At 46.5% G+C, this 115343-nt stretch carries 92 protein-coding genes, 2 tRNA genes, 1 pseudogene and 2 other annotated features (2 of these 97 running past the window's edge); of the genes and pseudogenes, 86 read left to right on the top strand and 9 right to left on the bottom strand.

Translation table 11 applies throughout. The features are described 5' to 3' along the window. From uvrA to ACAW68_09135, 9 genes and pseudogenes are all read left to right on the top strand, one after another. Nucleotides 1-2485, top strand: the 3' portion of a protein-coding gene (uvrA, locus tag ACAW68_09175; GenBank protein XGA15625.1) for an excinuclease ABC subunit UvrA. It extends 365 nt beyond the left edge of the window; only the last 2485 of its 2850 coding nucleotides appear in the window; the start codon falls outside the window, past its left edge; the stop codon is at nucleotides 2483-2485. Nucleotides 2486-2586: 101 nt separating this feature from the next. After that, nucleotides 2587-2709 carry a putative metal homeostasis protein gene (locus tag ACAW68_09170; GenBank protein XGA15624.1) on the top strand — a complete coding sequence of 41 codons (123 nt, stop codon included), beginning with the start codon at nucleotides 2587-2589 and terminating at the stop codon, nucleotides 2707-2709. Nucleotides 2710-2838: 129 nt separating this feature from the next. Further along, nucleotides 2839-3732 (top strand): RNase adapter RapZ, encoded by an 894-nt coding sequence (gene rapZ, locus ACAW68_09165; GenBank protein ID XGA15623.1) that lies wholly within the window; start codon nucleotides 2839-2841, stop codon nucleotides 3730-3732. Beyond that, a complete protein-coding gene (gene yvcK, locus ACAW68_09160; GenBank protein ID XGA15622.1) occupies nucleotides 3729-4733 on the top strand; it encodes a uridine diphosphate-N-acetylglucosamine-binding protein YvcK in 1005 nt (334 codons plus the stop codon). Before rapZ ends, yvcK begins: the two co-directional genes overlap by 4 nt. Before the next feature lie 14 nt (nucleotides 4734-4747). Then, nucleotides 4748-5704, top strand: a complete 957-nt coding sequence (gene whiA, locus ACAW68_09155) for a DNA-binding protein WhiA (GenBank protein ID XGA15621.1) — start codon at nucleotides 4748-4750, stop codon at nucleotides 5702-5704. A gap of 86 nt (nucleotides 5705-5790) precedes the next feature. After that, the gene (locus ACAW68_09150) at nucleotides 5791-6384 is read left to right on the top strand and encodes an ATP-dependent Clp protease proteolytic subunit (GenBank protein ID XGA15620.1); all 594 of its coding nucleotides are present in this window, start codon (nucleotides 5791-5793) and stop codon (nucleotides 6382-6384) included. 279 nt (nucleotides 6385-6663) lie between these two features. Further along, nucleotides 6664-7659: a D-2-hydroxyacid dehydrogenase gene (locus tag ACAW68_09145; protein XGA15619.1), complete on the top strand. Its 996-nt coding sequence runs from the start codon at nucleotides 6664-6666 to the stop codon at nucleotides 7657-7659. A 138-nt stretch (nucleotides 7660-7797) separates the two neighbouring features. Further along, entirely contained in the window at nucleotides 7798-8937 is a 1140-nt protein-coding gene (locus ACAW68_09140) for a PTS sugar transporter subunit IIC (GenBank protein ID XGA15618.1), read from the top strand. A gap of 148 nt (nucleotides 8938-9085) precedes the next feature. Next, nucleotides 9086-9373, top strand: a pseudogene (locus ACAW68_09135) (PTS glucose/sucrose transporter subunit IIB). Nucleotides 9374-9488: 115 nt separating this feature from the next. Here the strand turns inward: ACAW68_09135 and rpmF are convergent. Further along, complete coding sequence (gene rpmF / locus ACAW68_09130; GenBank protein XGA15617.1) at nucleotides 9489-9662, bottom strand: 50S ribosomal protein L32; 174 nt, start codon at nucleotides 9660-9662, stop codon at nucleotides 9489-9491. A gap of 236 nt (nucleotides 9663-9898) precedes the next feature. Here rpmF and ACAW68_09125 point away from each other — a divergent pair, with 236 nt between their 5' ends. The 4 genes from ACAW68_09125 to ACAW68_09110 all read left to right on the top strand — a co-directional run bounded on the left by ACAW68_09125 (nucleotide 9899) and on the right by ACAW68_09110 (nucleotide 12500). Continuing rightward, nucleotides 9899-11269 carry an Nramp family divalent metal transporter gene (locus ACAW68_09125; GenBank protein XGA15616.1) on the top strand — a complete coding sequence of 457 codons (1371 nt, stop codon included), beginning with the start codon at nucleotides 9899-9901 and terminating at the stop codon, nucleotides 11267-11269. A 15-nt stretch (nucleotides 11270-11284) separates the two neighbouring features. Next, entirely contained in the window at nucleotides 11285-11722 is a 438-nt protein-coding gene (locus tag ACAW68_09120; GenBank protein ID XGA15615.1) for a universal stress protein, read from the top strand. A 149-nt stretch (nucleotides 11723-11871) separates the two neighbouring features. After that, complete coding sequence (locus ACAW68_09115) at nucleotides 11872-12336, top strand: MarR family winged helix-turn-helix transcriptional regulator (protein ID XGA15614.1); 465 nt, start codon at nucleotides 11872-11874, stop codon at nucleotides 12334-12336. Between the two features lie 92 nt (nucleotides 12337-12428). After that, a tRNA-Gln gene (locus tag ACAW68_09110) sits at nucleotides 12429-12500 on the top strand. 66 nt (nucleotides 12501-12566) lie between these two features. Here the strand turns inward: ACAW68_09110 and ACAW68_09105 are convergent. Next, nucleotides 12567-13052 (bottom strand): VIT1/CCC1 transporter family protein, encoded by a 486-nt coding sequence (locus ACAW68_09105; protein XGA15613.1) that lies wholly within the window; start codon nucleotides 13050-13052, stop codon nucleotides 12567-12569. A 192-nt stretch (nucleotides 13053-13244) separates the two neighbouring features. Here ACAW68_09105 and ACAW68_09100 point away from each other — a divergent pair, with 192 nt between their 5' ends. The 20 genes from ACAW68_09100 to ACAW68_09005 all read left to right on the top strand — a co-directional run bounded on the left by ACAW68_09100 (nucleotide 13245) and on the right by ACAW68_09005 (nucleotide 35938). Then, the gene (locus ACAW68_09100) at nucleotides 13245-14561 is read left to right on the top strand and encodes a glycosyltransferase (protein ID XGA15612.1); all 1317 of its coding nucleotides are present in this window, start codon (nucleotides 13245-13247) and stop codon (nucleotides 14559-14561) included. Continuing rightward, nucleotides 14561-15226, top strand: coding sequence for a hypothetical protein (locus ACAW68_09095; protein XGA15611.1), 666 nt, complete (start codon nucleotides 14561-14563; stop codon nucleotides 15224-15226). The genes ACAW68_09100 and ACAW68_09095 overlap by 1 nt, the downstream gene beginning before the upstream one ends. Next, nucleotides 15220-15771 carry a hypothetical protein gene (locus tag ACAW68_09090; GenBank protein ID XGA15610.1) on the top strand — a complete coding sequence of 184 codons (552 nt, stop codon included), beginning with the start codon at nucleotides 15220-15222 and terminating at the stop codon, nucleotides 15769-15771. The genes ACAW68_09095 and ACAW68_09090 overlap by 7 nt, the downstream gene beginning before the upstream one ends. 169 nt (nucleotides 15772-15940) lie before the next feature. Beyond that, nucleotides 15941-16894, top strand: a complete 954-nt coding sequence (locus tag ACAW68_09085) for an L-lactate dehydrogenase (protein ID XGA15609.1) — start codon at nucleotides 15941-15943, stop codon at nucleotides 16892-16894. A gap of 229 nt (nucleotides 16895-17123) precedes the next feature. Further along, nucleotides 17124-18812, top strand: a complete 1689-nt coding sequence (gene alsS, locus ACAW68_09080) for an acetolactate synthase AlsS (protein XGA15608.1) — start codon at nucleotides 17124-17126, stop codon at nucleotides 18810-18812. Between the two features lie 53 nt (nucleotides 18813-18865). Beyond that, nucleotides 18866-19582, top strand: a complete 717-nt coding sequence (gene budA / locus ACAW68_09075; GenBank protein ID XGA15607.1) for an acetolactate decarboxylase — start codon at nucleotides 18866-18868, stop codon at nucleotides 19580-19582. A gap of 99 nt (nucleotides 19583-19681) precedes the next feature. Beyond that, nucleotides 19682-20689 carry a zinc-binding alcohol dehydrogenase family protein gene (locus ACAW68_09070; protein ID XGA15606.1) on the top strand — a complete coding sequence of 336 codons (1008 nt, stop codon included), beginning with the start codon at nucleotides 19682-19684 and terminating at the stop codon, nucleotides 20687-20689. Nucleotides 20690-21065: 376 nt separating this feature from the next. Beyond that, a complete protein-coding gene (locus ACAW68_09065; protein ID XGA15605.1) occupies nucleotides 21066-22142 on the top strand; it encodes a LysM peptidoglycan-binding domain-containing protein in 1077 nt (358 codons plus the stop codon). Between the two features lie 54 nt (nucleotides 22143-22196). After that, complete coding sequence (locus tag ACAW68_09060) at nucleotides 22197-22739, top strand: NlpC/P60 family protein (GenBank protein XGA15604.1); 543 nt, start codon at nucleotides 22197-22199, stop codon at nucleotides 22737-22739. A gap of 13 nt (nucleotides 22740-22752) precedes the next feature. Continuing rightward, nucleotides 22753-23031 carry a GNAT family N-acetyltransferase gene (locus tag ACAW68_09055; GenBank protein ID XGA15603.1) on the top strand — a complete coding sequence of 93 codons (279 nt, stop codon included), beginning with the start codon at nucleotides 22753-22755 and terminating at the stop codon, nucleotides 23029-23031. 100 nt (nucleotides 23032-23131) lie between these two features. Further along, nucleotides 23132-23674, top strand: coding sequence for a dUTP diphosphatase (locus ACAW68_09050; GenBank protein XGA15602.1), 543 nt, complete (start codon nucleotides 23132-23134; stop codon nucleotides 23672-23674). A gap of 13 nt (nucleotides 23675-23687) precedes the next feature. Next, complete coding sequence (radA, locus tag ACAW68_09045) at nucleotides 23688-25061, top strand: DNA repair protein RadA (GenBank protein ID XGA15601.1); 1374 nt, start codon at nucleotides 23688-23690, stop codon at nucleotides 25059-25061. A gap of 11 nt (nucleotides 25062-25072) precedes the next feature. Beyond that, nucleotides 25073-26176 (top strand): PIN/TRAM domain-containing protein, encoded by a 1104-nt coding sequence (locus ACAW68_09040; GenBank protein ID XGA15600.1) that lies wholly within the window; start codon nucleotides 25073-25075, stop codon nucleotides 26174-26176. A 79-nt stretch (nucleotides 26177-26255) separates the two neighbouring features. Next, nucleotides 26256-27752: a glutamate--tRNA ligase gene (gltX, locus tag ACAW68_09035; protein XGA15599.1), complete on the top strand. Its 1497-nt coding sequence runs from the start codon at nucleotides 26256-26258 to the stop codon at nucleotides 27750-27752. Between the two features lie 190 nt (nucleotides 27753-27942). Then, nucleotides 27943-30309 carry a preprotein translocase subunit SecA gene (gene secA / locus ACAW68_09030; protein XGA15598.1) on the top strand — a complete coding sequence of 789 codons (2367 nt, stop codon included), beginning with the start codon at nucleotides 27943-27945 and terminating at the stop codon, nucleotides 30307-30309. A 75-nt stretch (nucleotides 30310-30384) separates the two neighbouring features. Then, complete coding sequence (prfB, locus tag ACAW68_09025; protein ID XGA15597.1) at nucleotides 30385-31500, top strand: peptide chain release factor 2; 1116 nt, start codon at nucleotides 30385-30387, stop codon at nucleotides 31498-31500. Nucleotides 31501-31751: 251 nt separating this feature from the next. Further along, on the top strand, nucleotides 31752-32642 hold the full coding sequence (gene fba, locus ACAW68_09020) for a class II fructose-1,6-bisphosphate aldolase (GenBank protein XGA15596.1): 891 nt from the start codon (nucleotides 31752-31754) through the stop codon (nucleotides 32640-32642). Nucleotides 32643-32665: 23 nt separating this feature from the next. Then, on the top strand, nucleotides 32666-33259 hold the full coding sequence (locus ACAW68_09015) for a hypothetical protein (GenBank protein XGA15595.1): 594 nt from the start codon (nucleotides 32666-32668) through the stop codon (nucleotides 33257-33259). Between the two features lie 263 nt (nucleotides 33260-33522). Next, nucleotides 33523-34038 (top strand): Crp/Fnr family transcriptional regulator, encoded by a 516-nt coding sequence (locus ACAW68_09010; protein XGA15594.1) that lies wholly within the window; start codon nucleotides 33523-33525, stop codon nucleotides 34036-34038. A 178-nt stretch (nucleotides 34039-34216) separates the two neighbouring features. Continuing rightward, complete coding sequence (locus ACAW68_09005) at nucleotides 34217-35938, top strand: hypothetical protein (GenBank protein XGA15593.1); 1722 nt, start codon at nucleotides 34217-34219, stop codon at nucleotides 35936-35938. Nucleotides 35939-35981: 43 nt separating this feature from the next. Here ACAW68_09005 and ACAW68_09000 read toward each other — a convergent pair whose 3' ends face one another. After that, the gene (locus ACAW68_09000; protein ID XGA15592.1) at nucleotides 35982-36998 is read right to left on the bottom strand and encodes a lipid II:glycine glycyltransferase FemX; all 1017 of its coding nucleotides are present in this window, start codon (nucleotides 36996-36998) and stop codon (nucleotides 35982-35984) included. A 96-nt stretch (nucleotides 36999-37094) separates the two neighbouring features. Between ACAW68_09000 and ACAW68_08995 the strand changes: the two genes are divergently transcribed. Both ACAW68_08995 and ACAW68_08990 read left to right on the top strand, forming a co-directional pair. After that, nucleotides 37095-37865 carry a TrmH family RNA methyltransferase gene (locus tag ACAW68_08995; GenBank protein XGA15591.1) on the top strand — a complete coding sequence of 257 codons (771 nt, stop codon included), beginning with the start codon at nucleotides 37095-37097 and terminating at the stop codon, nucleotides 37863-37865. Between the two features lie 55 nt (nucleotides 37866-37920). Further along, complete coding sequence (locus tag ACAW68_08990) at nucleotides 37921-38400, top strand: HD domain-containing protein (protein XGA15590.1); 480 nt, start codon at nucleotides 37921-37923, stop codon at nucleotides 38398-38400. A 39-nt stretch (nucleotides 38401-38439) separates the two neighbouring features. Here ACAW68_08990 and ACAW68_08985 read toward each other — a convergent pair whose 3' ends face one another. Then, nucleotides 38440-39555, bottom strand: a complete 1116-nt coding sequence (locus ACAW68_08985) for an MFS transporter (GenBank protein ID XGA15589.1) — start codon at nucleotides 39553-39555, stop codon at nucleotides 38440-38442. A 577-nt stretch (nucleotides 39556-40132) separates the two neighbouring features. On the opposite strand from ACAW68_08985, the gene ACAW68_08980 reads away from it, so the two are divergent. The 7 genes from ACAW68_08980 to recQ all read left to right on the top strand — a co-directional run bounded on the left by ACAW68_08980 (nucleotide 40133) and on the right by recQ (nucleotide 56321). Then, the gene (locus ACAW68_08980) at nucleotides 40133-40465 is read left to right on the top strand and encodes a winged helix-turn-helix transcriptional regulator (protein ID XGA15588.1); all 333 of its coding nucleotides are present in this window, start codon (nucleotides 40133-40135) and stop codon (nucleotides 40463-40465) included. Between the two features lie 95 nt (nucleotides 40466-40560). Then, nucleotides 40561-40766 (top strand) — a binding site (T-box leader). A 58-nt stretch (nucleotides 40767-40824) separates the two neighbouring features. Continuing rightward, nucleotides 40825-41865: a phenylalanine--tRNA ligase subunit alpha gene (gene pheS / locus ACAW68_08975; protein XGA15587.1), complete on the top strand. Its 1041-nt coding sequence runs from the start codon at nucleotides 40825-40827 to the stop codon at nucleotides 41863-41865. 9 nt (nucleotides 41866-41874) lie between these two features. Continuing rightward, nucleotides 41875-44298, top strand: coding sequence for a phenylalanine--tRNA ligase subunit beta (gene pheT, locus ACAW68_08970; GenBank protein ID XGA15586.1), 2424 nt, complete (start codon nucleotides 41875-41877; stop codon nucleotides 44296-44298). Between the two features lie 99 nt (nucleotides 44299-44397). After that, a complete protein-coding gene (mltG, locus tag ACAW68_08965) occupies nucleotides 44398-45588 on the top strand; it encodes an endolytic transglycosylase MltG (GenBank protein ID XGA15585.1) in 1191 nt (396 codons plus the stop codon). Between the two features lie 238 nt (nucleotides 45589-45826). Continuing rightward, a complete protein-coding gene (locus ACAW68_08960) occupies nucleotides 45827-45895 on the top strand; it encodes a KxYKxGKxW signal peptide domain-containing protein (protein ID XGA17022.1) in 69 nt (22 codons plus the stop codon). 18 nt (nucleotides 45896-45913) lie between these two features. Beyond that, nucleotides 45914-54355, top strand: a complete 8442-nt coding sequence (locus ACAW68_08955) for a hypothetical protein (GenBank protein ID XGA15584.1) — start codon at nucleotides 45914-45916, stop codon at nucleotides 54353-54355. 145 nt (nucleotides 54356-54500) lie between these two features. Continuing rightward, on the top strand, nucleotides 54501-56321 hold the full coding sequence (gene recQ, locus ACAW68_08950) for a DNA helicase RecQ (GenBank protein ID XGA15583.1): 1821 nt from the start codon (nucleotides 54501-54503) through the stop codon (nucleotides 56319-56321). 65 nt (nucleotides 56322-56386) lie between these two features. On the opposite strand, the gene greA is transcribed toward recQ, so the two are convergent. Both greA and ACAW68_08940 read right to left on the bottom strand, forming a co-directional pair. Continuing rightward, nucleotides 56387-56872: a transcription elongation factor GreA gene (greA, locus tag ACAW68_08945; protein XGA15582.1), complete on the bottom strand. Its 486-nt coding sequence runs from the start codon at nucleotides 56870-56872 to the stop codon at nucleotides 56387-56389. Nucleotides 56873-56989: 117 nt separating this feature from the next. Beyond that, on the bottom strand, nucleotides 56990-59635 hold the full coding sequence (locus ACAW68_08940; GenBank protein ID XGA15581.1) for a YfhO family protein: 2646 nt from the start codon (nucleotides 59633-59635) through the stop codon (nucleotides 56990-56992). A gap of 158 nt (nucleotides 59636-59793) precedes the next feature. Between ACAW68_08940 and ACAW68_08935 the strand changes: the two genes are divergently transcribed. The 8 genes from ACAW68_08935 (at nucleotide 59794) to ACAW68_08900 (ending at nucleotide 67748) form a co-directional block, all read left to right on the top strand. Beyond that, a complete protein-coding gene (locus ACAW68_08935) occupies nucleotides 59794-61842 on the top strand; it encodes a peptidoglycan D,D-transpeptidase FtsI family protein (GenBank protein XGA15580.1) in 2049 nt (682 codons plus the stop codon). A 61-nt stretch (nucleotides 61843-61903) separates the two neighbouring features. Beyond that, nucleotides 61904-62455, top strand: coding sequence for a 5-formyltetrahydrofolate cyclo-ligase (locus ACAW68_08930; GenBank protein XGA15579.1), 552 nt, complete (start codon nucleotides 61904-61906; stop codon nucleotides 62453-62455). A gap of 11 nt (nucleotides 62456-62466) precedes the next feature. After that, nucleotides 62467-63168 (top strand): rhomboid family intramembrane serine protease, encoded by a 702-nt coding sequence (locus ACAW68_08925; GenBank protein ID XGA15578.1) that lies wholly within the window; start codon nucleotides 62467-62469, stop codon nucleotides 63166-63168. A 9-nt stretch (nucleotides 63169-63177) separates the two neighbouring features. Continuing rightward, nucleotides 63178-63387, top strand: a complete 210-nt coding sequence (locus tag ACAW68_08920; protein XGA15577.1) for a YqgQ family protein — start codon at nucleotides 63178-63180, stop codon at nucleotides 63385-63387. 121 nt (nucleotides 63388-63508) lie between these two features. Then, a complete protein-coding gene (locus ACAW68_08915; protein XGA15576.1) occupies nucleotides 63509-64486 on the top strand; it encodes an ROK family glucokinase in 978 nt (325 codons plus the stop codon). A gap of 970 nt (nucleotides 64487-65456) precedes the next feature. Beyond that, nucleotides 65457-66299, top strand: a complete 843-nt coding sequence (locus ACAW68_08910) for a CHAP domain-containing protein (protein XGA15575.1) — start codon at nucleotides 65457-65459, stop codon at nucleotides 66297-66299. A gap of 156 nt (nucleotides 66300-66455) precedes the next feature. Continuing rightward, nucleotides 66456-67262 carry a CAP domain-containing protein gene (locus tag ACAW68_08905; protein XGA15574.1) on the top strand — a complete coding sequence of 269 codons (807 nt, stop codon included), beginning with the start codon at nucleotides 66456-66458 and terminating at the stop codon, nucleotides 67260-67262. Between the two features lie 99 nt (nucleotides 67263-67361). Continuing rightward, nucleotides 67362-67748 carry a rhodanese-like domain-containing protein gene (locus tag ACAW68_08900; protein ID XGA15573.1) on the top strand — a complete coding sequence of 129 codons (387 nt, stop codon included), beginning with the start codon at nucleotides 67362-67364 and terminating at the stop codon, nucleotides 67746-67748. A gap of 73 nt (nucleotides 67749-67821) precedes the next feature. On the opposite strand, the gene ACAW68_08895 is transcribed toward ACAW68_08900, so the two are convergent. Then, nucleotides 67822-68004, bottom strand: a complete 183-nt coding sequence (locus tag ACAW68_08895; protein ID XGA15572.1) for a DUF3042 family protein — start codon at nucleotides 68002-68004, stop codon at nucleotides 67822-67824. Nucleotides 68005-68080: 76 nt separating this feature from the next. On the opposite strand from ACAW68_08895, the gene ACAW68_08890 reads away from it, so the two are divergent. The 35 genes from ACAW68_08890 to phoU all read left to right on the top strand — a co-directional run bounded on the left by ACAW68_08890 (nucleotide 68081) and on the right by phoU (nucleotide 102773). Then, a complete protein-coding gene (locus tag ACAW68_08890; GenBank protein ID XGA15571.1) occupies nucleotides 68081-68716 on the top strand; it encodes a glycerophosphodiester phosphodiesterase in 636 nt (211 codons plus the stop codon). 1 nt (nucleotide 68717) lies between these two features. After that, on the top strand, nucleotides 68718-69641 hold the full coding sequence (gene miaA / locus ACAW68_08885) for a tRNA (adenosine(37)-N6)-dimethylallyltransferase MiaA (GenBank protein XGA17021.1): 924 nt from the start codon (nucleotides 68718-68720) through the stop codon (nucleotides 69639-69641). Between the two features lie 64 nt (nucleotides 69642-69705). Further along, nucleotides 69706-70059, top strand: coding sequence for a MerR family transcriptional regulator (locus ACAW68_08880; protein ID XGA15570.1), 354 nt, complete (start codon nucleotides 69706-69708; stop codon nucleotides 70057-70059). Nucleotides 70060-70095: 36 nt separating this feature from the next. Then, nucleotides 70096-71442: a type I glutamate--ammonia ligase gene (gene glnA, locus ACAW68_08875; protein XGA15569.1), complete on the top strand. Its 1347-nt coding sequence runs from the start codon at nucleotides 70096-70098 to the stop codon at nucleotides 71440-71442. 142 nt (nucleotides 71443-71584) lie between these two features. Beyond that, on the top strand, nucleotides 71585-72457 hold the full coding sequence (locus ACAW68_08870) for a hypothetical protein (protein XGA15568.1): 873 nt from the start codon (nucleotides 71585-71587) through the stop codon (nucleotides 72455-72457). Between the two features lie 2 nt (nucleotides 72458-72459). Further along, nucleotides 72460-73497, top strand: a complete 1038-nt coding sequence (locus ACAW68_08865; GenBank protein XGA15567.1) for a hypothetical protein — start codon at nucleotides 72460-72462, stop codon at nucleotides 73495-73497. Next, nucleotides 73497-74024 carry a dUTPase gene (locus ACAW68_08860; GenBank protein XGA15566.1) on the top strand — a complete coding sequence of 176 codons (528 nt, stop codon included), beginning with the start codon at nucleotides 73497-73499 and terminating at the stop codon, nucleotides 74022-74024. Before ACAW68_08865 ends, ACAW68_08860 begins: the two co-directional genes overlap by 1 nt. A 46-nt stretch (nucleotides 74025-74070) precedes the next feature. After that, nucleotides 74071-74144 (top strand) — tRNA-Arg (locus ACAW68_08855). A gap of 95 nt (nucleotides 74145-74239) precedes the next feature. Continuing rightward, nucleotides 74240-74315, top strand: a sequence feature (ribosomal protein L21 leader region). A gap of 32 nt (nucleotides 74316-74347) precedes the next feature. Next, entirely contained in the window at nucleotides 74348-74650 is a 303-nt protein-coding gene (gene rplU / locus ACAW68_08850) for a 50S ribosomal protein L21 (protein XGA15565.1), read from the top strand. Between the two features lie 27 nt (nucleotides 74651-74677). Further along, nucleotides 74678-74989, top strand: coding sequence for a 50S ribosomal protein L27 (rpmA, locus tag ACAW68_08845; protein ID XGA15564.1), 312 nt, complete (start codon nucleotides 74678-74680; stop codon nucleotides 74987-74989). Nucleotides 74990-75339: 350 nt separating this feature from the next. Further along, nucleotides 75340-77481 (top strand): glycoside hydrolase family 3 C-terminal domain-containing protein, encoded by a 2142-nt coding sequence (locus ACAW68_08840; GenBank protein XGA15563.1) that lies wholly within the window; start codon nucleotides 75340-75342, stop codon nucleotides 77479-77481. A 146-nt stretch (nucleotides 77482-77627) separates the two neighbouring features. Continuing rightward, the gene (locus ACAW68_08835; protein XGA15562.1) at nucleotides 77628-78524 is read left to right on the top strand and encodes a hypothetical protein; all 897 of its coding nucleotides are present in this window, start codon (nucleotides 77628-77630) and stop codon (nucleotides 78522-78524) included. A gap of 6 nt (nucleotides 78525-78530) precedes the next feature. Continuing rightward, entirely contained in the window at nucleotides 78531-79499 is a 969-nt protein-coding gene (locus ACAW68_08830) for a hypothetical protein (protein ID XGA15561.1), read from the top strand. Nucleotides 79500-79620: 121 nt separating this feature from the next. Beyond that, nucleotides 79621-81414: an ABC transporter ATP-binding protein gene (locus ACAW68_08825; protein XGA15560.1), complete on the top strand. Its 1794-nt coding sequence runs from the start codon at nucleotides 79621-79623 to the stop codon at nucleotides 81412-81414. 295 nt (nucleotides 81415-81709) lie between these two features. Further along, the gene (locus ACAW68_08820; protein XGA15559.1) at nucleotides 81710-82867 is read left to right on the top strand and encodes an isochorismate synthase MenF; all 1158 of its coding nucleotides are present in this window, start codon (nucleotides 81710-81712) and stop codon (nucleotides 82865-82867) included. After that, nucleotides 82864-84540 (top strand): 2-succinyl-5-enolpyruvyl-6-hydroxy-3-cyclohexene-1-carboxylic-acid synthase, encoded by a 1677-nt coding sequence (gene menD, locus ACAW68_08815; GenBank protein XGA15558.1) that lies wholly within the window; start codon nucleotides 82864-82866, stop codon nucleotides 84538-84540. The genes ACAW68_08820 and menD overlap by 4 nt, the downstream gene beginning before the upstream one ends. Then, nucleotides 84533-85342, top strand: a complete 810-nt coding sequence (gene menH, locus ACAW68_08810; GenBank protein ID XGA15557.1) for a 2-succinyl-6-hydroxy-2,4-cyclohexadiene-1-carboxylate synthase — start codon at nucleotides 84533-84535, stop codon at nucleotides 85340-85342. The genes menD and menH overlap by 8 nt, the downstream gene beginning before the upstream one ends. Further along, complete coding sequence (gene menC, locus ACAW68_08805) at nucleotides 85332-86441, top strand: o-succinylbenzoate synthase (GenBank protein XGA15556.1); 1110 nt, start codon at nucleotides 85332-85334, stop codon at nucleotides 86439-86441. The genes menH and menC overlap by 11 nt, the downstream gene beginning before the upstream one ends. Nucleotides 86442-86561: 120 nt before the next feature. Further along, on the top strand, nucleotides 86562-87647 hold the full coding sequence (locus ACAW68_08800; GenBank protein XGA15555.1) for a M24 family metallopeptidase: 1086 nt from the start codon (nucleotides 86562-86564) through the stop codon (nucleotides 87645-87647). A 1-nt stretch (nucleotide 87648) separates the two neighbouring features. Continuing rightward, a complete protein-coding gene (locus ACAW68_08795) occupies nucleotides 87649-88098 on the top strand; it encodes a phosphoesterase (protein XGA15554.1) in 450 nt (149 codons plus the stop codon). A gap of 16 nt (nucleotides 88099-88114) precedes the next feature. Next, nucleotides 88115-88735, top strand: coding sequence for a metallophosphoesterase family protein (locus ACAW68_08790; GenBank protein XGA15553.1), 621 nt, complete (start codon nucleotides 88115-88117; stop codon nucleotides 88733-88735). Nucleotides 88736-88740: 5 nt separating this feature from the next. Beyond that, entirely contained in the window at nucleotides 88741-90132 is a 1392-nt protein-coding gene (locus tag ACAW68_08785; protein ID XGA15552.1) for a bifunctional UDP-sugar hydrolase/5'-nucleotidase, read from the top strand. 18 nt (nucleotides 90133-90150) lie between these two features. Next, on the top strand, nucleotides 90151-90786 hold the full coding sequence (locus ACAW68_08780) for a YutD family protein (GenBank protein ID XGA15551.1): 636 nt from the start codon (nucleotides 90151-90153) through the stop codon (nucleotides 90784-90786). Nucleotides 90787-90798: 12 nt separating this feature from the next. Continuing rightward, nucleotides 90799-91566, top strand: coding sequence for a TIGR01457 family HAD-type hydrolase (locus tag ACAW68_08775; GenBank protein XGA15550.1), 768 nt, complete (start codon nucleotides 90799-90801; stop codon nucleotides 91564-91566). A gap of 225 nt (nucleotides 91567-91791) precedes the next feature. Further along, complete coding sequence (locus tag ACAW68_08770) at nucleotides 91792-93417, top strand: peptide ABC transporter substrate-binding protein (protein XGA15549.1); 1626 nt, start codon at nucleotides 91792-91794, stop codon at nucleotides 93415-93417. 190 nt (nucleotides 93418-93607) lie between these two features. Continuing rightward, nucleotides 93608-94660 carry an oxidoreductase gene (locus tag ACAW68_08765; GenBank protein ID XGA15548.1) on the top strand — a complete coding sequence of 351 codons (1053 nt, stop codon included), beginning with the start codon at nucleotides 93608-93610 and terminating at the stop codon, nucleotides 94658-94660. Between the two features lie 15 nt (nucleotides 94661-94675). Next, on the top strand, nucleotides 94676-95596 hold the full coding sequence (locus ACAW68_08760) for a nucleoside hydrolase (protein ID XGA15547.1): 921 nt from the start codon (nucleotides 94676-94678) through the stop codon (nucleotides 95594-95596). A gap of 91 nt (nucleotides 95597-95687) precedes the next feature. Then, on the top strand, nucleotides 95688-96398 hold the full coding sequence (locus tag ACAW68_08755) for a GntR family transcriptional regulator (GenBank protein ID XGA15546.1): 711 nt from the start codon (nucleotides 95688-95690) through the stop codon (nucleotides 96396-96398). Further along, nucleotides 96395-97597 (top strand): hypothetical protein, encoded by a 1203-nt coding sequence (locus tag ACAW68_08750; protein XGA15545.1) that lies wholly within the window; start codon nucleotides 96395-96397, stop codon nucleotides 97595-97597. Before ACAW68_08755 ends, ACAW68_08750 begins: the two co-directional genes overlap by 4 nt. A gap of 138 nt (nucleotides 97598-97735) precedes the next feature. Beyond that, the gene (locus tag ACAW68_08745) at nucleotides 97736-98608 is read left to right on the top strand and encodes a phosphate ABC transporter substrate-binding protein PstS family protein (protein XGA15544.1); all 873 of its coding nucleotides are present in this window, start codon (nucleotides 97736-97738) and stop codon (nucleotides 98606-98608) included. A gap of 13 nt (nucleotides 98609-98621) precedes the next feature. Next, nucleotides 98622-99539 carry a phosphate ABC transporter permease subunit PstC gene (gene pstC / locus ACAW68_08740; GenBank protein ID XGA15543.1) on the top strand — a complete coding sequence of 306 codons (918 nt, stop codon included), beginning with the start codon at nucleotides 98622-98624 and terminating at the stop codon, nucleotides 99537-99539. Nucleotide 99540: 1 nt separating this feature from the next. After that, a complete protein-coding gene (gene pstA / locus ACAW68_08735; protein ID XGA15542.1) occupies nucleotides 99541-100431 on the top strand; it encodes a phosphate ABC transporter permease PstA in 891 nt (296 codons plus the stop codon). Between the two features lie 16 nt (nucleotides 100432-100447). Then, on the top strand, nucleotides 100448-101272 hold the full coding sequence (gene pstB, locus ACAW68_08730; protein ID XGA15541.1) for a phosphate ABC transporter ATP-binding protein PstB: 825 nt from the start codon (nucleotides 100448-100450) through the stop codon (nucleotides 101270-101272). A gap of 16 nt (nucleotides 101273-101288) precedes the next feature. After that, complete coding sequence (gene pstB / locus ACAW68_08725; GenBank protein XGA15540.1) at nucleotides 101289-102047, top strand: phosphate ABC transporter ATP-binding protein PstB; 759 nt, start codon at nucleotides 101289-101291, stop codon at nucleotides 102045-102047. A 51-nt stretch (nucleotides 102048-102098) separates the two neighbouring features. Next, nucleotides 102099-102773: a phosphate signaling complex protein PhoU gene (gene phoU / locus ACAW68_08720; GenBank protein ID XGA15539.1), complete on the top strand. Its 675-nt coding sequence runs from the start codon at nucleotides 102099-102101 to the stop codon at nucleotides 102771-102773. 64 nt (nucleotides 102774-102837) lie between these two features. On the opposite strand, the gene ACAW68_08715 is transcribed toward phoU, so the two are convergent. Together ACAW68_08715 and ACAW68_08710 are read right to left on the bottom strand one after the other, a co-directional pair. After that, on the bottom strand, nucleotides 102838-103212 hold the full coding sequence (locus ACAW68_08715; protein ID XGA15538.1) for an LPXTG cell wall anchor domain-containing protein: 375 nt from the start codon (nucleotides 103210-103212) through the stop codon (nucleotides 102838-102840). 2 nt (nucleotides 103213-103214) lie between these two features. Then, on the bottom strand, nucleotides 103215-105623 hold the full coding sequence (locus ACAW68_08710) for a MucBP domain-containing protein (protein ID XGA15537.1): 2409 nt from the start codon (nucleotides 105621-105623) through the stop codon (nucleotides 103215-103217). Between the two features lie 295 nt (nucleotides 105624-105918). Between ACAW68_08710 and ACAW68_08705 the strand changes: the two genes are divergently transcribed. Beyond that, a protein-coding gene (locus ACAW68_08705) for a KxYKxGKxW signal peptide domain-containing protein (protein ID XGA15536.1) crosses the window boundary here: on the top strand, nucleotides 105919-115343 show its 5' portion. 2194 nt of this gene lie beyond the right edge of the window; only the first 9425 of its 11619 coding nucleotides appear in the window; it begins with the start codon at nucleotides 105919-105921; its stop codon lies off the right edge, out of view.

Raw genomic sequence — 115343 nt, 5'->3', positions numbered from 1 at the left:
CGCTGAAGACGGCACGATTGTTAAGACGTCAATTGATCAAATGTTGAACTATTTGACGGATACTCTCGATGAAGGCACGCGTATGCAAGTCTTGTCACCAATTGTGCGTCACAAGCGCGGTTCACACGCGTCAGCTTTTGAGCGTATTCAAAAAGAAGGTTTCGTGCGTGTTGTCGTCGATGGTGACATGCATGAAGTGACTGATGAATTCGAATTGGATAAGAACAAGTATCACGATATCTCAATTGTGGTAGATCGTATTATTTTGCGTGACGGTTCACGTGCCCGTTTGTTCGAATCATTTGAATCAGCAATGCGCATGGCTGATGGCGTGGTGACGGTGGATGTCATTGGCGGTGAGCCAATCACATTTTCTGATCACTACACGGGTGCCCTTAAGGACTTCGCCGTTGGTAAGTTGGAGCCACAACTTTTCTCATTCAACGCACCAATGGGAGCGTGTGAAATTTGTGGTGGATTGGGGATGACGCTTGAGGTCGACGTTGACCGTGTTATCCCGGATAAGTCAAAGACATTGGCCGATGGTGCGATTGTTGCCTGGAACCCAATTTCTTCTTCATACTACCCAGAGATGTTGCGTCAATTTGCTGAGCAATTTGGTATTCCAATGGATGTGCCATTTGAAGAATTGACGGCTGATCAACAAGATATGGTGTTGTACGGTTCACGTTTGAAGCCATTCCACTTCCACTACGAAAATGATTTTGGTGGTGTGCGTGATGTTGATTTGCCATTCGAAGGTGTCATGAACAACATTGACCGCCGTTACCGTGAGTCAAACTCTGACTTTACGCGTGAGCAAATGCGCGGTTATATGGACGAATTGACTTGCTCTGCTTGTGGCGGTTACCGTTTGAACCCAGCTGCTTTGTCAGTTAAGGTTGGCAACAAGCACATCGGTCAAATTTCAGAAATGCCTGTTGACCAAGAATTGGATTTCTTTAAGGACGTTAAGTTTGGTGAGCAAGATTCACAAATTGCTGAGCCAATCGTTAAGGAAATTACGGACCGTTTGAGCTTCTTGAAGAATGTTGGGTTGGATTACCTAACGTTGTCTCGTTCTGCCCGTACGCTTTCTGGTGGTGAGGCCCAACGTATTCGTTTGGCCACACAAATCGGTTCAAACCTGTCAGGCGTGATGTACGTCTTGGACGAGCCATCAATTGGGTTGCACCAACGTGATAATGATCGTTTGATTAACTCATTGAAGCAAATGCGTGATTTGGGTAATACGTTGATTGTTGTTGAACACGACGAAGATACCATGAAGGCAGCCGACTATATCATCGACGTTGGTCCCGGCGCTGGTGATCACGGTGGTGAGATTATGGCCACTGGAACGCCTGAAGAAATCGAAGCCAATGAGAATTCATTGACGGGACAATACCTATCAGGAAAGAAGTTTATTCCAGTTCCCGAAACACGCCGTGAAGGTAATGGTCAAAAGATTACCATCACTGGCGCAGCTGAAAACAACTTGAAGAACGTCAAGGTCGACTTCCCATTGGGTAAGTTTGTGGCCGTGACGGGTGTGTCTGGATCAGGAAAGTCAACGCTGGTTAATTCAATTTTGAAGCGTGCGTTGAAGATGGAATTGAACAACAATTCTGAAAAGCCTGGTAAGTACAAGAAGATGACTGGCTTTGAGAACGTCGACAAGATTGTCGATATCGACCAAAGCCCAATCGGACGTACGCCACGTTCTAACCCGGCAACATACACGGGTGTCTTCGACGACATTCGCACATTGTTCGCACAAACGAATGAAGCAAAGTTGCGTGGTTACAACAAAGGACGTTTCTCATTCAACACCAAGGGTGGGCGTTGTGAGGCATGTAAGGGTGACGGTGTCATCAAGATTGAAATGAACTTCTTGCCTGACGTTTACGTGACGTGTGAAGTTTGTGGCGGAACGCGTTACAACTCAGAAACATTGGAAGTTACTTACCGCGGTTTGACGATTGCGGATGTCTTGAACTTGACGGCTGAGCAAGCGGTTGAATTCTTTGCGCCAATCCCAAAGATTCGTCGCAAGTTGCAAACGATTGTTGATGTTGGCCTTGGTTATGTAACGCTTGGACAATCAGCAACGACTTTGTCTGGTGGTGAAGCGCAACGTATGAAGTTGGCCTCAGAATTGCAACGTAAGTCAACTGGTAAGACATTCTACATCTTGGACGAGCCAACGACTGGTTTGCACGTGGATGACATTTCACGTTTGCTAGAAGTGTTACAACGACTTGTTGATGGTGGTAACACGGTCTTGGTTATCGAACACAATTTGGATGTTATCAAGACAGCCGACTGGTTGATCGACATGGGGCCAGAAGGTGGCGAAGGCGGTGGAACAGTGCTTGCGACTGGTACACCAGAAGACATCGCAGCAGTACCAGAGTCATACACAGGTCAATATCTTGGTCCAATTATGGACCGTGATCGTGCCCGTGCAGCAGCGGTACAATAAAACTGCCCTTTTTGGTTGCCGATATGTGGGGAACCGTGTATACTTTCTTTTTGTAAGTTCTATTTATTCGAATATATAAAACAAAAAGTGAGGTAAACATCATGGCTGAAAAGTTGGATGTGGCATCAGCTCGTCGTAAGATGAAGAGCCCAAACATTAAGACTCGCAAGCGCGCTTTGAAGGCATTGCACGATGCACGCAAGGCAGCAAGCAACAAGAAGTAATCAAAAAAACCAGTTCACCACGGTGGACTGGTTTTTTTGTGCCGTTGTTTGCGAAATGATTAACCACATAGCCGGGCGTGTCCAATAAATGGTATAATGTTAGCACGATAAAAACGGAGGACGGAAACCATGGCTAAGAAAGAATTGGTTATTGTCACAGGAATGAGTGGTTCAGGTAAAACTGTTGCGATTCAAGCCTTTGAAGACTTGGGCTACTTTACTGTGCAAAACCTACCACCTGCAATGTTGCCAAAGTTCTGGCAGATGATTTCTGATGAAGATAACATCCAACGTGCAGCAGTGATGATTGACTTGCGATCACAAAGTTTCTTTGATGATTTGGATGACGAAATTAAGAAGATGGCAGCCGACAACAACGATTACTACGACTTGAAAATCGTCTACATTGATGCGACTGATGATGAGCTAGTGGCTCGTTATAAAGAAACGCGTCGTTCACACCCATTGTCAGGTGACAAGGGAACGTTGTACGGTATTCAAACTGAACGCCACCGCTTGACTGAAATTCATGACATGGCGAGTGAAGTGATTCATACGGATGACTTTGCGCCACGTCAATTGCGTAACTACATCTTGGAGCACTTTGGCTCAGATGAAGACCGCGAAGGAACGTTTGCGGTGCAAGTGATGAGCTTTGGTTTTAAGTATGGTATTCCGGTTGATGCGGATTTGCTAATTGACGTGCGCTTTTTGAAGAATCCTTACTATATTACGTCGTTACGTGAGAAGACTGGCTTGGACAAAGAAGTCTGGGATTACGTTTGGGCAAGTGAGGATGCGGAAGAATTCTACCAACGCGAGAGTAGCTTGATTAAGTGGTTGCTCCCTAAGTACAAGGCAGAAGGTAAGAGCACGCTGACGATTGCGTTTGGTTGCACGGGTGGTCAACACCGCTCAGTTGCCTTTGCACACCGTCTGAGCCAAGACTTGGCCGATGACTGGAAGGTTAACGAATATCACCGTGATATCAACCGTCGCAAGGAAAGTAGTAATCGCTCATGACAGAAGAATTTACGGTTAAGACAACACCGAAGATTGTTGTTATCGGTGGCGGATCAGGTCAACCTGTTATTTTACGTGGGTTGAAGAAGTTCGATGCCGATTTGACAGCAGTTATTACGGTGGCCGATGACGGTGGTTCATCTGGTACACTACGCGATTATTTGAACATCGTACCACCTGGAGATATTCGTAATGTCATGGCAACGCTATCAACTTTGCCACAAGATATTATTGATATTTTCCAATATCGTTTCCACGAAAATGATGAAATGCTAGCCAACCATGCGCTAGGTAATTTGGTTATCGCTGCCATGGCTGAGAAGGAACATGATATCTTTGCGGGTGTACAGATGTTGGCCAAATTCATGGGAATCCAAGGACATGTGTATCCGGTGGCGAATGAACCATTGATTTTGCACGCCAAGTTTAAAGACGGCACGGAACTATCAGGTGAAGCAGAAATTACGGCTGCGCATAAGCAAATTGACCATATTTGGGTAACGCCACAAGCCGACTCTGTGAATGAGGTTGCGCAAGCACCAAGTGAGGTCATTAACGCTATTTTGAATGCCGACGTGATTGTGCTTGGTCCAGGAAGCTTGTTTACAAGTATCCTGCCTAACTTGGTCGTGCCAAATGTCGCTGAAGCGTTGAAGGCAACGCGTGCCAAAGTGGTTTACATTGCCAACATTATGACGCAAAAAGGTGAGACTGATGATTTCTCAGACGCTGACCATTTGCGTGCTTTGAATAAGCATGTTGGCGATAACGTGGTTGATGCCGTCATTATGAATACTGGTGTTGTGCCAGATGACTATATTGATTGGAAAAAGTGGAATGAGGTGTCGCATCAAGTGGCCTTTGATCCAGAAGAAGTGCGTCGTGAAGGTGCAATCCCTGTTTTGGGTGACTTACTTGAATTGCGTGACGATGGTGCCTTTCACGATGGTGACATTGTCGCCCAATTGATTATGCAAATTGCTGACGCGAAGGAATTGTAGAAAGGAGGAGGCTTATGTCATTTGCGAGTGATGTCAAAAAAGAATTGACGATGCTGGAGATTAATAATCCGGACAATGCAAAGGCAGAGTTGTCCGCCTTGTTGCGCATGAATGGATCGTTGGGTCTATCAAACATGCGATTTACGTTGAATGTGCAAACCGAAAATGCGGCGACTGCTCGTCGTATTTTGGGGTTGTTGCAACAATTTTATCAATTGCCATCTGAAATTTCGGTGCGTCGTCAAATGAAATTGAAGAAGAATAATTTGTACGTCGTACGAATTGTGCAAGGTGTGAATGAGTTGCTCGATGATTTGCATATCTTTGAAGATTTCGAATTATTGCCAACGGTGCCTGATGAATGGTTGGCTGATGAAGGTAAGGCACGTTCTTATTTGCGTGGTGCCTTCTTGGCAGCTGGTTCTGTTAACAATCCAGAGACGAGTCGTTACCATTTGGAGATTTACTCTCTATATGAAGAACAAGCTCATCAATTGGAAGAGTTGATGAACCGTTTCGATTTGAATGCCAAGGTGGTTGAACGTCGATCAGGGTATATTGTTTATCTGAAGGAAGCCGAAAAAATCGGTGACATGCTGATGGTCATTGGGGCAACGAATGCCATGCTTAAGATGGAAGATGTACGAATTATCCGTGATATGCGTAATTCAGTTAACCGTTTGGTGAATGCTGAAAACGCAAACTTGGATAAGACGGTCAATGCGAGCCAAAAGCAAATCGACGATATCGAATTCTTGGATAACGAAATTGGGTTGGCACGTTTGCCTGAAAAGCTACGTGAGATTGCGGAAGTGCGTTTGGCACACCGCGAGGAACCCTTGTCAGAGCTTGGTAAGTATGTGCCATCGGGTGAAATCTCAAAGTCTGGGGTTAATCACCGTTTGCGTAAGCTGACGAAAATGGCTGATGATTTGCGAACGACAGGTGCGCTTCCTAAAGGAATTTCATAGGATGGCTCATATCGTTTGACCATGTTTGACGAACTGTCTACAATAGGGGTATGTTCTGATTCTGAACATCAGGAGGAAAATAAATAATGTTACCAATTCCATACGTTATCGAACAATCATCACGCGGGGAGCGTTCATACGACATCTTCTCACGTTTGTTGATTGATCGTATTATCATGGTCAGTGGACCAATTGAATCACAAATGGCAACGGCAATTATTGCCCAATTGCTATTCTTGGATGCGCAAGATCCAGATAAGGATATTTACATGTACATTAACTCTCCTGGTGGAGAAGTTAACGCCGGTATGGCCATCTATGACACAATGAACTTTATCAAGGCTGATGTTCAAACGATTGTTATTGGTTTGGCAGCATCAATGGCGTCTGTTTTGGCATCTTCAGGTGCTAAGGGCAAGCGTTTCATGTTGCCTAACTCACAATTCATGATTCACCAACCATCAGGTGGTGCACAAGGACAACAAACTGAAATTGCTATCGCAGCAGAAGAGATTTTGAAGACTCGTAAGAAGTTGAACGAAATTTTGGCAAGCAATACAGGAAAGCCTTACGAGCAATTGGAGCGTGATACGGAACGTGATCACTGGCTAGATGCTGATGAGTCACTTGAGTACGGCTTGGTCGATAAGATCATGACGAGCGCCAACGAGCAAAAGTAATACCAAGTCTTTTAGAGAAAGGCGTCTCCCGTTTTGCGAAGACGCCTTTTTTGCTTTTCTGCAAAATATTTGCGCCTTTGTGAATAAAAGTTCATAGGTTTTTGGGAAAAGTTTGTGAGTCAATTTTCTTAATAAAGAGTAGTGGTATACCGGTACACAAAAAGTATGGAGTACCGAATGCGGGATAATCGTTTTGCCTTAGTCCACAAAACATGTTGACTTCTTCACAAGTTACCTTATAATGAATAAGTGTTAAGAAACGCTTTGGAGGAAAAAAGCATGAAGATTTTTGCTTACGGTATTCGCGAAGACGAAAAGCCATCATTGAACGAGTGGATTGCAGCTCACCCAGAAGTTGAAGTGGGCTACACTGATAAGTTGTTGGACCCTGAGACAGCAAAGTTGGCAGAGGGAGCCGACGCTGTTAACGTTTACCAACAATTGGATTACACACGCGAGACTTTGACTGCCTTGCACGAGTTGGGCATCAACAAGATGTCATTGCGTAACGTTGGAACTGACAACATCGATTTCGATGCTGCACGCGAGTTTGACTTCTCAATCTCAAACGTGCCAGTTTACTCACCAAACGCTATTGCTGAGCACTCAATGATTCAAATGTCACGTTTGTTGCGTCGCGCAAAGGCTTTGGATGCAAAGATTGCTAAGCACGATTTGCGTTGGGCACCAACAATCGGACGTGAAGTTCGTATGCAAACGGTTGGTGTTATCGGAACTGGTCACATCGGACGTGTTGCTATCAACATCTTGAAGGGCTTCGGTGCAAAGGTTATTGCTTACGATCTATACCGTAACGCAGAATTGGAAGCAGAAGGCATCTACGTTGATACTTTGGACGAGTTGTACGCACAAGCAGACGTTATCTCATTGTACGTGCCAGGTGTTCCTGCTAACCACCACATGATCAACGCTGATTCAATCGCAAAGATGAAGGACGGAGTTGTCTTGGTTAACGTTTCACGCGGTAACTTGATGGACATCGACGCTGTTATCGATGGTTTGAACTCAGGTAAGATTTCAGACTTCGCAATGGACGTTTACGAAGAAGAAGTTGGTTTGTTCAACGTTGACTGGTCAGACAAGGAATTCCCTGACGCAAAGATTGCAGATTTGATTGCTCGTGAGAACGTATTGGTTACACCACACACGGCATTCTACACGACTAAGGCTGTTCTAGAGATGGTTCACCAATCAATGGACGCTTCATTGGCATTCATTAACGGTGAGACACCTGCTATTGCAGTTGAATACTAATCGTGATAACTTACTTTAAGTAAGAAATTATTTTATTGTTTATCCTCCTTCAAATAACTAATTTGACGTTGTGAGATTCGTCAATTGGGAACTATTTGGTGCGAGAGACGTTTGGTTTGAAAGGTATAATTTAATATTATGACGAGCGAATTTTTTGACGGCTCATACGAGCTAAAGTTAAAGGATTTCTTCTTCAAGGTACTTTCTGGTTCAGCCCAAGGTATCTTGATTGGTGTTTTGCCATCAGCCGTTATGAAGTACATCTTGAAGATGTTCGGAACGGCACAATGGGCGCTTGATTTGTCAGCTATTTTGACGCTGTTCTCATCATTCATTCCATTGTTGATTGGTGTTGCGATTGCTATGCAATTCCGCATGAAGGCGCTTGATGTTGGTGTTATGGCCATCGCGGTTGGTGCTGCTTCAGGATCAATTAAGTGGGCCGTTGCACCAAAGGGCTTCGTTAACCCAATTACGGGTGCCCCACAAGTTGGTAATGTCTACATTGCCGCTGGTGCCGGTGACGTTATCAACGCCATTATCGTTGCTGCGGTTGCAGTATTGGTAATCTGGTTGGTATCACGTTACCTAGCCGGATTTGGTTCAGTTGCTATCATCTTGAGCCCAATCGTAATCGGTGGTGGTGTTGCTTTGTTCGGTCGCGCTATCGCACCTTACGTTGCTTACATCACGACTTGGGTTGGTGACGGTGTTCGTTTGGCTACTGACTTGCAACCATTGCCAATGTCAATTGCCATCGCTATGGCCTTCTCATTCATCATCATCACGCCAATCTCAACGGTTGGTATTGCCTTGGCAATTACGTTGTCAGGTTTGGGTGCTGGTGCTGCCGGAGCCGGTGTTGTTGCAACGACTGTTATCTTGTTGATCAACTCATGGAAGGTTAACAAGAAGGGAACGACGGTTGCTATCTTCTTGGGTGCTATGAAGGGTATGATGCCTTCAGTATTTAAGAAGCCAGTTATGATTTTGGCCTTCTTGGTTGCCGCAGCAATTACGGCTATCCCAGTTGCTTTGTTCAACGTTCAAGGAACGCCAACTTCAGCCGGATTCGGTTGGATCGGAATGGTTTCACCATTGCAATCAATGTTTACGTTTGATGCTGCTGAAGCTGAAATCGTTAAGCACACGATCAACTTTGTTCAATTCTTGATTGTTTGGTTCATCGTGCCAGCAGTTGCTGGTTTCGTAGTCGACTTCTTGTTTACTAAGATCTTGAAGTTGTACTCACCATCAGACTTTGAGCAAGAAATGTAATTAAAACAATTAATGTCACGCATCTCGATTTGAGATGCGTGGCATTTTTTTGCATATTTCACCCACATTCTGATAATGCTTCTGGCGTGAGTTCATCAAATGATGAGACTAAAATGGAAGTAGATAATTGGAAGGGGTGATAGGTGACATGGAGAAGTATGATTCATTAGCGACAGCGATTATTCGCAATGTAGGTGGTGCAGGAAACGTCGATAAGGTGATTCACTGTGTCACGCGCCTACGCTTCTATTTAAAGGACCCTAGTTTGGCGAATACGGGCGCTTTGATGAAACTCGATAAAGTGGCGGGAGCTGTCTATAACGAGCCACTACGGCAATATCAGGTTGTTATAGGGCCACGAGTGGCTGATGTGTATGATGTGGTGGTTGATCAGCTTGGCAATGGGGTGACAGACCCAGAAGAAACCCATGAGGCAACGATGCTCGGTGTAGAGCCAGAGGAGCCACATCGATCGCTATTGCAACGATTACTGGGAAAATGAAACAAAAAAAGACCTCTAGGACGAATCCTAGAGGTCTTTTTGTCGCTAATTACTTAGGTGAAACAACTTGCTTACCCTTGTATGAACCATCAGCGGCCACGTGGTGGTTACGTACGTAAACACCGTTTTCGTTCATGTGGATAGCAGGCGTCTTAAGTCCGCCTTGACCACCGCGACGTGAGCGCTTTGCGTTCTTTGAAGTCTTACGTGCAGGAACTGCCATAGATATATCCTCCCTTACACCGCCGTGTAGAAAGTAGGCAGTGTTTATTAATAATCGATTATTTTTTCAACTGTTCTAAATTACATTATTTTTTGGAAGTTGTCAAGGGGTCATACCCGAAACACGGAAAGTTCACGTTTTGTTCAAACCGCGTCATTTCAGGCTTTGGCGGTTTACAAAAGATACTTTTAGTAAGATAATGAGTCGTACCAAAAAACAAGGAGGCATATTTACTGATGAGCGAAAATTCAGTAAAGGATCCGGCAGACGTAAACGCACAAGCGTCTGGTGGTCCAAGTTTGGCGGAAATCAACAGCACAGTGGAAGTTCCACAAGGCGGCGGATTTTTGCGTAAGTTGATGGCCTGGAGTGGGCCGGGAGCGTTGGTTGCTGTGGGTTACATGGACCCAGGTAATTGGATTACATCAATCGTTGGTGGTGCGCAATACCACTATCTATTGATGTCTGTGATCTTAGTGTCTAGTTTAATTGCGATGTTGTTGCAGTATATGGCGGCTAAACTAGGAATTGTGGCTCAGAAAGACCTGGCCCAAATGACACGTGACTCTACTAATCAGTTCGTTGGATATATTCTATGGATTATGACTGAGCTAGCAATCATGGCAACTGAAATGGCCGAAGTTATCGGTGCAGCGATTGCCATCCACTTGCTATTCGGTTTGCCATTGCTATGGGGTGTGATTATTACTGCCCTAGACGTTTTGCTATTATTGCTATTGATGAAGTTAGGGTTCCGTAAGATTGAAGCAATCGTTGTTACGCTGATTGCGGTTATCTTGCTTGTCTTCCTATACATGGCAGTCTTGGCTAAGCCTGACATGGGTGAAGTTGCCGTGAACTTGGTGCCACACAGTGACATCTTGAAGCACGGACAGTTGATGTTGGCCCTTGGTATCGTTGGTGCCACGGTTATGCCACACAACTTGTACTTGCACTCATCAATCTCACAAACGCGTAAGATTGATCGTTCATCTAACAGCAGCATTAAGGAAGCGATTCGCTTTACGACCTGGGATTCAAACATCCAATTGACGGGAGCGTTCGTGGTTAACTCATTGCTATTGATCGTCGGAGCTGCATTGTTCTTCGGTCACGGATCAGATTTGGAAGCGTTTGGTGATTTGTTCAATGCCTTGAACAACAAGGAAATTGTTGGTGCCATTGCGAGTCCGGTCTTGAGTATGTTGTTCGCAGTTGCCTTGTTGGCATCAGGACAAAACTCAACGATTACTGGAACGTTGACTGGTCAAATCATCATGGAAGGTTACACGCACTGGCACTTGCCAATGTGGTTGCAACGTTTGCTAACGCGTGGAATTGCTTTGATTCCGATTATCATTTTCGCGATTGTCTTCGGGGCGACAGAAGGTGCGTTGGATAAGCTGTTGGTTTACTCACAAGTCTTCTTGTCAGTGGCCTTGCCATTCTCAATGTTCCCATTGATTTACTTTACGTCATCTAAGAAGTACATGGGTGAGTTTGTAAATCCTAAGTGGGCAACTTGGTTGGGATATGCAATTTCGATTATCTTGACGGGATTGAATATCCAATTGATTTTCAACACACTAGCACCGCTATTTAAGTAATAGGAGACGAAACTTATGGTAGAAGCAAAGCATTTCAAGCACGTATTAGCAGCTGTTGACGATTCAGAACTTGGTCAATTGGCCTTGGTGAACGCAATTCACCAAGCGCAAGAAGATGGTTCTAAGCTCACGATTTTGTCAGTGTTTGAAGCTGATCAAATGAATGTGTTCGATTACTTTTCAAAGGAAAAGAACGCAGCAGCTCGTGAAGATGTTGAACAGGCATTGGAGCGTTACCGCCAAGTGGCAGTTGACGCCGGTGTTCCAAACATTGAGACGCTTTTGTCTGAAGGTGAGCCGGGTGAGGTTATCGTGAAGGATGTGATTCCTTCAATTAACCCCGACATGGTTGTGATTGGATCACACTCACAAAAGGGTGCTGAGAAGTACTTCGGTTCTCAATCAAGCTATGTGGCAAATAACGCCCCAATTACAGTGATGATTGTTCGATAAATAATGATTCAGAAGAGAATTGCTAGTCATAGCAGTTCTCTTTTTTCATACGGCGAGTGACTATCCTCTTTTTCGGCTGACAATGCATGTGCTTTACTGTACAATAGTTAGCGTTATAAAAATCTTTGGGATATTTTTGGGAGGCAGTAATGGAGCTTTTAAGCGAGTATATCGACGCGTATTTGTCGACTCTGAAATACTTGGATGAAGTTGTGTCTGAGCCGGCAGCGGATTACGGACTATCATTCGAGCAGTATTTGATTATGCATAGCATTGCGCAACAGGACGGGTTGACGTTGACGGATGTCGTTGAACGACGCCATGTGACCCGTGCAGCGGTGTCACGACAAATTAAGATGTTGCTTAAGAAGGAATTCATCTATCAAGAACCGGATACGGCTGATCGTCGTCGTATGTTGTTACATCTAACAGTGCGCGGTCGAGAGGTTGAAGCCATTGTAACGAAGCGAGTTGAGAATCGCTTTGATGGTTGGGTACAAGCTTTTGGGGAAGAGCAAGCCCACAAGGTATTGGCGTTCATCCGCCAGTTCGATGATAAGGTCGTATCAAAGACCAAGGCTAAAATTAAGGCGCGCAATTTAGAAGAGCGTTAAGACAGAAACGACCAGGTTTGAGGGGACCTGGTCGTTTTCTTTTCGGACTTGAAATCGATATAGTGTGTGTTGTATGATATAGAAGTTGATTTTGGGCATTAGCCAAGCGGTAAGGCAACGGTTTCTGGTACCGTCATGCACTGGTTCGAATCCAGTATGCCCAGTTAAATACACATTAAAAACGCTACTATGCGAGGGATTTCACCTTGCATAGTAGCGTTTTTCTTTGTTTACAAATAATAATTCAACAAGCTACCAACACCGTAAGCCACGATAGCTGCGACGTAACCGACAGAAAGCGTCCGTAGAATTTCTGTTCGGACTTTCTGCTCTGATAGATTAGCCTTAACCCAGCCTAGCAGCGCCAAGGATACACCGACGATGACGAAGGCAATCGGAAAGGCGATCGCTTTATCGTGAATGAGCGCGTTCGTAATGAGGTAAGCGCCCAATGGGATTAAGCCGAATACGTTAAACGAAATGAATGTCGCAATACCGTCCGTCAAAGCTTCTCGTTTGGACTGATTATTATCGGAGGTGGCCGACAGGTAGGCACCAGCCCCCATTGAAAAACCGTCAGCTAACAGGTTGGAAAAACCTAAGATGATGATGACAATATTTGAAACGCTACCGCCGACAGATCCAGCGACAACTGCAAAAGTGGTAATGATGCCGTCTAACCCACCATAAACGATTGCTGAAACATACTTTTTCATACCAGTTCTCCGAATCTAGTTACGAGTTGTAATAATAGTGTACAAGGCAAAAGTGATTATTTAGCACACATTTTACGTATTGTTGAATTTATTTTTTAAAAAATAAAAAAATATGCACGACTATTAGAGCTTTACGAACAAAAAATGAGTAAAATGTTGTATACTCTTAAAAACGGGACAAAGAGAGAGTCTATGTTTATACAAAATACATTTAGTGATAGCTCGCTGACTGTTTTGTTGGTTTCGCTACTTGTTTTCTACCCGATTTTCGGAAGTATTGTTTGGATTGTGGGCGCGATTAAATATCGTAGCATGATTAAAACCAATACGCCGGTCATTCCAGAAGGGATGGTTTTGCCAAAGGTTTCGATTTTGGTTGCGGCACACAACGAAGAACTACAAATTGATAATACAATCCGTCGTATGCTTTACGACTTGAACTATCCAAATTATGACTTAATCATTGCGTCGGACGGGTCGACTGACCGAACGAATGAAATTGTGTTGGAATGGACAGAAAAAGATCCACGTGTGCGCCTGGTTGAAATTCAAGAAAACATGGGTAAGGCGCACGCGATTACACAAGCAGCGTTTTATAGCGATGCTGAATTTTTCTTGGGAATTGATGCTGACAGTTTCATCATTGGGGATGGCCTCAAAGATATGATGGCTTACATGTTGATGGATACAGACTTTTCACCAGCTAACCGTGTTGGCGCCGTTACTGGTGCGCCAACGCCGATGAATCGTTCATCAATGTTGGCGAAGTTGCAATTAGTTGAATATAACTCAATCATCGGGCTTATCAAGCGTGCGCAATCAACGATTGGTCGTTTGTTTACAGTTTCTGGTGTGGCGGCTTTGTACCGTCGTGACGCGGTTGTTGATGCCGGTTATTGGGACACAATCATGGCCGCTGAAGATATCGCCATGTCATGGGACATCCAATCACGCGGTTGGCGTATCGCTTATAGTCCAAGCACGTTCTCATATATGGATGTGCCAACGACGGTTAAGCAATTGGTTAATCAACGTATCCGTTGGGCCATTGGTTCGATGGACGTTGTGACGGCTTACTGGTTGAAGATTTTGACGCACCCACGCAAGACGTTCCCAATGATTTTCTTGTTGTTGGATAACATCATTTCAACCATCTGGTCACTATTCTGGGTGGCCTCGATGATCATCACATTCTTCTATATTTTCGTAGATTTCTCGTGGGAGAAGTTATACGTCTTCACGACGGTGGCTTCAGCTTTGGTTATTTTCCAATTTATCTTTGGAATGTTGCAATTGAGGTGGTCGCTTAACTATGGGTCGGAACTTGGGGATGATACCAATAAGTACTTCAGATTTGCTGGTTGGTACGTCTGGGCCTATTGGATTTTGTCACCAGTTACGACAGTACTGGCCATTCCACGTTTCATCAATCGTTTGATTGTTGGACGTAGTGGTACTTGGACATCACCTGAAAGAACGAACCTTGACGGGACGGAGGATGACAAGTGATGGATCAGTGGATTGAAAAATTTAATCAGATTTTGACGATGAATAAGACCATCAACCAAACGACGCAAGAAATGCGTGATGTGTTGGACGGTCGCGTTCATCGCATTAGCCAAGTCGCTAATCGATTGGCTGATAGCTTGGCGCTGGTGATTGCCATTGTCGCAATGTACTTGTATTGGGGGACTACTCTGATGCATGCTTTGCTTGGTAAACAAGATAACATGGTCATCATGCTAGCTATTGGTGTCATGGGATTCGGGTTGGGCCTTTATCTGATTGGTCGCCCAATTGCCCGAATTTACTCGGGGCATGCTCTTGCGAAGCATGCCAATGAATTGAATGCGTTGATCGATGATATTAAGTTGTCTAACGATTACATCATGGAAATTCAAGCGATATACGCAAGTGAAGGATTGCCAATGCGTGCAATTACTTCTGAAAAAATTATTTATGCAGTATTGATGAACGTTCGTGTTGGGGCATTTAAGACAACGCAAGATATCGTAGATTTCATGCAGTCAGTTGATGATCGCGAAGATTTAATTATCGATACACCGGTTTTCCAATTTTATAAGATTGTGAACCGCTATCGATTTAAGCCGAATGAGACGGTTGATGTTATCCGTGATGACATCAGCCGCACGGCGAGGGGGAGAATATGGTAGAGAAGAACAGCTTTGATAAGACGTTGGTTTACGACACTTACCTAGATAAAGATACAAAAGAGACTGGTTTGGAAAAGAAACGCCGCACATGGTTGCGTGTGCGCCAAACATTGATGATGATTCTAGCTTGGACGATTACGGCAGTGCCATTTTTGATTTTGCTGTTCCAAGTTTACTTGGCATTAACGCCAAATTCTAAGTATCACTTCTTGGCAGTGAGTGGCTACTGGCCAGTGTTGATCGCTAATTTAGCAACGGTCATTTTGTCGATGCTTGCGTTGACAATTGGTGTTAGCTTCATTGTTCGCAATCAAATTAATGCCAACATGTTTACTTATGATAACGAAGAGCAAGAGTGCGTGGCACACTTGCACGACGTTTACGAGAAGCGTCTCTTTGTAGAAGAAACTTTCCAAGTGAATGGTGATACCAAGGCACAACACATTGTGGTTAAGCCAACGGATAATCTCTACTACGATGAAATCGACAAGGTTTGGGCATCTGAGGATAATCAAGCCAAGGAATACAGTCCAAATACAATTTAATGCTTGAAAGCGCTTGTGAATAATTGTTTCACAAGCGCTTTTTTATCACGATTTTGGACCGCACCATTTACGGGACACCTAGTTTTCACAAAACATTCACAACCTTTGTTGTTTGTGATAAACTTAATAAGAATTAAAACTTATATCAGGTACGTGGAGGAATATAATCATGGCACAACACCACCAAAAGGTTGTTCTTGTCGGAGACGGTGCGGTTGGATCATCATACGCATTTGCTTTGATGCAACAAGGTATCGCCGAGGAATTGGTTATCGTTGACATTATGAAGGAGCGCACTGAAGGTGACGCATTGGACTTGGAGGACGCTGCTCCTTGGACGTTCAACAAGAACGTTTACTCAGGTTCATACGACGATGCTAAGGACGCCGATTTGGTTGTTATTACGGCCGGTGCCCCACAAAAGCCAGGTGAGACGCGTTTGGACTTGGTTGACAAGAACTTGAAGATCATCAAGTCAATCGTGTCACCAATCGTTGAATCAGGATTTAACGGTATCTTCTTGGTTGCTGCTAACCCAGTTGACATCTTGACGATGGCCGTACAAAAGTTCTCTGGTTTCCCAAAGAACCGTGTATTCGGATCAGGTACGTCATTGGACACTGCACGTTTGCGTATGGCATTGGCTAAGAAGTTCAACGTTTCTCCAGAAGCCGTTGATGCTTACATCTTGGGTGAGCACGGTGACTCAGAGTTCGCTAACTTTGACGAAGCGCAAATCGGTGGACGTCCTTTGAAGGTTTGGGCTGCAGAAGCAGGTATCTCAGACGAAGATTTGGACCAAATCTTGTACGAGACTGCCCACAAGGCATACGAAATCATCAACCGTAAGGGCGCAACGTTCTACGGAATCGGAACGTCATTGGCTCGCATCACGCGTGCTATCTTCCGTGATGAGAAGATGGTATTGCCTGTTGGTGCTTGGATGGACGGTCAATACGGTTTGAACGACATCTACATCGGAACGCCAGCCGTTATCGGTGCAAACGGTGTTGAAGCTGTTGTTGAAGCAACGTTGTCAGAAGAAGAAGCTGCTAAGATGGCTGCTTCAGCTAAGACGTTGAAGGAAGTCGCTGAAGGTGGCTTCGCACGTTTGGAAGCTTAATTATCAAACATTAGAAATGGTGAATCCGCTTGGGTTCACCATTTTTTTGTACTGCTTGCCGAAATTTCACAAACTCAAAAACTTTAAAATGCTTATTGTTATTAAACTGGGGCTAGTTTCTTATGCTTAATTTCACAAGAAGGTTTATGACTACTCATTTCCAAAAAGAAAGCGTACAATACAAATTATTAAGTATGTAAAGCAATTATTTGAAGAGGTACAAAAACGCATGTCTGAGATTAAGAAGTACGGTGCCGACTTAGTTGTCGACAGTTTGAACAACCACGGCGTTGATTTGGTATTTGGTATTCCAGGTGCCAAGATTGACCGTTTGTTTGAAACTTTGGAGCACCCAGCTGAAGGCGCAGTTTCACCAAAGTTGGTTGTTACGCGTCACGAACAAAACGCTGCCTTTATGGCTCAAGGTTTTGCCCGTATTACTGGTAAGACTGGTGTTGTTATCGCAACGTCAGGTCCTGGAGTTGGAAACTTGGCATCAGGTTTGATGACGGCTAGCGCTGAAAACGATCCCGTTTTGGCCATTGGTGGTCAAGTGCCACGTAAGGATTTGTACCGTTTGACGCACCAAAGCACGCCAGCAGCTGCTTTGTTTGAGCCAATTACGAATTACTCTGTTGAAATTCAAGACCCAAACAACATTTCAGAAATCTTGTCTAATGCGATTGCACAAGCTAATGGTCCAAAGCCAGGAGCAGCTTTCGTTTCATTGCCACAAGACGTTGATGATGCGGTTGTTGACGCCAAGGCATTGCCACAAGTAGCTCCTGCCCGTATGGGTTCAGCTGCGATTGATGACATTGCTTGGTTGGCTGAACAAATCAAGCAAGCAGAAATGCCTGTTTTGTTGGTCGGTGCCCGTGGTTCTGACGATGCAACGACGGATGCTTTGCACGAATTGTTGACGCAAACGACTTTGCCGGTTGTTGAGACGTACCAAGGTGCTGGTGTTATCTCACGTGATTTGGAAGAGAAGACGTTCTTTGGACGTATCGGATTCTTCCGTAACCAAGTGGGTGACCAATTGTTGGCGCAATCAGACTTGGTTGTGACGGTTGGTTATGATGCCATTGAATACGAGCCACGTAACTGGAACAAGGATGCTAACTTGCGCATCGTTGCTTTGGATACGGCAGCTGTTCAAATTGATAATAACTTCACGCCAGAGCGTCAATTGGTTGGTGCCTTGGCTGATACGTTGTCAGTTTTGAAGGATAAGGTTGCTGGTTACGAGTTGCCAGTTGCCTCACAAAACAAGTTGGCTGAGTTGAAGGCTGCTTTGCGCGCCGCAGACGAGCCAAAGTACACGCCAGCTGATGCCGGTTTGAACCACCCATTGAACGTTATCAAGTCATTGCAAAACCACATGACGGATGAGATGACGTTGACGTCAGATATTGGATCACACTACTTGTGGTTGGGACGTCACTTTAAGTCATACGTGCCACGTCACTTCTTGATCTCAAACGGTATGCAAACGCTTGGTGTTGGATTGCCATGGGCCATGGTTGCCGCAATGGTTCGTCCTAACGCTAAGGCTGTGTCTGTTTCAGGAGACGGTGGATTCTTCTTCTCTGGTGTTGAGTTGGCTACGGCCGTACAAATGAACTTGAACACGGTTCACATTGTTTGGCAAGATAACCACCACTATGACATGGTTAAGTTCCAAGAAGAAATGAAGTACGACGGTAAGTCAGCTGGTGTTAAGATTGCGGATATCGACATCGTGAAGTTTGCTGAAGCAGCTGGTGCCAAGGGATTGCGTGTTGACACGCCTGACCAATTGGATGCTGTTTTGGATGAAGCATTTGCGACTGAAGGACCAGTTGTTGTGGAAGTTCCTGTTGATTACTCACACAACTACGAATTGATGTCACAATTGATTGAATCAGAAATTTAATCGTCGAAAAGGTGTCCGCTTGGGCACCTTTTTTGCAAAATAAGGAGGATACAATGGCAGTCGTTTTTCAACACAGTACATTAGCAGCACTTATGGCCGGTCTTTTGGGCGGTACGATGCGTGCTGGGGATTTGCTTGAGCATGGTGACACGGGAATTGGTACGTTGCACGGTGTCGATGGTGAAGTCATCATCCTCGATGGTGAAGTTTATCAAGCTGACCAAACGGGAAAGGTTAATCACATCACAGATATGGATGCGATGATTCCATTTGCAACGGTGCACAACAATAACGATGCAACTGAAACCGTGACGTTGCAAAACGTTGATATGGATCACATTAACGTGATTGATGAGCGTAAATTGGCCAACAACTTTTCAGCCATTGTCTTGCGTGGTGATTTTGAACACGTGAAGGTTCGTGTGGCACCAAAGGCATCTGAGCCGTTTCCGTCATTGCTTGAGCTATCAGAAAATCAACCGGTGTTTGACCGTGACAATGTGTCTGGTACGCTTGTCGGCTACTACTCACCAGAGTTGTATCATGGTGTGGTTGCCGCTGGATGGCACGTGCACTTCCTAAGTGATGATCGCGAGTTTGGTGGCCACGTCTTGGAATTTAACGCCAAGGAATTGTCAGGTGAGCTCACAATCTTCGCTGATTACGAATTGCATTTGCCAATTGAAAACAAAGCCTTTCGTGAACACAGCCTTGATATGAATGGCCTAGATGATGCGATTCACGCAGCTGAAGGTAGCAAGAAGGATTAGTTGAATGTTAGACAGATGCGACTAGCATCTGTCTTTTTCTGTGTTGTAGCGTAAAATAGACGGTGAGTGAATTTTATATTGGGAGCAAAGAGAGAAATCATGACTGAATTTATGGATGCTGTCGTTACGACGGCTAATGAAAACGCACCGTTGGCTGTAATGAATATTCCAGTGCCAGAATTGGCCGAGAAGGATGTACTGGTCAAGGTGGCTGCGGTTGCGGTTAACCCAGTTGACGCCAAGCAACGTGATGCTGCCGTTACAAGCAATGCAACACGCGTACTTGGTTTCGATGCAGTTGGTGAAGTGGTTGCTGTGGGTGAAAAGGCAACGAAGTTTAAGGTGGGTGACCGCATTTTCTATGCCGGACAATTGGGTCGTGTTGGGTCTAATGCGACGTTCCAAGCGGTTAATGAGGATTTGGCGGCATTGGCACCTGAAAAGATGTCTGATGCAGAAGCCGCTGCATTGCCTTTGACTTTCCTAACAGCATACGAGCTACTTGCAGATAAGTTTGGCCTTGAGGTGGCTGAGAACGCTGCCTCAGGTAAGGCGTTGCTTGTGATTAACGGTGCTGGTGGTGTTGGATCAATCATGATTCAATTGGCCAAGTGGATGGGCATGACCGTGATTGCCTCAGCGTCACGCGAAGAAACGGTGACATGGGTAAAGTCCCTTGGTGCAGATTATGTGGTTAACCACCGCGATGATTATGTTGCTGAGATGCACATGTTGGGCTTTGATACAGTGCCTTACATTGCCATTTTGCACGCACCAGAGCCACACTTTGAACAAGCAGCTGAGCTTATCGGGGCATTTGGACACATCGGGGCGATTGTTGAGTCAGTTGACCCAATGCCAGTTGGGTTGATTAAGAATAAAGCAGCTTCATTGGACTGGGAGTTCATGTTCGCAAAGGCTAGCTACAATGTTGATATGGCGTCACAAGGTGATGCGTTGGCACTAGCTGCGCAATTGGCAGACAAGGGAACGCTCCGTTCAACGTTGACGGAAACGATGAATGGCATGACAGCAGAAAATATTCTCGCTGCGCAGGAAAAGGTTGCTGCTGGGGCCGTAAATGGTAAGCTAGCGATTGTATTTTAATAACAATAATGAAAGGCTTGGTGAAAACCAAGTCTTTTTTGTTATATGTGTAACAGGCAAAATGGAATTGTGAAACCGGTGAGAACAAGGCGTCTGGACTGTATATTTCATTTATGTTTCAAAGGTGTCACACCTAACAGTTTTTTCGCGAAATTAGAAAATTTTAAGTTGACTAAGAAGCTGTTAAGCCCTTTATATAAGGCTTTGATTCTAATTGTGAACATGTAAAGAAAATGTAACAAAAGTCATAATAAGGCAACAATAAATGCATTTGAATGCAACTTCTTTCACGTACAATAGTTGATGTACTAAAAGTAAAGAAATTATTAAAAGTCTAAAAAGACGAACGGTACTTAATGCAAGGGAGTATGAACGAATGAATGCATCTGTAAAGAATACATTACTAGTTACGGCCGGTGCCGCAGCGACGTTGGCTGGATCAGCGGTTGCTGTATCAGCTGACTCAATCACGGTTAAGGCGGGGGATACGTTGTACGCACTAGCTGCGGCTCACAACACGACGGTTGCAGATTTGGTTTCAGCTAACGGCTTGTCAAATGCCAACATGATCTTTGTTGGTCAACAATTGCAATTGCCTGGCTCAAACAACAACAACGCAGCATCAAACAATGCCAACAACAACGCAGCGAACCCAGCAGCAACGGGAACGTACACGGTTAAGGCAGGGGACTCATTGTGGGCCATTGCGAACAACCACGGTATGAATCTTTCAGAATTGCTTTCATTGAATGGTTTGCAAATGTCATCAACAATTCACCCAGGTGATACGTTGAAGTTGTCTGGTCAACCAGCTGCTGACAATAACAACCAAACGTCAAACGATAGCCAAGCTGACTCTTCAGCAAACACGCAAGCACCTGCTTCAAACGGCCAATACACGGTTAAGGCAGGAGACTCATTGTGGGCCATCGCAAACAGCCACGGTATGTCTTTGACTGACTTGTTGAACTTGAACGGTTTGCAAGCAACGTCAATGATTCACCCAGGCGACATCTTGCGTGTGTCAGGTGATGCGTCATCAGCAAACACTGATAACAACGCATCAGCTTCACAAAACAATGATGAAGCGAACAACAACGACTACACAAACTCAGGCTCTGTTTCAACGACAAACAACACATACCCATACGGACAATGCACGTGGTACGCCAAGGGTCACTTGGACTGGGTTGGTAACTGGTGGGGTAACGCAGCTGACTGGACAACGTCAGCTGTTAACGCCGGTCACCACGTTGATTCAACGCCAAGCGCAGGATCTGTTATCTGGTTTACGCCAGGTGTTGGTGGTGTTTCAGTCTACGGTCACGTTGGTGTCGTAGAATCAGTTAACGCCGACGGTACAATTACGATTTCTGAAGGTAACTACGCCCCAGGAATGTTGTACCACCAACGTACGATTTCACCTGCTGGTCACTTGTTCATCCACAAGTAAACAGGTTAAAAGAGCTCTTTTGGGGCTCTTTTTTTGTAAAACGAGAGGTTAGTTATGCCATACGAAATTTCAGAGACAAACGTTAGACACCTAAATGACATGGGTAAAGTAGATGCTGAATTGCAATTTGCCATGCCGGGCGAGGAAACGTTGTTCCGCATCACAAATTCTTTCTTTGCACAACGTATGCAGGGGGCACGCGTTCAGCAGACATTGATGGAAATGATTATGGATAAGTTGCGCCAAAACTTCTGGCCGGTGATTAACCGCGTTGTCGGTGTGCCATACCAAAACGGGGGGATTAATCTGGCGACTGGTTTTGATGCAACCGGGTTAAACATTTATTTCTATAATCATGTGTATGGCTTGTCTTTGCCTGGTGATATCACCAAGCAAATCAATATTTTCAATGAAGTGCCGGCTGATCAAGCAATTCTAGGGGATATGTTAGTCTGGGGTGGTAAAATGATGCCAACCAGTGTGGGTATTTACATTGGAGGTGGCCGATATATCACGGCTGACTTGATGACGGGGAAAGTTGTACAGCGCACGATTGATTATAATTGGCAGCCTGATATGGTGTTGTCAGTACGTTAATAGGGGGATGACAATGGAATTTACGAAGGAACCGGGTCGACTATTTCACGAGACTGATGGGGAACTAGATGCTGAAATCTTGTTTCCCGAAATTAACGATGGCCAAACATGGTCGATTGATCACACGTATGTAAATCCAAGTTTACGCGGACAGGGAATTGCGGGACAAATGTTAGCGGAGGTTGTTTCGATGGCTGAAGAAGCCGGGGTGACATTGCGCCCAGTTTGTTCATATGCCCGAAAGGCGTTCTTTATGAATCCTGAGTATCAGAAAATTCAGGCAAAAGGTTAAGACTTATTTGAAAGCACGCGGTTTTAGGCCGGTGTGCTTTTTAATTTGAGTCATTTTTCGTTATACTTGAGATAGTTTTAATAAAATGGGGGCAAACTATATGGAACGTGGATTTGCAGTAGTTAAAAAATATGCTGATGCCAATTTGAATTTGCCACAGCGTGCAACACGCCGTGCAGCCGGTTATGATTTTGAAGCGGCAGAGGATTTTGTTTTACCATCAATTTGGAAGTTGCCATTTGTCAAAATTTTGGTGCATTTGGCGACGAAGCAAGAATTGACGGCGACTGACTATGAGGAAGCAAACGCGGTTCTAAAGCCCCTCCTAGTACCGACGGGCATTAAAGCCTACATGGGCGAAAACGAGTACTTAATGATTGCGAATCGTTCATCAAGCCCACTAAAGCGTGGCATGATTTTGCCAAACGGTGTGGGCATTATTGATGCCGATTACGTTGATAATGATAAAAATGAAGGTGAAATTTTTATCCAAATGACTAACTGGGGATTGCGCGATGTTCACATCAAAAAGGGCGAACGCATCGGTCAAGGTATCTTTATGCCATTCCTAGTAACAGATAATGATAAGTTGCAAGAGAAAAAAGAACGCACGGGAGGTTTTGGTAGCTCCGGCGTTAATTAGAGAGGTGTAGGCTATGGCTAAAACGAAAACACAATTTGTATGTTCGAATTGTGGATATGTATCACAACGCTATATGGGACGATGCGCTAACTGTGGGGCCTGGGGCACGTTCGTTGAAGAAGTTGTACAACCAGAAAAGGCAGACCGTAAGTCACGCGTTAACTTGGCTGGTCAAATCGCTCGCGTTGAACGTTTGGGCGAGGTTAGCATCGAAGAAACGCCACGTGTCGACACGTCGATTGATGAATTCAACCGTGTCTTAGGTGGTGGTGTCGTACCTGGTTCAATGGTGCTAATCGGTGGTGATCCTGGAATTGGTAAGTCAACATTGCTGCTACAAGTTTCAAGTCAATTGGCAAACCATGGTGGCACGATTTTGTACGTCGCTGGTGAAGAAAGTGCGTCACAAATCAAGCTGCGAGCTGAACGTTTGGGTGTGAAGGGGGATGCCGATTTCTTCCTTTATCCTGAAACGGATATGACGCAGATTCGCAAGGCGATTGACGAAACGAAGCCAGATTACGTCATCATTGACTCAATTCAAACGATGCAACAACCTGATGTTTCTTCAGCGGTTGGATCGGTTGCCCAAATCCGTGAAACGACGGCTGAGTTGCTACAAATTGCCAAGACGAATGGCATTACCATCTTCATCGTCGGTCACGTGACAAAGGACGGTGCTATCGCTGGTCCTAAGATTTTGGAACACATGGTTGATACCGTGTTGTACTTCGAAGGTGATAACCAACGTAGTTTCCGTTTGTTGCGTGCCGTCAAGAATCGTTTCGGTTCAACGAATGAGTTGGGTGTCTTTGAAATGAACGAGAGTGGTTTGGCTGAAGTGACCAACCCATCTGGTCTTTTCTTGGAAGAACGTCTAGATGATGCTAGTGGTTCAGCGGTTGTGATTGCGATGGAAGGATCACGTCCAATTTTGGTTGAAGTTCAAGCGTTGGTGACGCCAACTGTCTTTGGTAATGCGCAACGTACTGCTTCAGGTATCGATCGTAATCGTATTTCATTGTTGATGGCAGTCTTGGAAAAGCGTGCCAATTTGCTATTGCAAAATCAAGATGCGTACGTTCGTGCTGCTGGAGGCGTAAAATTAGATGAGCCGGCCATTGATTTGGCGATTGCCATTGCAATTGCCTCAAGTTACCGTGACAAGGGTACTCGTCCAACGGATGCCTTTGTGGGTGAAATTGGATTGACTGGTGAGATTCGTCGCGTGCCTAATGTTGTTGACCGTATTCTTGAAGCTAAGAAATTGGGCTTTAAGCGCGTATTTGTCCCAAAGCATGCAGTTGATATGATGAAAGAAATTTCTGGTATTCAAGTTATCGGTGTCGCAACGTTAACGGATGCGCTACGTTTGGCACTGGATTAGTGAGGAAGCTTATGCGAAAACGAATTATTCAAGCAGCATTCTTTGTTGCTGGTGGTGGCTTGGCGGTGACGTTAATGCCGATTGTTTGGCGGATTATGAATCAACATGATCAAATTTGGCTAAACAATGCCATCGTGAACTTTATTATTGGTGCCGTTATTTTTTGGTTATTGAGTTTGGCACTATGGCGTCCAGTTGATCAAGGCATTCGCAAGATTGAAGCCTACTTGAATCAACAGTCGCCAGTTGTTTTGTTGATTGGTTCAGTGTCAACCTTGATTGGGTTGGCGTTGGCTGTTTTGGTAACCGTCCCATTGCAACGCACAGGTAATTTCTTTTTAAGTGCAGTTATTCCAGTTTTTGTGATGTTGCTATTTGGGTACCTTGGTTTCCGTCTTGGAACAACGCGTATTGATGAGTGGCGTACGTTGGTTCCTAACTTCAACAATATGACAAAGCGTGTTCGTCCACGTCGATCAGCAAATCAAAGCGATGTGTTGTCTGATGAAGAGACGAACTATCACCACTACAAGATCTTGGACACCAACATCTTGATTGATGGCCGTATTGCTGATTTGGTGCAAACTGGCTTTATCGAGGGAACCTTGTTGGTACCGAACTTTGTCTTGTATGAGTTGCAATACATTGCTGATGCTGGTGAATCAATCAAGCGTGTCCGTGGCCGTCGTGGTTTGGACATTTTGAATGAATTGCGTGAAACAGATGCCATTCCACTTGAAATGTGGGAAGGTGATTACGAAGACATCAAAGAAGTTGATGAAAAGTTGATTCGTCTTGCACAAGATGTTAACGGTATCTTGGTAACGAACGATTACAACTTGAACAAGGTAACGAAGTTCCAAAACGTTGAAGTCTTGAACATTAACGAGTTGGCGGGGGCTTTGCGTCCACGTGTGGCGGTTGGTGATCGTTTGACGGTGACGTTGGTTAAGAATGGAACTGAGCGCCAACAAGCGGTTGGTTACCTAGATGACGGGACGATGGTTGTCGCTGAAGAAGGTCGCGACCACTTACAAGAAACGGTTACCGTTGAAGTAACGTCCGCTTTGCAAACCGATGCTGGACGTATGATCTTCGGTATTGTGGTGGATTAAGTAATTAACATTGAAACCCATGAAAAACCGCGGTATATTAGTAAGCGGTATTATAAACAGAAAAGAAGGAATAGACAGAATGGCTGAGACTACTGAGAAGAAGATTCGTGTTCGATACGCTCCATCTCCAACTGGGCACCTACACATCGGAAACGCACGTACGGCATTGTTTAACTGGTTGTACGCACGTCACCACAAGGGTGAATTTGTTATCCGTATTGAGGACACTGACCAAGCACGTAACATTGCGGATGGTGAGAAGTCACAGTTGGATAACTTGGCATGGTTGGGATTGGACTGGGACGAGTCTCCAGCAAACCCAGGAAAGTATGGTCCATACCGTCAATCAGAACGTTTGGACATCTACAAGCCATTGATTCAAGATTTGTTGGATCGTGGTTTGGCATACAAGTCATACAAGACATCTGAAGAATTGGAAGCAGAGCGTGAGGCACAAATTGCTGCTAAGCAAGCTCCACACTACGTTTACGAATACGAAGGCATGAACGACGAGGAAATCGCCGCTGCCCAAGCCGAAGCAGAAGCTAAGGGCTTGCCAGCCGTTGTTCGTTTCCGTGTGCCTGAAGACAAGCCATACGCATGGGATGACATCGTTAAGGGTCACGTTGAGATTAACTCAAACACTATCGGTGGTGACTGGGTTATCCAAAAGGCTGATGGCATGCCAACGTACAACTTCGCCGTTGTTGTTGACGACCACATGATGGAAATCTCACACGTTTTGCGTGGGGATGACCACGTGTCAAACACGCCAAAGCAATTGATGATTTACGAAGCCTTTGGTTGGGAAGCCCCAATCTTCGGTCACATGACGTTGATCATCAACGCTGAGACGGGTAAGAAGTTGTCAAAGCGTGACGAGTCAATCTTGCAATTTATCGAGCAATACCGTGAGTTGGGATACTTGCCAGAAGCAATGTTGAACTTCATCGTATTGTTGGGATGGTCTCCAGTTGGTGAGAAGGAAATCTTCAACAAGAACCAATTGGTTAAGATGTTTGACGAGGCTCGCTTGTCAAAGTCACCAGCCAAGTTCGATAACAAGAAGCTTGAATGGATCAACAACCAATGGATTAAGACGGCTGACCAAAACATGGTCTTCGACAAGATGATGCAACAACTTGTTAAGGCTGACTTGGTTAACCCAGCTGAATTGACGGCTGAGAAGATGCAATGGTTGCGTTCAGTGATGAACGTATACATGGACGGTGTATCATACACGTCACAAATTGTGCCTTTGGTAAAGCCTGTCTTCTTCGAAATGCCTGCAGCTGATGAGATTACTGATTCAGCTAAGGAATGGATGGCTGCTGAAAACGTACCAGCTATGTTGAACTTGTTCATCGAGAAGTTGGAAGCAATGCCATTGTTCACGGCTGCTGCAATCTTGAACGCAATCCGCGAGATTCAAAACGAAATGGACGTCAAGGCCCGTGCTTTGTGGAACCCATTGCGTATTGCAACGACGCGTGAGGAGCAAGGTCCAAACCTTGGTGAATTGCTAGAATTGCTAGGACGCGAGCAAACAATCGCAAACATCCGCGAGTTCTTGTAAAATTAAACAACAAATTAAGTCCAGTACCCGTTTGGGTGCTGGATTTTTTGTTGTTGGTGTGTGTCCGACCTGGTGCCACTTACCACATATTCAAAAATAATGCACACAATCGGCGTTACGAGTGTGTTAAAATATTTATTAGTACCATTAGCTGTAGCAGCTAGTGAAGACAAGAGGGAATAGGTAAAAGATGGCTAATCCATTACGTAAAATTATTGAGAGTGATAAGGGGACAATGCGTCGCTTGAACCGCCTTGCGGATCAAGTTGAAGCACATGCCGATGAGATGGCAGCCCTTTCTGATGAAGAACTACAAGCAAAGACGCCTTACTTGCGTGACTTGTTGAAGCAAGGTAAGACGTTGGACGATATTTTGCCAGAAGCATTCGCGGTTGTCCGTGAAGGTGCACGCCGTGTCTTGGGATTGTACCCATTCCGTGTGCAAATCATGGGATCTGCTGTGTTGCACGGTGGAAACATCGCCGAAATGCGTACCGGTGAAGGTAAGACGTTGACGGCCACAATGGCGGTTTATTTGAACGCGTTGCCACAAGAAGGTGTTCACGTTGTCACGGTTAACGAGTACTTGTCTGCTCGTGACGGTGAGGAAATGGGTGAATTGTACAAGTGGCTTGGTTTGACGGTTGGTATCAACGGTTCAGAGATGTCACCAGATGAGAAGCGTGCCGCGTACAACGCAGATATTACGTACACGACTAACTCAGAAATCGGGTTTGACTACTTGCGTGACAACATGGTTGCCCGTAAGGAAGATCGTGTACAACGTCCATTGAACTTCGCATTGGTCGACGAAACTGACTCAATCTTGATTGACGAAGCTCGTACGCCATTGATTATTTCTGGTGCACCAGCACAAGAAAGCACGCAATTGTACATTCGTGCGGACCGCTTCGTTAAGTCATTGACGAAGGAAGAAGACTTTACGGTCGACGAAGAATCAAAGACGGTTTTGTTGCAAGACGAAGGTATCAAGAAGGCTGAGCGTTACTTCAACCTTGAAAACTTGTACGATTCAGGCAACACGGCTTTGACTCACCACATTGATCAATCATTGCGTGCTAACTACACGATGTTTAACAACAAGGACTATGTTGTCCGTGATGGTGAAGTTGTGTTGGTTGATGCGTTCTCAGGACGTATTCAAGAAGGTCGTCGTTTCTCTGACGGATTGCACCAAGCCTTGGAAGCCAAGGAACAAGTTCAAATCCAAGAAGATAACCGTGCGATGGCTTCAATCACGTACCAAAACTTGTTCCGTCGTTACAAGAAGTTGTCAGGTATGACTGGAACGGCCAAGACTGAAGCGGAAGAGTTCCGTGAGATCTACAACATGGAAATTGTTGAAATCCCAACGAACCGTCCAATTCAACGTGTCGACGAACCAGATTTGTTGTACCCTAACTTGCGCTCAAAGTTCTTGGCCGTTGTTGAATTGGTTAAGGAATTGCACGCCAAGGGTCAACCAATTTTGATTGGTACAGTTGCCGTTGAGACATCAGAATTGTTGTCACAATTGTTGGACCGTGAAGGCATTCCACACAACGTGTTGAACGCTAAGAACCACGCCAAGGAAGCTGAAATTGTTGCTAACGCTGGTCAACGTGGTGCCGTTACAATCGCCACTAACATGGCCGGTCGTGGAACTGACATCAAGCTTGGCCCTGGTGTTTCTGATTTGGGCGGTTTGGCCGTTATCGGAACTGAGCGTCACGAATCTCGTCGTATCGATAACCAGTTGCGTGGACGTGCTGGTCGTCAAGGTGATAAGGGATACTCACAATTCTTCTTGTCATTGGAAGATGATTTGATGATTCGTTTCGGTGGTGAGCGTATCAAGACGATGATGGAACGCATGAACTTGGCTGATGAAGATGCTGTGATCAAGAACCGCTTGATTACACGCTCTGTTGAGTCAGCACAAAAGCGTGTCGAAGGTAACAACTACGATTCACGTAAGAACGTTTTGCAATACGATGATGTTATGTCGCAACAACGTAACACGTTCTATGCAAACCGTAACCAAGTTATCGATGAAGACAAGTCATTGCGCAATGTTATTTTGCCAATGGTTGAGCGTACTATCGGACGTGTTGTTGATCGTCATGCTTTGGGTAAGACTGAAGAATGGGACTTGCAATCAATCGTCGACTTCGCCGGTGCTGTTTTGATTCCTGAGGATTCAATTACGGTTGCTGACCTTGAAGGCAAGAGCCAACAAGAAATCAAGGATTACTTGTACGGCCGTGCCAAGGAAGTTTACGAAGACAAGCGTTCTGCTTTGGTTGATGATGAGCAAATGCTACAATTCACGCGTGTTGTTATCTTGCGTGTGGTTGACTCACAATGGACGGACCACATGGACGCCATGAACCAATTGCGTGATGCTATCCAATTGCGTGGTTATGGTCAATTGAACCCATTGATTGAGTATCAAAACGAAGGTTTCCGTATGTTTGAAGAAATGATTGCTGGTATTGAGTATGATGCAACGCGTCTATTCATGAAGTCAGAAATCCGTCAAAACCTACGTGCCTAAAAATGTTATTGGAGGGGAAAGTTAGTTACGACTGGCTTTCCTTTTTCGCATTAGAGAGTTGAGGTTATAGAGAAAATGGAGCTATCAGAAGCACGTCGCTCATTAGCTGAGATGTCAGAAGAGATTACGAAGTTTGGTGAGTCTCTTGACTTGGATGCTTTGAACGATGAAATCGCGGCCAATGAAGATGAAATGGTCCACCCAGATTTCTGGAATGACAACGTTGCGGCGCAAAAGGTGATTGATGCCAACAATATCTTGAAGGGCCGCCGTGATGACTACTTGAACTTGACGGCTGGCGTAGAGAATGTTGAGACGGCGCTTGAACTATTGGCTGAATTGCCTGATGAAGACATGCAAGCCGAGATGGAAGCGGACTTGCAAAAGTTGTCAGATGATTTGGAAAGTTACCGTTTGGCGCAATTGTTGAACGAGCCGTATGACAAGAACAATGCTATCTTGGAAATTCACCCAGGTTCTGGTGGAACAGAGTCTGCCGACTGGGGTGCCAACTTGCAACGTATGTACACACGTTGGGCTGAGCGTCACGGCTTTAAGGTCGAAATCATGGATTATCACCCTGGTGATGTGGCCGGTATCGATTCAGCAACGTTGATGATTACGGGGCACAACGCTTATGGTTACCTACGTTCAGAGCGTGGGGTACACCGTTTTGTCCGTATTTCACCATTTGACTCAGCTGGCCGTCGTCACACGTCATTCGTTTCAATTGACGTGATGCCGGAACTGGATGACTCGGTTGAAGTTGATATTAACCCAGCTGACGTGAAGATGGACGTGTACCGTGCCTCTGGTGCCGGTGGACAGCACATCAATAAGACGTCATCAGCTGTGCGTTTGACACACATTCCAACGGGTATCGTTGTTGCCTCACAACAACAGCGTTCACAGTTCCAAAACAAGGATACGGCCTACGCTATGTTGCGTGCCAAGTTGTATCAATTGGAAATGGATAAGAAAGAAAAGGAACGTGCATCGATTGCCGGCGAGCAATTGGAAAACGGTTGGGGATCACAAATCCGATCATACGTTTTCCAACCATACCGCATGGTTAAGGATCACCGCACGAACTTTGAATCAGGTAACCCACAAGGTGTAATGGATGGTGATTTGGATCCATTCATTAATTCATACCTACGTTGGAAGCTAGCTGAACAAAACCCAGATTAAACGATAGGACCGCCAAACTTGTGTTTGGCGGTCCTTTTCTGTAGAAATGACTAAATTTGGAATATGTCGAAATGTTTGTGGCGAATTTACGAGTTGTTTAACATGGATTCATGAAGTCGGTGGCAAAGCGACGCTCATCGTGGTATTATTCGTACATTGTTTAGCATTTAATCGAGAATGTTCGGGGGAACGGCTGGATTAAGTCAACTTATTACTTGAAAATGACATTTTTAACCATGGGGGGATAAAAAATGGGAATTGTAAATGCATCAGAAATGATTGTACAAGCACACGCACAAGGATATGCAGTTGCGCATTTCAACACGAACAATTTGGAATGGACGCAAGCAATCTTGCGTGCGGCTGAAAGCCAAAAGGCGCCGGTGATTATCGCAGCATCAATGGGCGCTATTAAGTACATGGGTGGCACGAAGATGGTAGCCGACATGGTCCGCGATTTATATGAGAGTATGGCGATTACGGTGCCGGTAGCGATTCACTTGGATCACGGTAATTTAGAGATGGCGTACCAAGCAATGAACGATGGTTTCACATCCGTTATGTTTGACGGTTCTGATTTGCCATTTGAAGAAAACTTGCGCGAGACCAAGGCTTTGGTGGCGAAGGCTGCGGAATTGAGTGTCAGCGTCGAAGCGGAAGTTGGGTCAATTGGCGGTGTTGAAGATGGCATTGTTGGACTGGGTGAGATTGCTGACAAGCAGCAGGTTGTTGAGATGGCCAACACGGGAATCGATATGCTAGCTGCTGGCATTGGTAACATTCACGGCGCCTATCCAGAAGACTTTGCTGGCTTGGATTTGGGCGCGTTGACAGAGTTTGAAGCTGCTACTCGCCATGAGATGCCGTTTGTCTTGCACGGCGCTTCTGGTTTGCCTGAGGACGAAATTCAGACGGCCATTACACTTGGTGTTGCAAAGATTAACATTAATTCTCAATTGCAATGGGCGTTCCACAACGCATTGCGTGATTTCATTGTGTCAGACCGTGATTTGGAAGGCACTAACTATGATCCACGTAAGTTGCTTCGTTCAGGTGTCGACGCTGCGCAACAAGCTGCCGAAGAAATGATTCAAATGCTTGGGTCAGCTAACAAGGCACAAGTAACACTAACAAAGGCGTAATGCCGATTTCTGTGAGGGGAAAGATGAACAAGCCTAAATTGTTTTTGGACATGGACAATGTCCTTGTTGATACGTTACTTATTTTGAACGCGATTGATATGGCCGGTGAGACAGTCGCTAAGCCAGATCAGATTCCAGGCATTTTTCGAGATTTACCACCGGTGCCAGGGGCGATTGACGCGGTCAATAAGTTGAACGACTATTATGAGCTATACATTTTGTCGACAGCACCTTGGCAAAATGCGAGTGCTTGGCAAGATAAGCTGATTTGGTTGCAACATCATTTCGGTGAAGATGAGAAGAGCCCGTTTTACAAGCGGGTGATTATGGCGCACGATAAAAGCCTAGCACGCACACCGGGGGCTATTTTGGTTGATGATCGACCATACCACGGGGCCAGCGGTTGGGATGATGCGACGATGGACAGCCAATGGGTTCAATACGGTTATGAACCCAAGATGACTTGGCAAACCGGTTTGGCTGATCTCTTGATTGAGGTGGCCGAAGTGTTCCAGAACGGCGACGGTATTCGAAATGCTGTTGATACGGTTATGAATGAACATCATATTGCTGTGCACGGCGATACGGAGAAATTCGTTAAAGCCGCATGGGAATAAAGCACAAATATGCACAATTAGCATAAAAAGCAGACGTTGAGACTGATGACTGCGTTTTAAAATGTGTCATTGTTCACATTGTTAACTATAAGACGAACGCCTAAAATTAGGCGTTCGTCTTTTTTTGTTTCAAATACGGAACATCGAGTGTGAATAAATTGTGAATATTGTGTTGCTAAACTTATGTAAGTAGATTAAGATAATATATGTTAATTGATTCACATATTTTAAATAAGATTATTTATTTTTTAGGAGATATTATTATGATTTCATGGCTACGTAACAGCAAGGTTGCAATGTGGGTATTGACGATTGCTCGTGTTTACTTGGGATTCCAATGGGTAATGGACGGTTTTGAGAAGGTTACCACTAAGGGTGGCTTCGATGCTTCAGGTATGATTAACATGGCAATTGCTAAGCCAGTTATGACACCAGCACAAACGAAGGCTTTCCCATGGTACGACTGGTTCTTGAACCTAGCAACGAACCACGGTCACGCAACTGGCTTCTTCTCATTCGCCGTTGCATGGGGTGAGTTGTTTGTTGGTTTGGGATTGATCTTTGGTACGTTGACTTTGGCAGCTGCCTTCTTCGGAATGATCATGAACTTCTCATACTTGGGTGCCGGCGTTGTGTCAGTTAACCCAACGTTCATCTTCATCGAGATGTTCATCTTGATGGGTGGCTTCAACTCAGCACGTATCGGTTTGGACCACTGGGTAACGCCATTCTTGCGTTCAAAGTTGCCATTCTTGAACAACGATATCGAAGTTCGCTAATTTAATGATTAAAGACTAAAGGATTCGGAAAGACATTTTCCGAATCCTTTTTTTCATGAACCTAGGGGCTAATTTGGCCGTGGATTTTAAGTTTTGGCCACCTGAGACAGCGTACAACCTTTTACAATGCAGTTTATGGTATAAAGAGGGTAAACGCGTTCTAAATGGGGTGACGAAAATGGACAGAAATAAGCTAGCAAAAAAGATACGCAAACAAATGAACCGCAATCCTGGTTTATCAAGTGGTGAAAAATTTTTTGTCGATAATTTAGAGTTGGCCAAAGAAACAGATAAACTGATAAAAAGATATCATTATGCCATACCGGCGGCTGAACAAAATGAAGTTAAGAAGACACTGGCATCACCATTGGCAGAAGCTTTGCGTGCCTCTGAGGATGATGTAAACGAGTTGTTGGCTGAGATAACCATTCGGCTGACATTAACCTCAAAACCAGAGCTGGTTTATGTTTGGGAGAATTCAAAAAATGTTGTGTCATCCCGCCGTGTCTATGGCTTTGCCTATCAGGTTCGCGATGAAGGGGATGGACTCCAACTGTTTCGCGATGCGCTTACCGAGGATAGAGTGCCACGAACTAGAATGACGGCGACACCGCAAGCTAAGTCAGCTGAATCACAAGAGCCAAGTGAGGATGTTGCAGCGTTGAAGAGCCAAATTGACCGATTGGAAAAGGCAAATAAAACGTTGAAGGCCAAAAATGTTGCGGCAAGTGAACGCGTCCAAGAGCTTGAGCGTGAACTAAAGCAGGCGAATGCAGTCACGACCCAAGAGACGGCTGCATTATCAGACCAACTTGAGACTGCACAAGCAACGCAACAAGCGACGCAACAGCTTTCTCACCAACGTCAATTGGATTTGGAACATCAAGCAACCCGACTTGAAGAGCTGAAGAATCAGGTTGCGGAATACGAAAATTTGCATCGCAATGAAAGTGGTCGGATTACTGAGCTTGAAGAAGCGCTGCATGAAGCGAATGAATCATTGGCGCAAATACATGCCACGCAACAGGCAAAGGCACAAACAGTGCCAGTCAATACGGATTACAAGGATACTGTGATTCGAACATTGGCGGTGCGTATTGCTGAATTGGAGCAACAGCCTGCGATGCCGGTACAGGAAACGCCAGTTGAGACACCTCAACCGGTACGAATTGTCACGAAACAAGCTGAACCGGTTGTGATGACCAAAACTGTACCAGTGACGGATTCAGAAGCCTTATCACAGCTGATTGCGCACTTAACCCGTGACAATTTAGCGGCCTACCGCAAGTTGCCATTGCTTGTCCAAACATATAACGATTTGACGAACGATGATGTTGCTTTGTGGATGCCAGTTCAGGGGCGCTTCTATGTTGAAGATGATGATCGCTACTTTATTGATACGCAAGGTCACTTGGCTGGCATGAATCAAATTGATACCAACGGCCTTGATGAAGCGAGTTTGAATGCGGAAGAGACGTATTCAGCACGAGTTCGAACAGACACGCATGCTGTACAACTGTTGCGCAGTCTTGGTAAGTTGCCAGAAATAAAGGTTACCGAAGATGAAAAGAGTACCACTGACAGTGAGCTCGAGCGAAGTCTGTTTGGTAAGCGTGTGTTGATTGTGTCTTGGTTTGGTGCCAATGCCAAGAATGCCGCCAACAAGATCAATGAAGTTGGCGGACAAGCAACCTGGCTAGATGGTTCTAAGTACACGGAGAGTAAGGTGATTGATGAAATTCAAGCGAACCGATATGATGTCGGCATCGTCTTGATTAACGGCTCACATCACCATACGGTTAAGGCTGCGTGGGAAGCGCAACGAGCCGGACAAAATATTCAAGTGACACCAAACGCGGGGATGACGAAAATTATTCGTATCGCAATGGATGCGTTGTAAAACAAAAAATGCAGTCTACCGATTTTGGCAGACTGCATTTTGTTTATTTGCGAACTAATTCTGTGTAGGCGTCTTCGTCAACAACGACGTCGATTTCACCGATGTATTCACGTGGGTCATCCTTAACGAATGTACGCTTGAAGACGAACAAACCATCTTGATCTGACGCTTCTTCAATACCACCCATGTCGTACAATGAAACACCTGAATCCATGGCCCATTGAATCATAGCCGTTTGAACAGCGTATGGTGCGTAGTAGATGTTACCGTCGAATGAACCGGCATACATGTACCAAATCTTGTCACCATACTTAAAGCCCATGCCAGTTGAAAGCAATTCGCCTTCACGTTCGGCAATGTAGATACGCATGATATCATCATCAGCAAAGGCTTCACGCATACGCTCAAAGTATTCCTTTGGGCGGTGTGAGATACCGTGACGTTGGGCCATACCGGCGTATGTCTCGAAGAAGGCATCAACGGCAGCTTCGTCGTTGGCCCAACGAACAGTCACGCCATCGCGTACGGGACGCTTCAACTTTGACTTCGTCTTAGAAGGGTACAAATCCAACGTTTCCTTGGCATCTGGCTTAGCCGTCAAATCAATCACCATGTTCAAACGTGGTTGGATTGTGGCGTGCATCCCTTGGTCAGCCACATTACGGTTACGTGTTTCGTAACCGCGGGCACGCAAAGCGTCATTAAACTCATCTGAGTAAGGCACCTCAGGATCCATACGAATGACGTACACATCATCATCGGCTACGGCGAGCTTAGCTTCCGCAACCAACTTATCCAACAAATCAAGGTCAGTAACGTCCATCACTGGTCCCTTTGATGCGTAGGCAAACTTCTTACCGGTTGGCGTTTGTGTCAACAATAGTGAAATGGCAGCGATGATGTTGCCGTCAGCGTCTTCAACGTACGCGTGGCGTGGCTCCCAATTGTTCTTAACATGTGCCCAGCCCAAGTCTTGTGTCACTTGGCCGAACTTTGAGTTGCGGACAAACGTCGTAAAACGTTCAACAGCAGCTGCATCATTCATATCCAAAACTGGCATTGTTTTTCCTTCTTTCCTAACTGAAAAACAGTCTCATTCAATCTCAATAAATTATAACATAGGCAAGTTTACCAGTTTCAGAGTATAATAACTCTTATGGAAACTATTACATCAGTACAAAATGGCCGTGTTAAGTCATGGCAAAAGTTGCAAACGAAGAAGGGTCGCCAAGCAAGTAAGACATATTTGCTTGATGGCTGGCATTTGGTCCAAGAGGCCATTCAACACGATGGTAAGTTGCACGCGATTATGGCAACACCAGAACAATTGGCAGAACACCAAGATGACTTGCCACTTGGGGTACCGGTATTTGAAATTACGGCCGATATCGCTAAGAAGCTATCAGACTTGGTAACGCCACAAGGTATCTTTGCGGAAGTCTCATTGCCAACAGCAACGCGTGAGCCACAATTTATTCACGACGGGGCTTGGTTGTTCTTAGATGCGATTCAAGATCCAGGTAATGTTGGGACAATGATTCGTACGGCAGACGCAGCTGGCTTTGCCGGTGTTGTGTTTGGGGATGGATCAGTTGATCCTTATTCACCAAAGGCATTGCGTGCTATGCAAGGATCACAATTCCACATGACGTTGACGACTGGAAACTTGCAAGAGTGGACGGCAGCATTTACGCAAAACGACATGAACGTCTATGGTACACAATTGGATCCAGAAGCCGCCGACTTGTTCACTATTCCAGCGCAAACACAATTTGCGTTGATTATGGGAAACGAAGGTCAAGGTATGAATCCTGAATTGGCCAAGATGACAACGAAGAATCTTTACATCCCAATTTCTGGCCAAGCTGAATCACTAAACGTTGGTGTGGCAGCTGGTATTGCGATGTTCGCGTTGAAGGCACGCTAAAGCCTAGTTTGAGGTTGATAAGGTACTGTTAATCATGCAAAGAGGGGGCTTTTATATGCAAGATTGGCAACGCGATACCGCGTATTATAATATCGTGAAAGATTTGTTGGCCCATCCCCAAGTGCAAGAGTTGGCTAATTACACCCAACACCACCACTCGGATCGGCTAACCCATTCAATTGCGGTTTCATATGTGAGCTACAAGTGGGCATTACGTCTTGGCTTGAATGCAACTGCGGTCGCACGAGCTGGTATTTTGCACGATCTCTTCTTTTATGATTGGCGTACCACGAAGTTCGAGCTAGGAACGCATGCGTTTATTCATCCCCGTGTTTCACTACGAAACGCCGAGAAGATTACGCAGCTATCACCGATGGAAAAGGATATTATCCTGAAACACATGTGGGGCGCAACGGCTGCGCTACCACATTATCGCGAAAGCTTTTTGCTGGATTTGGTCGATGATTATATGGCGGTCGCTGAGTTTTTCTCACCGGCATCAGCCCGCGTCAAGCGACTATTCCACGCACATTAAAGCATAATAAAAGAGCGCATCCAACGATGCGCTCTTTTATTATGCTTTCACACGGCGACCGTGTACCAAGTGGTAGACGACCAAGCCGATTACCGTAATGGCGACCATGACCATAAAGAGGTGACGATAACCAAGGTAAGGCTCGAAAAGTCCGATAATTGAAGGACCAAAACCAAGTGATGCTTCATAGGCAATGAAGTAGGTTGCTGTGGCTTGCGTCAAACGGTCAGCCGGAATTATTTGTGAGGTGGTTGATTGAACCGCAGACTGGAAGTTACCGAAACCGACACCGATGAAGATGGCAGCTAGCAACATCATCCAACCGTTTACCATTGTGGCCAATAGTAGCAAACCGATTGCTAGAATAACCAATGATGGATAAATGACGTAGTTTTCGTTCTTGCGATCCATCAAGCGACCAACGAGCGGACGAGATAGCAAGATGACGAAAGCGTAAACCAAGAAGAAGTATGACGCGAACGTCACCAAGTGCAATTGACTCGCAAAGAAATCCAAGTCGGCTTGCAAAGCAGCGTAACCAATTGTCACGAAACCAAGGGTCAATGAAATTGGCAATACACGTGGCTCCATCAAGGTACGAATGTCGAAACGTTGGCTGGCTTCCTTAGCGACCGGCTTTGTTTCAATGTAAACCTTGTCTGACTTGACGAATAGGGATGCGATTAAAGCGACCAAACCAGTCAAGAACTCAAGCCAGAATAGTGTACTATATGAAGCATGTTGCGTGATCAACAAAGCCAAGAAAGGACCGAACGCCGTACCGAGGATTGTAGCCAAAGAGAAGTAGGCAATTCCTTCAGCACGTCGTTCGGTTGAAATGACGTTGATGACAGCTGTGTTTGTCACAGTACCGGTAATCCCGACTGATAATCCTTGGATGAAACGGACAACAAGCAAATAAATCAAACCGCCTTGTAGCTGATAGGCCAGTAGCACAGGGACCAAAATTGCCATACTAATGATGGTCAATTGGCGCGCACTGAACTTGGTGGTTAAGATACCAGCTGAAAAGCGCGCAATCATCGTACCAATAATTGTCATACCGGTCACCAGACCAGCCATGGCATTGCTGACATGATACGTTGCCACAGTGTAGGGGCCAATAATGACAAAAAGACTATAGAACGTCACCATGCTCAAAATTTGAATAACAAAGAGCTGAATAAACGTTGCATTAAAGATACGGGAATTTGATTTTTGAGACGTAATAAACACCTGACTTTCTAATAAAGTAGACTGGAAATGTTGGAGGTTTTTAACCTCCGACGTGACCAAGTCGCCCTTATCAGGGGCGTCCTTGGTCTTGTCTCCTGGGTTTATCCAGGAGGCTTAGAGCAATAGCAACCGTGGAAAAACTAATTTTTAGTATACACCTCAAAAAAATCGTCTTCATAGTTAATCGTTTTAGAAGGACAATTTTTGTATTGAAAAACGTCAATTCGACAACCGTTTAAAACGTTTAACCCTATGTAAATCAAGGCTCGTGCATAGTTTGTCTTTATTTCGTGCAGAGTTTATTCGTAAAAAAATCACAATTCTGGTTTTATAATGTAAGTATCAAAAGTGAGAAAAAAACAGAGACGCGTCACACAAGTTGTCCTTTTTCCGAGTACGGAAACGTGACTTAATTTGTGAAGAGCGTTACAATTAAATCACTTATAAAATGTAAATAAAAATCCGATTAGAACTAGAGTATTAGGAGACAGTAATTATGGCAGTAGCATCACATGAAGTAGTAGCAAACACATTGTGCGACAAGTTTATCGCAACGTTTGATATCTTGGGACGTAAGTGGAATGGCTTGATCATCGAAGTATTGTTGAACAACGGCCCACGTCGTTTCAAGGATTTGGCGCAAGCTGTGACGAAGTGCTCAGACCGTGTTTTGGTTGAGCGTTTGAAGGAATTGGAAGCAGCTGGAATCGTTGAGCGTCGTACATATGAAGACTCATCATTGATTGAATACGCTTTGACTGAGCGTGGTGAGTCAATGCGTCCTATGATGGCTGCCATTCACGAATGGTCAGACAACTGGAACGCCTAATTAATCAGTGACATTAAAACCAGTGAACAAAGGGAACGCGTTCGCTGGTTTTTTGCATACCGGTTGCGAATGACTGATAATGTTGTACAATAATATAAGAAACTTTGAATGACCTAGTAAGTTGGTATGTCGTTTTAGAGAGTGGGTGCTGGTGAAAATCCCATCGACATTAAAACTGAATTTCAGTCAGGAGTTCATTGGTTGCAAGGCCTTTGCGGTTCATCACCGTTAACGGATGTCCGAGGGTCGTCTTAAGTGACGACTAAAGTAGGGTGGTACCACGTTAATGAGCGTCCCTGTGACAAGTTATTTGTCGCAGGGACTTTTTATTTTGATTTTATTTTCTAAGGAGACAAACCATGAGTTTACAAGACGAGCTCACGCAATTGCGCGATCAAGCATTGGGCGAGATTGAAGCAACGACTGACTTGAAGGCTTTGAACCAAGTGCGTGTTAACTGGCTTGGTAAAAAGGGACCGTTGACTGAAGTGTTGCGCGGTATGAAGGATTTGACGCCAGAAGAGCGACCTGTTGTGGGAGCTTTGGCTAACGAGGTACGCGATGCCTTGACTGAGGCCATTGCGACACGTCAAACGTCATTGGAAGAGGCAGCTTTGAATGCCCAATTGGCAGCTGAAACGTTGGATGTTACGTTGCCAGGTCGTGCGACTGTACAAGGTCAACCACACGTGTTGCAACAAATCATTGAGTCATTGGAAGACCAATTCCTTGGCATGGGTTACCAAGTCATTGAAGGTCCTGAAGTTGAGCAAGATAAGTACAACTTTGAGATGATGAACTTGCCAAAGGATCACCCAGCCCGTGATATGCAAGATACGTTCTACATCACGCCTGAAATCTTGATGCGTACGCAAACGTCTCCTGTGCAAGCTCGTACATTGGAGTCACACGACTTTAATGCTGGACCTTTGAAGATGGTTTCACCAGGTCGCGTTTACCGTCGTGACACAGACGATGCCACGCACTCACACCAATTCCACCAAATGGAAGGATTGGTTATCGACAAGCACATCACGATGGGTGACTTGAAGGGAACGCTTTTGGCAGTTGCACGTAAGTTGTTCGGTGAGGACCACGAAATTCGTTTGCGTCCTTCATACTTCCCATTCACGGAGCCTTCAGTTGAAGTTGACGTGTCATGGAACGCTGTGACACCAGACATGGCCCCTGAAGACATCGAGTGGATCGAAGTGCTTGGTGCTGGTATGGTGCACCCTAACGTTTTGCGCATGGCCGGTGTTGACCCAGAAGTTTACGGCGGATTCGCCTTTGGCTTGGGACCTGACCGTTTTGCAATGTTGAAGTATGGTGTCGAAGACATCCGTAACTTCTACTTGAACGATGTGCGTTTCTTGACGCAATTTGACCAGAAAGGATAAGCAAACAAAATGAAGGTTTCTGTAAATTGGTTGCGTGATTACTTGCCAATCGAGTTGCCAGCTAACGAGTTGGCCGAGAAGATTTCACGTACGACTGTTGAAATTGAAGGACAATACCAACCACAAGCAAACATGAAGAATATCGTGATTGCCAAGGTATTGTCAGTTGTGCCCCACCCAGATTCAGACCACATGGTGATTACCCAAGTGGACGCTGGTGAGGATGAGCCTATCCAAATCGTGACGGGTGCCCCAAACGTTGCCGAGGGTCAAACGGTTATTTTGGCTAAGCACAACTCAATCGTTGGCGGTGGCCAAAAGATTAAGAAGGGTAAGCTCCGTGGTGAAGTCTCAAACGGTATGTTGACGGCTTTGCAAGAGCTTGGCTTTGACGACAAGGTTGCCCCTAAGGACTTTGAAGAAGGTATCTGGGTCTTTAACGACGTTGATGCAGATGAATTGACGCCCGGTGAGAATGCCTTGCATGTTTTGGGTATGGATGATGACGTGCTTGAGACGGGTATTACGCCTAACCGTGCTGACTTGTTCTCAATGAACGGTACAGCTTGGGAAGTTGCAGCCATCTTGTCAGAAGAGCCAACGTTGCCAACGTTCGAATTGACGGAAACGTCAGAGAAGACGGCAGACTTGATTTCAGCTACGGCACCAGCTGACTTGGCCCCTAAGTACGCCTTGCGTGTGGTTAAGAACGTTGAAGTCAAGGATTCACCATTGTGGTTGCAACGCCGTTTGTGGACGATGGGAATTCGTCCAATTTCTAACGTTGTCGACGTGACGAACTTGATGTTGTTGACGTACGGTCAACCATTGCACGCCTTTGACTTGGATACATTACCAAGCAAGGACATTGCGGTTCGTACGGCTAAGCCTGCTGAAAAGATTAAGACGTTGGACGGCGTTGAGCGTGAAGCATCAGAAGGTGACATTGTGATTGCCGCTGGTGATGAAGCGTTGATGTTTGCTGGTGTTATGGGTGGTGAGTCAACTGAAGTTACTGCTAAGACGACCAACATCGTTTTGGAAGGGGCTATCTTTGAGCCTAAGGCCATCCGTCACGCTGCTCGTGACCAAAACTTGCACTCAGAAGCATCAACGCGTTTCGAACGTGGTGTGAACGTTGAAGATACGTTTACGGCATTGGATCACGCGGCAGCTTTGATTGCTGAAATCGCTGGTGGTGATGTGACTGAAGGTCGTGTCGTTGCACAAGACTTTGAGTACGAAGCACCAGTTGTTAAGGTGACGACTGCTCACGTTAACCACGTATTGGGAACGGAAATCACGGATGCTGAAATCTCAGCTATCTTTGATCGCTTGTTCTTCGACTACGAGTTGAACGACGGTGAATTCACTGTGACTGTACCAGCCCGTCGTTGGGACATCACGATTGAAGCTGACTTGGTCGAAGAAATCGCCCGTTTGTACGGTTACGACAACTTGCCAGCAACGTTGCCAACTGGTGAAACGACACCAGGTAAGTTGACGCCAAAGCAAGCCTTGATTCGTGCAACGCGCCACGACTTGGAAGGCTTGGGATTGAACCAAGCGATTTCATACGTGTTGACGACACCTGAGAAGGCTAACAACTTCCAAATGCACGATGGGCAACCAATTCAATTGGACTACCCAATGTCACAAGATCGCCAACAAACGCGTGGTAGCTTGTTGACTGGTTTGCTTGATGATGTTGCGTACAACGTTGCTCGTAAGCAGGCTGATGTGGCTTTGTATGAGCAAGGTCGTGTCTTCGTTTCTAATGGGGATGCCAACCAATTGCCAGCCGAAATCGAGCACGTTGCCGGTGTTATCACAGGCAACGTCTTGCCACGTACTTGGGCAGAAGGTGCACAAAAGGCTGACTTCTTCGCTTTGAAGGGTATCGTTGAGCGTCTATTGGCTAACTACGTTTTGGCTGAAGATGTGCGCTTTGTGCCAACGACTGAGCGTGCTGAAATGCACCCAGGTCGTACGGCTGACATCTACGTTGGTGAGACGTTGATCGGATTTATCGGTCAAGTACACCCATTGACGGCTAAGGCTTACAAGGTTAACGAAACGTATGCCTTTGAGTTGAACTTGGATGCCATTTTCGACTTGCCAAAGGTGAAGGACGGTTATGAAGTGGTATCACGCTTCCCAGCCGTTTCTCGTGACTTGGCCATCTTGGTTGATCGCGATGTACCAGCCGCTGATTTGCGTGCTGCCATCGTCGTTGCCGGTGGTGAGTTGTTACATGATGTAGAACTATTTGACGTTTACACGGGTGAAAACGTGGCTGATGATAAGAAGTCATTGGCTTACGCATTGACATTCGTTGACGTTGAGAAGACGTTGGTTGATGAAGACATTAACGCAGCTGTTGAAAACATTACCGCTGCGTTGGCTGACCAATTTAGCGCCGAAATTCGTTAAAAATTGTCAATCAATTATTTAAAAGCCATCCGTTACTGGTATACTAACTAGTAACGGATGGCTTTTTGCTGTCATTGCATTTTAAGGAGAACAATAAAAATGGAAGATTTAGCCCGCATCAACGGCAAAAAGTCTCGCAAAGGACTTTGGATTTCGTTGGTTGTGATTGTGATTCTGCTTATCGGCGCTGGTGTTGGTGGGTACCAATACTACACCATTCAAAAGGATAAGACGGATTATTCAGCATTGAATGTTAAGAATAAGAAGGATGTTCAAGTGCAAGTTAAGTCTGGTGCCACAGCATCAGAAATTGCATCTGAATTGAGCAAGGCAAAGGTTTTGCGTTCAGAACGTGCTTTCATGAACTATGTGACGGTGAACAATGTCTCAGATTTGAAGGCAGGGTACTACTTGTTTAGCCCAGCTGATGATGTGAAGACGATTGTAAAGTCATTGCGTCAAGGTGGTGCTGCTTACCCATTGAACGGTAAGGATACAATTACCGTTCGCGAAGGTGAGACGATTGAAAACATTGCGACTGAAGTTGGTGAGAAGACAAACTTCACGAAGGATGAGTTCTTAAAGGCCGTTAACGACCAAGACTTCTTCAACCGCTTGAAGGAAGCTTACCCTGGTTTGTTGGATTCTGAAGTGGATAGCCAACAAGCAGGTGACATCCGTTACAAGTTGGAGGGATACTTGTACCCAGCAACTTATGACTGGAAGACGGCTAAGACTGTTAACGAGTTGATCAACCAAATGGTTTACCAAGACTACGTGCAAATGAAGGACAAGTTTGACGCCATTAAGAAGTCAGGCATGACCGTGCACCAAGTGTTGACGTTGGCGTCATTGGTTGAGCGTGAAGGAATTGACGAAGCAAGTCGTAAGACAATTGCGGGTGTCTTTGAAAACCGTTTGGCTATTAACATGCCATTGCAATCAGATATTGCAACGAAGTACGCCTTGGATACGAACAAGACGAACTTGACGAACGATGATGTTTCATCAGATAATCCATACAATTTGTATAAGTTCTCAGGTTACGGTCCTGGACCATTCAACAACCCATCATCACAATCAGTTGATGCGGTTTTGAACCCTTCTGACCGTGATAAGGGTTACTTGTACTTCGTAGCTAACTTGAAGACTGGTAAGGTTTACTACTCAAAGGACTATGACGAGCACTTGGGCAAGTCAGGTGATTTGGAAGCAACAAACCAATCAGTTGGAAATGAAGCAGATGCTAAGAATGCATCAAATTCATCAGCATCTTCATCATCAAAGTAATTACAGATATCAAGACATCTTAAGCGTTTGCTTAGGGTGTCTTTTTTATTGCTTCTTTATGACATAAACGTTGCAATTCCAAGTCGCGAAATGAGTTTTTTCTGAGTAATATCTTTATACTTTACTTAGAGTAGGAAATATCGGACAAAAGATAGATTTGCGAGATTAAGAGAGTTGGGTGAATCCCAATTATTCCGAATAAAAAACGCGGAAACACGGGAAAGAAAGGGCAACTAACATGGCTAAAGATAACGAACAAAATAGTGCAAAGACGCACTACAAGATGTATAAGGCCGGTAAAAAGTAGATGTTTGCCGGTTTGACAATGGTCTCAATGATTGCTGGTAGTGCCGCAGTTGCCACTGACACCGGTGATCTTAAGACGGGTGTTGCTGAGTTTGCAGACGATGCAATGGAGGCCGTTAGTAATATGGTGCATCTCGGCTCAGCATCGGCTGATACGGCTGCGACAAGTGCTTATCAATTGTTCGCCGGTTCTGCAGCGACGGTTGCTGATCCAAATATGAATCTTACAACAACAGATCAGATTGACAGCAACTTTACAGTTTACCAAAATGGTGCCGAAGTTGGACCAACTACTAGTGGTGCAACGACTTTGATTCCAGGACCGGGTACGAATGGAACGATTGCGATGAATAAGCAATTTGATATGACACACCCGATTTCGATGACTGGAACCGTTACGATTGGTGTCGCTACCCAAAGTAACGGGGCCGGTGGTAATACGACGGATTCGGGAGCTGTGCAAGCTGCCGGTAACGCACTTGGAATTACGTTTGCGGCTGCCGACCCAGCAAGTTTGGCACAGTTGAATGGAACGGCTGCCGGCCTTGGTGTACAAGCAACCTGGATGGGTTGGTGGATGTGGGACGGTGATGGCAAAATCACTACTGGTGATCAACGTGATGGTTACGCGACAAAGTCAATGGCCGTCCAAACAACTGATGCAGCCGGAAGTAACCTGATGACAACTTCTGTTACACCAATGTCGTTGAGTTACCTGGGTGCCGGAAACTATGCGACAACAGCGGGACAATCATTGGCTGGTAATGCGATTACATGGACGATGGCGTGGACACCAACTACAACGACATCAACATCAGCAACTGGTACGATGACGTACACAATGGTTGCGGCAGATGGTACGAAGTTGGGAACTGTGTCAACGACGCAAACCCTACCACGTAATCAAGCGTTGGGACTGAACGAAAAGACTGGTTGGGCATGGTCAACCACGAAGGCCGGTGTGCAAGCTGGTAGTTTCACGGCCGCTCAGCAAACCATGACGGTTAACTATACGGGTATGCCATCATCAATGGCTAGCACGGTATTGACTGGAAACGTTGGTGATTCATTTGGTGTGAACGATACGACCGCTGCGATTAATATGGCTGCACCAGCAGTTTCAAGTTACGTAGCTAACGCACCAACTACCCGTTTGAATGCCACGGCAACGTCGATGACGCTTATCTACACGGCCGATGCTGCTGTATTGTCATCAGGCATTGGCACGAACGCAACGAGTGTGGCACCAGAGTCTACCACTGCTTCAACAGCTGCTTCGATTGCAGCGTCAATTGCGGCAACTGCAGTCGGATCGAATGGGTCATATTCATCAGCCGTGACGTCATATCAGACGGCCACGACGTCAGCAACAACAATTATCAATTCAGCTAGTGCGGCTATCTTGTCAGCATCGACAGCTGCAGCCGTTGCCGCTTCAAATGCCGCATCAGCTGCTAAGGCTGGGGATGGAACCGCCGCCGCTTCATACACTTCAGCTGCGTTTGCTGCTTCGACAGCAGCATCGACAGCGGCTAGTGCTGCGTCGGTCGCTACGGCTAACTTGAGCACGGCCACTGCTGATTTCAATAAGGCAACTTCAAGTGCAGCTAGCTCAGCTGCAACATCAGCTGCAAGTACCGCAAGTAGCACATCAACGGCGGTTTCGAGTGCTAGTTCAGCAAGTAGCGTAGCCACATCAGTTGCAAGTTCAACTGCAACGGTTTTGAGTAGTGTGGCAGCAAGCAGCTCAGCTGTTTCTTCAGCCGTTGCCCAAGCGCAAGTGGTTGTGAACAGTTTGTCTGCTTTGTCATCTGCCAACGCTTCAAATGCGGTGATTAGTTCAGCGGTTGCAGCCGCTGCAGGTGATTTAACTAAGGCTAAGTCAGCATCAGAAGCTGCATTAGCTGCCGTTGTCGCTGCGACGACGGCTAAGACAAACGCCACGTCACTAGCAGGTGTTGCATCGACTGCTAATGCCGATGCTGCAAAGCAAAGTAGCTTGGCTGCCTCATATGCTGCGGTTGCATCAAGTGCCGCCAGCGCTGGGGATGCTTCAGCTGCATATAATGCAGCCGTCGCCGCATCGACCGCTGCCGCTAGTGCATCAACCGCCGCTAGTTTGGCTAGTTCTGCTGGCGCTGGTGCGTTAGTACAGTCAACGGTCGCAGCAAGTGCATTGGCGCAAGCCTCTGCTGCTCAAACGACGGCCGCTAGTGCACTGGCTGATGCACAATCACAATTATCAACTGCGTCATCAGCTGCCACACAAACCGCGGCTGATCAATCAGACGCAACTTCATACTCAGCTGTCGCTTCAAGCGCAGCTGCCGATGCTAAGACAGCTGCGAACGGCGCAAGTAGCGCAGCGACATCTGCGGCCACAATGGCTGATACAGCTGGATCAAGTGCAGCTGCTGTTGCAACCACGGCCGAGAGTGCAACGTCAGCTGCTGCCAAAGCAAGTTCATTAGCTGCTAGTGGGGATGCGACAGCTGTTTCAGCCGCAACCACAGCAAGCAGTGCTGCTAGTGCTGCAAATGATTTGGCCTCAACTGCTGCAACAGATGCTTCAAATGCAAGTAGTTACGCAACTGATGCGTCAAGTGCTTCAGCCGCGGCAAGTTCAGCTGCCTCACAAGCGGCAACGCAAGCTAGTCTTGCATCAAGTGCCGCTGCAGCCGCAAGTTCATTGGCCGCAGCCGGGTTGTATGACTCAGCTTCAGCTGCCTTAACGACGGCCTCTGAAGCCGCAACCGCAGCTGCGAACTTCAAGAGTACCGCAGTTACTTCAGCACAAACAGCTAATACTGACGCATCGGATGCTGCATCAAGCGCTCAGGAAACGGCTGATAACGCCTCAACCGCAGCCAGTGCTGCTAAGGAAGCCGCAGATCAATCAGCCGCTGCAGCCAGTGCTGCAAGCACGGCTGCCAGCGAACTTGCCATTGCAAGTAGTGCTGCGGCTGCCGGTGACTCAGTTGCCGCAAGTAATGCCGCCACAACAGCTTCAAACGCAGCTAGCGATGCTGCAGTAGCGTCAACTGCTGCTCAAACAGCGTCAACCGCCGCCAGTGAAGCGGCCGAACAAGCGTCAAATGCAGCCGGTGCTGATCAAGCGGGCCAAGATGCTGAGAATGCAGGTAGTGCTGCAACGTCAGCTTCAAGTTATGCTAGCGAAGCATCATCAGCTGCTAAGACTGCAACGTCAGCGGCTGCAGTAACGTCATCAGCCAATACAACGGCGACAAGCATTGCTGACGCCTTGGCTTCTTTGACGAGTGATTCACAATACGCAAGTAATGCGGTTCTTGAATCAACCGCAGCTGCTGCAAATTCATTGGCAAGTGAAACATCATCAGCTAATACGGCGGCACAATCAGCCGCCAGTGAAGCCAATGCGCAAAGAACTGCTGCCTCAAAAGCTGCTGACTTGGCATCAAGTTACGCGAGTGATGCTGCCGAATACGCAGCCGCCGCAAGTAGTGCCGCTGCAGCCGGTTTGACATCATCAGCCGCTGATCTTGCGGCCAAGGCGTCATCAGCTGCTAGTGCTGCGGATGCACAAAATTCAGCAGCTTCAACAGCTGCAGAATTGGCTAAGTCAGCTGCTGACGTTGCGACGTCGGCAGCAACGGTCGCTTCGAACGCTGCATCAACAGCGCAAATCGTTAATGATGCAGCTAAAGCAACAGTAGATTCAATGGCTGCAAATGCCTCGGTAAATGAAGCTAATGAGGCCAGCCAATCAGCTGCAGATGCCGTTACAGCCGCCAACCAAGAAACGACTGACGTGTCAGATGCTGCTTCAAATGCGGCAGTGGCTGCATCAACAGCAAATTCATTGGCTGCTAGTGATTCACCATATGCAGATAACGCTGATGTCCAATCAGCTGCGAGTGCCGCCCAATCAGCTGCCACAGCCGCTGCAAGCGCATCATCAGCTGCAAGTAGTGCTGCTGAAGTTGCGAAGGCACAAAGCGAAGCCGCTGCATCATTGGCTGATGATGCTGCTAATGCAGCGTCAACGGCATCAGAAGCCGCAAGTCTTGCTGCAGAATTGGCCGCCTCATCTGGTGCGGATTCTGCGACTGTTTCGTCAGCTGCCAAGGCTGCTAGTGAAGCAGCAGTTGCCGCTGATGCTGCTGCCCAAAGTGCTGCCAAGGCTGCCGCAACTGCGTCAACCGCCGCCGCAACTGCACAATCGCAAGCTGATCAAGCAACTTCATTGACGGCCGTTGCGAATAAGGAAGCAGCTTCAGCCGACAGTGCTGCTGCTGCGCAAGATGCCAGTGCCGCTGATTCAGCAAATGCGGATGTCGCAAAGAGTGCCGCCGCAACTGATACTGCCGCTGATAGCACTGCGTCAGCCTCAACTGCTGCAGCATCAACGGCCAGTGCCGCCAGTGAGGCTGCAAGCACGGCTGCGTCATTAGCTTCTCAGTATGCTGATAATGCTAAGGTTTCTGAAGCCGCAAGTACTGCCGCTAGTGAAGCCGCAGTTGCTAGTTCGGCTGCTGCAGTTGCTAGTTCAGCTAACGCCGTCGCTCAGTCGGCTTCATCAGAGGCTGCTACGCAAGCTAAGGCTGCCAGCGACGCAGCATCAGCTGCCCAATCGGCCGCTGCCGCAGCAAGTAGCGCTGCTGCCGCTGGAGATTCAGCTGCCGCGGCGAGTGCCTTCGCTGCCGCTAGTTCAGCTGCCGCCGCTGCAACCGCAGCGAGTGAGGCCGCAAGCAATGCCGCCAAGGCTGCTAGCGAAGCAGCATCAACGGCTTCAACGGCTAATGAAACGGCAAGTTCAGCTTCTCAAGCAGCGTCAACTGCGATGAGTGCAGCGTCAACTGCCGCAACTGGTGACCAAGCTGGTCAAGATGCCGAAAATGCTGCTAGTGATGCAGCTGGTGCATCAAGTGATGCCGCAGGCGCCCAAACAGCAGCGTCAGATGCTAATGACGCCGTAGAACGGGCCACAACAGCAAGTGAGTCAGTTGATCAAACTAAGACAAATATTGATAAGTTGGCATCTGATGCGTCATATGCATCAGATGCAACAATTAAGAGTGCTGCTAGTGCAGTGGCAAGTTTAGCAACGGTTGCGTCAGATGCTAAGTCGACGGCTGTTAGCGCTGCTAGCGCTGCCGCTAGTTATGCGACTGCGGCATCGACTGCCGCTTCAAACGCGACTGATTTGGCAAGCTCAGCAGCTTCTTACGCATCAGAAGCTGCGAGTGCTGCATCGGCAGGTGATGCCAGTGCTGCCTCATCATATGCCGCATTAGCATCAACGGCTTCAGTTGCTGCTGCTCAGCAAAGCGCCGCTGCAACGACGGCTAGTGAGAATGCTTCGACAGCAGCGTCAACGGCTTCGACAGCAGCGTCAACGGCTTCAACTGCCGCTGATACAGCTAGTTCAGCAGCGTCAACGGCAACACTTGCACAAGAAGCTGCGCAAGCCGCTGCAGACGAGATTGATACAAATGCTGCTTTGGCAACAACGACAGCCGCATCTAGTCAAGCGGCTGAAGCGGTAACAAACATCAACAGTCAAGCTGATGTCGCTTCAACTGCTGCAGCAAATGCTACTGAAAATGCCACAAAGGCTGCCTCACTAGCATCGCAGTATCCAGATGACAGTGCGGTTCAATCCGCTGCATCAATGGCAAGTTCACAAGCCGCAACGGCAAGTAGCGCTGCCGCAGTTGCCAGCTCAGCTGCATCAGTAGCAAACTCTTTGGCAAGTTCAGCCGCCGCACAATCACAAACATTTGATGAGTTAGCCAGTTCAGCTGCTTCTGCAGCAAGTAGTGCAGCGGCGGTTGCTAGTTCTGTGGCCAGCGCTGCCAGTGAAATGAACGCGACTGTGTCAGCTGCTAACTCAGCAGCGAACGCCGCTGCCGATTCAGCAACAGCTGCAAGCACCGCTGCTAGTGCTGCAACAACAGCAACACAGGCTGCCGCGGATGCAGCTGAAGCTCGAAGTGCAGCCGCTGAATACGCAGATAATGCCGCCGCATCAGAAGCTGCAAACACTGCGGCATCAGAAGCAGCTAAGGCTGCCAGTGCCGCAACAGCTGCAAGTAGTGCTGCTGCTGCCGGGGATCAAAGTACCGCTGCATCATATGCGGCGATTGCCTCTTCAGCCGCCGCTGCTACAGCTACTGATGCTGTGAATGCCGCAGTTGCTGGACAAGCCGGTGACATGGTGACAGCTGCGACAAGTAATGCAGCAGATGCAACGTCTAACGCCGCAACGCAAGCAAGTGAAGCAGGCGAGACGGCGGATTCTGCAAACGCGAAGAATGAACAAGCTACTGCTGATCAAGCCGGCACGCAGTCTGATGCGGCCACTGCAAGTGAGGGCGCAACTAATACAGCAAGTTATGCTTCAGCTGCATCGTCTTCTGCATCAGAAGCAACGAGTGCTGCTAAGACAGCGTCAGCCGCTACTTCAGCTGCTAAGGCAGCGAGTGAGTTGTACCCTGACAACCAAGTGGCTCAAAGTGGTGCATCAGAGGCTGCTAAGCAAAATGCTATTGCATCATCAGAAGCTGCGATTGCGCAAAGTGCCGCCAAGGTTGCTTCAAGCGCTAACGTAACGGCTCAATCGGCCAGCGCTGTGGCATCATCAGCAGTTGCGGCTGCTAATTCAGCCGCTTCGGTTGCTTCTTCAGCAAATGCGGTTGCTTCAAGCGCCGCTGTAGCAGCAAGTTCATATGCGAGTGCTGCTGCAAGCGATTCAGCAACTGCATCGTCATTGGCTGAAGCTGCGCAGTCAGCTATGTCAGCAGGTAATCAAGCTGCTGCCGCCTCATATGCGAAGTTGGCAAGTTCGGCAGCCGCTGTCGCCGCAACTGCGAACAGCAACGCGACACAGGCTAACGCAGCAGCAAGTAGTGCAGCCGCAGTTGTTAGCTCGGCTGCTGATACCGTTGCAGCTGCTAGTTCAGCCGCATCAAGCGCTGCTGCAGTAATTGCATCGGCAGAGTCAGTTGCGTCAGAAGCTGCCACAACCGCAGCTAATGCGAACGCAGCTGCTAAGACGGCTGCCTCAGCCGCAAGTAGCGCTGCCAGTGCAGTTAATGATGCTGTTGCAACCCAAACGAATTCAAGTGCAGCTGCTGGTTCTTCAACGGCTGCGAGTGGTGCCAGTGATGCTGCCAAGGCAAATTCAGCAACGAAGTCCGCTGCCGATAAGGCGTCATCAGTTGCTGCATCAACAGCTGTCGTTTCTAAGGCAGCCGAAACAGCTAAGACGGCTGCTTCAAGTGCTGCTTCTCAGGCAACACAGACGGCTAATGCAACGAAGTCAACAGCTGCAGTTGCACAATCAAAGGCTAATGCGGCCAATGACGCAGCATCGCAAGCCGCAGCTGATGCACAACGTACTGGTGATTCAGCGACTGCGTCAGCCGCAGCTGTCGCCAGCTCGGCTGCGCGCGTCGCTGATGAAAAGGCTAAGGAAGCTTCAAGCGCTGCCCAACTGGCTGCTAGTGCTGCATCAACGGCTGCTAGTCAATCAGCTGCTGCAAGTTCAGCTGCAAAGAAGGCATCAAGTGCCGCTGCTGCGGTTGCGTCAGCTAATTCAACTGCGCAAGCTGCTAAGGCCGCTGCAAGTTCAGCGAATGCCGTGGCAACATCAGCCGCTAGTGCTACTGCAAGTGCCTCAGCCGCTGCTTCAAGCGCCGCTGCAAGTGGTGACCAAAGTGCCGCTGCTTCATACGCCGCTGCTGCGAAGAGCTTAGGTGATCAAGCTGCTTCAGCTGCAACAACCGCTGCTTCCTATGCAACGACTGCTAGCGAAGCACAAACGGCTGCTGATTCATTGGCTGCAGTTGCGTCAAGTGCCACGGCTGTCGCTGACCAACTCGCTGCTAAGGCTGCCAGTGCTGCCAAGGTAGCTGAGCAGGCCAGCGCCGCCGCTACATCAGCAAGCACGGCAGCCGACCAAGCGATGACCGCTGCCACAAGCGCCGCCGAGGTTGCAAGTGAAGCTGCCAGCGCTGCTGATAAGGCCGCAATGGCTTCAGCTACGACGGCAGCTGATAATGCAACCGGTCAGACGAATACAACAACAACTAACACGGTTGCTCCAGCAGAAACAACTGGTGCAAATACGGTGGTTAGAACCGTTGTGGTATCCGATGGTCAAGATGGTGGAACAATCACGTCAACAGCCTACGATGTAACCGGTGCGACAACAGACGCTGGTATGGTGACGGGTGCTGACACAACGCTTGGCTCAACCAGCGGACAAACAACACCATTGTCTTTGCCATATGCCGGTCAACGCATTGCAGATTTGCAGTCAGTGCCAGTTGGTATCGATGAAGAGAACCCAACAACAGGTACGGGTGAGACTGGGGAAGCTGATCTTTCTAAGGCTGCAATGGCTGCCGAAATCTCAGCAAGCTTGCTCGCCTTGGCCTTGGGTGCTTGGTTTGGTCTACGTAAGAAGAATGATTAATCGCATGATGTAAATGAAAGGGGTGAATCCACTAGTAACTAAGTGAGATTCACCCCTTTTTCGTGCTTTACAAAGTAAGGTAAAGCTGACCATAATGGCAGATAGAGAAAATTGTTTTCGAAGAGATTTAAAGGAGGCAACCTGAGTGGCGACAGCGCTAGAAACCTTGAAACAAACGTTTGGCTATGAGTCCTTTCGTGATGGTCAAGAAGAAATCATTAATGCCGTAATGAACGGCGAACGAACACTGGGAATTATGCCGACGGGTGGCGGAAAGTCACTAACTTACCAAATTCCAGCTTTGATGCTACCGGGGATAACAATTGTCATTTCACCGTTGCTATCATTGATGAAAAATCAGGTTGATGAGCTTCACGAGGCTGGTGTGCCAGCGGTGACGTTGAATTCGACACAAAATGACGACGAGTACCGCGCCGCAATGAACAGCTTGTTGAATGAAGAGGCAAAGTTGCTGTACATGGCACCTGAACGTCTCGGCAGTGAAGGAACGTACAACTTGTTGAACCGCTTGCCGATTTCGCTGGTCGTGATTGATGAAGTACACGTACTTTCGCAATGGGGTCATGATTTTCGACCAAGTTATCTGGCAGCAGTTGGCTTGATTAACAATCTGGAGTCAGCGCCACGTGTGATGGCGTTAACGGCCACGGCGACTGAGCGTGTTCAGGCCGACTTGGAAGAGATGCTTCACATTCAGCACACCGTCCGAACAAGCGTGGTGCGTGATAACCTAACCATTCGTATGGAAAAAGGGTTGAATAAGAAGGGCAAAGAAGACTTCATTAAGACTTATATCAAGGAGCACCGTGGTGAATCGGGGATTATTTATGCGCCAACGCGTAAAACGGTTGATGCGCTCACCGAATCGCTAACGGCCGCTGGCATCAATGCAGTTGGTTACCACGCAGGGATGTCGGATGAAAAGCGTGCACAAGCTCAGGACGATTTCATCTACGATCGCACCGATGTCGTGGTTGCAACTAATGCGTTTGGTATGGGTATCAACAAGTCGAATGTACGCTATGTCATTCACTATGGTATTCCGGGTTCAGTTGAAGCGTATTATCAAGAAATTGGTCGTGCGGGTCGTGATGGCTTGCCGTCTGAAGCGATTTTGCTATATGCTGCGGCTGATTTGCAGACGCAACGTTTCTTTATTGATAATAGTGATAATCAAACGCCAGAATATCAAAACTTGCAGCGTGTAAAATTGCAGGAAATGGCTAACTACGGTGCCACACAAATGTGTTTGCAACGTTATATTACCCGTTATTTTGGTGAAGATACGCCGGATTGCGGTCGTTGCTCAAACTGCTTGGATACGCGTGAAGCGGTGGATATCACAACTGATGCACAAAAGGTTTTGAGTCACGTTGTTCGCATGTTGAAGTCACGTGGCGGTGAGAATGGCTTTGGTAAGACGGTTACAGTTGAAACGCTTCGTGGTAAGGTGCCTGATAACTTTGCGTGGGCGAACCTGGATCAATTGCCAACGTTTGGCATTTTGCGTGGTACGCCACGCGTGCACATCATTAGTTTGATTGATTATTTGATTGCAGAAGGGTACCTACGTGTCACTGGCCAATATGCAGGATTGACGTTGGCGCCTGATGCAATGGCTGTTTTGAAGGGTGAACGTAAGGTGATGCGTCGTCAAGACATCCGCTCAATTGGTGATCGTGTGCGAGCTGGCTCACCAAGTACACGTGAGGATTTGGACGAGCAACAACGCGGCGTCTTCGAAGCGTTGCGTCAATGGCGTTTGGAGTTGGCGCGTGTGACGGAAATTCCGCCGTTCATCATTTTTAATGATCGTACTTTGGTGGAATTAGCCAAACAACAACCACTTAATGATGCGGAACTGATGACTGTTTCAGGAATTGGTGAAGCGAAAGCAGAGCGCTATGGCACTGATGTATTGCGTGTCATTGCTGAAAGCAAATAGAAAATAAAAAGGGTCGCCTAGACTTTGCAACACGCAAGTCTAGGCGACCCTTTATTTTTTAATGATTAAGCAACTTCAACAGCGATGATTTCAACTTCCATTGAAGCACCGTTTGGAAGTGGGACTTCAACTTGGTCGCCGACCTTCTTACCCATCAAAGCAACTGCGATAGGTGATTCGTTAGAAATCTTACCCTCAAGTGGGTTAGCTTCAACGGCACCAACAATCGCGTAAGTTTCAGGTTCTTCGTCAGGCAATTCCTTAAACGTAACCTTCTTACCAACTGAAACTTCATCGTCAGCAATTTCTGATGAGTCGATGATGATGGCGTTATCAAGCATGTTTTGCAACGTGTTGATACGTCCTTCAACGAAGGCTTGTTCGTCCTTAGCTGATTGGTATTCTGAGTTTTCTGACAAGTCACCAAAGCTACGGGCGATTTGAATACGTCCAGTAATCTCAGCACGCGTCTCAGTAATCAACGTGTTTAGTTCTTCTTCAATCTTGGCCTTTCCTTCGACCGTCATTGGAAATGTCTTTTCTTCAGCCATGTTTCTGGCCTCCTATGCAAGTAAATTTTATTAGTTTAATAAGTGTGTATACCCGAAGGCTTCAAATGCTACATTACCACGGGTATACGCGTGTGTAAAGGTTCACAACGCTAAGAGTTAGTAATGCAATGAGTGACGTCGCTTTTCGTTCTCTGACCAACCCAATCCAAGCATAAAGAGCAAGAAGCCTAAGCTAACGATTGCGCTTATCTTGAAGTATGGGGCGGCAAACTTAAACGTGACTGTATGCTCACCTGGTTTCAATGGTACACCAATAAAGAACTTTCCGACCGTTACGGTTTCGGTTTCTTTGCCGTCCACCATAACATGCCAACCATCGGCATTAGGAATGGTGGTCATTAGCAAACCTTGTCCCTTTGGCATATTGATTTTACCGCTGATTTCAGTTTCCGACTCTTTCTTAACTTGCAGACCGTGTTCCTGAAGTGATTGCGCTTGTGACTTGATCAAATCCTTGTCAGCGCTGTAGAGTGAAACATTTTGTAACCACAAATCATCCTTCTTTAGAACGAACGTTAGGGTTTGCTTTTGACCCTTTTGATAAGCCGGAAGCGGCACAATAATTGTGTGGCGATGACTTGGCATTGTCGGCAATGCCTTACCGTTCAATTGAATTTCGACATTGTCATTATTCACGGCATCACCAAGCGTTAGATAGTAAGGATTATCAGTCGTTGGCGTGTAAGTTAGGGTCAGTGACGCAACTTGTTTTTTGTTTTCCTTCTTCAGATAGGCCCCAGTAATCGTTGCTGGCGCAGGCACATTAGCAGCGGTTGAGCTATCGAAGTTTTCGCTTTTAAAGATATCGTCGTGTTGGTAACCGATTAAGGCGTTCCAAAAATCGTTTTGATTGCGAAGGGGATCGTTGTCTTTGAACGTCACGTTAAGTGCATTTGTGTTCGCAGCAAATGCAATCGGTAGCGCGTATGGGTTCTCAGACAAAATCGCCGTCCCAGTGTACTTAGTCATTTGATAAGTACCGTTGGTGTCGGTACGCTGGTAGGTTTGCATATTAGTAGGCGTACCTGGCGTATTTGGTTCTACGCCAGATGGCTGCAATAGGTAACGCATGCCCAGCAAACTATCAGTCAACAAGGTGCCACTGCTGTAGGCAATGTAATTATCGCCTTCTGGCTGGCCAATCGCTGCCATGAAATCACTTTGTTGGTGTTCCAAGGCAGAACTGAAAGTTGAGGCGCCATTGTAATGTCCTTGTAGCGGATCACCCTTGGTGCGTTGGAATGATTGGGCAACACGATAGAAATTATCCTGCTCGCTAGGCAAGTGCTTGGTAATCTTGTTTAAGCTCTTGATGTAAGTTTGATACTCAGTATTTGTCAGGTAGCTGAAATTATTCAACGTCCAAACGGTGCTGACGGTCATTTCACCAATCACAAGTAGACTCAAGATTGCTAACCACCAACGCGAACGATGTGATAAGGCATGCAATGCCAAAATCATGATAAAGAACGCATTACCAACTAAGAGTTGATTGAATGTCAAAAAGTTTAGACTGTCGAGACGGAAGTATAGGTACACATCGGTGGCAATTGCCAAGATAACGAGTGTGCCAATTTGTGTCCACGAGAAGCGCAGGGTTGGTGACCAGACCGAGGCTGCTAACCATAGCACCCAAAAACTAAAGACGTATGAGAAACGGTATGGATACCAAACTGGGAATTGGAACCCGTGCCACATCAAATCCAACGGTGCGTACATCATTGAAACAACTAGAAAAGCAGTTACAAGCAGAGCGGTTAGTCGCGTTTGCCAGCGAATTAAACGGTACGTAAAGAAGAACCAGAGAATGATAATTGGCAAACTACCGATAAAAATATTTGGCAGTCCTGAAGGCATTTGTTCGAAATTAAATGTCCCCAAGAACAGCTTTCCAAGAATATCGGGCGCTTGATATTCGAACTTCCAGCTCAGATTATCCAGCATGTGTTGGCCCTTACTGTTGAGCAAAGTATAACCAGTGGGTAACCAAACAATGGTTGAGAGGCCAATGCTAATGATGCTGCCAAAAATGAACTTGCTAGCGATGGTCCAACGTTCACGCAATGTGTATGGTTGCCAGAATAAACGCCAGAAAACGTACAACACTAGGAATAGGCCGATCATGTAGGCCATGTAGTAGTTAATAATAAAGATGGCTGTGAGTGGGGCGATAAATAGCCACGATGATTTACCATCCAAGTAGCGTTCAAAGCCGGCGATGATTAACGGTAGCAAAATCGCTGCGTCCAACCAAAGCAGGTTTAAATCATTCGCGACAAACCAGCCCATCATGGCGTATGTGACACCAAAAAGTGGTAAACGCCAACCGTTTTGCCAGCGCATCACGCGCAGCGCATAGCTAAAACTCCAACCGGCCAATCCGTATTTTAGAACCGTAATCAACAAAATTGCGGTTGGCAACATTGTATTTGGAAATGGTAGGAGAAGCAGATTTGTTGGGCTGAATAAATAGTAAGCCCAGTCACCATATGTTTCACCACCCAGCCCCTTGGCGAAGCTATAGAAAATATTGGTTGGGTTGTGGAGAATGGTTTGACGGAAATTTTCAAAAAAATCAATATATTGTTGGCCTAAATCGACGGTTAAGATTGAACTTGAACCGAACGGTGCCATGTGACGAAAGCCGAAATAGCTAGTCATAATCAAGAGTGGTAGTAAGAAACTAACCCACAATGCTTGTGTTGACGACCGCCATTTCAATGGATTAAAACGTGCGAACATGATTGTTTTCTCCCCGAAATTCAGATAGTTCTATTAAACCATATTCTGCAGTCGTTTATTAGGGTTGCTTTTGGTTAAAATCCGACAAGGGTTAAGGTTTGTTGGTCCGGTTTTATGCTACAATTAAACAATTAGATTATGGAAGAAAGGGTCAAGTTATGCAGTCACCAAAGCGACGTGGCAATCGTCGGTCAAAGAATGGATCATTAGCTCGAATTCCAGCACGTTTGAATGTGCTGATGGGTATCGTGGTTTTGATGCTCGGATTATTGGGCTGGCGATTGGTTACCCTACAAGTTACAGATAGTGAAACGTATAAGGCAGCCGTTAATAATGCTGAATCAAGTACTGAAAAAGTAAACGTGCAACGAGGCATGATATACGACAGTACTGGTCAAGTGTTAGTTGCAAACAAGGGATCACAAGCGATTACGTATACGAAGCCAAAGGGTGTTACCGAAGCTGAGATGTACGATATTGCCAATGAAGTTGCCAAGTATATTTCAATTGATACTGATCAATTGTCATCCGGAAATTATGCAACGTACTACATTCAAGATGCGAAGCGAGCTGCGAAGGTCGTTAAGGCAAGTGGTACGAAGACGGTTCCAGGGACAGATGATTATGTTGATGCTTTGAAGTCTTACGTGCAAAAGCATGAGGCTAAGTTCCCATTGAGCGATAAGCAAAAGAATGCCGCCATGATTTTCCAAAAGATGGCTAATGCGTATTCTTTGTCAACGGTCTACATTAAAGAGACTGGTGTCACGCAAGAAGAAATCGCCAACATTGGTGAGCGTCAGTCAAAGATGCCTGGTGTGCGTGTCGGTATTTACTACACACGTGACTATCCACAAGGTGATTCGATTAAGGCGTTGGTTGGCTCAACGTCAACTTCTAAGTCTGGTTTGCCAGAAGATAGTGTTAATAAGTTGCTAACGGAAGGGTATTCACGTGACGATATTGTCGGAACGTCATACCTAGAAAAGCAATATGAAGACACACTAAAGGGTACGAAGGGTCAAGTTGAAGTTCGCACCGACAAGGACGGCAAGACGACTGAAAAGACGACGTACGCCGGCCAAGCTGGTGACAGTTTGACGCTGACCATTAACTCAAAGTTCCAAAACGATGTGCAAAGCATTTTGGAAAACAACATTCCAGGCGGTATGACGACAGGTGCGTATGCGGTTGTTATCAATCCAAAGACGGGTGGTGTTTACGCAACGGCCGGTGTTAACCGCGATAACGAAACGGGTAAGACGACGCCGGATGCCCTTTCAACTGTTAACCAAGCGAACGTTGTGGGATCTGTAGTTAAGCCAGCGATGATTACAACTGGCTTCTTGAACGGCACAATCACAGCTGAAAACAATACCATTGTCGACCAACCAATCACGGTTGCCGGTACGGCAACGAAGTCATCATGGTTTAACCGTAACGGAAGCGGTAGCATGCCGTTGACGGCTGACACGGCCTTGATGGTGTCATCTAACTCATACGTTATGCAATTGATGTTGAAGATGGGTGGTTTGAATTACTATCCAGGTATGAGTTTGGGGGCTTTGCCAACTAGCGTGTTCCAAACAATGCGTGATGGACTTGCCCGCTTCGGTTTGGGTGTTAAGACTGGTATTGATTTGCCAGGTGAAATTACTGGTGTGAAGGGTTCAACAGCCCGTGAAGATATTGGTAAGGCGCTGGACGAATCATTTGGACAGTACGACACGTTTACCACGATGCAACTTGCACAATACGCTGCAACCGTTGCAAACGGTGGTTACCGCGTTCGTCCGCACATCGTTGCTTCTATTGAACAACGTGACGAATCGAACCGCGTTAAGACGCAGACGACTGTGCCAACAGAAGTGTTGGGAACGGTTGGCTGGACTGAAGCTGAGCGTAACTTGATTTGGAAGGGTATGGAAGAAGTTGTTCACAGTAGTTCTGGTTATGCCACTGGTACGCGTATGAAGAATGTGCAACCTGGTATTTATGCCAAGACTGGAACGGCCGAAACGACAACGAATGGTGTATCAACTTATACCAGTTCATTGATTTCATTCGTACCTAACTCTGATGTTGCCGTGGCCATCGTTGTGCCATCGGTTTACGAATCAGACGAAAACGTTAACCAACAAATTGCTATCCAAATCTATGAAGCGTTCTGGAAGGACGTTCAAGATTCTGGTTCAGCAACAAAGTAACTATGCTAAACTGATACCTATTAGTAGGTGTCAGTTTTTTGTTAGGGAAGAGGGTGGCAAAATGATTGATAAGAATGAAGCGCGTGAGATGGCTAAGGCCAATTTGGCGAAGTTGTCTGACATGCAACGAGCAGCGGTGATGCAACAGTTAACGCGTGCAGTGACGGCGTTGACGGCTTGGCAGGAAGCATCATCGGTTGCTTTAACCTTGTCGCAAGATGTTGAATTGCCAACACAGCTCTTGATTCAGACGGCCTTATTACAAGGGAAAACGGTGTATTTGCCAAAGGTCGCACCACAGCGACAACTCACCTTTATTCAAATCGATGAGTCAACCGAGTATGAACGCCACAGATTTGGTATGCTAGAACCAATTGGGGAACCGCTTGGGGATGTTTCGACGCTCGATTTTATCCTGGTCCCCGGTTTGGCCTTTTCAGCAGCTGGTGATCGACTTGGGTTCGGCGGTGGTTACTATGACCGTTGGCTTCCAAAAACGACCGGCGCAAAAATTGCGGTGACGATTCCAGATAATTACGTACCAACCCCAACTTGGGACATTGAAAAAACAGATCAACAGGTGGATGAAGTGATTGTTTTGCCACCTGCTTAAGGAAGAAAAGTATGATAGCAGAATTTAAACGCGCTTTTAAAGCGACACCCGCAACCAGTGCCTTGGTGGCATTTATGGTCGTGGTGTACCTCTGGGAAGCTTTGATTGCGCAGAGTTTTACCATTAGCTCCCGTGTTTTATATGAAACAGGTGCGCAGTTCGGACCAATCGTTCTTCATTACGGTGAATGGTGGCGGTTGCTGACGGCAGGATTTTTACACGTAACCGCTTCGCACTTAATCTTCAATATGATTACGTTGTACTTCATCGGACGCTTATTGGAATTGGAAATCGGTCATTGGCGTTTTCTAATCCTTTTCCTCGCAACGGTCATTAGTGGAAACTTGATGAGCTTAGCGTTTGGTGCGATGAATGTTATTTCAGCTGGTGCCTCTGGCGGCGTGTTTGGCTTATTTGGGGCCATCGTTAGACTGGGCTTGATGGACAAACGACGAGCCTATTGGCGTAGTCAGGCGAAACTGATGACCGCCTTTGTGTTGTTGTCAGTCATCTCAGCGCTATTTACGCCAGGGATTGATCTGGCAGCCCACATCGGCGGACTAGTCGGTGGATTCTTAATTGTGCCAGTGCTTATTTCAGGTTTTCACTATTCAGGCCTGTTCAAGATTGGCGGTGGCCGACGAGCACTAGCGTTGTTGGTGTACTTGGTGTTGATTGCCGTATTGGTCGGTATTGCACTGTTACGAAAGTAGGGGATAGATATGCAAACATTTTTAGACGTCCTAAACTTGTTGAAGAAATATGATATCTACATTCACGTTGGAAAACGCCTATGGGATATTGAGTTAGCAGCAATTGAAATCGACAATATGTATAAAGCTGGCCTACTTGATGCGAAGGAATATGCGCAAATCAAGTTGGTATTAAGGCATGAGCACGAGTTAGAAGAGAAGCAAGAAAGACTGCTATAATAGTATTGAAAACGTTTTCAATAAAACACTTGTTTTAATTCAGAAATTCGTTATAATAAATAATGTTGAAAGATAAGAAAGCGATTACAAAATATTTTTGTGAGAATGACGAGGAAAAATCATGGCTAAAGATAAGCTAATTGGTGTTGACCTTGGTGGTACGACTATCAAGTTCGCCATTTTGACTGCTGAAGGAGAAATCCAACAAAAGTGGTCAATCCGTACAAACATTTTGGATGAAGGGTCACACATCGTACCTGATATCATTGATTCAATTAACCACCACTTGGACTTGTACCAATTGGACAAGGATCGCATCATTGGTATCGGAATGGGTACACCAGGAACGGTTGATCTTGAGAACGGTACTGTTAAGGGTGCCTTCAACTTGAACTGGAAGGAAACACAAAACGTTCGTGAGCAAATCGAAGCTGGAACTGGTTTGCCCTTGACGATGGACAACGACGCCAACGCTGCCGCATTGGGTGAGCAATGGCGTGGTGCCGGAAACAACCAACCAGACGTTGCCTTCATTACGTTGGGAACTGGTGTTGGTGGTGGATTGATTAACGATGGTAAGTTGATCCACGGTGTTGCAGGAGCCGGTGGTGAGGTCGGTCACATGATCGTCGAGCCAGGTGGATACTTGTGCACATGCGGTAACTACGGTTGCTTGGAGCAATACGCTTCAGCTACTGGTGTTGTTCACTTGGCGCAAGACTTTGCAGAAGCCTACGTTGGTAACTCAAAGTTGAAGGCTATGGTCGACAACGGTGAAGAAGTAACGTCAAAGATTGTCTTTGACTTGGCCAAGGAAGGTGACTACTTGGCAAACGAAGTTGTAGACAAGGTTGCTTACTACCTTGGATTGGCTTCAGCTAACATCTCAAACATCTTGAACCCATCTTCTGTTGTTATCGGTGGTGGTGTTTCAGCCGCAGGAAAGTTCTTGTTGGATCGTGTTGAGAAGAACTTTAAGCAATTTGCCTTCAAGTCAACGCGTGACGTGACTGAAGTTAAGTTGGCTGAGTTGGGTAACGATGCTGGTGCATACGGTGCTGCTTCATTGGCCCGTAACTCAGATCGCGTTATTGCCTAATTAAATAAAGCAAAAATAAAGACGAGAATCAGCGAATGGTTCTCGTCTTTTTTTGTCGTGGTTTTGGAGTGTCGACGCGTTGCGCCGAGGCATGGGATTTGGTTGGGGTGGCGGTGCTCCGTCCTGCAATATAAGCTGGTGGCGAAGGAGTCCCATTCTCACTAAGCCTCAGCGTATTTCCGCGCCTGTCGGCTCGAAATCCACTGCTGCTAAGTGATAATTGGTGCTCCTGTCCTCGCTTGGTCACCGGCTAATATCGCAGGAGCTCCGCACCACCACCCCAACCAAATCCCATGCCAGCAGCTAAGATGTTCTATCCTGTCTAAGATAATCATGCACCAGAAACCAAATGGGCGAACAGTTCAACCTGCGGTAAAGTGGTGGATGTAACTCAAACAATCAGAGTATTACTTGGCTGCTGTGCTTGGCCCCGCCACGCGTATAGACACGTGCAGACCTTGACCCGCAGGTGTGGGTTCTTAGCGGGTTTCCGCTTAGAGCCACGGGAGGTAAAGGAGCACGCGCCAACGGCGTGGACTCCGCTCCCTGCAGGTCATGGTCTGGACGTGTTAGCGTGCCCTAGAAGGGGCCAAGCACTCCGGCCGTCAGGACGGACACTAACCACAAACTAAGCCGATCTGTAACAAACTTCCCAGAAAACGATGTAATAGTTGTAACAAACGGCCTGAAAAGTAATGAAAACACGAAAAAAGTTATTTTCAGAGTGGGGACTGTTTTTGAAGTAAATGTGAACACCGGAACAGTTGTGCCGAAATGACGCTGTTTATATGCAAATCAAATATGACCAATTTGTGCGTTACACGTTGTTTAGTCGCTGTTATATAACTGTTACGCCCCGTCGGTATTATTAATCACGTTGCTAGGGCAACGCATAACTAATACAAATTAAATCTTATTAAAACAAAGAAACAAACGCTTATATGAGCGACAGATAATTGGGGAGTTAATCATGCAAAACGTAAATTCACGCAAGAAGATGTACAAGTCAGGTAAGAACTGGGTAGCCGCAACGGTTGTTGCTGCAGCTGCTGCCATCGTACCAATGATTTCAACTGAATCAGCATACGCTAACGAAGAAGTGGCACAAACGACTTCATCATGGCGTGCAAAGACGGTTGATCAAGTGGTTGAAGCCGTTCAAGCCGCAGGTCAAAAGTACACGGTTCAAGCTGGTGATACGTTGTCAACGATTGCTTCAGCTACTGAATTGACTGCAGAAGAAATCGCTGCAGCTAACAACATCAACGACGCTAACTTCATTGTTATCGGTCAAGAAATCAACTTGACGAAGGAAGTTGCTGAAGAAGTTGTTGCTTCAGAAGCACCAGTTGCCGAAGAAGCTGCAGTTGAAGTAGCGCCAGTTGTTGAAGAAGCAGCACCTGTTGCTACTGAAGAAGTTGACGTTGCAGAGGCACCAGTTGCCCAAGAAGCACAACCAGCAGCGCCTTCATACAATGCTGACTACACTGCTGTACCAGGTAACTCATACTACGCTGGACAATGCGCGTGGTACGTTAAGAACCAATTGCCTTGGGTTGGTAACTTCTGGGGTAACGCCGCAGAATGGGCTAACAACGCAACTTACGCTGGCCGTGTTGTAGACACGAACCCAGCCGTTGGTACGTTTGCTGTTATGATGCCAGGTGTTGCTTACGCTTCATCATACGGACACGTGGCTGTTGTTACGGGTGTTAACGGTGACATGATCACAATCTCAGAAATGAACGCTAAGGGTGAATTCGTGGTTTCATCACGTACTATCCCTGCAGCAGGTGTTTTGTTCATCCACTAATTTGAAATGTATTGCATACGGGACATTGTCATCAATGTCCCGTTTTTTTGTTATCGTGATGTAACTTACTTGATATACGTACTTGCTATTATAGAAAGCATACGAGGCTCAGTCGTTGGACTGGCCAAAAACGTACAAAAAGGGAATATAAACAATATGATTAACTCTAAGATGAATGCTATGGCTAAGGGAATGGGAGCTGCCGCTTTGGTTGCCGCTGCTGCGATTTTGCCAATGACGAACTCAAACACTGCTGTATCAGCCGACGATAACGCAAAGCCAGCTACGGACGCTGCTTCATGGCGTGCAAAGACGGTTGACGACGTTAAGGAAGCCGTTAAGACTGCTGGTACGACTTACAAGATTCAAGAAGGTGACACGATTGACACAATCGCACAAGCAACTGGCTTGAAGGTGGATGACATCGTAAAGATGAACAACATCACGAACCCTAACTTGATCATCGTTGGTGAAGAGATTCGCTTGAACGGTTCAGTTGCACCTGCACAATCAAGTGTTGCAGCAGAACCAGCTCAATCACAAGCTTCATCTGCTGCGTCATCAGCACCAGTTGCTTCTGCAGCGCCTGCACAAACGTCAGTTGCAACTGCACCTGTTTCAACGGGTTCATTCGCTGATGCCGTTAACGCATTGAACGCAATCCGTACGGCTGCTGGTTTGTCACCAGTTTCATACGATGCTTCATTGTCAGCAACTGCACAATACCGTGCCGACATGATGGCAGGAAACGTTGACGCTGCGCACTTTGCACAATCATACGGTCACGAAGTTGTTGCTATTGGCTTCGGTGCTGGTTCAGCCGCTGTTAACGCTTGGTATGCTGAAACTGGTATGATCGACAACGGTTCACACCCACACACGCGTTGGGTATTGGGTTCATACTCACGTGTTGGTTTCGGTTACAACGCCGCTACTGGTACGTTCGTTGCTGAAGCGCAATAATTGAAGAAAAATCAAAGTCTGCCTAAGGTTGGCAGACTTTTTATTTTAGGTTTGATAGAATAGTACTTGACTGAAAAACGAAATGGGGAATTTAGTAGTATGTTGCAAGCATTGTTTGTCATTGTATTGCTTTGGATTCTTTGGACGGTTGGTACATTGGTATGGACGCGCGTAACGTTGAAGCGTGCGGCATCACTTTTGAACTCTGAAGAATTCGAAGCACAAAGTCGCGGTCACCAATTGATCGATTTGCGTGAGCCAGCTAAGTTTAAGGCAAAGCACGTGCTTGGTGCACGTAACATTCAATACGCTATGTTGAATGAAAACCACAGTGCTTTGCGTCAAGACAAGCCAGTCTTTTTGTATGACGAAAACATGCAAATGGCTGCGCGTATGGCGCGTAAGTTGAAGAAGGCGGGATACAACGATATCTACGTCTTGAAGAACGGTTTTGGTTCTTACACTGGTAAGACTAAGAGTAATTAAAAAAATACCCACTTACATTAACTGACGATGTTACGCCGGCTCATGTAAGTGGGTATTTGTTTATATTTTTAGATTAGAATCGTGCGCCGTGAGAGTGAGCAGCCTTACGAGCAGCCTTGCGCTCAGTCTCCTCAAACTTAGCCTCTTCTTCTTCCAAAGGCTTAACAGCAACCTTGTGGAACGTGAAGGCCGCAGCGGCAGCAGTTGCTAGCGTACCAGCAACACCAGTAAAAATCCCCAAACCAAACTTCTTCATGATGTGGTTCCTCCATATATTTGTTAAAATAAGTTTAACATATTTTAATTGAGTTTAATAACTGGGGTTTCTTGAAATGCAGATGAACAAATCATTAATTATCGCCCATCGGGGTGATCACACGGCTGGCCGCCTTGAAAATTCATTACCAGCTTTTGCTTCTGCAATTCAATTAGGCGCAGATGGCTTAGAGGTTGATGTGCAATTATATGAGGGTCGCTTAATCCTAAAACATGATATTGATGACGAGATGCCACCAGTTGTGGATGATTTTGCATCATTTTTGGCGTTGGTAAAAGAAACGAATTACCAAGGCCTATTGTTGATTGAGTTGAAGGGCAAGCGGGGCGCAACAGAATTGTACCGTGAGTTGCAAGCAGCTGAAATAGACGCACCAGTAATGTTGCAATCATTCCAAGTGAATGCTGTTAAAACGTGGCGCCAACTTGACGCAACGATGCCGTTAGGGCTGTTGCAACATCGTCCTAACCGTTTGAGCCGTCAACTGTTTCACGCCGGTGTGATTCAAAATAACAATTTGGACTACCGTTATTTACCGTTTGTCGTTGCACGTGCACGGAAAGCGGTCACGTATTGGTGGACGCCGACGATGGCTTGGGCGTTGCGATTGATGTTCATCGGGCGGGTTGCTGGTGTGATTACGGACGATGTACGTTTGGCCCAACAAATTAGAGATAGAGATGGAAAGTAGTATGGATAAGTTGATTGTGATTGTCGGTCCGACTGCGGTTGGAAAAACCGCTTTATCACTAGAACTAGCAAAGAAATTTAACGGTGAAATTGTATCGGGTGATTCGATGCAAATTTATCGTCAATTGGATATTGGGACAGCCAAGGCGACGCCCGAAGAACAAGCGGTCGCACCACATCATATGATTGATGTTGCTGACCCTGCTGAACATTATTCAGCGGCGCGCTTTGTGCGTGAAGCACAGGCTGCGATTGCGGATATCACAGCTCGTGGCAAAATGCCAATTTTGGTTGGTGGTACTGGCTTTTATGTCCAAGCGTTGCTAGGTGACCGTCCGCTGGCTGAGGTGGATGACATTACGGATGAGGCGTTTGTCGAGAAGTGGACGGCAATTGCTCATGAGCAGGGCGAAGCAGTTGTGCGTGATGCTTTACGTGAATTGGATCCGGTTAGTGAAGCGCGCATTCTGCCAGGACAAATTCGCCGTCTAGTCAGAGCGCTCTTAGTTAGTGATCACACTGGCAAGCCTTTTTCAGAACAGCCGCCTGAGCCAAAGCGTTTGTATGATGCCTGTATCATCGGGTTAACGACGGATCGACCAGTTTTGTACGAACGGATTAATACCCGTGTGGATGCGATGATTGCGAATGGCTTGCTTGAAGAAGCACGGATTGCGGCAACGTTGCCAGAAGATAGTACGGCTAAGAAAGCAATTGGGTATAAGGAATTGTTTGGTTACTTAGACGGTGTCGAAACACTTGAGCAAGCGAGTGAAGCGTTGAAGCAAGCCTCACGTCGTTATGCAAAGCGTCAAATGACATGGTTCAATAACCAGTTCACTGACATTCATTGGTATGACTTGGTACAAAACATCGCGACACTAAAGACGATTGAAAGTGACGTCGCGGGGTTCGTGTCAGAATAGCTGACATGAATAGAAAAATCTTCTAAAATAGGTGGTAACATGCTACTCATAGGGGGTCGGACGTATGGTAAGACGAGAGTTACGTCGCGATTTGGCAGTGTTGCCAATGAGCGTAGTGCGCGAATTGACGGGCTTATCAGATCGTCAGATTCGGTACTATGATCAGCAGGGACTCATTGAGCCACATAGAGGGGCCGGTAAGCAGCGACGTTTTTCATTAGATGACGTCGATCGTTTATTGGAGATTGCAGATTATCTAGATGCGGGATATTCGATTTCTGAAATTCATGAGGTTGATGCTAAAAAGCAACGTCGTGAAGCAGAAACGGTTAATCCGGATGAAATTAATATGCGTCACATGTTGGCTGATGAGTTGCTTAAGATTGGTCGTTTTAATAACGGTCAACGGAAGTTTTAGATGATGTGTTTTGGGATAAAGTAAAAGGAGATTACAATGGTTCGCAAGGCTTATACCAAGGATGATATTCGCAACATGATTGCTGAGGAAAACGTGGAATTCCTACGTTTGCAGTTCTCAGATGTTTTCGGCACAATTAAGAACGTCGAAGTACCTGTTTCACAACTTGAAAAGGTATTGGACAACAATTTGATGTTTGACGGTTCTTCAATCGAAGGATTCGTTCGTATTGAAGAGTCAGACATGTACTTGTACCCTGACCTTTCAACGTTCATGATTTTCCCATGGGCGACTGACTCACACGGTGGTAAGGTTGCACGTTTGATTGCAGATATTTACACGGCCGACCGCGAGCCATTTGCAGGGGATCCTCGTAACAACTTGAAGCGTGTTTTGAAGCAAATGGAAGACGCTGGTTTCAAGAACTTTAACATTGGGACTGAGCCAGAATTCTTCTTGTTCAAGCTTGATGAGCACGGTAACCCAACGATGAACCTAAACGATAAGGGTGGCTACTTCGATTTGGCCCCACTTGATTTGGGTGAAAACACACGTCGTGAAATTGTTTTGGAAATGGAAAAGATGGGCTTTGAAGTGGAAGCAGCCCACCACGAAGTTGCCCCTGGACAACACGAAGTTGACTTTAAGTATGCCGATGCGTTGGATGCAGCTGATAACATTCAAACGTTCAAGTTGATTGTTAAGACGATTGCACGTAAGCACGGTTTGTACGCAACGTTTATGCCAAAGCCAATTTCTGGTATCAACGGTAACGGTATGCACACGAACATGTCATTGTTCAATGAAGCTGGTAACGTCTTCTACGACGAAGCTGGTGATTTGCAATTGTCAAAGACGGCTTACAACTTCTTGGGTGGTGTCTTGGCGCACGCAGCTAACTTTACGGCAATCACAAACCCAACGGTTAACTCATACAAGCGTTTGACGCCTGGATTCGAAGCGCCGGTTTACGTGGCTTGGTCTGGTTCAAACCGTTCACCAATGGTCCGCGTCCCAGCTTCACGTGGTAACTCAACGCGTTTGGAATTGCGTTCAGTTGACCCAACTGCTAACCCATACTTGGCCTTTGCTGTTATCTTGGCAGCTGGTTTGGATGGTGTGGCCGGTGAAATGGAGCCAAACCACGCAGTTGATCGTAACATCTACTTGATGGACGAGGCTGAGCGTAAGAAGGCGGGTATCACTGATTTGCCTGATACATTGTTGGCAGCCGTTAACGATTTGGATACGGATGAAGTTATTAAGGCAGCCCTTGGTTCACACATGGCACGCACATTTGTGGATGCTAAGCGTTTGGAATACCAAGCATATCGCCAAGAAGTTTCACAATGGGAATTGGAAACTTATTTGGAGCAATACTAAAATTTCGTAAAAACTTCTTAAAAACAACGCCGTCCAGTCCGTGGTCGGCGTTTTTCTTTAAGTTTAGGTTGTATGATATATATATTATGTAGATATAATAAGTTGAGAAGTTAGATTGCAACCACAAACAGGAGGGGTTGAGATGGAGAACACGCCATACTTGACGACGGACTTACCGTCAAATCAATCCGTATTAAATGGAAAATTACAAGCAAAATTAAACTACATTGGTGATATTCAAACTGCTGTGGCAGAGGGGAATGATCGCCGCGTTTATGAATTACTAGATAGCCAAAAGTACAACACGCAAATCCGCCAAGCACCACAAGCCGAGTCAAATCGTGCTTTGTCAGTTTTGGTTGATGATATGCAAGATGAGTTGAGTCACCATTTGGGACAAAAGTTGATTGCGTACCTATCAGAAAAGTTCCCCTTCTTTTACTATGAAGAGTCACAACTTGGCGTCTTCCAACTGTTCTTTGGAAACTGGTGGGATCGTCGCCACTTCGGTATTTTGGATCCACTATCAGTAAAGTTCATTTTTAACGATGAAGAATACGAAAAGTTGGCTCGTGCCGTTGAATTGGCTGAGTCAGGCCAACGTTTTAATGCGCAAGTTATTGAAGATACGACGCGTGCTAATGAAGCCTTGCAAAAGATTGTTAACGACCAAAATGCCCGTGATGCCGAGCGTACACAATTGATGGCGCAATTGGCTGCCACAGAAGAACGTAGCGGTTTGTTTAACAAGAGTGCCCAAGCAGAGCAACGCGAAGTTTTGCGTAGCCGTTTGGCACAATTGGACGCTGCTGATGCGAAGGCTGCGACGGTTCCTGATTTGATTGCTGAGAACAATGCGCAAATCTTGAACTACTCAAAGGAAGATACGATTTTGATTTATGAGCAACGTGCGATTAATGATGCATTTGGCTCATTTACTGATTTCCAAAATGCCGTCGGCTCATTGTATGTAGACTATGTCTCATCATTGGTTGCCGAACAGGGAGGTGAGTAAGCATGACAGAACACCTACGTGAACGCGTTGTTTCATACGTTGATTTGTTGAGTGATGATATTGGTCAAATTCAACAAACCTTAGCGCAAGTTCGTGAGCTTGCTGAAACGAACGATCCAAAGAAAGTCCACTTGTTGGCACAACGCCTAACCAATGCGCACCTTGATACAGAATGGGTGACAGTACCACGTCAATATGCGAAGGCAGATTGGTACTTGATGGCGATGGATCGTTTCCTTTCATTTGCGGGGATGCCAGCCTATGATGTTTTGACGCCAGCTGAGCGTGAAGAGTTGACGTTGGTGATGACTGATTTGGATGTGCCAGCGACCTTTGAATTCGTTGTAAACGACGATAACAATGGTGGTGCTTACTTTGTTGAGCTAGGTACTGAGGCGCGTCTATTCTACTGGTCACTAGAACGTAAGCAAATTTTGTTTAACGCAGAAGCTATTACTGATTTGATGGTTGAAAACTTCCGTAAGAAGGCGACGGCAGCCCGCATTCGCACGCTAGCAACGTTGTTAACGGAATTTGGTCGTTACATGGAGCGCGAGTTCGGTTACCAAGTGGACTACAACATTCTTGAAACCCGCGATGATTTCTTGTATCCATTGGTACAAACTGAAATGCCAGCGGGAATGTTGGACCGTTTGTTTGTTTTGTCAGCTGATTCAGATTACTTCTTGCAAAGCATTCCAAATGGTGCTGGTTTGATGTTGGAGCACGGCGTTGAAGTCCGTATCTTCTATGTTAACGATGCAACGGCCATTGGGGCTCAACGTTGGCACTTCCAAGTCATCGATGGTCGTGATGCCATTTCATGGTTGGATGTCTTGCTGGATTATGACTTTATCGGTGCTTGGTATTTGACAGAACGCCGTTACTTGGCAATTGAGAGTGATGAACTTGTCTTTGGCTTGCAACGTGAAGGCTTGATTTCATATGGCACGCCAGTTGAAGCAGCTGCTGAATCAGTTGCCTCTGAAGCGCCACAAGTCGAAGTGCTACAACCACAAGCATCAGACGAGGCGGAATAATGACGATGGATATTGCAGGTTACTTGCGTGAAGCACGCGAGTCATATCGCGCAGTTGTGGCTGATTGGGAAAATCCAATCGGACCTAAGGATGTCTTGCTGAATGATTATTTGAACCTAGATGTATCAATGAGTGCCTTGATGCGCCGTGTTGAAGCTATCAACAACGACGTGCCACATAATGCAGTGGACGCTAGCAATAGTGAAGTGAAGGCACTGTACGCAACGGCTTTCGCCCAATTCTTGTTGATTAGTTTGAAGCAACAATGGACGCACTTGATGGTGCTTGAGGATGAGGATTTAGCCAAGTTTGCGCGTTTCCCGCAAATGCGTTTGGCCCACCAATTTATTGGGATTAAGACCATGTTGCTAAATTCATATCATCAAAAGCGTCAAGCGGATTTTTCACATGCCTGGCGTTCATTTTTGAAGCTCGGTCTAGTCGAACTAAAATTGACGCAGGATGAAATCGATCAAGAAGTTCGTGCGGTTTTGGATGCTTCTGACCTTGATTCACCAGCGTTTTAAACGTACAATAGATGAGTTGGTAAAAGATGCCAACTCATCTTTTTTTGCAGCTGTAGCACAACTGGATAGTGCACTCGGTTTCTACCCGAGCGGTTGTGGGTTCGAGTCCCACCAGCTGCATGAAAAACTTTTGAAGTCCTCCACGATTTGTGGGGGATTTTATTGTATTTAGTTAGAACTTGTTTTATAATTATCTACGTTGTGTTTGTGGAATCCACAAACTGCAACCACTCGTGGTCTGTATTAAGTAGTTCCTCGGAGCTCGCGGACTCGGTGAGTCTAAGTTTTTTTTAGAAAAATATTTTATGGAGGTCTGCAAACTCATGGCAGCATATGCAATCATTGAGAACGGCGGAAAGCAATACAAGGTTTCTGCCGGTGACGTAATCTACGTCGAAAAGATGGACGCCGCTGAAGGAGACAAGGTCGTATTCGACAAGGTTGTCTTCGCTGACGGCAAGATCGGTGCACCTTACGTTGAAGGTGTTACTGTATCAGGTACTGTTGAGAAGCAAGGTAAGGAAAAGAAGGTTGTTACTTTCAAGTACAAGCCAAAGAAGCACTCACACAAGAAGCAAGGTCACCGTCAACCATACACTAAGGTTGTCATCGACTCTATTGCCTAAGACATCGGAAAGAAGAGGATTTAAATCATGCAATTGAATTTGAACAACTTGACGATGCTTGCCCACCACAAGGGAGGCGGATCTTCTGCCAACGGTCGTGACTCAGCAGGTCGTCGTCTAGGAACGAAGCGTGCTGATGGTCAAGACATCAAGGCTGGATCAATCATTTACCGTCAACGCGGTACGCACATCTACCCAGGTGTAAACGTTGGTCGTGGAAACGATGACACGTTGTACGCTTTGACTGATGGTGTCGTAAAGTTCGGTCGTTTGGGCCGTGACCGTCGCCAAGTATCAGTTGTTACTCGCGAAGAGTACAAGCAAATCATCGCTAAGTAATTTATTACTTAACTAAGATTTGAAATCAGTTTAATAGACTGTTAAAAGACAGCATTACGATTTAGGTCGTGATGCTGTCTTTTTTTGTTTGTTTAATATTACGGTTATGTTAATCAATTTTTGTGCATAGTTCATTCACAATGTGTGAAATGTATCACAAGTCAAATAAAGTAAAATCGATTAACGTATGTTCAGGGTATGTTGCTTGTATATTGTTTATCGTCCTATTCATATTTGGTAAGCATTTAGGCGGTTTGTCGAAAAACATAACACATGGTATAAATAACGGTGTTAGAAAGCGCTTTCAAAATTACTATTAATTGAAATGATTTATGTTTAGGAGTATTGATATGACCCAGCAACTCACGCACGAAGAAGCCCGCCGCCAAGCTAAGGTGATTGTCGACCAAATGACGATCGATGAAAAGATTGGCCAAATTAAGTATGAAGCCCCAGCCATTGACCGTTTGAACATTCCGGAATACAACTACTGGAACGAAGCGTTGCACGGTGTAGCGCGTGCTGGTGTGGCGACGGTTTTCCCACAAGCAATCGGACTTGCAGCAACGTTTGATGATCACTTGATTAATGAAATTGCCGATGTCATTGGAACGGAAGGACGTGCAAAGTATAACGAATTTACGAAGCATGAAGACCGTGACATCTACAAGGGATTGACGTTCTGGTCTCCTAACGTGAACATTTTCCGTGACCCACGTTGGGGTCGTGGTCACGAAACGTATGGTGAAGATCCATTCTTGACGTCAAAGTTTGGCGTGGCATTCATCAAGGGATTGCAAGGACAAGCGAAGTACTTGAAGTTGGCTGCAACGGCAAAGCACTTTGCTGTTCACTCAGGTCCGGAAGGTTTGCGTCACGGATTTGATGCCGTTGTGTCAGACAAGGACTTGTATGAGACATACTTGCCAGCTTTCAAGGCCGCCGTTGAAGAGGCTGATGTTGAAAGTATCATGACAGCGTATAACGCAGTTGATGGCGTACCAGCCTCAGTTAGCGAAATGTTGTTGAAGGACATTTTGCATGATAAGTGGTCATTCGAAGGACACGTTGTCTCAGACTACATGGCCCCAGAAGATGTGCATGAAAACCACAAGTATACGAAGGATGCCGCTGAAACGATGGGCTTGGCCATCAAGGCAGGATTGAACTTGGTCGCTGGACATATTGAACAATCTTTGCATGAGGCATTGGATCGTGATTTGGTAACTGAAGAAGAGATTACCAATGCGGTGATTTCACTGTACGCAACGCGCGTTCGTCTAGGAATGTTTGCAAATGATAATGAGTATGATGCTATTCCATACGAAGCGAACGATACAAAAGCACACAATAATTTGTCAGAACTTGCGGCTGAGAAGTCATTTGTTTTGTTGAAGAATGATGGTGTTTTGCCACTTCGCAAGGAAACGATGGAAGCGATCGCCGTTGTTGGGCCAAATGCGCACTCAGAAATCGCTTTGTTGGGTAACTACTTCGGGACACCATCACGTTCATACACTATCTTGGAAGGTATTCAAGAGCGCCTTGGCGACGACGTACGTGTCCACTACAGCATTGGGTCAGGATTGTTCCAAGACCACGCCGCTGAGCCATTGGCCAAGGCTGATGAGCGCGAATCAGAAGCGGTTATTGCGGCTGAGCACTCAGATGTCATTGTGGCAGTCTTGGGACTTGATTCAACGATTGAAGGCGAAGAAGGTGATGCTGGTAACTCACAAGGTGCTGGTGATAAGCCAAACTTGTCATTGCCAGGTCGTCAACGTCAATTGTTGGAGCGCTTGCTGGCCGTTGGTAAGCCTGTGGTTGTTCTATTGGCTTCAGGATCATCATTGCAATTGGATGGTTTGGAAAACCACCCTAACTTGCGCGCCACTATGCAAATTTGGTACCCAGGTGCTCGTGGTGGATTGGCTGTTGCGGACGTCTTGTTTGGTGCGGTGAGCCCTTCAGGAAAGTTGCCTGTAACGTTCTACAAGAATACAGATAACTTGCCAGCCTTCGAAGATTACAACATGGCAGGACGCACATACCGTTGCATGGCGGATGAGGCATTGTATCCATTTGGTTATGGTTTGACGTACTCATCAGTTGCGTTGTCAGATTTGCAAGTGAAGCCATATGAAGATACGGCAACGGTGACGGCAACGATTCAAAACATCGGTAATTTTGACACGGATGAAGTGGTTCAAGTATACGTGAAGGATTTGGAATCAGAATTCGCGGTGCCAAACGCACAGTTGAAGGGATTCAAGCGCGTTTACTTGGGGAAGGGAGCGAAGCAAACAATCACGTTTGATTTGCGTCCACAAGACTTTGAAGTGTTTGATGCGCAAGGACGTAACTTTATTGATAGTGACCGTTTTGAAATCTCAGTTGGTGTTAGCCAACCAGATGCGCGCTCAATCGCGTTGACGGGTGTGCAACCATTGCAAACTGAGTTGAGCTTGGCAGGTAGTCAAACGACACATTAATGAATATTGCAATCGAAAGGCCACACATAGTTGTGTGGCCTTTTTGTGTTTATAGAAATATTGAATCTTGGTGGAGACCGTTACAATTAAGCTTCCTATGGTAAAATTGTAATTAACAAAAACGAGAAAAACGGAGATGAGGGGTCATGGAAGAAACGCCATATTATAAGACAGAGACTGGTAACTTGGCCGACGAATTGCAAGGTGATTTGCAAAAGAAGCAAGCCTTTTTGACCAAGTTTGAAGAGGCGATTATGGCTGGGGATGATCGTCAAATTTTTGAGATGATTGATGCACGTCGATACAATATGACAGTGCATGATGCCGCTGGTGCAGATAACAACCGTGTGTTAGCTGCGCTTGTTGACGATTTGCGCCCTAAGATTAGCCACCACGTTGCTAAGAACTTGATTACTTATTTGTCAGAGAAGTTCCCATTCTTCTTCTATGAAGAAACGGAAGTTGGGGTATTCCACTTGTTCTTCGGCGACTGGTGGGACCGTCGTGAATTTGGTGTGCTTGATCCGTTTTCAGTCACATTCATTTTCAACATGGCAGCTTTTGAATTGTTGAAGAAGTCAGTTGCATTATCGAAGACTGACGAAACGGTCCACGCAACTGAGCGTGCTGAAATCGAGCGCCTTTTGGCTGGCATGCGTGAAACAGTTGCTGGTCAACCTGACCGTGACAAAGAACGCGCTGAGTTGGAAAAGAAGAAGGCTGAGCTTGAAAACAAGAAGGGCTTGTTCAAGCGCAATGGTGATGAGTTAGCTGAATTGCAAGTTAAGTTGGATGCATTGGATGCAACCGATAAGAAGGCAGCTGACTTGCCAATGTTAATCGCTAAGAACGAGGAGCAATTGTTGTCACTTGAAAAGGAAGAATCTGTCTTGGCGTACGAACAACACGCCATCGAAGAAACTTTCGGTGATTTTGAGACGTTTGCAGCGAAGGCGGAGTCACTATATGCTGACTACGTTAAGTCATTGGCTGGTGTAGAAGAAACAGCCAAGCCAACAACTAAGAAGAGTAAAGGGAAGTAACATTACATGCTTAGGGAATTACATGACCGTGTAACGGGGTACACGGCACAATTGCAAGCGGACCTTGACCGTGTGCAAACAATGATTACTAACGTGCACGATTTGTCAGAATCAAACGAACCAGCGCAAGTACATGGTTTGTTGTTGGCGTTGAACCAACGATTGCTTGATGATAAGTGGGTACAAGTGCCACGTCAGTATGGTTTGGCTGACATTTACATGTTGGCGATGAATCGTTTCATGGAGTTTGCCAAGTCAGATGCATACACAATTTTGATGTCTGATGATAGTGAAGAATTGACGCTTCGAGTGAAGGGTTTGGAGACACCAGTCACATTCCGATTTGTCTTGGGCACACAAGGTGGCGCTTATTTGGTAGAGCAACGTACTGGTGAACAGGTGGCTTTCTGGCTACCTGAACAACGCCAATTGTTGTTTAACTCAGAAGCGTTGACCAACTTGCTTGTCGTTGATTTGCGTGAAAAGGAAGCCTCAACGGCGGTACGCAAGATTGCAGCGATGCTATTGGTCTTTGGTCGATACATGGAACAAACGCTTGGTTACTCAGTTGACTACAACATTTTGGAAACAGCTGATAATTATATTTACCAACTCATTCCGAGTTACGTACCAGACCGTTTGTTGGATCGCCTGTTTGTTCACTCGGCGCACAGTGGTTACTACTTGAAGCGCACGATAAACGGGGCTGCGATGGTTGTTAAGAACAACATTGAAGTCCGTATCTTGCAACTGCAAGGGGTCTGGCATCTACAAGTGGTTGATGGCCATGACGCGGCCTCATGGTTGGATACGTTGGTTGAGTTTGATTTCTTGGCTAGCTGGTATTTGGAAATGCGTGACTACATTGAAGTTGCGTCAAATCCAAAGGTTTTTAAGCTAGAACACCAAGGTGTGAAGGCGCAACCGTTGGAAGCGACAGTTGCAATGGTCGAAGTTTTGCAACCACAACAATAAGTTTATGAAAGTCGAACCTGTGGTGGGTTCGGCTTTTTTGGTATCCAAACCCTTTTGCACTCACTTTTCGTCAGTGGTGTTATGATTGTTGTCGGATAAAATGAAGTGGAGGTGACGAGATATGATGAATCGTGGCCGGATGAGTCCTTCTGAAATGAAGGCTTATCTAAAAGAATCAGATACAACATTGACGGAGATGCTTAAGTTTGTTTTTGGTAGCGTCTTAAAGCGTAAGTCATTGTTAGTGTTAAACATGGTGTTGTTGCTTATTATTGCAGGCTTGAACTTCATCGTGCCACAATTTACGCAACGTGTGATTGACCATGCAGTGGCGCTGAAAAGTGTTCCTGCCTTGACTGTACAAGTGTCACTATTGTTGGTCACAACGTTGGCTTTGGGTGTTGTGTCGTTTATTTCGACTTATTTGATGCAGGTGTTGTCACAACGGTCGATTACCGACCTGCGTTTGCAGACGTACAACCGCATCTTGAAGCAAGACTATGATTATTTTCAAAGTGCTAAGACTGGCGATTTGATGGTTCGCCTAACCAGCGACATCAGCAGCCTACAAAACTTGATTAGTTCAGATAGCTTTGGCATTATCGGTAATATTTTTACGTTCGTGGCTGTCTTGACGTTCTTGTTCATTCAAGATTGGCAGCTAGCATTGTTGGTTAGCATCACGTTCCCAGTGCTGTTTGTGACAATTCGCTTCTTTCGTGCACGCATTCGTGAAGCGTACACCAAGGTTCGTGCAACAAGTTCACAGATTTCAAATCAACTGCAAGGGACAATTACTGAAATTGAGTTGATTAAGAGCTATACGACGGAAGATGAAGAGACACGGCGCTTTAAGGATATTGTTGAGGAACAAAATACGTATCAACTCGAAGCAACCCGTTGGCAGGCGATTTTCCAGCCATTGGTTAACTTCATTAATACGATTGGGACAGCGATTGTGCTGGCGTTTGGTGGCTTGTTAGTTATTCAGGGGCACTTAACTGTGGGTGAATTGGTTGCCTACTTGAGTTATTTGGCTTTGCTACAAGACCCAATCCGTTCATTCTCACGTTTGTTGAACATGCTACAAACGGCTCAAGTCTCGTATGATCGCACCAAGGACATTATGGGTGCGGTTGAAACGATTAAGAACTCAGATGACCCACAGCCATTCCCAAGTCCTTTGCAGAAGGGGATTGAATTGGAGAACGTGACATTTAGTTACGATTTGGAGCGTGTGGCGTCATTGAATGGCATTAATTTAATGATTCCAGCTGGTAAGACAACCGCGCTAGTTGGCCGTTCAGGTGCCGGAAAGTCAACGCTAATTCGTTTGCTGACACGTTTCTATGAGCGTACAGGTGGCGAAATCCGCTTTGACGATATGAAGATTGAAGATATCGACATTCGCAATTTGCGTCAGCACATTTCAATTGTTAGCCAAGATGTCACAATTGTTGATGGCACGATTGCGGACAACATTCGCTATGGTTCTGGGGATGTCAGTGATGAGCGTCTCTGGGATGCAGCTGAACGTGCAGCGGTAGCCGACTTTATTCGTGGCTTGCCGGATGGCATGAATACCACCGTTGGTGAACGTGGTGTCAAGTTGTCTGGCGGTCAAAAGCAACGGTTGTCAATTGCCCGCGCGTTGGTTAAGGATGCTGAAATAGTTATCTTGGATGAGGCGACGGCAGCATTGGATAATGAATCCGAAAAGATTATTCAACACGCCTTGGATAATTTGATGACGCACAAGACAACAATTGTGATTGCTCACCGTTTGAGTACGGTCCACAATGCTGATCAAATTGTGGTATTGAATGATGGTCGAATTGTCGAGCGCGGGACGCACGATGAGTTGTTGGCACAAGGTGGCACATACAAGACGTTGTACGATGCACAATTCGAATAGTTTGTTTAGAGGGATACTACGGTATGCCTCTTTTTTGCTAATAAAAAACTCGTTTCTATCATGGGAGTGACAGAAACGAGTTAGTATGCAGCGTTCGATTTGAAAGGTAAATGCTGTGTTACCAGCAAAAGTTGTGAGATTAATTGTGAGAAATCGATGCGATAAATCTGCATACTAATAGTATACTATGGACTTTGTTAAAAGCGTAACAAGTTAAATTAACACGCCATTGAAATGTGGCTCATATATGGGACAAACGAGTGCTATACTAATAGAACAGAAGTGAGGTATAAGCATGAGTTTTCCATCTGAAAAACAACTCCGTGATCGATTTGCGCAAGCTGAAAATGCCGTTTATTTTGCAACAGCGGATAAGCGTGCACGCTATTATGGTTTCGGAATTGCAGAAGAATTAATTGGGGCATCATTCGAAGAAGTCGCAGACTGGGCGAAGCAACAGCGCTATCTGGTCTTTGGTGGATTTGCATTCGATGACCAAAACGTAACAGAGAGCCAACTAATGAATGGCTATTTTGTGTTGCCAGCGGTATTGTACGACATCACGGATCAATACTTGTGGGGACGTGAGACGAATCCGTTTGGCGCACCTTATCGCCAAGACGCAGTTGCAATTACAGCAACGACGGATGAAATGGATTGGCCTGAACGCGTGAACGATGCCATTCGGGATATGGCTAATAATGAGGCGCACCAAAAGGTTGTGCTTGGTCGTCAACGCCAAGTAACGTTATCTGGTCACTTGAATTTGGCTCAGTTGTTGGCGGATTTGGCAGATCAGCAACCGAACAGTTATCACATGGTGATCAAGCGTGGGGATGAGGTGTTTATTTCAGCGACGCCTGAACGCTTGGCTAAAGTGAACCGTGGACAATTCGAGACGGCCGGTGTGGCTGGCACAATTCGTCGTGGCACGACGGATGCTGAAGATGAACAGCTAGCGGATGAACTGTTGCATGATGCGAAGAATTTGCAAGAGCACGCGTATGTCGTTGACACAATTGTTGACCGCCTCGCTGACGTGGCTGACTTAACTTTGCCAGATGGCCCACAAATTATGAAGAACCCGCAAGTACAACATTTGTACACACCAATTGCTGGAAAGTTACGTGATGCTAACACGGTGCTGGCGTTGGCAGAGCGCTTGCATCCAACCCCAGCCCTTGGTGGTAAGCCAGTTGACTGGGCTATGGCAACAATTGCGCAAATTGAACGTCAACCGCGTGGCTTATTTGCTGGCCCGGTTGGTGTTGTGAAGCCAAATGGGGACGGTGAAATGATTGTCGGCATTCGCTCAATGTGGGTGACTGGCACGCAAGCCAATCTCTTTGCCGGTGCGGGTATTTTGGCCGATTCAAATGCGGATTCAGAATATGCTGAAACTGGGTTGAAGATGCAACCAATGATGAACTTACTAGAAGGACAAGTTAAATGAATGAAATTTTGACCCGAAACATTAAGCACTTATTGACCAGCTTGGTTATCCAAGGTGTACATGACTTCGTGGTATCACCAGGTTCACGTACGACGCCGTTCGCTTTGTTGCTTGCTGAAATGCAAGTTGTTCGTGATGACGTCCGTGTGACGGTGGATGTGGATGAGCGCTCAGCAGCTTTCTTTGCGCTCGGAATGGCCAAGGCAATGCACAAGCCAGTAGCTTTGTTAGCGACATCAGGAACGGCAACGGCCAATTACTTGCCAGCAATCATGGAAGCGCACATTTCACACGTGCCCTTGATTGCGTTGACGACTGATCGACCAGAAGAGTTACAAGAAATTGGCGCGCCGCAAACGGTCAACCAAGCTAATATGTATGGCGACAACACAAAGGCATTTAGTGCGTTGCAAATGCAAGATGACCACACTGATGTGACAGCGTACATCGATTACCATGTCCAACAACTGGTTGCTACGGCGACGACTGCACCAGCTGGACCAGTTCAAATTAACTTGCCATTACGTAAGCCGTTGATGCCTGATTTAGGCGAAGCGTGGCCAACCGTGACTGAACAAATCATTACGGTTGGCACGATGCGTGCTGACGAAGCGACTGTTGCAATGCTTGCGAACAAGCTGCGCGATGAAAAGGCACTGCTATTAGTGGGACCTGATGAGACGGGGTGGCAAGCTGAAAAGTTTGCAACCTTGGCTGAGCACTTCCAAACGCCGATGTTGGCAGATGTCTTGAGTAACGTGCGTCCAAGTGACGCAGCTATTAATGGTATTGATGCTTTGCTTGAAGCTGGTGCGCTTGATGACGCACTCGTACCTGATGTCGCTGTTCGCTTTGGTGGGACACCAGTTTCAGCCCGTGTTGTTGCTTGGCTACGTGACAAGCAGGTACAGGTGATTCAAGTCGGGGTTAACCATGCTGGTCACGACCACTCGCGCCAAACAACGACAACGTTGGCCGTTGATGAAATGGCCTTGGTCGATGATTTGTTGGCGACCGATGGACGTACTGAGAACGATTACCTCACACAATGGCAAACGGTTAAGCAAACGCTGGCAACAGCAATTGCAACGACTGCAATGTCTGAAGTTGCCTTGCCTGGTGTGATGGCGGCTGTTCCAGCTGATAGCCAAGTATTCATAGCGAATTCAATGCCAATTCGTGACATGGATAACTACTTTATGCCAGCTGCGAATGTGCATGTGATGGCAAACCGTGGGGCTAACGGCATTGATGGGACAGTCTCATCGGCCTTTGGTATGGCGATGAACGGCAAGCCAACGACATTCTTGACGGGTGATTTGACGCTCTTCCATGATATGAATGGGTTGATGATGGCTCATCAAGCCAACTTGGCGATGACGATTGTGGTTGTTAATAACAATGGTGGTGGGATCTTCTCGTTCTTGCCCCAAGCAGCGGCAAAGGATTACTTCGAGCCGATGTTCGGTACACCGTTGGCTTTGTCGGTTGAGAAGATTGCTGCCCTTTACGATGCGGACTATCACTTGGCAACGTCACAAGATGATTTGCGTGAGTTGCTTGCACAACCTGCAACATCACTTCGTTTGATTGAAGTGCAAAGTACGCGTGTGCAAAACGTTGCCGAACACGATGCGGTGTTGGCCAAGATTCGTGAGGCGTTCAATGGATAAGCTGGTACTGGTAAACGATTATCCCTATCACGTGCGTATTGAAGGTGATGGTGCACCAACGTGGTTATTTTTCCACGGATTCATGGGGAGCTTTGCGGATTACGAACAAGTGCAACCGGTTGGTACGCGCATTTACTTGGACCTATTAGGGTTCAGTGGGCAAACGCCGATTGTGTCAGCAGAGCGCTTTGATGCAACTAACCAAGCCCTTGATATCGTGGCCATCTTAGATACATTGGGTGTTGATAAGGTGAACTTGGTGGGCTATTCAATGGGCGCACGTCTAGCGTTGGCCTTTGCAAACCAATTTCCTGAACGACTCCAGCGGTTGTTCCTAGAAAGCGGGACGGCGGGGATTGCAGATCAAACTGACCGTGAAGCACGTGTGGCAAGTGATGAGCAAAAGGCTGATCGAATTGAGCGCGATGGTATGGATGCCTTTGTCGCTGACTGGGAAAAGCTGCCACTCTTCGCGAGTCAGCAAAATGCGTCCGCTGAACAACAAGCGTTTATGCACGAGCAACGCGTTAACCAAACGGCGACCAACGTGGCCAATTCGTTGCGCGGTTTTGGTACTGGCGCTATGCCTAACTATTGGCCAGAGTTGGCTAATTTGCAGGTGCCGGTGGTGCTAATTACTGGTAGTGATGATGCTAAGTTTACGGTGATTAACGACCGAATGGCTGAAGCACTGCCGAGTGTTGCACGCGTAGCGGTTGCCAATGCTGGACACAATGTTCATTTTGAACAACCCACTACGGTAACGAACATACTAATGGAGTATGCCGACGATGCGGATTGAACAAATCGAACTACGCCCATTGACGTTGCGCTTGACCCAACCATTTAAAACCGCCCATGACGTGACATATGATCGACCTCTAACGTTGATTGCTATAACGGCGGATGGTGTGACTGGGTATGGGGATGTGCAATCGTTTATCGATCGTAGCTATGCCCCAGAGTCACAAGCTGAGTCGCTTGCTGAAATCGAACGCCTTGTGCCTATGCTGTTAGGCGAAGATTTTGCAACGCCGGTAGATATGGCCAATTGGTTAGCTGCGCATTCAAACCTGTCATTTGCGAAAGCTGGTCTTGAAATGGCCTTTTATGATGCTTATGGCAAAGCGACGCACCAATCGTTTCAACAAATGATTGGTGGTACGGTATCTGAAATTGCGGTGGGGATTGCGATAGGCATTGCGGATACTGAGATGGCATTGATGACGTCAGTCGAGAATGCTGTGAACCAAGGCTACCGACGGATTAAGTTGAAGATTGATTCGCAAACGGATTTAGAAATGTTAAAAACAGTCATTAGTCAATTTCCGAATCAGCAATTTTCAGTTGATGCCAATGCGTCATGGCAACCAACTGATTTTGCTCGACTCCAGCAATTGGAAGGGGCGGGCATTTTCATGATTGAGCAACCATTTGCAACTAACGCATGGCAGGCGCATCAAGAAGCACAAGCTAAGTTGCAAATGCACATTAGTTTGGATGAATCCTTGAATGATTTAGCTGATGTAGAGCGTGCGTTAGCCGATCAAACGGCGGACGCGTTTACAATCAAGCAAGCAAAAATCGGTGGGATTACAGCTGCAAAAACGGCCATCGAGCTGTCGCTAGCCGATAATAAACTGCCTTGGCTTGGCGGTATGCTAAGTTCTGGTTTAGGACGCGCGGTTGATGCGGCATTAGCCAGCTTGCCGGGAGCTAATGTGATTCCTAGCGATAATTCGCAGGCGGACCGTTACTTTGAGCAGGATATTATTTTGCATGCGCCAGTGTTAGATGCGGGTCAGTTACCAGTGCCGACTGCACCAGGAATCGGTGTGACACTCGATTGGGACGCAATTAACAGTTTGCAAGCTCAACCAACGAAAATATTTAGAGCATAAGATTAAGCAGTTACTCAATTGAGTGACTGTTTTTTTGATTGCGCGAAAAGACAACACTTATCAGCAGTGACAGGTGGGATTTGCTATAATGGAAGCATTAAGAAAACGAGGAAAATAATCATGAACACACGAATTGAAAATGTCCGTCGCTTGTTCGAACCATTGGGAATTGATGGTTTGATCATCGCCAACGGCACAAACATGCGTTACTTGACTGGCTTCGAAGGCGGAACTGGGGATGGCTTGGTTTTGATTGGTCGTGAAAACGCCGCTTTGATTACCGATGCCCGTTACGAAGAAGAATACCGCGAACGCCTAGATGAGGGTGTTCAATTGTTGGTTACCCGTGACTACTGGGGTGTTGCGATGGCAGCAGCCAAGCGTTTTAAGATTGAAAACTTGGGCTTCGAAGATACGTTGCCATTCCGTGACTTCGATTACTTGGATGAAAACTTTGTCGGCGTTGATATCGCGCCCGTACCAGCTTTGCTTGAGGCAATTCGCGAAGTGAAGGATACTGATGAATTGGCTAAGTTGCGTCGTTCAGCTGAGGTTGCCGTTGAAGCGTTCAACGAGATGATTCCACAATTGCACATTGGTATGACGGAACGTCAAGTGGCCAACTTGCTTGATCGTATCATCAAGGAGAAGGGTGCTGATAAGCCATCATTCGACACGATTGTCGCATCTGGTTACCGTGGTGCTTTGCCTCACGGAACATACTCAGATAAGGCTATCAAAGCTGGTGACTTGGTGACAATTGACTTTGGTTACTTTGTTGATGGGTACACGTCAGACATTACACGTACGTTGGCATTTGGTGAGTTGGATGACGAGTCAAAAACTATTTATGATGTTGTCCTAAAGGCGCAACGTGCCACAATTGATGCCGTAAAGCCAGGTGTTGCAGATTCAGATTTGGATAAGGTTGCCCGCGACATTATCACAGAAGCCGGTTACGGTAAGGAATACAACCACTCAACGGGTCACGGTATTGGTTTGGACATTCACGAAGGCCCTGTTTTGTCAGCAAGTTCACCTGCCGAAGACATCGTTCGCGAAGGCATGTTGTTGACGATTGAGCCTGGTATTTACGTCGCTGGTAAGGGTGGCGTACGTATCGAAGATGATGTGATTGTCACGGCTGACGGATTCGAGAATTTGACGGCGGGCATTCCAACTGACTTGATTGTGATTGATAAGTAAGATGGCATTAGAATACGTTGTTTATTATCGCGGTAATTTAGCAGCTGGGTTCGATTACATCTATGCCAAGCAGACTGACCAGCACGCTTTTTATTTGCGTGTGCCGGCTGAAATGAAGACGTTTGCTGAAATTACGGATGCAACGTTTGATTTTTCACGCACGAATGCAGATGAAATCATGACTGATGATAAGCGTCGTCCGTTTGCGTCAATGTGGCAAGATGTCTCGTTCCAATGGCCAAATATTGAACGTCGACTAATGGAAATTTTGCCAACTTGGCAACCGGAATATCGTGGGGTTGTGACTGACAAAACTGATGAATGGGGTGTTCGCGTCAAGTTTACCGAGCAACCAGATGAATTACGTTTTGTTGGGTATAATGATTTTCCGACAGATTTTGAGTTATTTGAGAAGTGGATTAAGAGTTATGAAGGCGGTCGACTCCGCTAATTGAGAGGCGAGAGAAATGGAATTTTTTACTTCAGATACGCATTTCTTCCATGAGGAACTATTGCAAAGCAACAATTTTGCACCACGTCCATTCGACTTTTTGGCCGATGAACACCCTGCAATGATTAAGGCATGGAATGATCGTGTCGGGGAAACAGACACCGTGTACCACTTGGGTGATATTGCGATGGTCAATCATGTGCGACCTGCGCGTAAGGGTCACGAAATGATTGCTGAAATTTTGGAACAACTGAATGGACACATTGTGATTATCAAGGGAAACCACGACTCACGTGCATTGTTCAAGTACTTGGCTGCCCACAACCCAGTGTTGTCTGATGGTAAGCCAAAGTATGAATTTGAGGATGTTGGTCGCATTATCAAAGCGAACCACCACCAATTTTTCTTGACGCACTACCCAATGATGTTTGGCCAAACGCCAAGCAGCATTAACTTACACGGTCACATTCACCACACAATGGTACCAATTCCTGAAAACATCAACGTTGGTGTGGACAGTACTGATTTGGATTACCTGATGGCAGATGAGCGTCCGGTCTGGAGTACGCCACTCAATTTCAATGAGATTGAGACGATTATTCAACGCAAGCACGATGATTTTGCAAAGCGGAGGTAAAACGTATGCAGGATAATATTTCAATTTTGCATACGAACGACATCCACTCGCATTTGGAGCACTGGCCACAAATCCGACGTTATTTGCAAACACAAAAGCGTCATTTGATTCGTGAAGGTCGCAGTGTGTTGACCTTCGATATTGGGGATGCATTAGACCGTCAACACCCGCTAACGGAAGCGACGATGGGGCAAGCCAATGTCGCTTTGTTAAATGAAATTGGTTATGACGCAGTCACGATTGGTAATAATGAAGGACTGGGCTTGGCACATGATGATATGAACCATCTTTATGACCATGCCAATTTCCCAGTTGTGCTCGGTAATATTACGGACCGCCAGACTGGTGAAGTACCAGACTGGGCGGTGACGCATAAAATCATTACAACACCTAAGGGCACACGTGTTGGGGTGCTTGGTTTGACGGCACCATTCATTTTGACGTTCCCATTGTTGGGCTGGATGCCTGAAAAGGTGACGGATGCACTTGATCGACTTGTGCCAGAACTAACTGACCAAGTTGATTTTATTGTGTTGCTCTCACACCTAGGTTTGCCAACTGATCGTTATTTGGCAACGCATTATCCTGATTTAAACGTCATCATTGGCGCACACACGCACCACTTGTTGGCGAATGGTGAGCAGCATGGTGACACTATGCTAGCTGCTGCGGGTCGTTATGGTGACCATATTGGTCGCATCGATTTAACGATTGAAGATAGACATATTTCAGCCGTGCAGGCCACGACAGTCGTGACGGATGATTTGCCAACGTTGCCAGAAGATCTCGTCGAAATTGCAGGTTATCAAACGAGTGGTGAACAACAGCTCGCTAAGCGTGTGGTTGCTGAATTACCAACCACTTACACGAATGGTATTCAGGGTGAACATCGCTTGATTGACCTCGGCCTAGCAGCATTGAAGGAACGCACGCACACGGATATTGCGATGCTTTCAACGGGCTTGTTTTTGACGGACTTGCCAGCCGGTATCGTAACGGCCAATGATTTGCATGCGTTGCTACCACACGCAGTGCACCCAATGCGTTCAACGTTGAAGGGACGCGATTTGTGGCGCTTGGCACATGAAGTTGAGAAGAACCGCAACTTCCTTCGACCTAACCGGCTACGAGGCATGGGCTTCCGTGGCGATACGTGGGGCGAGGTGGTTTGGTCTGGCTTGCGAATTGATTCGGATGGGGATGTGTTTATTCACGACCAGCCGATTGATTTAGACGCAACGTATACCATTGGCGCACTGGATCATTACATGTTTATTCCGTACTTCCCAACTTTGGAAATAGCGGGACAGAACGTGATGTCATATGATACAGTAATTCGAGAGGACTTTGCGGCATATCTTGCCGAAACGTTTTTACCAAATAAAGAAGAAAATTAATTAGGAAGGAGGCAAAACATGGATCGCGAACGCATGAAAGAACTTGCTGAAGAGCAATTTATGAAGCGACAAGAAGCCACGACAATTACGGCCGGTGAAGATAATATTATTTTCATTAATGAACGTAGTTACCGTTTGGTCGAAGATTATCGTGAAGCATACAATCAGCAAAAAATGGCGGCACGATTTAGCGACTTCCTAGAAAAGTATGATTTTCTGGTTGGTGACATCGCGGCTGATCAGCTACGTTTGCGTGGCTTTTACAAGGATGGCACGGCCGGTATTGCCCGTAGCAATCAAATTTCTGCACTACAAGATTACTTATATGAAGAAGTAAACTTTGGTGCACCATACTTTGTGCTTGAAAACCTTGAGCCACATGATGTACCTGAAGCTGAAGAAGAGCCGAATACGGCGCACCGCAAGCGTCGTCGTCAACGTCGTTCAACTGGCAATGGCGGTACTAACCCAAATGGTGGTCACCACAAGCCAAAGCCAAAGACGGCAGCGATTGCTGAGACAACTAAGCCAGCGCCAGGTAACGGCAAGGCTAAGCATGTAAAGGAACGCGCGAACACGGTTGAAACGAAGGGGCGTAAGAAGCGTCGTCGTTTCCAAATCCGTGAACGCCAAACAACGACTGAAAAGGGATAAGGAAATTAATTGATGACTTACGCAGGATATTTTATTGACTTAGATGGCACTATTTACCAAGGAACCAAGCAGTTTCCAGCTGGTAAGCGTTTCATCGAGCGCCTTGCTGCGTCTGATTCGCAATATTTGTTTGTCACGAATAATTCAACGAAGACACCAGCCGAAGTTGCTGAAAATCTAACGAAGAATCACGACATCCCAACGACGGCCGACCAAGTCTACACAAGTGCAATGGCAACCGCCGACTACTTGGCAACGTTGCCAAATGTGAAGCGTGTCTTGATGATTGGTGAAATTGGGTTGCGTACGGCCTTGGAAGCTAAGGGTTTTGAGCTGGTTAGCGAAGCGCCAGCTGATGCCGTTGCGATTGGGTTGGACCGTGAAATCAACTATGAAAAGTTGGTCCAAGCAACGTTGGCCATTCAAAATGGGGCCGCTTTTGTTGCGACGAACGTTGATACGAACTTGCCTAATGAACGTGGAATGTTGCCAGGTGCTGGTACGTTGGTTGCCGCGTTGCGTACGGCTGTTCAAAAGGAGCCGGTAGTTGTTGGAAAGCCAGAAACCATTATCATGAATGGTGCTTTGGAACTAACGGGACTAACGGCAGATCAAGTTGTGATGGTTGGTGACAACTACAACACGGATATTCGTGCCGGTTTGAATGCTGGCATCGATACGTTGTTGGTTTACACCGGTGTTTCTACAAAGGAACAAGTTGCTCAAGAAGCACAACAACCAACTCATGAAGTCGATTCATTAGATGATTGGACAATTTAATCTGATTAAAAAGCGAGCATTTTTGCTCGCTTTTTTTGTACATATTTAGCTTTTCAGAAAATAAAATTAAAACTTTCTAATTTTAGGAATGCCGAAACACAGGCATTTACGACATTCTTGATGTTAGGTTTATTAACATTAGAGAAAGATGGCATTGACACTTCTTTTTTCTTAGTTTATATTAATCCACATACTAAAAGTGCAAGAAACAGGGGAATGTGGGATATGAATAAATTGGTAAAGACATCAGTGCTACTCTCAACCGCAGTAATTTTGGGATCAGCAGTTGCGCCATTGGCAGCAAACGCAGCAACGTATAAGACGATCAACTGGACAGAAACGGCTGACTTGGGAACCGCAGACCCATCAAAGGCAACCGCAGCAGTTGACTTCGATGCATTGCAGGCGACGGGTGACGGACTATACCGTAACGGTAAGGACAACAAGCCAGAGTTGGCATTGGCAGAATCAGTCCAAAAGTCAGATGATGGTTTGACGTATACATTTAAGTTGCGTCCGAACTTGAAGTGGGCCAACGGTGAGCCAATCACGGCACAAGATTTTGTGTACGGTTGGCAACGTACGAATGACCCAAAGACAGCTTCACAATATGCTTACTTGTTCTCAGGTATCAAGGGTGCCGATGACATCCAATCAGGTAAGGACAAGAACTTGAGCGACTTGGGTGTAAAGGCCGTTGATGACACAACGCTTGAAGTGACACTTGAAAAGCCAATGCCACAACTTGAGTCAGTGTTGACGATGGCGCCATTCTACCCACAAAACCAAAAGTTTGTGGAGAAGGTTGGTAGCAAGTATGGTACGGCTGCTAAGTACACGTTGTCTTCAGGACCATACGTTTTGAAGGGCTGGACTGGTTCAAACAACAAGTATTCATTGGTTAAGAACAAGAACTACTGGGATGCTAAGGCTGTGAAGACGCCAGAAGTTGTCATCCAAACAGTTAAGGACCAAAACACGGGTTACAACTTGTACAAGGCTGGTAAGGTCGACTACACGAACTTGTCATCTGACCAAGTGCGCGCATCAGCAAAGCGTAAGGATTACAAGGTTATCCCAATGGCTTCAACGTTCTACTTGGAGTTCAACGAGAAGAAGGTTGCCGCTTTGAAGAACGTTAAGATTCGACAAGCGTTGTCATACGCAATCGATCGTAAGACGTTGTCTAATAAGATTTTGAAGGGTAACGCAACGCCAGCAACCACGTTGACGGCTAAGAACCTAGCTAAGGATCCAAACACTGGTAAGGACTTTGCTGAGTCAGCTGCAGCTAAGGGTGCAATTGCTTACGATAAGACGAAGGCAAAGAAGTTGTTCGCCGAAGGTTTGAAGGAAGAGGGCAAGAAGAAGCTAAGCTTGCAATTGTTGACTGACGACACGGACAAGGCTAAGAACACGGCACAATTCTTGCAATCACAATTGCAAAACTTGTCAGGTTTGAAGGTCTCAATCAAGACGGTGCCATTCAAGCAACGTTTGGCTTTGTCAGAGGATAAGAACTTCGATTTGGTTATCTCAGCATGGGGTGCTGATTACGGTGATCCATCAACGTTCTTGGACTTGTACACGTCTGATTCATCATTCAACAACGGTAGCTGGTCAAATGCCGACTACGACAATGCTGAAAAGGCTGCCAAGACAACTGATGTAAACGATGAAGCAAAGCGCTTCGATGATTACAAGACGGCTGAGCAAATCATTGAGAAGGAAGTCGGTGTCGCACCACTTTACTACCAATCATATGCAACGTTGTACCGTCAATCAGTTAAGGGTGTTGTATCAAACCCAACTGGTGCACCATTCGACTGGAAGTGGGCATACAAGAAGTAAATAGTGACAAAACATTAAAGGGCAATGGCACAGTGAGGCTATTGCTCTTTTTTCGTTAGTTGGTGTCGAATACACCCCGCCCAAAATTCTTTTTGAACAAATTGTGAAATCGCTTGCACGTAAAACTGCAACCGCTTACAATTAACTTTGTTAATTAATGAGCAATAAAGTATCTTTTAGGAGTATTGATATGTCAGAAAAGTTGGTTATGGCCTTGGTTGGCTTCGGTAACAGTGCAAACCGTTACCACTTGCCTTATTTGTTGGAAAATGAAAACGTTCAAATTAAGACGATTTACACGCCGTCTTTGAACAAGCGACCTGAAGATCAAGCTGCTTTGGAAGCACGTGGGATTGTCTTCACGGATGATTTGGATCAAGTGGTTAATGATTCAGAAATCCAATTTGTTTCTGTTATTACGCCGGCACCATCACACTTTGAATTGGCAAAGCGTTTGTTGGAAGCCGGTAAGAACGTGATGGTTGAAAAGCCATTCGTGACATCAGTTGCCGAGGGTAAGGAACTGATTGCATTGGCTAACGAAAAGGGATTGTTGATTACGCCATTCCAAAACCGTCGTTTCGATGGTGAGTTCATGGAGTTGCAATACATCTTGGACCACGGTTTCATTGGTGAGCCAATTGAATTCGAGTCACACTTCGATTACTTCCGTCCAGGGGCTGCTTCAAACCCTGGTACGCAAATTGATGGTGCCTTCTACGGTTACGGTGTCCACCCATTGGACCAAATCATCAAGTTGTGGGGTAAGCCAGAAGCGGTTGCATACGACATTAAGTCAGTGACGAACCCTGAAGGTGTTGACGATAACTTTGAAGTTAACATGTACTACGGCAAGTTGCGTGCTAAGTTGAAGACGAGCTTCTTGGTTGCTGACCAATATCCTAAGTACATCTTGCACGGTACAAATGGTTCATTCATTAAGTACGGTATGGATGCACAAGAAAACGATATTTTGGCTGGTATCTCACCATCAGAGCCTAACTTCGGTGCTGACAACCCAGATAACTACGGCGTGATTAAGTACATCAACGCTTACGGTGATACGGTTGAGCACAAGATGGAAACGCCACGTGGTAACTATGGTTTGATGTACCAAAACTGTGTGGATGTGATTTTGCACGGTGCTGAGAAGGAAGTTACTGACGAGCAAATCTTGACGCAATTGGAAATTTTGGACGCTGGCTTCAAGGAGCAAGGTCCACACATCCAACACTTTGCCTAAAACGAGGACGACATAATGATTAAGATGATTTTGGACTGTGACCCAGGTCACGAAGATTTCTTCGGCTTGATGTTGGCGTTGGCGAACACGGACAAGGTGGAAATCAAGGCGGTTTCAACAACGGTTGCTTACCAAACAGTTGAAAACGTACAAAAGAATGCCATGAAGGCGTTGACGCTTTTGGGACGCACGGGTATTCCGGTAGCCCACGGTGCAGCTAAGCCATTGATTGAGCCATTCGGTCTTGCTGACAACTGGCGTGAGTTTACTGGCTTGGACGGGACTGAATTCCCAGAGCCTGGCTTCGAGCCTTCAGAACTAGCCGGTATCGACTTGATGGCAAAGACGTTGCGTGAAGCCGACGAGCCAATGGTTATTGGTATCAGTGGTCCTGTGACGAACGTGGCTTTGTTGTTGGCGGCACACCCAGAATTGCACAGCAAGATCGAAAAGATTGTGTTGATGGGTGGGGCAATTAACACAGGTAACCGTTACCCAGGCGTTGAATACAACTTCTCAATCGATCCAGACGCGTCTAAGATTATCGTGAACAGTGGTGTGCCAGTGGTAATGATTACGCGTGATTTGACTGAGCAAGGTGTGATTTCATCTGAGACAGTTGCGAAGATGCGTGCGATTGAAAACCCAGTGGCTCAAGCTGCGGCTGATTTGATGGAAAACTACGGTGACTTCAGCAACCCGGATGTACCGGTTGTTTTGAATGACCCTGAAGTGATTGCGTACTTGATTGACCCATCAATGTTTGCTGGTAAGGCATACTACGTTGATGTGGAAACACAAGGTCAATTGACGCGCGGCCGTTTGGTAGTTGACCAGCATAACATGACAGGTAAGCCAGCCAATGCTGAGTTGATGACAACCCTTGATAACGATAAGTTTGTGGCGTTGATTTTGGACTCTTTGGCTAAGTATTAATCAATCTTAGAACGGGTGTTAACAGTTAACACCTTGTCTAGAACATAGTCCCCCATTACCGTATAATCTGCGGTGTGGGGGACTTTTTACTATGGGAAAGTATGTGTTCGAAGAGATTTATAAAGAGCTACAAATGCAGATACGAAATGGGACGTATCAAAGTGGCATGCCATTGCCGAGCGAATCGGATTTGGGGACGCACTATGAATGTGGGCGTGAGACGATTAGGCGGGCGATGCGATTGTTGGAAATGGACGGCTTGATTATTCGGCGAAAGGGGCGAGTTGCGCGGGTTGCTGAGCAGCCAGTTTTCGCGGTGCCGGTTACCGAATTAAAGCAATTATCGGAATGGCAAATCACGCATAATGCGTCGCTGACAACCGAGCTTTGTTCAATTGATGACTGTGAGATGCCACTTGATATCATCGCCTTGTTAAAGCTAGAACGCGTCTGCCTACCGACGATTCATGTCGGTGTTTTAAAGTTGCTTAATGGTCAACCAGTGGCGCTAGAAGAACATTTTGTGATGCCGAAATATGCGCCGAAGTTGAATGATTTAGCGACTGCGACAGCTATTGAACGCTTTTATCTTCGTTTTGGGATTCAAACTAGTCATGCAGTGCGACATATTGTCTTAGGGGTCGCAACGGATGCGCAGGCCGAGGTATTGAAAATCGCGCCTGGTTCGGCGGTGTTTATTCAGCAAGCGGTTTTGTTTGATCGTCGTTCGGAGATTATTCAAGTTCAGAAAAACATTTATGTGGGTGATGTCTGTCGCTTTGTTGAGGTGGGCAAGCCATGAAAACCATCCGTTTTAAAATGACGCCAACTGAAATTAAAGCTGGCCGTCAAAAAGTGTTTTCGTGGCAAACCCAATCGCTACAAGCGACTTATCTAGCGGTGACCGAATGGTTGTGCCATGAAGCAGAGATTGAACAAGTCATTATCGTCAATGAAGGTTTGAAGGAACAGAACCGGGTTATTTGGCGGCTGGTCACTGAAGTGTGGCCACATGCCTGGATGGTGCGGCTGAACTTATCGGTGGCAATCGCCGGCCAGTCACAAAAGGATTTGCTAGAAGACGCGGTTTGGACGCGCCGAACGGGTAATGCCATTTCCATTGCAGATGGTCCTGACCTGGCGTGTGGCTGGGAATTGTCGGTTGGTCAAGAACGCCTCTTGATTAAGCCAGCGCCAGGTGAAATTTGGTTGGCAGTCGAGGATATGAGGTGGGGCTGTCATTTGACGAGTTATGAACATCAAATGACCAACGGGGATTGGTTATCAGTCAGCATGTGTGTCTTACGTGAGTTTGAGACTGGCCGGCCAATCGCTCGTCGTTTAACCATCGCTGGTACTGCTACGATGCAATTACAGGTGCCAGTAACCGATATTGATTACATCGAGACAAATGGGTTAGTGCATACAACTCATGAACATGGAGTTATTACGCATAAACCTATCAATGGACGTCCATTATCGGTCGTCCAATTTTTTTTGGAGGGCCCACGGTGTCGTTTTGATGTGTTGGCGAGTCAAAATCAGACACGTTGGCGTGAATTTTGGGAACAATTTCAGCTTAATGCGACGAAGGAATTTGGGTGGTTAAGAAATGCCCGCTGGACATTATATCGTTGTCGCCAAACGTTATCTGAGGAGGCTTTCTTACAACTGTTACACGGGGCACCGACAGATATGACGGGTGATTTTTATCAGTCGGTTCCGGATGGGGATGGCCCACATCGCATTAGTGGTTTACTGAAATGGTTGTCTGGTGGTTACCTAAGCAACGACCAGTTTGTTTTGCAAGGCCTGCCTGCTAAACCCATTCTGGGACACTGGGGTTTTTCGTTGGTCGACGCGGAGGGTCATCGTTTAGATTTTGAAGTGGCAGCTGGTAAAATGCGAGTACGGCCGACGCGTACAATGACTGTTAAGACAAACACACATGAAATTGTATGCCGGCGCCAAAAATACACGACTATTTGGAAAAGCTTATAAGTAGTAGAATAAGTATTCGAAGCGTAGAATTGAGTATATATATTTATGTAAAGGAAACCTTTACAAAACTGTGGTACGACATTTACATAGATTAGGGATAATAATTCTAGTAGCAGAAGATATTAGGAGGCGTTCGTTATGAAGCGCAGTTGGTTGATAAGTGCCGCAATCGTATTGGTTGCGGGAGGCCTATTGACTTGGGGATACGCATCGCGCGAAACAAACAGTGGCGTGAATATCACGGCTGTTGGATCAACCGCATTGCAACCACTTGTTGAAGCCGCCGGAGAAGATTACGCCGGCAAGAACATGGGAGTTTTCGTTAACGTGCAAGGTGGTGGAACTGGTACCGGATTGGCGCAAGTTCAACAAGGCGCCGTTGACCTTGGAAACTCTGACATGTTCGCGGAAGAGAAGAATGGTATCGATGCTGACAAGCTGGTTGACCACAAGGTTGCCGTTGTTGGTATCGCCCCAATGATTAATAAAGAAGCAAACATTACGAATTTGACACAAAATCAATTGATCGACATCTTCACAAAGAAGGTCACGAATTGGAAGCAAGTTGGCGGTGCTGACTTGCCAATCGTTCTGGTTAACCGTGTTGCGGGATCTGGAACGCGTGCCACGTTTGAAAAGTGGGGCTTGAAGGGTGCTGAATCAGCAGATGCCCAAGAACAAGATTCTTCAGGTATGGTGCGTTCAATTGTTTCAACAACACCAGGTGCAGTTTCATATGCAGCCTTTGCCTACTTGGACGACACTGTTTCAGTGCCAACGTTGGATGGTGTTGCTGCCAATGACACGACAGTGAAGACTGGTAAGTGGCCAATTTGGTCATACGAACACATCTACACGAAGGGTAAGCCAAATAAGGAAGTGCAATCATTCTTGAATTACATTAATTCTGAGCACATCCAAAAGACGTTGGTTCCCCAATTGGGATACATTTCAATTCACGATATGAAGATTTCTCGTTCGATGGACGGAAAGATTACAGCTGTAAATTAAGGAGTGTGGGAACATGGATGACATCCGTGAATCACTATTAAAGCAATCAGCAGCAACTCGTAAGGACCGTTTTGGTCGTTACTTGTCACTCGGCGCTTTGTTGCTGATTGTCGTTGTTGTGCTATCAATTTTCTGGTTCGTTGCCTCAAAGGGTTTGGCAACGTTCTTCGCTAACAAAGTAAATATTTGGGACTTCTTGACCGGTACCAAGTGGGCGCCAGGTCAAACCGATGCGAATGGTCACCCATACGTTGGGGCTGCCCCAATGATCGTTGGGTCATTCTTGGTAACGTTGATTTCAGCCTTGATTGCAACGCCATTTGCTATTGGAACGGCCGTCTTTATGACTGAAATCTCACCAAAGCGTGGGGCTAAGATTTTGGGACCAGTTACCGAGTTGTTGGTAGGTATCCCATCTGTTGTTTATGGATTTATTGGATTGTCAGTCATCGTGCCAGTGATGCGTCACCTATTTGGTGGGTCAGGATTTGGAATCCTAGCCGGTGCGATGGTGCTGTTTGTCATGATTTTGCCAACGGTAACATCAATGACAGTTGATACATTGAAGTCAGTGCCACGTCACTACCGCGAGTCATCATTGGCTTTGGGTGCGACGCGCTGGCAAATGATTTATAAGGTCATCTTGCGTGCTGCGACGCCAGGTATTTTGACAGCCGTTGTCTTCGGAATGGCACGTGCCTTCGGTGAAGCGTTGGCCGTACAAATGGTTGTTGGTAACGCCGCATTGATGCCACAAAACTTGACATCACCAGCCGCAACGTTGACGTCTGTTTTGACGCAAGGTATCGGAAACACGGTTATGGGATCACTTGAAAACAACGCTTTGTGGAGTTTGGCATTGATTCTATTGTTGATGTCATTGGTCTTCAACTCAGTTATCCGTGCTATTGCTAAGAAGGGAGCCATGTAATATGAACGCTAAGCAAGCGAATAAGATTGCCAGTGCTGTGCTTTATGCAATTGCCGGCTTCGTTATTTTGATTTTGGCTGCCTTGTTGGGTTACATCTTGTATCAAGGTGTCCCACACTTGTCATGGCACTTTTTGACGTCACCAGCGACGGCCTTTACCGCCGGTGGTGGAATCGGTATTCAACTATTTAATTCATTGTACTTGTTGATTATTACGATGATTATCTCATTCCCAATTGCCTTGGGAGCGGGAATTTACTTGAACGAATATGCTAACAAGAAGAGTCGTGTGACGTCTTTGATTCGCACGGCCATTGAAATTTTGTCATCATTGCCATCAGTTGTGGTTGGTTTGTTTGGTTTCTTGTTGTTCGTTGTGCAATTCAAGCTTGGCTTCTCAATTTTGTCAGGTGCGATTTCATTGACGTTCTTCAACTTGCCATTGCTAACACGTTCGGTTGAAGAGTCATTGCGTACGATTCCGGACTTGCAACGTGAGGCAGGTGCTGCGTTGGGATTGTCACGTTGGGAGACGGTTGGTCACGTTATTTTGCCAGCTGCGTTGCCATCAATCGTGACAGGTGTTGTTTTGTCAGCAGGACGTGTGTTCGGTGAAGCTGCCGCTTTGATTTACACGGCCGGACAATCAGCTCCAGCGTTGGACTTTACGGACTGGAACCCATTCAACGTTTCAAGTCCATTGAACATTATGCGTCCAGCCGAAACGTTGGCTGTTCACATTTGGAAGGTTAATTCAGAAGGTATCATGCCAGATGCAGCTGCCGTTTCTGCTGGTGCATCAGCTGTTTTGATCATCGCTGTCTTGTTGTTCAACTTCTTTGCTCGTTACTTGAGTGGTGTGTTGTACAAGCGTTTGACGGCTACGAAGTAAGAAAGAGGACATTGTCATGGCTGAAGAGCAACATTTGATTTTTGATGAGGAGCAACCAGAGCGCTACGTCTACGACATGGACGAAGACAAGCACGAGGTCGCCCTCTCAACGAAGGACTTGCAAGTCTTCTACGGTGATAAGTTGGCCTTGCAAGATGCCGATTTGAAGTTTGAACGCTACAAGATTACATCATTGATTGGTGCATCTGGTTCAGGTAAGTCAACGTTCTTGCGTTCACTAAATCGTATGAACGATGACGTGGCGACGGTTAAGGGAAACATCATGTACCGCGATGTTGATATCAACTCAAAGGATGTCGACGTTTATGAAATGCGTAAGCACATCGGCATGGTGTTCCAACGTCCTAACCCATTTGCAAAGTCAATTTATGACAACATCACGTTTGCTTTGAAGCAACACGGCATGCGCGACAAGACGCAACTTGATGAAATTGTTGAGACGTCATTGAAGCAAGCTGCTTTGTGGGATGAAGTGAAGGATGATTTGAATAAGTCAGCTTTGTCACTATCAGGTGGACAACAACAACGTTTGGTTATTGCACGTGCGATTGCGATGAACCCAGATATCTTGTTGATGGACGAACCATCATCAGCGTTGGATCCAATTTCATCAGCGAAGATTGAAGATACGTTGATGCAGTTGAAGGAAAAGTACACAATTATTATCGTGACGCACAACATGCAACAAGCAGCTCGTATTTCAGATTACACAGCCTTCTTCAACATGGGAAAGGTTGTTGAATACGATTTGACTCGTAAGATTTTCACGCGTCCAAAGGTCCAATTGACAATTGACTACGTGAACGGAAACTTTGGTTAAGAGAGGCATAACTCAAATGGCAGAAAAAATTTTGACAACTGAAAACGTGCGTCTCTACTACGGTGAAAAGGAAGCCTTGCACGGCATTAACTTGGATTACGATAAGTACGGGATTACGGCATTGATTGGACCTTCTGGTTCAGGAAAGTCAACGTACTTGCGTGCCTTGAATCGTATGCACGATTTGACGGACAACGTGACGGTTAACGGTACGTTCTTGTTTAAGGGCCAAGATATTTACGCCCCAACAACTGATACAGTTGAATTGCGTAAGGACATCGGTATGGTGTTCCAACAACCAAACCCATTCCCATTCTCAATTTATGATAATGTCGCCTTTGGGTTGCGTATTTCAGGTGAAAAGAACAAGGCTGTTTTGGATGAGATGGTGGAAACATCGTTGAAGCAAGCTGCTATCTGGAATGAAGTGAAGGATGACTTGCACAAGTCAGCGTTGTCACTATCAGGTGGACAACAACAACGTGTGTCAATTGCCCGTGCTTTGGCAACGTCACCAGAAATCTTGTTGTTGGACGAACCGACGGCCGCTTTGGACCCAGTTTCAGCTCACGCGGTTGAGAACACATTGATGCAATTGCGTGATAAGTTGACGATGATTATCGTGACACACTCAATGGCACAAGCATCACGTATTTCAGACCGCACAGCATTCTTTATGAATGGTGATTTGATTGAAGCTGATGATACGAAGAAGATGTTCTTGGATCCAGCTAAGAAGGAAACGCAAGACTACATCTCAGGTCGCTTCGGATAGTCTTGTGATATACTGAATTAACGAATTAACAGAAAAACGGGGAGATAGGTCATGCGTCAATATTTTGATGAAGAACTTGCAGACTTGGACACGTCATTTAAGGAGATGGGCTTGCTCGTTTCTGAGACGCTAGAAAACGCTGTACAAGCATTCTTGGATCACAACCGCCAAGCTGCACAAGAGATTATTGATGGCGACAAGGCAATCAACCAACGCGAAATCGCTTTGGAAAAGAAGACTTTCGAAATGATTGCTTTGTACCAACCAGTGACGACTGATTTGCGTGAAATTGTGACGGTTTTGAAGGCCGTTTCAGTTTTGGAGCGAATCGGTGACAACGCACGTAACATTGCGCTTTCAACGATTCACGTGAAGGGTAACAAGCGTGTGGCTACAATTGAAGAAAAGGTCGGTATGACTGGTTCAACAGTTGCAAAGATGGTTTCTGATGTGTTGGATTACTACGTGAATGACGATGCTGTATCAGCTGAAGCCATTGCACAAGTTGCCATGTCAGTATCAGATGTTACGGGTGAAATCCGTGAGATGGCCATCGATGCCATGAAGTCAGATCCAGAATTGGTAACTGCTTCAACTGATTACTTGGTTGTTGCTGGTTACTTGAAGCGTACGTCAGATTACGTGACGGACATCGCTGAGTGGATTATCTACAAGCGTACGGGTAAGATTGTTGAATTGAACCCAGGTATGTCATCATTTATCTAATTTGAATAGACAATAAAAGCACACTGCGGAAGTAATTCTGCGGTGTGCTTTTTGCATCTAATATTTACTTGTTCGTCTTGTGACGGTGCGTTGGACGGAAGAACATGGCGAGCATGGCCATCAATCCAGCTACCAACAAACCGATAACTGACAAACTTGAACGAGCAGAAACACCTGTCTTAGGTAGCATTAATGCGGCATTGTTCTTACCATCATTTGCTGAAGTAAGAACTGGCGTAGCTGCTGGTGCGTCAGTTGTTGGCACAACTGTAGCCGTTGCAGCGGGCGTGTTATCTGACTTGTTCGTTGTGATCACTGGCGCATCTTGCTTTGGCGCAAGTGGCGTTGTTGGCGCAGCGGGTGCTGGCACAATTGGTGTATCGGGGACCTTCGTGTAAACGACCGTGATATCACCACCACCATCAGGAACAGTTACCATTGTTACTTGGTTGTGTAACCAGGGATAGTTGGTGTTGGTAGTTCTGTACCAGGCTTTTCAGTGTAAGTGTTGTCTGTAGTTGTCTTCAAAGGATTGCCGTCAGGATCAACCGGTACGATTGTTCCTGTCGTATCAGTCTTCTTGCCGACATCTTCACCAACAATTGGCATGTCTGTATCAGGTGTGTATTCAACCCAAATTGCTGGTGGGTTAACCGTCATGTCGACGCGAATGTTGTTACCGTCTGTTGTGACATAACCACCATCAACACCATCTTTGTTACGCGTGTAGTAAGGAATGTTTGGCAAATCACTGACTGGCACATCAGTTTGACCATCCGTCCAAGGAACTTCAACGTCGTGTGATTGACCAGGAATTTCAACGCGGTTACCGTTCTTATCACGCGTGTATGGGTGAATCGTGACTGTCGTAGTCTTCTTGGTGTAAACGAAAGTCAAATCCGTATCGGTACCAAAAGTACCAGTTTGCGTATCGTTACCCTTAACAGTGTAACCCTTGATTTGTGTGTAGGCTTCAGCCGTCATGGCATCCCCAGTCAAACCAGTCATCTTAACATCAGGCGCAATTGGGTTACCCTTTTCATCAACGTGGTGCACGGTGATGGTTTGCTCAGTAGGCACGTAATCAACCACAATGTTTGTGACATCGCCACCATCAGGGAAGGTCACTGTGTGCGTTCCTGTCGTGGTCGTCTTGCCGTTGATGCGTGGTGTGTAACCAGGCTTGTTAGGCACCTCGAACGTAAAGTCGCCACCAGGCTCGCCAGTTTCTGAGCGTGCAGGTGGGTTTTCCAACGTGTGACCGTTAGTAACGTAGTCGACCGTGACCGTTGACTGCTTAGTAGCTGGCGTCAAATCAGGGTTCTTCGTTGGTTGTTCAGGCTCAGCAGGCGTAGGCGTTGCCGGCGTTTCAGGTTGAGCTGGTGTCGCAGGTTCTGAAGGCGTTGTTGGCTTTTCAGGTTCCGTTGGTGTTGCCGGCTCAGCTGGAACAACCGGTTGTGGCTTCTCACGGAAGTAGAATGTCACAACGCTATCTTCAGCCTTGTACGTACCGTTAACAACCTTGTTTGTCGCGTCATAGTATGCCTTATCTGGATCAGTGTTTGTGGCTGCACCAGCGTATTCATACTTTGCAGCTTCATTGGTATCGGTCAACGTTGGGACACCAATCTTAAACGCCGTGTTGTAGTCACCAGTGAACTCAGACTTATCAATCTTCAAATACTGATCTGAAATTGGGTTGCCTTTTTCGTCAATGACTTGTGCCTTAACCGTTACCTTTTCAGTAAGTGGCGTGTAGACGAATGTGTACGTTGGCGTACCGTTATCGTCGAATGGCTTAAATGTTGGCACCTTCGTCACCTTGTAACCAGGAATAGTAGGTGGTGTGTAAGAAGGTGTGTCCCCGTAATTTCCAGTAATCGTTTGATCACTACCAATTGGTGAACCATCTGGCGTGCGGAAGACAATCTTGGCACTCTCTTGGTTCTTCTTATACGTGTACGTTACCGTATCTGGTTCGATGTTGTGGTTCGTTAGATACAACGTCGCATATGGCGCACCATAACGACTGATGTTGGCAAACGTACCGTATGCACCAGGTGCGATTGGACCGTTTTCGCTAGGACGCAAAACAGGGCTAACGGGATCACCATCTTCATCAGTGATTTGTAGCGTCTCAGTTACAGAACCAGCTTCGTCGGTAATGGTCTTAGTTGAAATCGCCCATTGGTTACCGTAGTCATCGTAAAGTGGCTCTTTGGTAGTCGTGCCAACAACGTAGGTCGTCTTTTGATTTGAAACCGTACCTGATGCATTGATTGGCGTGTCAACCAATGTGTAACCAGGAATCGTCTTGGCCGTTGTCGTGTAGTGTTGGCCAATGATGGCGTTGTTTTGTACAACGCTGGCCAAAATATCATGACCGTTCGTGTCCTTGAAATATGTTGTTTGTGTCGTGCGAACCGGAATGTCCATTGAGGCGTTTGAACCGCCGTTGTAAAGAACCACTTCACCATTCTTCACTTGGACTTGATAGTTGACGCCGCGGTCGCCACGCAAAGTTTGCGTCCCGTCACCGTTGAAGGTCAATTGCGTCTTTGTTCCGTACGCACTCACGTATGTCGCGTGGACTTCTGGATTCTTCAAACCGGCATTGATGTCAGCCGTGTTAACTGAAAAATACCATTTTCCACTTGGTACCAACCACTTTTGGTCGGCAGATGTCTGCTTATCAAATGTTAAAAAGCCGTTTGCAACATCAACCGTTGAAACTGGCGTAGAAACGGAAAATCCATCGGCAGCCGAAACAACGATTGGTGATGTTAAGGTCATCGCACTTAGTACGACGGCGCTTAGCAACAAACGACGTGACGTCTTTGATGTACTCATTATGTATAACAACCCCTAAATTCTCTCTGCTTACCTAATGTAATAAATAAAAGTAAGCAATATCCAGTTTAAGCTTTTTTAATGTAAGCGAGCGCGGAAGTTCTAAAAAGGTGTATCGAAAACGGGACAATTCGATGGATAGGCTCCGGAAACCCGCGGTACCAAAGGCTTTGTCAAAAATGACAGACTTTCATGAAAGGTGTGTCATATTTGGGACACCAAGGTGACAGCCGTAACGGTCACCGCTTCTAAACACTGGTAAAATGTAAGTGAAGAGAAGTGGGGAAATAGGGATATGAAGAGACAGGTTATGCCAAAGATGGCAGTCACCAAGAAGTTCAACCGCAAAAAGTTGTATAAAGCGGGAAAGAGCTGGGTGATTGCTGGTAGTGTTTGGCTAGCGATGATGGGCGTTCATGCCGTCACAGCTTCAGCCGACACAACCGTGTTGACTGATCAACAAATTGAAATGATGACGCAGATGCAGCAAGCTACGGTTAACTTGGCTTCGTCCGCCGCGGGTGTTACGCCAATGGCAGCGACGGATGCAAGCACAAGTGTAGCTGGTGCATCTGTTTTGAGTAGTTTAAATAATACGAGTATGAGTAGCAGCTTGGTTAACACGCCCTCATCAAGTATGAATACAAGCGTTGCCGACAGCGTGGTTAGTGCTAGTGTGATGAGTAGCGTACCGGTGAGTGCTAGTTCAAGCACAAGTACCAGTACCAGTACCTCAAGTGTTTCAGCGACGAGTGAAACGGTGACGATTTCGGTCGCACCAGGTTCATCATTAACGGATGAAACATTAGCAAGTTTGTCGAGTTCGGCCCAGTCAGCTGGAACGGTCGTGACTGTGACACAAGTCTTGGCGACAACACCGGCTAGTTCAGATGCATCAACGGCCAGCTTGGCACAACAAGTTAATTTTGATGCACAAACAGCTTCGTCATACTATAAAAAGATTTCTAGCGCAGCGACTGGTCAACCAGTTTTGAGCGCCACACTGTCACAAGCTGGTTCGATCATGGTGCAAATGAGTGCCGCCCAATCAGCTTTGACTGGCGCAATTGCTTTGGCCAATTCAGCTTTGTCAGCGGCAAACCATTCAGCCTATGCTTCAGCGTACGCATCAGAAGTGGCGTTGAGTTCATCAGTTGCTTTGGTGATGAACAAGTTGGCGTTGCTGAATAACAACATGACGGCTACGCAGAACGTTAATAATGCCTCAGTGGCAGCTTCGACCACCCAATCAGCGTTGGGATCAGCAGCTATCAACAATCTTTGGGGTGCTTTGACGCACTTGAGTTGGGATAGTTTGGTTGCCTTCGGTAGTGCGACGGCTGCTGCTGGATCGGTTGGTGCGATTGCATCCTCATTGGCCAGTGAAGCTCAAATGCTAAGTAGTGCGCAAGCTGCTGTGGCGAACGCTAAGGATCAAACAGCGCTATCAAGTGCGGCGGTTGCCACGCAATCAGTTGCCTCAGCAACAGCAAGTATGTTCCAAAAGGTGATGAGTGCTGCGAGTGGTGCGGGAGCGGTGATGGACACTGGCTTCTTGCAACAATCGGCCGCGGTGACGCTTTATGGGCAAGCGACGACGATGGATAGTGCACTCGCCAGTGCGTCAGCTGTTGTTAACGACCTAGCAAACATGGCTAGTTTGTTGGCACCGGTTGCCTCAAGTGCGTCAGCCAACTACGCTGCAGTTAAATCAGCATTGGCGAATGCGACGTCACAATACGCCCGTTTGCAATCAGTTGCCTCAGCATTTGCTAGTGATTCAGCAGCTGTTATGGCGTCTGGCGTTACGGCTAAAACGATCGGTTCTTTGATGGTGAATACGGCGAGTGAGTCTGCCATAGCGGGTGACATTTTGTCACAAGCCGTCAACGACTCAACGATTGGTAGTTCAGCTGGTTCAGAGGCAATCTATGTGTTGCACGGAGCTGCTCACAATCAAGTTGCAACGGCTCAAACGAGTGTGGCGTCACAAGTTGCAATTGTGAACGTCGCTTTGAGTCAATTACGTTCTTTGACGGCGCAATATCCAGCTAACAGAAGTTTGGCAAATGATTATGCAGATGCGCAAAAGCAATCAGCCGCGCTGGTTAAAATCAGTCAACAACTGGCGTCAGATGATGCGGTTATCGACACTGAGCCAATCGGAAACTTGATGGATACGATGCAAGATGTCACGAATCAAGTGACGCAAGCCGGTTTGGACGCGAATGTCGCGAAGGCGGACGCAGCCTGGGGCCATGCAACGTTAACAACTGTGGCACGCCCAGGTAGTCAACAATCTGAAAAGGTTGCCGTTAAATCGGGTGTTGCAACAAGCTTTGCCAACACAGACGCGACACTTGCGACTTCGGGTTACAGCTATACGGTGATGGCCGGCGGGAAGACATATGCAACTTTGCAAGATGCAGAACAAGCGGTTTCAGGCACAACTGGTGCGACGGCTAGTTTTGTGGTGACATACACGCCGAATGATCAACGTGCGGTAGTCACGATTTTTGACCAAACGACACAATCGTACTTGCAGTCAGGCATTGCTATCGATGGTAAGACGGGTGTTGCAATTAACTTTGATGCCGTCGCAGCGGTGATTTCAAATTACGTGAAGGCGCACTACGTTGTGGTTACAAACGCCACACAAGCCGGAAGTGTTTTTGATAATAACGATGTTGCGACCCAAAGTTTTGCGGTTGTTTTGAAGCATCAGCTGGCTTTGTCTGCAACAAGTGCAACGTACACAAATACGGTGCGTTACACAGGCGCTGGTGACGATACGCCAAGTGCTGTCACGCAACAACTTGTGGTGACAACGACCGCGGCGTATGACCAAGTAACTGGGAAGGTGCTATCTGCTGGTGATGCAAGCGCGTATGGCAGTGATTATGTTGCGCCTACCTATGCTGGTAGTGGCGCCGGTAAGATTGATGCCAGTGGCAAGATGACATTTGATACGGTCGTAACACCGGTTGTATCAGGTTATTCTGCTGACGCAACATCGGTAACTGGTCACAACAGCGTTGACGGCAACAAGTTGTCAACGACGACGGTTAATTATCAAGCAACTGAACAAAAAGCAACTATCATCTTGAAGGATATGACAGATGGTACTGAAATTGACCGCGTACCGTTGACTGGTTTGACGGGTCAAGCGATGGATTTGGCGACAGTCCAAGCGGAAGTCGCTGACCAATTGGCTGATAAGACGTTGACGCTTGATAGTGCGGCGACAGCTATTTTGGCTGGACAAACGTTCGATAACGATGATGCCAAAGATCAGATTTTGACAATCGGCTTCTATCACGTGACGAGCGAGGTCAGCGAATCAGTTAAGGCCACTAACACCATCATCTATAGTGGTGCTGGTGCCAAGACGCCAACAACAATCTCACAAACAGCAACAATCGTGCACAACTACACGGTTGATTTGCACCGTGATAAGACAACGCCAATTGCTTCAACGTATGAAGTGGTTGATGGGACAGATGTCGCTAGTGTAAGTGCCGACGGAACGATTACGTTCGCGTTAGTGCCTAGTCCAAGTTTGGCTGGTTATACAACCAAGCAAACCCAAGTTGATAAGACAGTCACGTTTGCTAAGCCAACGGCGACAACAACAGTCGTCTACACCGCAAACCCACAAAGCGCAGTTGTCACGCTGGTTGATGAAACGACCGGGTCACAACTTGCCCAAGTCACCATTGCTGGTCGCACGGGTCAGTTGGTGGCACAAGGGGATGGTGCGACTGTTGTTGACGAAACGTTGACGAGCTATTTAGACCACGGCTATGCGGTGAAGTCAGATGTTCGCCAAACGACGGATACGTTTGGAACTGAGGGTAACCAAAGTTATACGATTACTTTGGTTCACAAAACACTCGCGGCATCAGAAACAAAGACATTTACGAATAATGTGACCTATACCGGGGCTGGGGTTGCGACGCCAACGCCAAGTTCAGAAGTTGTTGCTGTAACGCGCAACTATCTAAAGGATGCGGTAACGAATCAAGAAATTAAGGCAGACACAACAGCAAGCTATGCGACGAGTTTGACAGCGCCAAGCTTTACGGGTTCAGGTGCTGGTACAGTTGACGCAAAGGCTGGTGTGGTGACGTTTAAGACGATTGACACACCGGACGTCGCGGGTTACACGCCGAATGTGACTGCAGTTTCAAACACGACAACTTGGTTGCAACCAACCGTGCAAACTGAGGTGACTTATACACCAGATGCACAATCAGCTAGTTTTGTCTTTATTGACCAAATGCGCGACAACCACCAAGTGATGAGTGTGGCGGTCACTGGGCAAACAGGTGGTGCAATTGATGCGACCCTCGGACAACAAGTTTTGGCTAGTTTGACGGCTAAGGGTTACGTGGTGGTATCGAACGGTTTGCCAACGAGTGGTACATATGACAGCGACGATGCCGTGAACCAAACATTTACGGTCATTCTGCGTCATGGTGTCACAGCGGCAACAACGTCAGTAATGGCGCAAGAGACAGTCTTGTATGGTGATGCGGGTGCGATTAAGTTGTCATCAGCTGTTCTATCTGGTGTCGTGATGCAAACAGTTGCCGTTGATGCGGTGACAAAGTCAATCATCACGTCAGCTGATGCCAAGGCATTTGGTAGCGATTATTTTGCACCAAGTTATGCAACAAGTGTGAAGACATTAACGGTTGATGCGACGACGGGTGCGATTACCTTTAACGAGGTGACTAGCCCGCTAGTTTCGGGTTATGTTGCGAACCCAGCCAAAGTTACTGGCCACGCGACATTTGCGAACCCAACGACGACTGATACAGTGACTTACACGGCTGATCCACAATTGGCAGTAGTCCGCTTTATCGATCAGACCACTGGCGACACTGTGCTAACGTCAATGAATATTAACGGTCGTACGGACGGCAAAATTGATTTTGCTATCACGCAAGATCAGTTAACGAGCTACTTGGCAAAGCATTATGTTGTCGTGACTGATGGTCGTACAGCTGGTGCAACGTTTGACCACAATGATGCCCAAAACCAAACGTTTGATGTGATTTTGAAGCACCAAACGTCAATGATGGCGACGGACCAGACGGTTACTGAAACAGTGTTGTACCGTGGCGCAGACCAACAGACGCCTGTGTCGGTCACGGCTTCAGCGGTTGTGACGCATCATGAATCTGTTGATATGGTGACAGATAGTGTGATTGCAAGCGAGGATGCTGCTGGCTATGGCGATGATTACAACGCGCCAATTTATACCACAACAGCCAAGAATGCGACGGTTAATGAAACAACGGGAGCACTGACGTTTGCGCAACTGGCAACGCCAAAGATTGCGGGATACACGCCGGATAAAAACAGTGTGCAATTAACAGCAACACCGGCTGCACCAACCACGATTGCCACGGTGACTTACACGCCGGATATGCAACGTGCACAAGTGACGTTTACGGATCAAACGACTGGTCAAACGTTGTCTGATGTCGCGCTAAATGGGGTGACGTCGCAAGCCATCGACTTTAGTCGCATTGCCCAAATGCAAAAGAACTATCTAGCATCAGGCTATGAGTTAGTTCAAACGACTGTGCCAACGAGTGCGCTTTACGACACGGTTGCTGATGGTTCAGTAATTAGTCAGTCATATGTGGTCACGTTGAAGCACCACGTAACGGCAGTATCATCAAATGTTCAAATGACAGCAACGATTAGTTATGTGGTTACTGGGGCAGGTGTGCCAACGCCGGCTTCAGTGGTTCGCCAAGTAACAGTCGCTGAAACACAGTCGGTTGATCAGGTGACAGGTCACGTGATTGATTTTGCTGATGCATCAGCTTACGGTGCGGATTACAAGGCACCGACGTTTGCTGTAACGTCAGGGGATGCTGCAACGGCTGATGCGATAACTGGGGATACGAGCTTCACATCAGTTTCGAGCCCGGTTTTGGCCGGTTACACAATTACTGATTCAAATGCTGTCGTGAACCAAACCACGACTTGGCAAACACCAACTGTGACTACAGTGGTGACTTACGTGCCAGAAGAACAGCATGCTGACATCAAGATAATTGATGATATGGCTGATGCAAATCATGATGTTCTGCATGATTTCGTGCTAACTGGTGCAACGCAGGAGTCGATGAATACGACGGTTGCAGAAACAACGCTACAAAGCATGTTGGCTAAGGGATACGTCCTAGTTTCAACAACTGTCCCAAGTTCAGGCGTCTTTGATAGCGATGCAAAGGTGGATCAAAATTACACGATTCACGTAACGCACGGTGTGTCATTTGAGACTGAGAGTAAGGTTGCAACAAACACGGTGACGTACGTCGGGGCGGAAAACAATCCTGGCACAGTCCATCAAAGCGTTGCAGTGAACCGTCGTTACGCAGTCGATGCCGTAACGGGTGAATCGATTGCTGCGACTGATGCGAGTGACTATGGTTCTGCGTATCAAGCAGATCAGTTCGCGTTAGTGAACGCAGCTGATTCAGCAATCGCAACGGTTGATGCTAATAAGGGAACCATCATGTTCCATGTCGTGCCAAGTCCAACTTTGCCAGGTTATTCAGTGAAGCCAGATGAGATTGCGGCGTTGGCTACGTTTGAAAACTTAAATGTCCAAGAAGTGGTGCAATACTCACCATATGATCAACGCGCGTTGGTTGAACTCGAAGACACCATGAAGTTAACGGACAGTGGTAGCTATGCAACGATTGGGACGACCTATTTGAAGGGTAAGACGAGCCAAGCCATTGATTTTGAATACGTGACGTCGATGCTGACGAGCTTGTCAGCGCTTGGCTATGAAGTCGTTGATAACCCAATTCAAGGCACGTCATACTTTGATGACCAACAAGATGGCTTGGTTCCAAGTCAATCTTGGGTGATTACGTTGAAACACCGGGGTAGCATGGTGACAGAATCGGTCGTGGCGACGAATACAATTCACTACCTTGGTACGGATACAACGCGACCAGATTACACGGGGCAAGTTGTGGTGACACAGACGCACATGGTCGATATGGTGACTGGTTCGGATGTGTCAGAAGAAGCTGGTAGTGCGTACACGAATTACCATGTGCCGACCTATGAGGTGACGTCGGGCAAGGCGTTGGCTAAGGTTGATGACGCTGGACACATTACGTTCGCAACGGTTGCGACGCCACCACTTGCGGGTTATACCCGTATTCCAACTGAAGTGACCGGGCATGCCACGTTCGACCAACCGGGTGCGGTAACGAACGTGATGTATCACGCAGTGCAACAGTTGGCCCGTGTCATCTTTAAGGACGACACGATGGGTGGCGGTACATTGACGCGTGTTGATTTGGGTGGCTATACCGGTCAACAAATTGATTTTGCGGATGCGCAAGATGTGTTGCAACAATACCTGGATGCTGGTTATCAATTGGTTGCAAATCCTGCAGATTCATATTTGATTGAGTCGACACAGAATTACACGACGGATGAAAAGGATACGCAACTGTTTTTTGTTCATCTAGAGCACAAGGTTGTCGCACAATCACATGATGTGCCGGTTTCAATGACCGTAACGTACACGGGCGCTGGTGTTAAAACGCCAGCAACCCAAACAGATTCAGCGGTTGTGACGATGACTGAGTCGGTTGATGCTGTCACATCACAAGTGATTACGGCCGCTGATGCAACATCATACGGTAGTGCATTTGTGGCGCCAACTTATGTTGCTAAGACCGCAAATGTGACGGTCGACGGTAATGGAAATGTGACGTTTAAGTCTGTTCAGACACCGACTGTTAAGGGTTACACGGCTGATGAGGCAGTGGTAACGCCAACAGCAACGGTGATTCATCCAACGTTCACGACAACAGTGCACTATACGGCGGATGCCCAACAGGCAGCGGTTGTCTTTAAGGATGTCGATGCTGACAACGCAGTGGTCGCGCAGACAAGCATGGCTGGCGTGACTGATGCGACGATGGATTTCACGACGGCAACGCACGTGAAGGACTCGTTGCTTGCGGCCGGTTATGAGGTGGTTGCTGATGGTGAACCAAGCCAAGCAACTTATGATAATGCTGATGACGTCAACCAAACGTACGTTGTGACGCTGCGTCATCATTTGAATCACGTCACTGACAGTGAAGTGGTCACGAATACGGTTCACTTCGTGGGGGCCGGTGACCAAACGCCAAGTGATGCTGTGCAAACGGCCACGGTGACGCGTTTAACAACGACCGATGCTGTCACGGGGCAAGTTAAGATTAACTACGCCTTAGCAGAGGGGACGCAACTAGCGACGGTCAATGACACGACGGGTGCGGTGACGTTTGCACCAGTTGGGACGCCAACGGTTGCGGGTTACACGCCGGACGTGATAACAACAACCGGTCACGCGACCTATGCTGTACCAACGGCTAGCGAAACGGTGACGTATGCGCCAGCCAAGCAAACAGCCACGGTGACGCTGGTTGATGAAACAACTGGTCAAACGATGGCGACGTTGCGTTTGGTTGGTCAAACGGATGCGCCGATTGATTTTGCCGCTGCTTCACAAGCGGTGACGAATTATGAAGGCAAGCACTTTGTCCTCACGACGTCGAACTTGGCAGCAACGACTTACGATCGTGACAGTTCAGCTGACCAAAGTTTCACGTTGACGTTTAAGCACGCGACGTCAATGGCAACGAGTGACGTTACGCTAACAACGACAACACATTACCGCACTGACGATAGCATGGTCGTTGCACCGGACTTGGTGCAATCGGCGGTTGTGACGCGTCACTATGATGTTGATTTGGTGACGAACAGTGAAATTGCCTCAGCTGACGCGGCGAAATACGGCAGTGATTATCAGGCGCCAACTTGGACGGCATCAGGGGCAACCTATGATGAAACGCAACAAGTGGCAATTTTCCCAACGGTTGATGGTGTGCCGGTGAAGGCTGGATACACGCCAGATAAGACGAAGTTCACCGGTCGTGCAACGTTGCTTGTGCAGAACACTGACCGTACAGTTTGGTACTCACCAAATGCAGCTACGGCAACAGCGACGATTGTTGACGATGTGACGGGCGAAACGTTGGCGACGGTTCATTTGGATGGTCATGTAGATGATGCAATTGATACGACGCCAGTGATGACGGCACAAACGAAGTGGCTCGGTCGCGGGTATGCGTTGGTTAAGACGGACGTGCCGGCAGCTAACGTGGATCACTTTGTCGTTGCAACGCCAAGTTATACCGTTCATTTGACGCACCAGACCCATGAAGTGGTCACTGATGTGCCAATGCAAACAACAGTTCACTATGTCGGGGCACCAACAGCCGTGCCTGATGTGACGCGAACGGTTAATGTCTCACGCACGGTGATGGTGGATGAGGTGACGGGCGCTGAAACCACGGCGCCAACTTACACGTCATCAGATGCTGATGTGGTGGTTAATGCTGAAACGGGTGCGGTTAGCTATCAAACGGTGATGTCACCGGAAATGGCTGGTTATGTACCTGATCAAGTAGCTGTAACAGCAACGACGACAGTCGACGTGCCAAAGTCGACAACAACCGTTCACTACACGCCAGCCGTACAAGTAGCTGATGTAACGATTGCCGATGAGACAACTGGTGAAGCAACTGGTCAATATGAGTTGCGTGGTACGACGGATAGCGCAATTGACTTCAAGACAATCCATGATGAGGTTGCGAAGTTAGTTGCTAACGGTTATGAAGT

The organism is Weissella confusa (genome assembly GCA_041871065.1).
GTDB lineage: Bacteria > Bacillota > Bacilli > Lactobacillales > Lactobacillaceae > Weissella > Weissella confusa_A.
This window is presented reverse-complemented; position numbering and strand designations above follow the sequence as displayed.

Excerpts from the sequence above, each read along its gene's own strand:
- ACAW68_09170 (XGA15624.1), top strand. The coding sequence starts at position 2,587 with ATGGCTGAAAAGTTGGATGTGGCATCAGCTCGTCGTAAGATGAAGAGC.
- rapZ (XGA15623.1), top strand. The coding sequence starts at position 2,839 with ATGGCTAAGAAAGAATTGGTTATTGTCACAGGAATGAGTGGTTCAGGT.
- yvcK (XGA15622.1), top strand. The coding sequence starts at position 3,729 with ATGACAGAAGAATTTACGGTTAAGACAACACCGAAGATTGTTGTTATC.
- whiA (XGA15621.1), top strand. The coding sequence starts at position 4,748 with ATGTCATTTGCGAGTGATGTCAAAAAAGAATTGACGATGCTGGAGATT.
- ACAW68_09150 (XGA15620.1), top strand. The coding sequence starts at position 5,791 with ATGTTACCAATTCCATACGTTATCGAACAATCATCACGCGGGGAGCGT.
- ACAW68_09145 (XGA15619.1), top strand. The coding sequence starts at position 6,664 with ATGAAGATTTTTGCTTACGGTATTCGCGAAGACGAAAAGCCATCATTG.
- ACAW68_09140 (XGA15618.1), top strand. The coding sequence starts at position 7,798 with ATGACGAGCGAATTTTTTGACGGCTCATACGAGCTAAAGTTAAAGGAT.
- rpmF (XGA15617.1), bottom strand. The coding sequence starts at position 9,662 with ATGGCAGTTCCTGCACGTAAGACTTCAAAGAACGCAAAGCGCTCACGT.
- ACAW68_09125 (XGA15616.1), top strand. The coding sequence starts at position 9,899 with ATGAGCGAAAATTCAGTAAAGGATCCGGCAGACGTAAACGCACAAGCG.
- ACAW68_09120 (XGA15615.1), top strand. The coding sequence starts at position 11,285 with ATGGTAGAAGCAAAGCATTTCAAGCACGTATTAGCAGCTGTTGACGAT.
- ACAW68_09115 (XGA15614.1), top strand. The coding sequence starts at position 11,872 with ATGGAGCTTTTAAGCGAGTATATCGACGCGTATTTGTCGACTCTGAAA.
- ACAW68_09105 (XGA15613.1), bottom strand. The coding sequence starts at position 13,052 with ATGAAAAAGTATGTTTCAGCAATCGTTTATGGTGGGTTAGACGGCATC.
- ACAW68_09100 (XGA15612.1), top strand. The coding sequence starts at position 13,245 with ATGTTTATACAAAATACATTTAGTGATAGCTCGCTGACTGTTTTGTTG.
- ACAW68_09095 (XGA15611.1), top strand. The coding sequence starts at position 14,561 with ATGGATCAGTGGATTGAAAAATTTAATCAGATTTTGACGATGAATAAG.
- ACAW68_09090 (XGA15610.1), top strand. The coding sequence starts at position 15,220 with ATGGTAGAGAAGAACAGCTTTGATAAGACGTTGGTTTACGACACTTAC.
- ACAW68_09085 (XGA15609.1), top strand. The coding sequence starts at position 15,941 with ATGGCACAACACCACCAAAAGGTTGTTCTTGTCGGAGACGGTGCGGTT.
- alsS (XGA15608.1), top strand. The coding sequence starts at position 17,124 with ATGTCTGAGATTAAGAAGTACGGTGCCGACTTAGTTGTCGACAGTTTG.
- budA (XGA15607.1), top strand. The coding sequence starts at position 18,866 with ATGGCAGTCGTTTTTCAACACAGTACATTAGCAGCACTTATGGCCGGT.
- ACAW68_09070 (XGA15606.1), top strand. The coding sequence starts at position 19,682 with ATGACTGAATTTATGGATGCTGTCGTTACGACGGCTAATGAAAACGCA.
- ACAW68_09065 (XGA15605.1), top strand. The coding sequence starts at position 21,066 with ATGAATGCATCTGTAAAGAATACATTACTAGTTACGGCCGGTGCCGCA.
- ACAW68_09060 (XGA15604.1), top strand. The coding sequence starts at position 22,197 with ATGCCATACGAAATTTCAGAGACAAACGTTAGACACCTAAATGACATG.
- ACAW68_09055 (XGA15603.1), top strand. The coding sequence starts at position 22,753 with ATGGAATTTACGAAGGAACCGGGTCGACTATTTCACGAGACTGATGGG.
- ACAW68_09050 (XGA15602.1), top strand. The coding sequence starts at position 23,132 with ATGGAACGTGGATTTGCAGTAGTTAAAAAATATGCTGATGCCAATTTG.
- radA (XGA15601.1), top strand. The coding sequence starts at position 23,688 with ATGGCTAAAACGAAAACACAATTTGTATGTTCGAATTGTGGATATGTA.
- ACAW68_09040 (XGA15600.1), top strand. The coding sequence starts at position 25,073 with ATGCGAAAACGAATTATTCAAGCAGCATTCTTTGTTGCTGGTGGTGGC.
- gltX (XGA15599.1), top strand. The coding sequence starts at position 26,256 with ATGGCTGAGACTACTGAGAAGAAGATTCGTGTTCGATACGCTCCATCT.
- secA (XGA15598.1), top strand. The coding sequence starts at position 27,943 with ATGGCTAATCCATTACGTAAAATTATTGAGAGTGATAAGGGGACAATG.
- prfB (XGA15597.1), top strand. The coding sequence starts at position 30,385 with ATGGAGCTATCAGAAGCACGTCGCTCATTAGCTGAGATGTCAGAAGAG.
- fba (XGA15596.1), top strand. The coding sequence starts at position 31,752 with ATGGGAATTGTAAATGCATCAGAAATGATTGTACAAGCACACGCACAA.
- ACAW68_09015 (XGA15595.1), top strand. The coding sequence starts at position 32,666 with ATGAACAAGCCTAAATTGTTTTTGGACATGGACAATGTCCTTGTTGAT.
- ACAW68_09010 (XGA15594.1), top strand. The coding sequence starts at position 33,523 with ATGATTTCATGGCTACGTAACAGCAAGGTTGCAATGTGGGTATTGACG.
- ACAW68_09005 (XGA15593.1), top strand. The coding sequence starts at position 34,217 with ATGGACAGAAATAAGCTAGCAAAAAAGATACGCAAACAAATGAACCGC.
- ACAW68_09000 (XGA15592.1), bottom strand. The coding sequence starts at position 36,998 with ATGCCAGTTTTGGATATGAATGATGCAGCTGCTGTTGAACGTTTTACG.
- ACAW68_08995 (XGA15591.1), top strand. The coding sequence starts at position 37,095 with ATGGAAACTATTACATCAGTACAAAATGGCCGTGTTAAGTCATGGCAA.
- ACAW68_08990 (XGA15590.1), top strand. The coding sequence starts at position 37,921 with ATGCAAGATTGGCAACGCGATACCGCGTATTATAATATCGTGAAAGAT.
- ACAW68_08985 (XGA15589.1), bottom strand. The coding sequence starts at position 39,555 with ATGGTGACGTTCTATAGTCTTTTTGTCATTATTGGCCCCTACACTGTG.
- ACAW68_08980 (XGA15588.1), top strand. The coding sequence starts at position 40,133 with ATGGCAGTAGCATCACATGAAGTAGTAGCAAACACATTGTGCGACAAG.
- pheS (XGA15587.1), top strand. The coding sequence starts at position 40,825 with ATGAGTTTACAAGACGAGCTCACGCAATTGCGCGATCAAGCATTGGGC.
- pheT (XGA15586.1), top strand. The coding sequence starts at position 41,875 with ATGAAGGTTTCTGTAAATTGGTTGCGTGATTACTTGCCAATCGAGTTG.
- mltG (XGA15585.1), top strand. The coding sequence starts at position 44,398 with ATGGAAGATTTAGCCCGCATCAACGGCAAAAAGTCTCGCAAAGGACTT.
- ACAW68_08955 (XGA15584.1), top strand. The coding sequence starts at position 45,914 with ATGGTCTCAATGATTGCTGGTAGTGCCGCAGTTGCCACTGACACCGGT.
- greA (XGA15582.1), bottom strand. The coding sequence starts at position 56,872 with ATGGCTGAAGAAAAGACATTTCCAATGACGGTCGAAGGAAAGGCCAAG.
- ACAW68_08940 (XGA15581.1), bottom strand. The coding sequence starts at position 59,635 with ATGTTCGCACGTTTTAATCCATTGAAATGGCGGTCGTCAACACAAGCA.
- ACAW68_08935 (XGA15580.1), top strand. The coding sequence starts at position 59,794 with ATGCAGTCACCAAAGCGACGTGGCAATCGTCGGTCAAAGAATGGATCA.
- ACAW68_08930 (XGA15579.1), top strand. The coding sequence starts at position 61,904 with ATGATTGATAAGAATGAAGCGCGTGAGATGGCTAAGGCCAATTTGGCG.
- ACAW68_08925 (XGA15578.1), top strand. The coding sequence starts at position 62,467 with ATGATAGCAGAATTTAAACGCGCTTTTAAAGCGACACCCGCAACCAGT.
- ACAW68_08920 (XGA15577.1), top strand. The coding sequence starts at position 63,178 with ATGCAAACATTTTTAGACGTCCTAAACTTGTTGAAGAAATATGATATC.
- ACAW68_08915 (XGA15576.1), top strand. The coding sequence starts at position 63,509 with ATGGCTAAAGATAAGCTAATTGGTGTTGACCTTGGTGGTACGACTATC.
- ACAW68_08910 (XGA15575.1), top strand. The coding sequence starts at position 65,457 with ATGCAAAACGTAAATTCACGCAAGAAGATGTACAAGTCAGGTAAGAAC.
- ACAW68_08905 (XGA15574.1), top strand. The coding sequence starts at position 66,456 with ATGATTAACTCTAAGATGAATGCTATGGCTAAGGGAATGGGAGCTGCC.
- ACAW68_08900 (XGA15573.1), top strand. The coding sequence starts at position 67,362 with ATGTTGCAAGCATTGTTTGTCATTGTATTGCTTTGGATTCTTTGGACG.
- ACAW68_08895 (XGA15572.1), bottom strand. The coding sequence starts at position 68,004 with ATGAAGAAGTTTGGTTTGGGGATTTTTACTGGTGTTGCTGGTACGCTA.
- ACAW68_08890 (XGA15571.1), top strand. The coding sequence starts at position 68,081 with ATGCAGATGAACAAATCATTAATTATCGCCCATCGGGGTGATCACACG.
- miaA (XGA17021.1), top strand. The coding sequence starts at position 68,718 with ATGGATAAGTTGATTGTGATTGTCGGTCCGACTGCGGTTGGAAAAACC.
- ACAW68_08880 (XGA15570.1), top strand. The coding sequence starts at position 69,706 with ATGGTAAGACGAGAGTTACGTCGCGATTTGGCAGTGTTGCCAATGAGC.
- glnA (XGA15569.1), top strand. The coding sequence starts at position 70,096 with ATGGTTCGCAAGGCTTATACCAAGGATGATATTCGCAACATGATTGCT.
- ACAW68_08870 (XGA15568.1), top strand. The coding sequence starts at position 71,585 with ATGGAGAACACGCCATACTTGACGACGGACTTACCGTCAAATCAATCC.
- ACAW68_08865 (XGA15567.1), top strand. The coding sequence starts at position 72,460 with ATGACAGAACACCTACGTGAACGCGTTGTTTCATACGTTGATTTGTTG.
- ACAW68_08860 (XGA15566.1), top strand. The coding sequence starts at position 73,497 with ATGACGATGGATATTGCAGGTTACTTGCGTGAAGCACGCGAGTCATAT.
- rplU (XGA15565.1), top strand. The coding sequence starts at position 74,348 with ATGGCAGCATATGCAATCATTGAGAACGGCGGAAAGCAATACAAGGTT.
- rpmA (XGA15564.1), top strand. The coding sequence starts at position 74,678 with ATGCAATTGAATTTGAACAACTTGACGATGCTTGCCCACCACAAGGGA.
- ACAW68_08840 (XGA15563.1), top strand. The coding sequence starts at position 75,340 with ATGACCCAGCAACTCACGCACGAAGAAGCCCGCCGCCAAGCTAAGGTG.
- ACAW68_08835 (XGA15562.1), top strand. The coding sequence starts at position 77,628 with ATGGAAGAAACGCCATATTATAAGACAGAGACTGGTAACTTGGCCGAC.
- ACAW68_08830 (XGA15561.1), top strand. The coding sequence starts at position 78,531 with ATGCTTAGGGAATTACATGACCGTGTAACGGGGTACACGGCACAATTG.
- ACAW68_08825 (XGA15560.1), top strand. The coding sequence starts at position 79,621 with ATGATGAATCGTGGCCGGATGAGTCCTTCTGAAATGAAGGCTTATCTA.
- ACAW68_08820 (XGA15559.1), top strand. The coding sequence starts at position 81,710 with ATGAGTTTTCCATCTGAAAAACAACTCCGTGATCGATTTGCGCAAGCT.
- menD (XGA15558.1), top strand. The coding sequence starts at position 82,864 with ATGAATGAAATTTTGACCCGAAACATTAAGCACTTATTGACCAGCTTG.
- menH (XGA15557.1), top strand. The coding sequence starts at position 84,533 with ATGGATAAGCTGGTACTGGTAAACGATTATCCCTATCACGTGCGTATT.
- menC (XGA15556.1), top strand. The coding sequence starts at position 85,332 with ATGCGGATTGAACAAATCGAACTACGCCCATTGACGTTGCGCTTGACC.
- ACAW68_08800 (XGA15555.1), top strand. The coding sequence starts at position 86,562 with ATGAACACACGAATTGAAAATGTCCGTCGCTTGTTCGAACCATTGGGA.
- ACAW68_08795 (XGA15554.1), top strand. The coding sequence starts at position 87,649 with ATGGCATTAGAATACGTTGTTTATTATCGCGGTAATTTAGCAGCTGGG.
- ACAW68_08790 (XGA15553.1), top strand. The coding sequence starts at position 88,115 with ATGGAATTTTTTACTTCAGATACGCATTTCTTCCATGAGGAACTATTG.
- ACAW68_08785 (XGA15552.1), top strand. The coding sequence starts at position 88,741 with ATGCAGGATAATATTTCAATTTTGCATACGAACGACATCCACTCGCAT.
- ACAW68_08780 (XGA15551.1), top strand. The coding sequence starts at position 90,151 with ATGGATCGCGAACGCATGAAAGAACTTGCTGAAGAGCAATTTATGAAG.
- ACAW68_08775 (XGA15550.1), top strand. The coding sequence starts at position 90,799 with ATGACTTACGCAGGATATTTTATTGACTTAGATGGCACTATTTACCAA.
- ACAW68_08770 (XGA15549.1), top strand. The coding sequence starts at position 91,792 with ATGAATAAATTGGTAAAGACATCAGTGCTACTCTCAACCGCAGTAATT.
- ACAW68_08765 (XGA15548.1), top strand. The coding sequence starts at position 93,608 with ATGTCAGAAAAGTTGGTTATGGCCTTGGTTGGCTTCGGTAACAGTGCA.
- ACAW68_08760 (XGA15547.1), top strand. The coding sequence starts at position 94,676 with ATGATTAAGATGATTTTGGACTGTGACCCAGGTCACGAAGATTTCTTC.
- ACAW68_08755 (XGA15546.1), top strand. The coding sequence starts at position 95,688 with ATGGGAAAGTATGTGTTCGAAGAGATTTATAAAGAGCTACAAATGCAG.
- ACAW68_08750 (XGA15545.1), top strand. The coding sequence starts at position 96,395 with ATGAAAACCATCCGTTTTAAAATGACGCCAACTGAAATTAAAGCTGGC.
- ACAW68_08745 (XGA15544.1), top strand. The coding sequence starts at position 97,736 with ATGAAGCGCAGTTGGTTGATAAGTGCCGCAATCGTATTGGTTGCGGGA.
- pstC (XGA15543.1), top strand. The coding sequence starts at position 98,622 with ATGGATGACATCCGTGAATCACTATTAAAGCAATCAGCAGCAACTCGT.
- pstA (XGA15542.1), top strand. The coding sequence starts at position 99,541 with ATGAACGCTAAGCAAGCGAATAAGATTGCCAGTGCTGTGCTTTATGCA.
- pstB (XGA15541.1), top strand. The coding sequence starts at position 100,448 with ATGGCTGAAGAGCAACATTTGATTTTTGATGAGGAGCAACCAGAGCGC.
- pstB (XGA15540.1), top strand. The coding sequence starts at position 101,289 with ATGGCAGAAAAAATTTTGACAACTGAAAACGTGCGTCTCTACTACGGT.
- phoU (XGA15539.1), top strand. The coding sequence starts at position 102,099 with ATGCGTCAATATTTTGATGAAGAACTTGCAGACTTGGACACGTCATTT.
- ACAW68_08715 (XGA15538.1), bottom strand. The coding sequence starts at position 103,212 with ATGGTAACTGTTCCTGATGGTGGTGGTGATATCACGGTCGTTTACACG.
- ACAW68_08710 (XGA15537.1), bottom strand. The coding sequence starts at position 105,623 with ATGAGTACATCAAAGACGTCACGTCGTTTGTTGCTAAGCGCCGTCGTA.